This is a genomic window from Kluyvera genomosp. 3, assembly GCF_011765685.1.
GTDB classification, from domain to species: domain Bacteria; phylum Pseudomonadota; class Gammaproteobacteria; order Enterobacterales; family Enterobacteriaceae; genus Kluyvera; species Kluyvera georgiana_A.
Window position 1 is genome coordinate 2,030,504 of record NZ_CP050321.1, and the last position, 115,343, is coordinate 2,145,846.

Below are 115,343 nucleotides of genomic sequence, written 5' to 3' on the forward strand. Positions count from 1 at the left end.
CTGAGTCCAGTGGAATACCGAACTCAGGCCCTTATAACCGCTTAGTATAAACCGTCCAACATTATGGGGTCAGTTCACATCGTCCGGTTTTTTACATCAATAACGTGAGCGTTACTCGACGGTCAGAATGCGCGTGGTGTTGGTTGAACCCACGGTGCTCATTACGTCGCCCTGGGTGACAATCACCAGGTCACCGGACATCAGGTAGCCTTTATCACGCAGCAGGTTTACCGCATCGTGGGCTGCCGCAACGCCGTCGCAGGCGCTGTCGAAGAACACTGGCGTGACGCCACGATAAAGCGCGGTCAGGTTCAGCGTACGTTCATGGCGAGACATGGCGAAAATCGGCAGACCGGAGGTAATGCGTGAGGTCATCAGCGCGGTACGGCCGGATTCGGTCATGGTGATGATGGCGGTAATCCCTTTCAGGTGGTTGGCCGCGTACATTGCCGACATGGCGATCGCTTCTTCGACGTTGTCGAACTGTACATCAAGACGGTGTTTAGACACGTTGATGCTTGGGATCTTTTCTGCGCCCAGGCACACGCGCGCCATGGCCGCAACGGTTTCGGATGGATACTGGCCAGCCGCGGTTTCCGCAGACAGCATCACCGCATCGGTACCATCCAGTACGGCGTTCGCCACGTCCATGACTTCCGCACGGGTCGGCATCGGGTTGGTGATCATCGATTCCATCATCTGGGTTGCGGTAATGACCGCACGGTTCAGCTGACGCGCGCGACGAATCAGCGCTTTCTGAATACCGACCAGCTCCGGGTCGCCAATTTCGACACCGAGGTCGCCGCGGGCAACCATCACCACGTCGGAGGCGAGAATGATATCGTCCATCGCATCCTGGCTGCAGACGGCTTCCGCACGTTCAACTTTGGAGACGATTTTCGCATCGCAACCGGCTTCGCGGGCCAGACGGCGAGCGTAGTTCAGATCTTCGCCGCAGCGCGGGAAGGAGACGGCCAGATAGTCGACGCCGATTTTGGCGGCGGTCAGAATGTCGGCCTTGTCTTTTTCGGTCAGCGCTTCAGCGGACAGGCCGCCGCCTAATTTGTTGATGCCTTTATTGTTGGACAGTGGTCCGCCGACGGTCACTTCGGTGAACACCTTCATGCCCTGAACTTCCAGCACTTTTAACTGCACGCGGCCATCATCCAGCAGTAGGATGTCGCCCGGAACGACGTCTGCAGGCAGGCCTTTATAGTCAATGCCTACTTTCTCTTTGTCGCCTTCACCTTTACCCAGGTTGGCGTCCAGCAGGAATTTGTCGCCAATATTCAGGAAAACTTTGCCTTCTTTGAAGGTCGATACGCGGATTTTTGGTCCTTGCAGATCGCCAAGGATAGCTACATGGCGCCCCAGTTTTGCTGCAATTTCGCGTACTTTGTCGGCACGTAACTGATGATCTTCTGGCGTACCGTGAGAGAAATTCATACGTACGACGTTAGCGCCGGCGGAAATTACCTTCTCGAGGTTATTATCGCGGTCGGTTGCTGGGCCTAACGTGGTGACGATCTTGGTTCTGCGAAGCCTTCTGGACATGTAATACTCCGTTGACTAATACAACTCAGGTGTTGCGTGAACAGGAATTCGGCAATATGCCAATAACGGGTTACCGAATGCTTAAATAGGTTACACTTTTTTTATCGCTTTTAGTGATTATCGCTGTGTGTCGATAGCTCTTTATCAAAGCGCGATTCCTTCAACGCTTCTTTGACTCGCTTCAAGTTATCCCTGAATTTCGCCCCGCGGCGCAAGGTAAAGCCGGTGGCCAGGACATCGATCACGGTCAACTGCGCCAAACGTGACACCATCGGCATGTAGATATCGGTATCTTCAGGGACGTCCAGCGTGATGGCGAGCGTGGCCTCGCGGGCCAGCGGCGTACCGGCGGAGGTGATGGCGATGACCATCGCGTCATTTTCCCTCGCCACCTGGGCGACCTCGACCAGGCTTTTCGTTCGCCCGGTATGGGAAATCAGCACCACGACGTCGTCGTCGCTGCAATTCATACAGCTCATTCGTTGCAAAACGATGTCATCGGAATAGATGACAGGGACGTTAAAGCGAAAAAATTTGTTCATGGCGTCGTGCGCCACGGCGGCAGAAGACCCCAGACCAAAGAAGGCGATTTTTTTTGCCTGGGTCAGCAGATCCACTGCGCGATTCACCGCCGACATATCGAGCGATTGCCGCACGTGAGCAAGGCTCGCCATCGCCGATTCGAATATTTTGGCCGTATAGGCTTCAACGCTGTCATCTTCGTCCACATTACGATTAACATACGGTGTACCGTTAGCCAGACTTTGGGCAAGATGCAGTTTAAAATCAGGAAAGCCTCGGGTTTCCAGACTGCGGCAGAAGCGGTTAACGGTCGGTTCACTGACCTCAGCTTCAAGAGCGAGTGCGGCAATGCTTGAATGAATTGCCTGTTCAGGGGCCGCCAGAATCACTTCTGCGACTTTTCGCTCGGATTTGCTAAGGTTTTCCAGTTGGGACTGGATTCTTTCCAGCATGTTCATCGTGACAAGGCGCTCATAGATTGAAACGATTCCATTAATGGGTGAAATCTGCAGGCGTTTTAGCAAGAATATACGCTTGAAGCGGGATGAAAAGTGAATAGGAACAGCAAAATATGTTGTTTTTTTTCATTACATGATCGGTGTCGTATTTTAACTGACACCTTTCGGGCGAAAGAACGAACAAAACTGGCCAATTGCCCTGACTATACGGCGATGATGGTTCCGAATTGTGCGATCGAAGGCGGTCAAAGCCGTTAAAGGGTTTCGGCAATTTCGTAAACACAGTACAGTGCACCGTAAGAAAATTACAACGATATCCGTCGTTTTCATGAAAACCTGAACGGCGACGGGTAGATAGCCTGGCATAGAACCGGGATTATAAACTGAGGAGAATGACATGGCGGTAACGCAAACGGCCCAGGCATGCGATCTGGTCATTTTCGGCGCGAAGGGAGACCTGGCCCGCCGAAAACTGCTGCCTTCCCTGTATCAACTGGAAAAAGCCGGCCAGATTAATCCGGACACCCGCATTATCGGCGTAGGCCGTGCAGACTGGGATAAAGCGGCATACACCAAAGTTGTCCGCGAAGCGCTTGAAACCTTCATGAAAGAGAAGATTGATGAAGGTTTGTGGAATACCCTCAGCGCACGTCTTGATTTCTGCAATCTTGATGTGAATGATGCGCCGGCGTTTTCGCGTCTTGGCGAGATGCTTGATCAAAAAAATCGCATCACCATTAACTATTTCGCGATGCCGCCTAGCACCTTTGGCGCCATCTGCCGCGGTCTGGGTGAAGCGAAGCTGAACGCCAAACCGGCGCGCGTCGTCATGGAAAAACCGCTGGGCACCTCGCTGGAAACCTCCCGCGAGATTAACGACCAGGTGGGTGAATACTTCGAAGAATGCCAGGTTTACCGTATCGACCACTATCTGGGTAAAGAAACGGTACTCAACCTGCTGGCGCTACGCTTTGCCAACTCCCTGTTTGTGAACAACTGGGATAACCGCACTATCGATCACGTGGAAATCACCGTGGCCGAAGAGGTCGGTATTGAAGGCCGTTGGGGGTACTTCGACCAGGCCGGTCAAATGCGCGACATGATCCAGAACCACCTGTTACAGGTTCTGTGCATGATTGCCATGGCGCCTCCTTCAGATTTAAGTGCTGACAGCATCCGCGATGAGAAAGTGAAAGTCCTGAAGTCTTTGCGTCGCATTGACCATACCAACGTGCGTGAAAAAACCGTTCGTGGACAATACACTGCTGGTTTTGCGCAAGGGCAGAAGGTGCCGGGCTACCTTGAAGAAGAGGGCGCGAACAAATCCAGCAACACCGAAACCTTCGTTTCCATTCGTGTGGACATTGATAACTGGCGCTGGTCGGGGGTGCCGTTCTACCTGCGCACCGGTAAACGTCTGCCGACCAAATGTTCAGAAGTGGTTGTGTACTTCAAAAACCCAGAGCTGAATCTGTTCAAAGAAACCTGGCCCGAGCTGCCGCAGAACAAGCTGACTATTCGTCTGCAGCCGGATGAAGGCGTGGATATTCAGATTCTTAACAAGGTTCCGGGTCTGGAGCACAAGCATAACCTGCAGGTGACCAAGCTGGATCTGAGCTACTCCGAGACCTTCAATCAGACGCATCTGGCCGATGCCTACGAACGTCTGCTGCTGGAAACCATGCGCGGCATCCAGGCGCTGTTCGTACGCCGCGATGAAGTGGAAGAAGCATGGAAGTGGGTCGATTCCATTACCGAAGCCTGGGCTAGCGATAAAGACGCGCCGAAACCATATCAGGCGGGAACCTGGGGGCCGGTGGCATCCGTCGCCATGATTACTCGCGATGGCCGTTCCTGGAACGAGTTTGAGTAAGGCCTGACGGTAATCCAGAAGTGTTATTTTACCGGTAACATGATCTAACACAGCAAGTAGTGCTATTTTTACGCATTTAAGCCCCGGGAGGATTCACCCCCGGGGCTTTTTTTATTACACTGCGAGTAGACCTTTGCCTCTGAGCTGCGCTATACGGGCATTTATTCATTCGTCAGACCTATGTAAACACCGTCGTGAGCCGCAGCCTGGACAGAAAAAATTTAAGGAGCCTTTATGAACTCTGCAATGTTACGGGTAACAAATCGCATTATTGAACGCTCTCGCGATACGCGCGCGGCTTATCTGGCACGTATCGAACAAGCCAAAACTGAAACGGTTCACCGCTCTCAGCTCGCTTGTGGCAACCTGGCGCACGGTTTTGCCGCCTGTCAGCCAGACGATAAAGCGTCGCTGAAAAGCATGTTGCGTAACAATATCGCGATCATCACCTCCTATAACGACATGCTTTCTGCCCACCAGCCTTACGAACACTACCCGGACGTGATCCGCAAAGCGCTGCACAGCGTGAATGCGGTGGGGCAGGTTGCAGGCGGCGTGCCAGCGATGTGCGACGGGGTGACGCAGGGTCAGGACGGGATGGAACTTTCGCTGCTGAGCCGCGAAGTGATTGCCATGTCCGCTGCGGTGGGTCTGTCTCATAACATGTTTGACGGCGCGCTGTACCTTGGCGTGTGCGACAAAATCGTCCCAGGGCTGGCGATGGCTGCGCTGTCATTCGGCCACTTGCCGTCTGTCTTCATTCCGTCAGGCCCCATGGCCAGCGGCCTGCCGAACAAAGAAAAAGTGCGCATTCGCCAGCTGTACGCGGAAGGGAAGGTTGACCGTAACGCGCTGCTCGAATCAGAAGCCGCGTCGTACCACGCGCCGGGCACCTGTACCTTCTACGGCACCGCCAACACCAACCAGATGGTGATTGAATTTATGGGGATGCAGCTGCCGGGTTCTTCCTTTGTTCACCCGGATGCGCCGCTGCGCGCCGAACTGACCGCCGCCGCGGCGCGTCAGGTGACCCGCATGACCGGCAACGGTAATGAATGGATGCCGCTGGGTAAAATGATTGACGAAAAAGTGGTGGTCAACGGTATCGTGGCGCTGTTAGCGACCGGCGGTTCGACTAACCACACCATGCACCTGGTGGCGATGGCGCGCGCGGCGGGCATTATTATTAACTGGGATGATTTCTCCGACTTGTCAGAAGTGGTACCGCTGATGGCGCGTCTGTATCCGAACGGCCCGGCCGATATTAACCACTTCCAGGCAGCGGGCGGCGTGCCGGTGCTGGTGCGCGAGCTGCTGAAAGGCGGGCTGCTGCACGAAGACGTGAACACCGTCGCCGGTTTTGGCCTGTCTCACTACACCATGGAACCGTGGCTGAACGAAGGCAAGCTGGACTGGCGTGAAGGCGCCACCGCGTCGCTGGATGACAACATCATTGCCACCTTCGATAAACCGTTCTCAAAACATGGCGGCACTAAAGTGCTGAGCGGCAACCTTGGCCGTGCGGTCATGAAAACCTCCGCGGTGCCGGTTGAAAACCAGGTGATTGAAGCGCCGGCGGTGGTTTTTGAAAGCCAGCATGATGTTCTGCCAGCCTTTGAAGCGGGCCTGTTGGACAAAGATTGCGTCGTGGTTGTGCGCCATCAAGGGCCAAAAGCGAACGGGATGCCAGAATTACATAAACTTATGCCGCCACTTGGTGTATTATTGGACCGCTGTTTCAAAATTGCGTTGGTCACTGATGGACGACTGTCCGGTGCATCCGGTAAAGTACCGTCAGCGATTCACGTAACGCCTGAAGCCTATGACGGTGGCCTGCTGGCAAAAGTACGCGATGGCGACATGATCCGCGTGAACGGCCAGACCGGCGAGCTAACGCTGCTGGTTGATGACGCTGAACTGGCCGCACGCCAACCGCATATTCCCGATCTGAGCGCTTCGCGCGTGGGGACAGGCCGTGAACTGTTTGGCGCATTACGGGAAAAACTGTCCGGTGCGGAACAGGGCGCAACCTGTATTACCTTTTAAGATGACACGTTTTGTAGATCTGGCGAGAGAATATTTCTGATGAAAAACTGGAAAACAACGGCTGAAGCAATCCTGACCACTGGCCCGGTAGTCCCGGTAATCGTGGTTAACAAGCTTGAGCACGCAGTACCGATGGCAAAAGCGCTGGTTGCCGGTGGCGTTCGCGTACTGGAAGTGACGCTGCGTACCGACTGCGCGATGGACGCTATCCGCGCCATTGCGAAAGAAGTTCCGGATGCTATCGTGGGCGCGGGTACCGTGACTAACGCACAGCAGCTGAAAGAAGTGACCGACGCTGGCGCGCAGTTTGCTATCAGCCCGGGCCTGACCGACGAACTGCTGAAAGCGGCTACCGCAGGCACTATCCCGCTGATCCCGGGTATTAGCTCTGTTTCTGAACTGATGCTGGGTATGCAGCACGGCCTGAAAGAGTTCAAATTCTTCCCGGCTGAAGCGAACGGTGGCGTGAAAGCGCTGCAGGCGATTGCAGGTCCGTTCTCTCACATCCGTTTCTGCCCGACTGGCGGTATCTCTCCGGCTAACTACCGTGACTACCTGGCGCTGAAAAGCGTGCTGTGTATCGGCGGTTCCTGGCTGGTTCCGGCAGACGCGCTGGAAGCTGGCGACTACGATCGCATCACCAAGCTGGCTCGCGAAGCGGTTGAAGGCGCGAAGCTGTAAGGTGTCTGCTGTACCCGGTCTGATGATCGGGTAAGCAAAAGAAGGGCGGGTATGCGTGAGCAGCCCGCCTTTTTTCTTATCCCTGAATAACGACGGCTGCCGCAGCGATTTTGGCGCGTTCAACGGCATCTTCAACGCTATCGCCGGTGGCCAGCGCTACCCCCATGCGGCGTGAACCGGCGATATCCGGCTTACCGAACAGCCGCAGTTGCACGCCCGCACCGAGCGCATTCTGCACGTTATCAAAGGTCACGTTGTTACTGGTCAGCGTTGGCAGCAGCACGGCAGAAGCGGAAGGGCCATACTGGCGAATGGCGCCAACTGGCAAGCCAAGGAAAGCACGCACATGCAGAGCGAACTCTGAAACGTCCTGCGAAATCAGCGTGACCATTCCGGTATCATGCGGACGCGGCGAAACTTCGCTAAACACCACATCGTCGCCACAGACAAACAGCTCAACGCCGAACAGGCCGTAGCCGCCGAGTGCCAGCACCACCTCGCGCGCGATTGCCTGCGCGCGCTCCAGCGCCAGCGCGCTCATCTGCTGCGGCTGCCAGGATTCACGGTAGTCGCCATCTTCCTGACGGTGGCCGACTGGCGCGCAAAAGTGCACGCCGTCTACGGCGTTAACAGTCAATAGGGTAATTTCAAAATCAAAATTGACGACCCCTTCGACGATTACGCGCCCGGCACCGGCGCGGCCGCCTTCCTGCGCGTACTGCCACGCCTGAGCGAGCTGGTCTTCACGGCGAATAAAGGTCTGGCCCTTGCCGGATGAGCTCATCACCGGTTTCACGATGCACGGTAAGCCGATGTCGGCAACCGCCTGGCGAAACTGGGCTTCGCTATCGGCGAAGTGATAGGCTGAGGTTGGCAGCTTGAGGAGTTCGGCCGCCAGGCGGCGAATGCCTTCGCGGTTCATGGTCAGTTGGGTGGCCCGTGCGCAGGGCACGACGTGCTGACCCGCCTGCTCCAGTTCAATCAGCATATCGGTGGCGATAGCTTCAATCTCCGGCACGATATAGTGCGGTTTTTCCTGCTCAACCAGCGCTTTCAGCGCCGCGCCATCGAGCATGTTAATTACATAAGAACGATGCGCGACGTGCATCGCCGGGGCGTCGGCGTAGCGGTCAACGGCAATGGTTTCGATACCCAATCGCTGGCATTCGATCGCCACTTCCTTGCCTAACTCGCCGGAACCCAGAAGCATTACGCGCGTCGCAGCCGGACGCAGAGCTGTGCCTAATAACGTCATTTTACCTATACCACCGTCTCACGAAAATTTGCCGCATTATAAACGAAAACGTTTGCGCGTGTCTCGTTGTTGGCAATCGGGCCGTGCTATCGCTGGATATTTGCGCATCTTTATGTGGAACAGACATATCCTGACATCAGCTCGCTTAGGCTGAGCATCTCACATATTTCTACTGGAGGTCGTATGTCAGGCTGGCTTAATCAACTGCAGTCTCTGCTGGGGCAAAAATCGGGTAGCGGTAAAAGCGACCTCAGCCAAATGCTGGTGCCCGGCGCATTAGGCGGCCTGGCCGGGCTACTATTGTCCAGTAAGTCGTCCCGAAAAATGCTGGCGAAGTACGGCACCGGTGCATTGCTGGTGGGAGGCGGCGCAGTCGCTGGCAGCGTGCTGTGGAACAAGTATAAAGATAAATTACGCGCAGACCCGCAAACCGCCAGCCAGTACGGTGAAGCGCCAGCGCCGCTGGATGTGCGTACCGAACGCTTGATTCTGGCGTTGGTCTTTGCGGCGAAGAGCGATGGACATATTGATGCCAAAGAACAGCAGGCCATTGAACAACAGCTGCGTGAAGCCGGCATTGAAGAGCAGGGGCGTGCGATGATTGCGCGGGCGATGGAACAACCTCTCGACCCTCAGCGTCTGGCAAGAGATGTGCATAATGAAGAAGAGGCGCTGGAACTGTACTTCATCAGCTGTGCGGCGATCGATATCGATCATTTTATGGAACGCAGCTATCTGAACGCGCTGGGCGAAGCGTTGAAACTGCCTCTGGAGGTCCGTGAGGGAATAGAACGCGATTTACAGCAGCAAAAACAGCAACTTTAATGCGTTTTATCACCGCTTTTGCTTGCATCATTGTTTAATTTGTCCACCCTTATAGGGTGTGACTAAAACAGAAGAATAACGAGATGCCGCCAAAAGCAAAACGGATCCCTCACGCCATGACCTTGCATGGCGATACGCGCATTGATAACTACTACTGGCTGCGCGATGACACGCGCGCCAGGCCCGCGGTTATCGACTATTTACAGCAGGAAAACGCCTATGGCCGCCAGGTGATGTCATCCCAGCAAAGCCTACAGGATCGCGTGCTGAAAGAGATTGTTGACCGAATCCCGCCGCGAGAGGTTTCCGCCCCTTACATTAAAAATGGCTATCGCTATCGCCAGGTCTTTGAGCCGGGGCGTGAATATGCCCTTTATCAACGCCAGGCGCTGGGAGAAGAGTCGTGGTCGCTGCTGATTGATGAAAACAAGCGCGCGGCACACAGCGAATTCTATACCCTGGGAGGGCTAAACGTTGCTCCCGACAATAATCTGCTGGCGGTAACCGAGGATTTCCTCTCGCGCCGCCAGTACGGCCTGCGGATTCGTCATCTGGAAAATGAGACCTGGTTACCGGAGGTGATTGAAAATGTTTCGCCGGGCGTGGTGTGGGCCAATGATTCTCGCTCGCTCTATTACGTACGCCAGCACCCGACGACGCTACTGCCGTGGCAGGTGTGGCGTCACCAGATAGGGGAACCCGTTACCCAGGACGAGCTTATCTATGAAGAGCAGGATGACACGTTCTACGTCAGCCTGCATAAGACATCGTCACGCCAGTTCGTGGTGATTGCCTTGTCCAGCGCGACAACCAGCGAAATGTTGCTGGTGGATGCCGATATCCCGGATGCGAAACCGCAGACATTTTTAGCTCGCCGTAAAGATCATGAATACAGTCTTGATCACTACCAGGGGCATTTCTATATTCGCTCAAACCGCGAAGGTAAAAACTTTGGCCTCTACCGGGGCGTAAACGGGGAAGAGGGCGAGTGGCAGACGATAATCGCCGCGCGCGATACGGTGATGCTGGAAGATTTCACGTTATTCCGTGACTGGCTGGTCGTGGAAGAGCGTCAGCGCGGATTAACCAGCCTGCGGCAGATTCACCGGCAAACTCATCAGGAGACGGCCATCGCCTTTGACGATCCGGCCTATGTCACCTGGATTGCCTATAACCCGGAACCGGAAACGGCCTGTTTGCGCTACGGCTACTCGTCGATGACCACGCCGGATACCTTGTTTGAGCTTGATATGGACAGCGGCGAGCGTCGCGTGCTCAAGCAGCAGGAAGTGAAAGGCTTCGACGCCAGTCGTTATCGCAGCGAACGCTTGTGGGTAACTGCGCGTGATGGCGCTGAGGTGCCGGTTTCGCTGGTCTATCGCCATGAGCATTTTCGTCGGGGTAAAAATCCGTTGCTGGTCTACGGCTATGGCTCTTACGGCGCCAGCATGGACGCCGATTTCAGCAGCAGTCGTCTGAGCCTGCTCGATCGCGGTTTCGTCTTTGCTATCGCTCACATTCGCGGTGGCGGCGAACTGGGGCAGCAGTGGTATGAAGACGGCAAATTCCTCAAAAAGCACAACACCTTTAACGACTATCTGGATGTCTGCGATGCGCTGCTGGAGAAGGGCTATGGCGCGCCGAATTTGTGCTATGGCATGGGCGGTAGCGCTGGCGGCATGCTGATGGGCACCGTTATCAACCAGCGACCCGAACTGTTCCACGGCGTAGTCGCGCAGGTACCGTTTGTGGATGTGCTGACCACGATGCTGGATGAGTCGATTCCGCTCACTACCGGCGAGTTCGAAGAGTGGGGCAATCCGCAGGATGAAACCTACTATCGCTATATGAAATCCTACAGCCCGTATGACAACGTACAGCCGCAGGTTTACCCGCACCTGTTGGTCACCAGCGGGTTGCATGACTCGCAGGTACAGTATTGGGAACCGGCAAAATGGGTGGCCAAACTACGCGAACTTAAGGTCGACGATAACCTGTTGCTACTGTGTACTGAGATGGATGCCGGGCACGGCGGTAAGTCCGGGCGCTATAAGAGCTATGAAGGGGTCGCGCTGGAGTATGCCTTCCTGATTGCCCTGGCGCAGGGAACCCTGCCAGGACAATCAGAGCGTTAGCTATTGGCCGAGGTAGTGCTTCAACGTTAAACGCAGTTCCGGGCTCATGCGGTCGAGGTTGTTAAACAGCCAGCGCAGGTAGCCCGGATCGTTTTTTGCCACTTCCGCCACTTCCTGTCCGCGGTATTTACCGAAGGTAAAGGTGCGCAACAGCGCGGGGCGCCCGGTGACGTCAACCATCTGTTCCGGCGTCCAGCCAGAGGTTTGTATGATATCGATCAGCAGCGCGGCGGTGATGTAGCAGTCATACAGCGCGCGGTGGTGATGTAGCCCCGGCGGTGTGGCTACGTTCAGCTTGCGGGATTTGTATAACGCCATATTGCTGTACTTAATTCCCGGCCACAGGCGACGCGCCAGTTTCATGGTGCAAATCCACTCGCCATCCATCTCCGGCAACACGCGGCGGTCAAAGCTGGCGTTATGGGCGACATACCAGGGGCTTCCCTGGTAGAACGGCACGACGTCTTCAATCCACGGTTTATCGGCGACCATTTCTTCGGTAATCCGGTGGATCGCCATCGCCTGCGCGCTGATGGGGCGGTCGGGTCGAACCAGGTGACTCATCGGGTTGACGATTTGCCCGTCAATAACATCGACGGAGGCAATCTCCACGACGCCTCCTTGCAGGTCACAGGTTTCGGTATCAATAACGCGCAGCATGGCGAACTCCCGGCCAAAAGGACTAGCGTAATGGAATGATCTCGCCTTGCCAACCCTGAGCGCTTTTTCTGCCGGTGAGCAGCAATTCTCCGCTGTCGGCACGAACGATCAGCTGGCCATTCTCATCCCACAGCGCGCTGCCTCCGGAAAAGGTTCCGCTGGCGTAATTCGACTTCAATACCGCGATAGCGTACTTATGCGCAAACCGCTGCAGACGTTGGGTGATACGCTGCTGCTGTGGTTCCGCCATGCAGCTGACGGTCGCCAGCAGCGAGGCCTGAGGGGAAAGCTCACAACCTTCGTGGTTTAGCTCAAAGACGCTGACCTGATCCGATTCTGGCGCCAGGCAAGTACCGTGCCCCTGCTGTTGCTTTATCGGCGCATCGGCATCGGGCGCGAAAATCACGATTCCCTTAATACGTTTTCCCGCGTTCTCCACTGGCAGCCCGGCAATGATGGTCATCCGGTGGCGCTGCGCAGCATCGCGCAGCGGTTGCAGCTGGCTATCACATGGCGGCGCGGGGAGCGTGTGCTCGTCGTTGGGGCCGGTTAGGGAGAGTTCAGGAAAGATGAGCACTTTACACGCCTGTTCGGCTGCGGCGTCAATAAAGCGCAAATGGTGGGTGATGTTATCTGCGATATCTCCCCTTCGGGGCGCATATTGCGCTGCAGCAATAGTCCATGTCAGCATCGTTGCGTCCTTCAACACGTTGTCAGCGAGTTTTATTCCGGACAATAGTAACAAGTCTGATGTAAGGAATTGTAACTAACAGTAATAATTATTTCTGTTTCGGCTCATACGGCAGACGGGAAAGGTTTACCGATGCTAAACGATGCGCAATGAGCCGCTCGCGAAACCAGTCGCGCAGGTGCGCTGGCTGTTCACGCTCGACGACTTCGGCTACAACCGGCATGTTATATCGCTCTTTGAAGGCAACGCCCGCCGCGGCAAGATCGACGTTAACTTTATCCATTTCCTGCTGAGGCAGGGCAGCCAGATTGGTTTGCATGGTTTTCTCCTTGGGAATACGCGCAAAAGTTACTAAGAGTCTCGCAAAATGGCAAGTCCGGAGGGCACTCATCTCGACGTGAACATTATACAGCGTTATTCTTTGACTTATATTGATAACAAAAGGGAATGATGGAAATGAAATTCACCGCGCCTCGCACGCTCTGCGCCACACTGCTTCTTCTGAGTGCCTTCGGCTCCTCGCCCGTATGGGCTCACGCTCACCTGCAACAACAAACACCTGCCGCCAATGCTGAAATCACGTCGACGCCGCAAACGCTGACGCTTAATTTTTCTGAAGGTATTGAGGCTAACTTTAGCGGCGTTAAGCTGATCGGCCCGGAGCAACAGGTTGTTGACACAGGCAAGGCGACGCGCAGCGAAAATGACAAAACGCAGCTGATTGTTCCGTTATCCCAAACGCTGACGCCTGGTCTGTATACCGTTGAGTGGCACGTGGTGTCGGTTGACGGGCACAAAACGAAAGGTCAGTACCAGTTTAGCGTGAAGTAACCATGCTAGCGGCACTCTATATTGGTCTGCGATTTATTCATTTTGCCTCGCTGATGGTGGCCTTCGGCTGCACGCTTTACGCGGGCTGGTGGGCGCCATCTGAACTACGCCGACTGTTGATACAGCGTTTTTCCCAGCTGTTGCGTAGCTCGTTAGGGCTGAGTGTGCTATCGGCTATGCTGATGCTGGTGGCGCAAGGTGGGTTAATGGGGGAGGGCTGGTCAGACACCTGGCGCCCGGAGGTCTGGCAGGCGGTACTGCATACGCAGTTTGGCAGCGTATGGCTGTGGGAAATCGTGCTGGCGTGGGTGGCGCTGGGTATAGCGTGTGTACAGCCACGGCAGATGATGCGGCGACTTTTGCTTCTGTGCGTCGCGCAGTTTATTCTGCTGGCTGGCGTTGGCCATGCGGCGATGTATGAAGGCGCAGTCGGGGTGGTGCAACGCATTAATCACGCCGCGCATCTACTTTGTGCTGCGGCGTGGGCCGGCGGGCTGGTCCCCTTTTTGTACTGTTTGCGGTTGGCAAAAGGCCGCTGGCGCAAGCTCGCCATTACGACGATGATGCGTTACTCCCGTTATGGACATCTTGCCGTGGCAGGTGCGGTAGCAACGGGGCTGGTCAATACCTGGATGATTCAGGGCGTTTTCACGGCCTCGACCCCGTACGGCGTTGCGCTGTGGGTGAAAGTGGGATTGGTCGCACTGATGATTATCATGGCGCTGTTTAACCGCTATTTACTGGTGCCGAAGATGACGGCGGCAAATGGATGGGCGCAGCGCGTCTTTTTACGTACCACGCAGGTGGAAATTGTTTTGGCGGCGCTGGTGCTGGCGTGCGTCAGCCTTTTCGCCACCTGGGAACCTTTTTAATTGAACTGGCGAATTATGAAAAAGATTATTCTCTCTTTGTTGTTGTTAACCACTGCCAGCAGCGCGCTGGCAGCGCGGGTCATTACCGTCAGCCGCTTTGAGGTGGGAAAAGAGAAGTGGGCATTTAATCGCGAAGAGGTCATGCTGACTTGCCGTGCGGATAATGCGCTGTATGTGATTAACCCGAGCACACTGGTGCAGTATCCGCTGAACGATGTGGCAGAGCAGCAGGTAAAGGCCGGTAAGACTCAGGCGCAGCCGTTGAGCGTAATTCAGATTGACGATCCGAATCAGCCTGGGGTGAAAATGAGCCTTGCGCCATTTATCGAGCGCGCAGAGAAACTTTGCTGATACATAGCAAATCTCTTTAATATTCAATAAAAAACCGCAACTATTCTCGCTGAATGGTTGCGGTTTTTTTTATGCTATGCCGTTTATTCGACGAAAATTTTCCACTCACCAGGCCTGTGGACTGGAAAAGCTGTCACGGTCATCTATTCTTATAAAGCAAGGCGACTTAGCCTGCATTAATGCCAACTTTTAGCGCACGGCTCTCTCCCAAGAGCCATTTCCCTGGACCGAATACAGGAATCGTATTCGGTCTCTTTTTATCTGTATCATTCTATTGGTTATTTACATCGGGGGTTTTCCCCACCCGATGAAAATCTCCTGCAATCTCCATATGCTCTCTAAACCATATCATACTCAGCACCACGCCCGTCCAGATCTTTTTGCGTTATTGTTAAATTTTTGTGTTCTGCCAGTCGGGGGGAAAATGTCATCATCACGTGCCTTTGTATAAGAGTCAGTTTGATAAGCTGCGAAAGTGCGATGAACGGTAGAAGATCAGGATAGGTAGATGTTCGCAGCCGTCGGTCCTTTCAGGCCGTTGATACGACAAAACTCAACGTGGACGCCAGGTATCAGGGATTCGGATTCACTGCTATACACTGCGGAGATATGGAGTAAAACGTCTTTTCGACCATCTGATGGGGTGATAAAACCTTTGCCGCTGAGGGCATCAAAACTTTTGACAATTCCTGTCATTTTACGAGACAAATAGATTCCTTTTAAAAAACTCGGGCAAACTATACGCTTAAAAAAACAAAAAGCGAATTTTATCGCCATATTTCAATAAAGACTGCTGGACGGCTAAAATAAAATTTGCTAATCATCGCGGAACATGCCATTAATGGTAATGGCAGTTTGCAATGCATTCAACGTAAAACATTCTACTGAGTCGTCCTCATCGTCTGGCGCTATCGCTGATATCTTCTCTCTTTGAATTCAACGTACAATATCTGCGTTTCAGGGAAATGATTTAAATACCCTGTTTGAAGGGCGCAATGTTGAGTTTGCCATTCAGCAAGGTCTGGCGTCAGAATTTTTCTGTGTCAGATATTTCCTGGTTCAAAGGGCTGACAGCCTACACATTTATTCAGAGCATCGCTGGTGTTTTATTGCATAAAGTTAAAATTTCAATGAATGCAATGTTGTTGAAACACAAAGTGAAGTCTCTCCCCTTAAGAGGTATATCTTATGAATTTAAATATTCATTTTCGGTGCCCATGTTGTCATGGCTCCCAATATCGAACATCAGTATTTGATGTTTCTGAGAAAAATCCATTTGGCGCAAAATGTATTTTTTGCAAAACCAATATGGTGTTTAATGAAACTGCAACCGTCAGGGGCAGGGATAGAGCACCGAGCGTTGCCGTCTAGTCTGATGTGCTAAAGAGTAAAAACAGCGGTTTTTGTGTGCTGAAGAAATCATAACAAAAAGTTGAATTTTCTTTGTCAAAAACATGTTTAAGCTTGACCTGTGTCTTTAATCACAGGAAGAAAAAATGAACAAAATAATGAGTCTGATGTTGCTGTCTACCGCGGTCTTCGCACCGGCTGCGTTTAGTGCGCCTGCAGGAACCCTTAGCGTTCATATTCTCAACCAGCAAACAGGAATCCCTTCAAAAGACGTTGATGTCACTCTGGAAAAACAACAGTCGACAGGTTGGGATATGCTTGCGCAAGGGAAAACAGATAGCGATGGCCGTATTAAGTCCTTGTACCCTGAAGACAAGGATATGCAGCCAGGGGTGTACAGGGTGACGTTCAAAACAGGCGATTATTTTAAGCGCGAAAAGCTATCCTCATTCTTCCCTGAGGTGCCGGTGTTGTTCACCGTGACGAAGACAAACGAAAAGCTTCATATTCCTCTCTTGCTAAGTCAGTACGGATACTCGACTTACAAAGGGAGTTGATACTCGTCACAGCACCATGCATCTTCGCCACTCAGCCAGCCTAACCGCTGGCTTTTTGTTTTCTATTATGGCGATGTGCAGTATGCAAATCCTGATAGGGTGCTCAGCCTATTTTTCGGCAGAGGAATTTGTCTTTAATGACCCCATCAAAAAAGCGTCCTTTTGACTTCACGCTGAGAAATGTTTCGTACGTTTTTGAGGTGACGCCGACATACTGGTAAATGCCTGAACTGAAGAACTCTATTTCCAGTGTTTTTTGCTTTGCATCATAACCAATTGATTTAATTCTTGATGATGAGACGTTCTGACGCTGCATTATGTTCTGATTACTCCCTTCATCTTTTGAGTTGCAGGTGGGCCAACTCGATTGAACCCTTATCTTAACGCTTACTGAAGATTCATCCGCAAAAATTTGATCGCAAAGAGGAATTTTCTTATCTCTCATATGCGCAGGGAAGGTGAGGGTAGCCAGGAATCTTACCCGATTTCTTTAAGTTCTGTTGCAAACATAACCGAGAGTCAAAGCATCACGCACCGTCGCACTGATAAAAAGAAAAATGGTTAAAATCATCGTGTTGTAAGTTTAATAACCCGCTAATAATACGAAAAGTTAGCATTAAAAAAATAATTTTGTAATGTGAATTAAATTCTCTATTTTTTTGCTGCAAAAAGGCGCATGCTTGCGGCGAGTTGAGCCACAGCCTGCCACCCCCGCCTCATAGCTCTGATACCAGCCGTTTGTAAATAAACGTCCGGGAAGTGAATTTGTCGAATGCAGCAGGGTCCAACATATACACAAACGCATAAAGATGAATGAACGGAATCGATTCTCCTTAAGTGTTACCCTTGCATTTCGTTGCTGGAAAGAATGATGTTTAAAAATTTTGATACCGCTTTACTTCACCCGCGCAACGGGCTGAAGTGGTTCGCTCTGGCCGCCTTGTGGCTGGTTGTACAGTTACCTTACCCCGTTTTACATCTCCTTGGCACGTCGCTGGGTAAAGCATCCCGACGCTTTCTAAAACGCCGGGAGCAGATTGCGGCACGTAATATTGAACTTTGTTTCCCGCATATGGATGCCGCGGACCGTGAGAAGCTGATCGAGCAAAACTTTATGTCTCTGGGCATGGGGCTGATTGAAACCGGGATGGCCTGGTTCTGGAGCGATGCCCGCGTCAAAAAATGGTTTGATGTGGAAGGGTACGCCAACCTGATGAACGCGTTGAAAGAGCAGCGCGGCGTTATGGTGGTTGGCGTTCACTTCATGTCTCTGGAGCTGGGTGGCCGTGCGATGGGGCTGTGTCGTCCGATGATGGCGACCTATCGTCCGCACAACGATCCGCTAATGGAATGGGTGCAGACTACCGGGCGTCTGCGTTCGAATAAAGCGATGATTGACCGTCGTAACTTGCGGGGTCTGGTGCAGGCGCTGAAGGCCGGTGAAGCGGTATGGTTCGCGCCCGATCAGGACTACGGTCCGAAAGGCAGCGTTTTTGCGCCGTTTTTCTCCGTCACCGAGGCGGCAACCACCAATGGAACAAACGTACTGTCACGTCTTTCCGGCGCGGCCATGCTGACGGTGACCATGGTGCGTAAACCTTGCCAGAAAGGTTATACCCTGCATATCAGCGAAGCGATGACAGACTATCCGAGTGGGGATGAGATCCCCGCTGCCAGCTATATGAATAAAATTATCGAGCGTGAGATTTTACGGGCACCGGAGCAATATCTGTGGGTGCATCGCCGCTTTAAAACCCGACCTCATGGTCAAGCATCATTGTACACTGTGGTGCCGCACGCTAAATAAATAACCCGCCTGTGGGCGGGTTCCTTTTGGGTTAGACAAGCCGCATAACCCAGGCATCGGACGGTTGATCGTAGTGCTTGCGATAAAGAACGGAACGTTCGCCATCAAGAAGGGCCGGGATGCTAGTGTCGGCGTCCCAGGCATCCAACTGCATACATAAATCGGGATCGGACTTACAAGGGATACTTAACGTTCGCTCGCCGTGTTGATCGGCATGCAGCACGGCGTCATCAATTTCGAATGCGCCAATGCGTACGCTGGTTTTACTCATCATGCTCTCCGTTAATCTGCTGACCGTTGTGGTACGACCAGTTAGGCCGTACCTTTTCAGCGTAGTCAACGTCGAGAATTACGCCAGTTAAAAAGTGCGCTTTTTTTGTCCGCTACTCCGACCTGCTGGCGAACAGTTTCCCATCTCGTACCAATTCGCGGGGATAACTGTTTTTCAATCGTGAACCAATGCGCTTTGCCAGCCCCAGCGGGAATCCCTGGAAGGTGACAATGACGTCGTCGTGAGCGGGCGGCTGTTGCGGATAGACGTCGCGGCCACGATACCATTCCTGCGCTTCTTCCAGCGTCAGCTCATGCCCCAGCTTTTGCGTATTAGCCAGCGCAACGACCGCTTCGTGCTGCCAGCGAAAACCTTTGTTGTGCGTTTCGGCAAGTTTCAGTCCAATACGGGAAAAACGAACTTTACCCAGCAGTGGCGCGATTTCGGTAGGGAACAGCCAAACCTCTTTGTCGCGCTGCCAGAGCGTTAGCGCTTCATCCCATTCAATGCCCACGCTGTGCGCTGCACTCTCAACGGCAGCGGATTCGCGCGTTTTCATCGGGGTGAACGGGAATTTACCCACCTTGTAGCCCGGCGCTGGCAGCGCTTCAATCGCCGCGGTCTTACGCAGTCGCGCGACGAAGAACCCTTCACAGTCATAAATTTGTGGGAACACGTGCAGGAAGCCTTCAGGCGTCAATGCCTGGTCAGCGCTAGCGAAGAGTTCACCCAAAGGCATAACCTCGACTTCCTGCGGATAACGCGCCAGCAGCCAGGCGACGACCGACTCGTTCTCGTCGCGGTTCAGCGTACAGGTCGAGTAGACCAGCGTGCCGCCCGGACGCAGCGCGTGGAAAGCGCTGTCGATCAGCTCGCGTTGGGTTTCGGCGATCGCCTGGTTACTCGCCAGCGACCAGTTCTTCAACGCATCGGGATCTTTACGCACCACGCCTTCGCCGGAGCAGGGGGCATCGAGCAGGATGGCATCAAAGCACTCGGGTAAGGCGGCGCCGAACACGCGGCCGTCAAAGTGTGTGAGCGCGGTATTGCTGATGCCGCAACGGCTGATATTGGCGTGCAGCACTTTGACCCGGCTGGCGGAGAATTCGTTAGCCAGCAGCATACCGCGGTTGCCCATTCTGGCGGCAATCTGCGTGGTCTTCGAGCCCGGGGCTGCGGCAACGTCCATTACCCGAACCGGCTGCAGTCCGTCGGCAAACAGTGCCGCTACCGGCAGCATGGAACTGGCTTCCTGAATATAAAATAGCCCGCTCAGATGTTCAGCGGTGCTGCCCAGCGGCAGTGCGTCCTCGTCATCACGCTCAATCCAGAAGCCTTCCGCACACCAGGGGACCGGGGTCAGTTGCCAGCCATAAGGGGCGACCAGGGTGAGGAAATCATCAACCGTGATTTTCAGCGTATTCACGCGAATACTGCGACGCAGCGGGCGCTGGCAGGCGGCAAGGAATGCGTCAAACGAGAGATGAGCCGGCATGGCCTCACGCATCTGCGCGAGGAATTCATCAGGAAAATAGACAGAGTTTTGAGCCACTGGCGAATACCACAAGGAGATAAAGAGCGCGCAGTCTATCATAAAACGCGCCGGTGACGGGACACCGGCGCGTGAGGGAGGGCGTTAACGCGGCAGCGCGGTACCCCATTCGCGCCACTCTTTCGGCTCGGACTCGAGCAGCAGGAAGTGTTTGCCTTCCTGCGCCTTCGGTGCCAGCGGCGTTCCTGGCGGCGTGGCGAAAGCGATACCGCCACGAATGAACTGATTGAAGGTGCCGGTCTTCACCACACCGCCAATCAGGCCAAAGTCGAGACTGTAGCCGGAAGCCAGCCAGAAGACCGAGTTGTTACGCACCAGATGCTGGTAGCGCTGGCCGATGCGCATTTCAATCATCACCCGGTCAGAGAGGCTACCGAGATGCAGGCCGGTAACGGTACCGACTTCGATTCCCCGGAACAGCACCGGTGTACCGATACTCAACGAACCAGATTCCGGCGCTTCCACGACCACGTTCAGGCCGTTGAGGTAGCGTGAATCGGAAATGGTCGCCTCCTGAAGTTCAAAATCGCGACGCAGCTCACCGTGACCCGGCTCAACGTTGACGTACGGCTGGAGCAGGGTATCCAGGTGTTCAACGCCGGCCGCTGAGATTTGCGGTGTGATCACGGAGAAACGGGTACCGCGGCGGGCGAAGGTATTCACATACTCAGGATAAAGAACCGCGCTGGCCTGCACTTCATTGCGCGAGGCATTGAGATCCAGACTTTGTACCTGCCCGATATCGATGCCGAGATAACGAATCGGCATACCCGCAGACAGTTTATCCGCATCAAAGGCATGCAGGGTGATCTGCCCACCAACAGCGCGCGCGGCGGTTTCTGAAGGGAACAGGACGCGCTTGTCGCCCTTGCGGGTTCCATTATTCGCTTCACTGATGTTATCAAAGCTGACTGCGCCTTTTAACGCCCGTGAAAGCGGGGACGCCTGCACTGTCAGCCCGCTGCCGTTCAACTGCACTTTCGCGCCGCCTTCGGCCCAGAACACGCTGTTCGGGGTCAGCAGCGAACGGTATTCCGGCTTAATATGCACCGCGATATCAAACGCGTTGGCGCGCGGTTGTACGGAGGTTATTTCACCCACCTCAAACTTACGGTATAGCACGACGGAACCGGTCTGAATATCCGGCAGCGTGTCGGCGGTGAGCATCAACGTGGTCGTCGGGAAATCGCTAAGATTATTTTCCTGTGCTTTTTCCAGATTGGCGAACAGCGGGTAGCTGGTTTTCATCGCTCCCTTTTCCCCGGGCAAAATGCGAATGCCGCCGCTCAGCCATTCATTGGCGCTGGCCCCGAGGAACTCTACACCGTCGATACCGACTTTGACGTCCATTTTGCTGTTCACGACAAACTTGCTGTCACCGTGCAGCAGGTCACGGTATTGCGGATCGATGGCGATGGCGAAACTGATACCTTTGGCGTTCAGCGTACGCTCCATGACCTGGCCGATGCGCACGCCATGCAGCATGATAGGCTGCCCGGCGTCGATGCCATAGCTCTCAGGCGCGGTCAACGTTAGCGTCAATACGCCGGGCTGCTGCAACAGTGTTTTATCCGCAGCGAGTACGGTAAAGCGATCCTTAGGCGCGCCTTCACCCGGGACCAACTCAAAGGTACTGCCAGTGAGCAACTGACTTAGATTGGTGTTTTCCAGCGACAGCTTCGGTTGACGGAGTTCAATGCGCGTATTTTCGCGCAGCAGCGATACTACGCTCGGGTCGACGGTCATTTCGCCGGTCACCGAACTGTCCGGATTGAGCGTCATTTTTGTCAACTGACCGACTTCCAGCCCCTGGTACAGCATCGGCGTCGATCCCGCTTTCAGCCCATCGCCGTTCGGCAACTGCAGCTGAATAAGCACGCCGCGCTGGCTGTGGGCCAGATCTTCATAGAGGCCAAACTCATCGTTCTGCCCGGCGGCCTGGGAATCGGATGGCGAGTCGAAAGCGATCGCACCGTTAACCAGCGCGGCCAGACTCTCCAGTTGCACCTTCGCGCCGCTAAGGCCAACGTCGGCTTTCACGCCGGAGACATTCCAGAAGCGGCTGCCTTTTTTCACCAGATTGGTGAAACGGCGCTCGATCAGCACGTCAATGGTGACGCCCTGATTATTCGGATTGATCGTGTAGTCGTAGACGCGGCCAACCGGAATTTTGCGGAAGTAAACCAACGACCCGGTATTGAGCGAACCGAGGTCCGGCGCGTGCAGGTGGACCATCAGCTCGCCGTTGTTCAGGCGGTATTTCGGCTGTGTGTCGAGGGCGGTGAAATGATCACGCGGTTCGCCTTTACCGGGCATCATGCCGATATAGTTACCGCCGACCAGCGCATCCAGCCCGGAAACACCCGCGAGAGAGGCTTTCGGCGTGACCAGCCAGAATTGGGTATCTGCCCGCAGTGCGTCTTCCATATCGCTTTTGATGCTGGCGCGGACCTCAATTTTGCTGCGGTCACGGGCCAGGCGGATATCCTGAACCGTTCCCACCTCAACGCCCTGGAAGCGTACCGGCGTGCGGCCGGGAACAATACCATCCGCCGACATAAAGTCGATGGTGATGGTCGCTCCCCGGTCTTCGTAGCTGTTCCAGATAAGCCAGCCGGCAATCATCAGCGCGATGACCGGTAATAGCCAGAACGGTGAAATGCGACGTTTTGTTTTAATTCGCGCCTCAGTCTGTGAAGCGGGCGTTTCCTGACTCATGTGCGTCCCAAAGTAAGCGGCTGTCCAGCCATTCAACAGCAAGAATAGTTAATATTACCGCAGCGCCAAAATAAAACGCAGCGGGGCCCATCGTAAAGGCGAGAAGTTGATCGCGATTGATGAGCGACATGGTTAACGAAATAACAAACAGATCAAGCATTGACCAGCGGCCAATCCAGGTGACGAAACGCAGCAGCAGGATGCGTGTGCGCAGCCCTTGTTCGCACTTAAAGTGGATGCTGATAAGCAACGTCAGCATCACGATAATTTTGGTAAAGGGGACCAGGATACTGGCAAAAAAGACTACCGCCGCCACCGCCACGTTGCTATTGGCCAGCGACAGGATCCCGGAAAGAATCGTATCGTCCTGGCGGCCGCCATTGACATAGATAATGGAAATAGGCAGCAGGTTGGCGGGGAGCAGAAAAACAATCGAGCTGATCAGCGCCGCCCAGCTTTTTTGCAGACTGTGTTTGCCGCGGTGATAAAGCGGTGTATGACAGCGGCGGCAGCGACCGCGCATATCCGGGAAACCGGTATAATGGCAACTGCGGCACACCTGGAGCGCGCCGTCGGGCCGCGTGGCTGGGCGCTGGGGATAGAAGCGTTCCCAAAGCTGTTCGACGTTTAGATGAATCAGCGTCAGGATACTGAGCACTACCAGCGAGATATAAGCCAGCAGACCCAGGCCCGGTTGCAGGAACGCGTAGTCCTGCACCTTAATCGAGGCCACGGCGATACCGACCAGGTAGATGTCGAGCATCACCCACTCTTTCAATTTATCGAGCATCAGCAGGACAGGACGAAGATTCATCCCTAAAATGTTACCGAGCCACAAATAGGCGATGGACGTCACCAGCACCGCGGGAGCGGCGACGGTGCAGAAAAACACCATCGCGGCGGTGATGGGGTGTCCGCTATCGGTCATCAGCCAGATCCCATGCAGCAGATTGGCGTCAATGCGGACGCCGAGCAGATACAGCCGCAGCAGCGGTTCGCTCCAGGCGAAGGGCATCAGCAGCAGCATGGCAATCGCCATGGCGCCCAGACGGGTTAACGACCAGTCTCGGCCGTCGCGCACTTTGGCGTTACAGCGTGGGCAATAGGCGCTTTGCGATGATTTTACGACCGGTAACCGAAAAAGCATATCGCACTGCGGGCAACGTTGGTAATGTGCCCACGGCAAAGGTTCTCTGACCGTGTGAATTCGTATTTTTTTCGTCGGCGTTATACGTGATGTTTTCAGTGCCATTTATTACATTGATAAATGAATGTATAACTCTATCTTAACCTAAGTATGGATTCATCTTGAGCCCGAACGCACTTAATGCGTATTTTATAAGGGCCCAGGCAAGGTAACGAATCAGTAACATCGTAAACAATAGTGATTGAATAATGAGCAAAACAGAATTTTACGCGGATCTTAACCGCGATTTTCAGGCATTAATGGCAGGTGAAACAAGTTTCTTAGCGGTAATCTCCAATACCAGCGCGCTGCTGTACGAGCGTCTGTCCGACGTTAACTGGGCCGGTTTTTACCTGCTGGAAGGCGATACGCTGGTTCTCGGGCCGTTTCAGGGCAAAATTGCCTGCGTGCGTATCCCGGTGGGCCGTGGTGTTTGCGGTACCGCGGTAGCGGAAAATCGCGTTCAGCGCGTAGAAGATGTTCATGCTTTTGATGGGCACATTGCCTGTGATGCTGCCAGTAACGCCGAAATCGTGCTGCCGCTGGTGGTCAATAACCAGGTTATTGGCGTGTTGGATATCGATAGCACCGTGTTCTCGCGCTTTGGCGAAGAGGATGAACAGGGGTTGCGTGAACTGGTTGGCCACCTGCAAAAAGTGCTTGAAGCCACCGATTACCAAAAATTCTTTGCACCCGTCGCAGGATAATCAACGGATAACGTAGCATTTACGGATGACGTCATTATAATGTCGCCTGTTCATGCCTGCGGCTTGTTGGCTACGTCCGTTGTAATCAGGAAATTTCATGGAAAATCAACCTAAGTTGAATAGCAGTAAAGAAGTTATCGCATTTTTAGCCGAACGTTTTCCGCAGTGCTTCAGCGCGGAAGGTGAAGCTCGTCCTCTGAAAGTCGGTATTTTTCAGGATCTCGTCGAGCGTGTTGAAGGGGAGATGAACCTCAGCAAAACCCAACTGCGTTCCGCACTCCGTCTTTATACTTCAAGCTGGCGCTACCTGTACGGTATCAAAGCCGGTGCAGTTCGCGTCGACCTCGACGGCAACCCTTGCGGTGAGCTGGACGAGCAGCACGTCGCGCACGCACGTCAGCAGCTTGAAGAAGCCAAAGCTCGCGTTCAGGCGCAGCGCGCTGAACAGCAGGCGAAAAAACGCGAAGCCGCCGCTGCTGCTGGTGAGCAAGGCGATGCGCCGCGTCGTGAGCGTAAACCACGTCCTCCGGTACGCCGTAAAGAAGGGGCTGAGCGTAAGCCGCGCGCTGCTACTGCAAAACCAGCCGCTAAACCGGCTCGCGAAGTGCGCGAAGAAAAACTGACGCCGGTTTCCGATCTGTCCGCACTGACGGTCGGCCAATCCCTGAAAGTTAAAGCGGGCAATAACGCTATGGATGCCACAATCCTGGAAATCACCAAGGATGGCGTTCGCGTTCAGCTTACTTCTGGTATGTCAATGATTGTACGCGCAGAACACCTGGTGTTCTGAAACGGAGGCCGGGCCAGGCATGAACAAACTTTTTAGGCTCTCCGCGCTTGCTGGCCTGTTATTAATAACAGGCCAGGCCTTAGCGGTGGAAGATATTACCCGTGTTGAGCAACTTCCTGTGCTTAAGGAAGAGACTCAGCACGCCACGGTAAGCGAGCGCGTCACCTCGCGCTTTACCCGTTCTCACTACCGCCAGTTCGATCTCGACCAGGCCTTTTCGGCCAAAATTTTTGACCGCTATCTGAACCTCCTGGACTACAGCCACAACGTGCTGCTGGCCAGCGACGTTGCGCAGTTTGCGGCGAAGAAAGGGCAGATTGGCGACGAGCTTCGTTCCGGCAAACTGGATGTCTTTTACGATCTCTACAATCTGGCGCAAAAACGTCGCTTTGAGCGCTATGAGTATGCATTGAAGGTGCTTGAGCGCCCGATGGATTTCACCGGTAATGACACCTTCAACCTGGATCGCAGTAAAGCGCCATGGCCGAAGGATCAAGCCGAGCTGAATGCGCTGTGGGACGGCAAAGTCAAATATGACCAGCTGAGCCTCAAGCTCGCCGGTAAAGACGATAAAGAAATTCACGATACCCTGGCGCGTCGCTATAAGTTCGCGATCCGTCGCCTGGCGCAAACCAACAGCGAAGACGTGTTCTCGCTGGCGATGACTTCCTTCGCCCGTGAAATCGACCCGCATACCAACTACCTTTCACCGCGTAATACCGAACAGTTCAATACCGAGATGAGCCTGTCTCTGGAAGGGATTGGCGCTGTGCTGCAAATGGATGATGACTACACCGTGATCAACTCCATGGTGGCAGGCGGCCCGGCGGCGAAGAGTAAGGCGATTAGCGTGGGCGATCGTATCGTCGGCGTAGGCCAGGCCGGGAAAGGCATGGTTGACGTGATCGGCTGGCGTCTTGATGATGTTGTTGCGCTGATCAAAGGGCCGAAGGGCAGCAAGGTACGCCTTGAAATTCTTCCTGCCGGGAAAGGCTCAAAAACCCGTATTGTTACCCTGACCCGTGAGCGTATCCGCCTGGAAGATCGCGCGGTGAAAATGTCGGTGAAAGGCACCGGCAACAATAAGGTCGGCGTGCTCGACATTCCGGGTTTCTACGTTGGTCTGACTGAAGACGTGAAGGTTCAGCTGCAGAAGCTGGAAAAACAGAACGTCAGCAGCGTTATTATTGACCTGCGCAGCAACGGCGGCGGCGCGCTGACCGAAGCGGTCTCGCTTTCCGGTCTGTTTATTCCGTCCGGCCCTGTGGTGCAGGTACGTGATAACAACGGTAAGGTGCGCGAAGACAGCGACAATGACGGCGTGGTTTATTACAAAGGGCCGCTGGTGGTGCTGGTTGACCGCTTCAGCGCCTCGGCGTCGGAAATCTTTGCTGCGGCAATGCAGGACTACGGTCGTGCGCTGATCGTGGGTGAGCCAACCTTCGGTAAAGGCACCGTACAGCAGTATCGCTCGCTGAACCGTATCTACGATCAAATGCTGCGCCCTGAATGGCCGGCGCTGGGCTCCGTTCAGTACACCATTCAGAAGTTCTACCGCATTAACGGCGGCAGTACGCAGCGTAAAGGCGTTACGCCGGACATCATGATGCCGACCGGTAACGAAGAGACCGAAACCGGTGAGAAGTTCGAAGACAACGCGCTTCCGTGGGATAGCATCAATGCGGCGACCTACGTGAAGTCTGGCGACATGGCGCCGTTTGAGCCTCAGTTGCTGAAGCTGCATGCCGATCGTATTGCGAAGGATCCTGAGTTCCAGTACATCGCTAAAGATATTGCGCACTTCAACGCTCTGAAAGATAAGCGCAGTATTGTGTCTCTCAATTACGCCCAGCGTGAAAAAGAGAACGAAGAGGATGATGCGACTCGTCTGGCGCGCGTGAACGATCGCTACAAGCGTGAAGGCAAGCCGCCGATTAAGAAGCTGGACGATTTACCGAAAGACTATAAAGAGCCAGATCCGTATCTGGACGAGACGGTGAATATCGCCGTTGACCTTTCGAAGCTGGAGAAATCCGCGCCCGCTGAACAACCGGCGGCAAGCAAGTAACCCCAACAGGCACAAGCAATTGTGCCTGTTTTTTTATCTCCCTCAAGTTCTTGTCAACAATGATGCTACAAAATGTAAAGTTGTGTCTTTCTCGTGACTTAGCCTCACGTGATCGTTGAAAATCGGCGGATTACCCCTACGATAGGGATAATCGCATAGTGCGTTTTGTTAAGAAGAGGTTAAAAGTAAATTATGATGCGAATCGCGCTTTTCCTGATGACCAACCTGGCCGTGATGGTTGTGTTTGGGCTGGTGCTAAGCCTGACAGGAATTCAGTCGAGCAGCATGACCGGTCTGCTGATTATGGCGCTGCTATTTGGTTTCGGCGGTTCCATTGTTTCATTGATGATGTCGAAATGGATGGCGCTGAAATCGGTAGGCGGCGAGGTCATTGAGCAACCGCGTAACGAGCAGGAACGCTGGCTGTTGGAAACCGTCGCTCGTCAGGCGCAGCAGGTAGGGATTGCCATGCCACAGGTTGCGCTGTACCACGCGCCGGATATCAACGCCTTTGCTACCGGCGCACGCCGTGATGCATCGCTGGTTGCCGTGAGTACTGGCCTGTTGCAGAACATGAGCCGTGACGAAGCTGAAGCGGTCATCGCCCATGAAATCAGCCACATTGCCAACGGTGATATGGTGACCATGACGCTGATCCAGGGCATTGTGAACACCTTCGTTATCTTTATCTCACGCGTCATTGCGCAGATTGCGGCGGGCTTCCTCGGCGGCAACCGTGACGACGGAGAAGAGAGCAGCAACGGCAACCCGCTGATTTACTTCGCGGTGGCGACGGTGCTGGAGCTGGTGTTTGGTATTCTGGCGAGCATTATCACCATGTGGTTCTCGCGCTATCGCGAATTCCACGCTGATGCCGGTTCGGCGAAGCTGGTGGGCCGCGAGAAGATGATTGCGGCGCTGCAGCGTTTGAAAACCAGCTATGAACCGCAGGAAGCCAGCAGCATGATGGCGTTCTGCATCAACGGCAAATCCAAATCGTTGAGTGAGCTGTTTATGACTCACCCGCCTTTGGATAAGCGTATTGAAGCGCTGCGCAGCGGTGAATACCTGAAGTAATCGTTGTTGCCGAAAAGAATGCCAGCCCGTTTACCGCGGGCTGGCTTTTTTTTAGCCGCGATGATGAGACGCGGTTTTTAAATCGATAATACGACCAATATTGTCGTGATAGACCGTCAGCAGATTGTACTGGCTCATCTCCGAAATAATCTGCGGCGCAATGTTAAAACTGCGGGCAAGTTCGTCCCTCTGCAGCGACGCCAGGCGGGCATGGCGTCGGGAATGTGTTCGCCGACGGTTGTATTGATACCAGAGAATCAACAGCCAGCCGTTGATCGCGGCAATCAGCAGGTACACCAGCAGAGTATTAAACGCCTCGACCATCGTATCCCAGCGTTGTCCTCCGTCTTCGGTCAGCTTCATTAGCAGATTGGCGTAGAGAAAAAACAGAAAACCGCACCAGGCGAGCAGCGTTAACGCCGCGTCAAAGCAGCGGGGCATCAGGCGGTGTTCGGTTAAAATTATGCTATTTTCGTTCATCACATTCTTCCTTTACCACGATCGGGACTCACCCAACGCGCGCGTGCGCGCTGGCGTTTCAGCATGACTTTCGGGAAGGCGACGATGGTTGTGAACATGCCTATCATCCAGTACACCATCGGGAACCAAATCACCCAGAACAGTGAAAAGGCGACCTTCTTTTCATAGCGGCGTTCAATAAACAGGCTGACGGCGAACTGTAGCAAACACATCACCCCCAGCAGCAGGCCGGTAAACTCCGGGGGAAACAGGCTTCTGACGGCCAGATTTTCCGGCAGCGGCAAAAGAGAGCTGAGCAGAAACAGCAGTACCGTCACCGCATACGCAAAAGCCCACAGCGTGGAGAGTGCATATTCCGCAAACAGGGGCCACATTCGGTGATGTTCCCAGCTAAACAGTTTGCGCAGATTAACCAGGAAAACTTCCGCGCCGCCTTGTGCCCAGCGTAGACGCTGCTTCCACAGTCCCTTCAGCGTCTCAGGCATCAGGATCCAGCACAGCGCACGTGGTTCAAAAAAGATGTCCCAGTGGTGCAGCTGTAACTTCCAGCTGATGTCGATGTCCTCGGTAATCATATCGGGGCTCCAGTAACCCACGTCGGCCAGTGCCTGTCGACGGAAGGCGGCAATCACTCCGGAGACGGTAAATACCCGGCCATAAATGCGCTGCGTGCGTTTGATGAGCCCGATAATCGAGGAAAATTCACCGACCTGAATACGGCCAATCAGCGTGGATCGCGTGCGAATACGTGGATTGCCCGTCACTGCCCCCACATGCGGGTACTGAATCAGCGGCGCGACCAGATAGGCCGCCGTATCGCTATCGAGCAGGGCATCGCCGTCGATACACACCAGCAGATCGCCCCTTGCCGCAGCGGCTCCCGCTTTTAACGCCACGGCTTTGCCCTGATTTTCCGCCAGATGAATCACCCTCAGGCGTGGCTGCTCGCGCGCAAGCTGTTCAAGTACCTCGGCGGTATCATCTGCTGAGCCGTCGTTGATGGCGATCACCTCAATATGCGGATAACGCTGTGCCAGTGCCGCGCAGAGGGTTTCTCGCGCATTCTTCCCTTCGTTAAAACAGGGGATTAGGATCGATATCAGCGGCTCGCCGGGCAGAACGGGAGGCGGCATTTTGGGAGCCCACGGCCAGCGGCGTTCAAGCTGAAACCAAAAATAAAGTCCGCCGGTGACCCACAGTACCGACATAAATAGTGGCCAGAAGAACACGAAATCGAGAATCAACTCACCGGTAAAAATGGCTGCGACGCCCAGCGGCAGCCCGAACACCAGTCCTAAAATACAAAATGCGATAAGGCGATCAGTCATTTTTGGGGTACCAGTACGAAGAGAATGCGGGCCGAATACGAGCCATGTTGGGCTGGTTTTCGATGAAATCGTCGGGATAGTAGCCGTAGTTTTTCACACCGTTGAGCTGGAGCACTTGCATCCACTCCACCAACTGAGCGTCGGGGACAGCATTTTGCGCCCGGTGATTCCAGTCTTTGGCCTGAAGCTCGAAAATCGTTTTGCTTAACGCGCCGGGACGAGCCGCCACCGCGCTTACCAGCTGAGCCAGCCAGTCATCGGCTTGCGCAGGGGCAACGGATTCCATCAACGGCATGGCCATTGGCACCGTCCAGTCATAGGCGGCCAGAAAATCGTCGAGATTCTGCGCAAACCAGGCCTCGCTCTCTGGCTCCAGCAGCGGGAGGGCGAAAATATTGCGTGCGGTTTTGACCTGGGGGCCACGAATACGCTGGGCAGCGTGGCTTAATTGACGAGTGAACGTCACGAGTGTCTGGCTCTTGAAACGCGTCCAAGCCCGACGCTCGGTAGGGTGGCGTGCCATGTCGGCGATGCTGTAGGAAGAGCCGGACTGTTGCCACGCGCTAATGGCCGCCGGGCCCGCATCCTCAAAATCGCTAAGCACGGCATCATCGTGAAATAAAATGCCGTTGAATGGGGCATAACGGGCGAGATCTTCATAGAGATCCGTTATCTGACGACGCGCCTGCGGGCTCCACGGTGACAGTCTGATGTAGGGCTCGGTGGCGGTCAGCGTACGCCCGGTTTGTGGATCCCAGCGTTGTACGCGGGGAAGGGAGGGGGCGAGGTCGAATGCCAGCACTGGCATCCAGGCATAAACCTTAACTCTGGCGCGGGTCTGCAACTGCCAGGAGACGAAGTTAAACAGATCGGCGCGTACGGGGAGCCAGCGATTGGGGAAATAGAGCGCTTTAATGTTGCCGTCGCCCTGTGGGTCGGAAAACGCCTGTAGAAAGACATGGCTGATCTTCATGTCGTAGACCCGCTGCACCAGCTTGTCGATATTACGGGTCTGCTGGGCGACATCCGGGTCGTAGAGATAGTCGAGATCAACATGCATCACACGCACGACTTCCGGTTCCTGCACCTGCGTCACCATGCTGGCGAAGGCTTTTAGCGAAGGGTTTCCAGAAATGAGCAGGCGAGGGATATTTTCAATGTCGCTGGCATCGCCCAGACCATCGGCCAGCGTAAAGGCTAATTGATAACCGTGCTTTTTGGCGATGGCAAGCGTCGCTCCGTTGGCTTCTCCATAGGGCCAAACCCAGGCGCGTGGCTCTTTCCCGGTTACTTCACCGATTTTCGCGGTCACTTTACGCACGTCTTCACTAATGCGCTGGGTGAACTGCTGGTCTGTTTCATAACGGCTGCTTTGCCGATCGTAGAACCGATTGGCGACCGCCGGTTCGAGGCTACCCTGTGGGTTAGCCGGAATGCCATAGTGTGAGGCCCAGGTATGGGCTCCCACTTCCACCAACGGCGAACGGCTGACCTCTCTCACCATCTGCCAGGTGGCAAAACGTTCACGTGGCGTCATCAAGCCGCCAAAATTGATGTTCTGTCCGGCGGGCGTATCGACCCAACTGCCGACCGGCGCCCACAGCGCGGGGACATTCCAGGCTTTCAGCAGCGGCCAGACACGGGTATAAAAGCTGCTGTAGCCATCGTCGAAACTTAGCAAAAATGCCTTTGGCGGCAGCGTCTTACGCGATTGATGCGCATCAATAATATCCTGTACGCTGATGGCGTGATAGCCGTTGTGTAGTAGCCAGCTAATCTGTTCGTTGAGCGCGCTGGTGCGTACGGTCAGGTAGCGCTGGTCGGCGATATCATCCTCAACGTCGTGATAACCCAGCACCAGAAAGTGGTTTTTTGGCCACGGTTGGCTGGCAACTAGCGGCGCGCGATCCTGTGGGGCAATAAAGGGCATTGCTTTGGCATAAGCGACTGCGCTCATGCACAGCCAGCCTATCGTAACCAGGCTGATACGGAGACGTGTGTTCAGCATAATCATCCTTAAAACCGTAAAGTGGCATCAAAGGTGACGGCGAGATTGCTTTCGCGTTTGCCGTCGTAAGGGCGCTTATCCCAATTAAGCATCAGCCCGGTATCAAGGACGTTGTTCCACTGAACGCGTTGCCCGTAACCTAAGAGAGTGATAGCGCCTGGGGGCCGTTGTTTCTGCCAGTAGACGCCGCCACCGGCGACGATCTGTTGGCTCCAGAGCGTGTCGTAGTGTCGGTACATCTGGTGGTCGACGGTCAATGAAGCCGCCGCGGAGAGATCCCGCGCCGGGTTGTAATACTGGGTGTCGGCGAGGCTGTTGGCGCTTGCGGAGATTTCCGGGCCAAGGGTGAGCGTCATTGATGGTCTCTGCCACAGACGTTCCTGGCCGGTTACGCTATATTCCTGCCGACGGTTGCCGTCAGAAAAATCGCTGGCTGCGGCACTGAGGCGGTAGTCGCGCCGTTCATTCTGATACCAATGCACTGAAGCCTCTGCGCGGTTGGCGCTGATCCCATTACGCAGCGCCCGTAAGGGCGTGGTGCGGGAGATTCGCTCTATTTCGCCGCCAAACTGCCAGCTGTCAACTGGTCGATATTTTGCAGCGATGCGTGCGCCCGGCTTGCTGGTGCCGTGATAGTGATTGCTGGACAGTTCGGCCTCGCCCCAAAAATCACGTGGTCGCCACTCCAGACCGCCAAAGAGATGACGCGCGGAGCCTTTGCCCTCATCAAAATGGCCCTGTGCAAAGCGGGTACCGGCAAATACGCGCCAGTTGTCCGCCAGCGGGGGAGAGTAGAGCGTGGCATCCCAGGAGAGATCGTGCGTGCCGCTGATGGGGTTGTCGGAATACAGTCCCTTACCAGCGTTAATGCGTAACTCTGAAAAATGCTGAATGTCGCGCAGCCTGGCCAGCTTCTGCGCGCTGCGATCCTTAGGCCTGCGAGCGATGATATCGTCAGTCAGTACATCCAACTGATGCCATTCATTAAGATCCATGGCGACGTAGGCCTGCTGGCTTTCCAGTTCGATATTTGCAGGTTCCAGCGCCTCTGCCATTTTGAGCTTACGTTCCGCCGCTCTGGGCTGGCCGCGAGCCTGCAGCACCGTGGCGTAATCGATTTGTAGCCCTTGATTGCCCGGCGCGGAGTCAGCCAACTGGCGGGAAAGTGCCTGCGCCTGTGGTAACGCGTTACTCTGCGCGAGGTACTGCACGTAGAGCGATTGTCCGGTCAGCCAGCGATCGTTAGGCTGGGCGATGGGATCGCCATAGTCGTACCGGGCCCAGGGCGTATTCTGCATCATCCGGGCAACGTATTGCCTGGCTGCCTGGTATTGACCGGTATCCAGCAGGGCGAAAAATAATGCGTTCTGGTCATCATCAGCGTCCGGGATATAGCCCGGATGCTCGGCGAGGAGCGTCTGGGCGGCGGAAACGTTTTCTTGTTCCAGATAGGCTGAAATAACCCAGCCGATAGCCCAGTCGGGCACGGTTTGCTTTGCGGCGAGTAGCGTCTGGTATTCATGAGTCACCGACGAATAGTCGGCGTTGGCATAGAAGGCGCCAAGTCTGTCGAGACGGGCTCGCATCACATCCTGCTGCGCAGCGGGATCGTCTTTCCAGCGCGTTAACATCACGTCGTAGCGGCTGAGCGCCAGCTGCGCCAGAAAGAAGCGTTCTTGTTCGGTGCGGGTCGGTAGGACTGCAAGGCGCACGATTTCTGCCGTCGCATTGAGATCCAACTGCCGACGCTGCTCGGGCGTGAGTGTCGCCGACGACGCGTGTGCTTGCGCTGGCGTAGCAACTCGGCTATCGCTCAGGGCCGCAACCCACTCGCTGAGCATCGCGCTATCGTGTGGGTCATGGACGAGTGCGAGGGTATCGTTTAATAACCGATCCCAGTCTTTCCCTTGCTGTTGATACACATAGGCCAGCGTTTGCAGATGGGCAGGGGTATGTCGTTCGGTGAGCAAGCGCTGCGCCTCTTTCAACGCCGCAGAGTCCTGACGCGCGTCGGCCAGGGTTTTAATGTAGCCGATACGATAGTCATCATTATCGGGCGCCAGCATAAGGGCCTGTTGCCAAAGCGATAGCGCTGTTTGCCACTGTTGAAGATTTCGCGCGGACTGAGCGGCTGCGGCGACCCCTCGTGGCGGAATCGGCATATATACCTGATAGCGTTGCCAAATCTGAATAACGTCACGATCGCGCCCGGCCCACGATGCCACCTGTAGCCAGTCCGCGACCTGCCCGGCATTTAAGGCATTATGCTGCTGATAGCGTTCAACATAGATAAGAAACGCGGAGTAATTACCGCTCCGCGCTTGCTCAATCTGTTGTTCATATATGGATTGAGCGCCCTGCACCAGGCCCGGAATCAGTAATATCAGGCTAAATGAAAGCGATAATTTGGAGTTGCGATAATAGCGTGTTTTATTGTGATGAGACGAGCTATCCATATCTATTTACCATAACTGTATCCAGAGTTCGTGACAAAACATGGCCGCCTTTCAATCCTGAATCAGGGAAAGGTAATAATTGCGCGAAGCAGATTGTTCTTTTGGTCTGTCTAACTTACTTTTAGGTAATAAAGCATTTCCTCAAACGGAGTTGTATGATCGCTAATATACACCGGATGTGATTGTCGATAAATATACCGAAAATGGCCTCTATGTTTTAGGATTTATCTGTAGATAAATGAAAAAATAGGGTTTTCTGATTGTTTGGTTTTGATTTTAAATTATTGATAATGATCTATTTTGTTGTATTTCATGTGGTTATGAATTAAGGGCGAGGCTCAATAGGTTGTGGCATGAAATGGCTTGTGAACAGGCAATATTTAGGACGTTTTATGACAAAAAATCTTAATCTCTTAAACTGCATCTTTTCTGTGGTTGTTTTTTAATTATAATCACGATGAGTCATTATCATGCCGCCTGTTGTGATGGCGTGATATGGCGGGCAGAGAGGTAATCAAATCAACATAGTTTGTCACCATTATAATAAGCCATGCAATGGAGGTTGTCTTTTCTCCTGAAAGGATGTTCCTGCTTTAAATGTATAAGGGATGATTTGTGGCAACATCTATACTTTTAGTAACGCAAGACAGCTACCTCGTCAGAGGCATTGAACTGTTATTCCCGGATATTATTCAGTTAGATTCGATTGATCGTAAGGTGTTTGATGGCAGCGCCGACGAATATTCTGTATTGATTGATAGTCGCTCACCGCTTCATTGTTATGACTATCTGATACTGGATGCGTCGCGATCGAAAAAACCGGTTTCCTGTATCATGCTGGATATGCGCTATCGTGAAGCTGAAATGCTGAACATGAAGTTGTTTTTACGCAACCTGCTTGAGCCGACGGATATTACGGCATTATTTACGCTGCTGTTGAACATGAAAAGCCGTCGCTTAACATCGGTCTGGCTGGAAAACCTTGTTCTCAGTGACGCTGAGCGGCTGATGCTACATCTGCTGATGACGGGTATGACCATGGAAGAGGCGGCCGACATGTTGAATATGTCAGTGAGGGGGCTTTATCGACAGCGAACCGAACTGTCCGAACGTCTTGGCGTGGACAATTTTAATGAGGCTTGCTTGTTTATTTTCAAAAATAATCTGCTGGAGTTGCCCGGCGATACCCGCGGGTTAGGCAACCGGCGGGTATCGTCAGAGGAGGGGGCTTAACTTTGCGCGCGCGGCTGCGTTACCCGCAGGCCGCTAAAGAGCGTGGCGACGACGGCGAGCGTACCTGCCAACAGTAGGGACACGTGCGTGCCGCCATTGCCAAAGAGATTAAACATCAGCGCAACCAGCGCCGCGCCGGTGCTCTGCCCAAGAAGGCGCGCCGTGCCGAGCATGCCGCTGGCACCGCCGCTGCGGTTACGCGGGGCGGAGGCAATAATTGTGTGGTTGTTTGGCGACTGGAACAGCCCAAAACCGGCGCCGCACAGCAACATGCGCCAGATAATATCCAGGTCGCTCGGTGAGGTGGGCAGCATCGCCATAGCAAACAGTCCGCAGGCCATAATCCCCATGCCCAGCGCGCCGAGTAGACCGGCGTGAACCCGTTCAATCAAATAGCCAGCCAGCGGCGCCATCACCATGGTTGCCAGCGGCCATGGCGTCAGCAATAGGCCGGTCTCAACTTCGCTACGGCCAACCATCGTTTGCAAGAAGAACGGCAGTGACACCATGGCTAGCATTTGCGCGCAGAATGAGCAGATGGAGGTGCAGATGGACAACGAAAACAGCGGGATACGCAGTAGATCAACCGGCAGCAGCGGCACCGGCATACGAAGCTGGCGGCGGACGAAGAAGAAACCAATGACCAGTAGCGCGGCGACTTCAGCCAGCACCAGCTCAATAGACTGTCCTTGGGCAAAACTGCTCAGTGCCGTGATAAGCAGGCCGAAGGTCAGGGCATTCATCACTGCGCTTGGCAGATCGAAACGCGTCGACTGGCTGCGCGTGCCGTTCGACGGCAGGAAACGTACGGCCAGCAGCCAGGCGATAACGCCCAGCGGCACGTTGATAAAAAAGAGCCACTGCCAGGTGGCCAGCGAAAGAATGGCCGCCGCGATAGTCGGGCCGGCCGCTGAGGAGACGGCCACCACAAAGGAGTTGATGCCCATACCGCGTCCGAGCTGGCGTTGCGGGTAAATGAGGCGGATCAGCGCCGTATTCACGCTCATCAATGCCGCTCCGCCGAAGCCTTGCAGAATACGCGCCAGAGTCAGCATCTCCAGCGAGTTTGAGAAGGCGCAGAACAGCGAAGCGAGAGTGAAGACCACCAGACCTGCTTTATAGATGCGGTGATAGCCAATCATGTCGCCGAGGAAAGAGAGAGACAGCAGGGAGATGACAATCGCAATCTGGTAAGCATTAACGATCCAAATAGATGCCGCCGGTGATGCGTTCAAATCGCTGGCGATGGTCGGCAGCGCAACGTTGGCGATCGCGCCGTCGAGAACGGCCATGGTAATGCCGATCACAATCGTCAAAATGGCCCCGTACCGCTGTGGCAGTGGCAGGCCATCAATCATGTTTCTAGTCATGTGGGAAGTTGTTTTTGAGGAAATTATTAACCAGAGAATGATTCTAGCATTGATTAATCAATTGAATGTCTAAGATTTGTAACCAGGTCACAGAAGTTTCATTGCTACGGAGGCTTTGCGAAATTATAATAAAAACCGGTTCTAATATTTATAAAACAGTTGCGATGAGGTGATAAATGTCAGCAGCAGATTTGGACAAGCAGCCAGATTCTGTCTCTTCGGTACTAAAGGTATTTGGTATCCTGCAGGCGCTTGGCGAAGAACGCGAAATTGGCATTACTGAACTTTCGCAGCGCGTCATGATGTCGAAAAGCACCGTTTATCGCTTTTTGCAAACCATGAAGTCTTTGGGTTATGTTGCCCAGGAAGGGGAATCTGAAAAGTATTCGCTGACCCTGAAGCTTTTTGAACTGGGTGCGCGGGCGTTGCAAAACGTTGACCTGATCCGCAGCGCGGACATCCAGATGCGTGAGCTCTCTCGTCTGACGAAAGAGACCATTCACCTGGGTGCACTGGATGAAGACAGCATTGTTTACATCCATAAAATTGACTCCATGTATAACCTGCGTATGTATTCCCGCGTAGGGCGTCGTAACCCGCTGTACAGTACGGCTATTGGTAAGGTTCTGCTGGCCTGGCGTGATACCGCCGAAGTTCGCCAGATCCTTGAAGGCGTTGAGTATAAGTGCAGTACCGAGCGCACGATTGCCAACACCGATGAGCTGATCACCGTTCTGGAACAGGTGCGCAAGCAGGGCTACGGCGAAGATAACGAAGAGCAGGAAGAAGGGCTGCGCTGTATCGGCGTGCCGGTGTTTGACCGTTTCGGCGTGGTGATCGCCGGTTTGAGTATCTCTTTCCCCACGCTGCGTTTCTCCGAAGAGCGCTTGCATGAGTATGTGGAGATGCTGCATACCGCAGCGCGTAAAATTTCGGAACAGATGGGCTATAACGACTACCCGTTCTGATCGCGAAATAAAAAAGCCCGGTATATAGTACCGGGCTTTTTTTTGTCTGCCGTTAACCTTCGTCGACGACGCTGGCCGTTTTACGCAACAGCGGGCAACTGGGTCGCCCGACCACGCCGTTATCGCCGTGGAGGTAAAATGCGGTGCTAAATCCCTGGGCCGTCAGATACTTACATTGTAGCCCAAGACCTCCAGCAGTCTTCTGGCTACCTGCCAGTACACCATAGCCGCTCAGCAGTACACCTATCGCAATGATGACCAGGCAAACGATAATCCTGATTAACAGGCGCATAATAAATCCTCTTCTATTATTTCTCTCATGAATACTACCGTAACGTGATTACGGATTGACACAAGTCTATGATTCCTAAAAGCACAAGATGCCGTTACAGTTAGCCGCGGTTTAAGGTTAGCATGCTAACCTGGTTGTATCTGAATAAGAATTCATGCGGAGAGTGGAGTGAAAAAGTTTCGGTGGGTATTACTGATAATCGTGATTGCTGCCTGCCTGCTGCTCTGGACACAAATGATCAACGTGATGTGCGATCAGGATGTTCAGTTTTTCAGCGGGGTTTGCAGTATTAACCGGTTTATACCCTGGTAAAACATTTTTGCCGGCAGCATTTCCTTCCGTGATGTGAGTGGTAGAATAGATCGTTCCTTTTGAGGTGGTAAAATGAGTGATCTTGTAAGTTCTGGGGCATTAAATCTGGCATCTCTGGCGTTATCCTTCCTGCTGCTGTTAGTCGGTCTGGTTTTGTGGTTCTTTGTGAACCGCGCCAGTTCTCGCGCTAACGAGCAAATCGAACTCCTTGAATCGCTGCTCGATCAGCAAAAGCGTCAAAATGCGCTGCTGCGTCGTTTATGCGAAGCCAATGAGCCAGAGAAAAAGGAAGAAGAGGCGCCGCAGGCAGAAAACGGAAAAGAAGACGACAAAGACGATTTTATTCGCCTGGTTGCCGAACGATAATAACTTTATGTGATGACTCCGTGCAGCCTGGTCAGGCTGCCGGACTGAATGCTGATGCACTGCCCTGGTGCATATCCGTGTCTTCCCTGCCAGTCTCTTATCTTTGCGTGCGTTGGTTGCAGTGTTGCGCAAACATCAGTCAGCGTTAGCGTCGATCTTCCATCCCGGTAGATTACATAACAGTATGTTATTGTTATTCATGACTCATTGACGGGTATTATTTCTAGTCGAAATATTATCGCTCGTAATAATGTTGTAGCGGTGCTTAATATTCATGCGAATCCGCTTTGCATAATCCACACCATAATAGCGAAACGTTTTTATTGCGTTGTTATGAGGCAATGTCACAAAACGATCATTATTTTGGTGCAAAATAACGCGAGCTATTTACCGAATCTCTTCGAAGGGCATCATGTGGTACGAATGGACTTATAACCGGCCATCAAAATGACAGCTGAAAAAGTTATAGTGAAATTAATCTAAAGATATAAATTTTTTGCTCATAGTAACGACATTCTGGACGCGGAAAAAAAGTTGGTCTATGTTAAAAATGTCTTACGTTACCGTAAGCTAGGTCACGTTTGCGGCATGCTGCTAGCCGCCCGTCAGCGTTTGCTCTTAGGCGTAAAAGCGCCCATGAGCAAATGATTTGTTGGGATTTGTGCGGCCGATCGAGTCACGTTTAAAAATGGCTTGCCATTATTTACGTTGTATGTGATAACACGTTTTGGGTTAAACGAGGTACAGTTCTGTTTATGTATGGCATTATCAGTAAAGAAGTTCTGAGTAAACACGTTGACGTTGAATACCGCTTCTCTGCCGAACCTTATATTAGTGCCTCATGCAGTCATGTCTCAGTTTTATCTATGAAAACGCCTGCGGGCGCAGAAAACACTCTAAGGAATTTTGCAAATGGCAAAGATTAAAGGTCAAGTTAAGTGGTTCAACGAGTCTAAAGGTTTTGGCTTCATTACTCCGGCTGACGGCAGCAAAGATGTATTCGTACATTTCTCTGCAATCCAGGGTAACGGCTTCAAAACTCTGGCTGAAGGTCAGAACGTTGAGTTCGAAATTCAGGACGGCCAGAAAGGCCCAGCGGCTGTTAACGTAACCGCTATCTGATTCGACACCCACTGATCTTGCGGCGCGCAAGCGCAACATTATCAGACATAAAGCCTCGCGTTTGCGGGGCTTTATCATTTCAGCACCATCTGCTTTAAACCCTCACGTCGCCTTCCGTCCGTGCCAGAATAGCGGTACACTTTCGCCCTTTGTTATCCAGCCGGAGTTGTTATGTCCTACAGTTGTCCGCTCTGCCACGCGCCGCTTACGCGCAGCGGCAATAGTTACCTTTGCCCACAGCGTCATCAGTTTGATCGGGCGAAAGAGGGCTACGTTAACCTCCTGCCGGTGCAGCACAAACGTTCTCGCGATCCGGGCGATAGCGCCGAGATGATGCAGGCGCGCCGCGCCTTTCTCGATGCCGGACACTATCAGCCGCTGCGCGATGCCGTGAGCGAAAAGCTGCGAGCCATTAACCCGCAACAGTTGCTGGATATTGGCTGTGGGGAAGGTTATTACACCCACGCGTTTGCCGCGCTGGCGCAGGAAACGTGGGGGCTGGACGTGTCAAAAACGGCGGTCCGATTTGGCGCTAAGCGCTATCCGCAGGTGAATTTTTGCGTCGCATCCAGCCAGCGTCTGCCTTTTGCTGACAGCAGTATGGATGTGGTGATTCGTATTTATGCTCCCTGCAATCCCTCCGAGCTGAAACGAGTGGTGAAACCTGGCGGGTGGGTCATCACAGTGACGCCGGGGCCACGTCATCTCGTGGAGCTAAAAGGGCTTATCTACAACGAAGTGCAGTTGCATGCGCCACACTCAGAAGTGATTGGGGGATTTACGCTCGAGAGCCACGACGCGCTGGCGTACCCGATGCAGTTGACCGGCAATGAAGCGGTAACGCTATTGCAGATGACGCCGTTTGCGTGGCGAGCGAAGCCGGAAGTGTGGGAAACGTTGCAGCAGCAGACGCAGTTTGGTTGCCAGACGGATTTTGCCATTCACGCCTGGCGTCGCGAGGAAGACTAGCCCATATAGTGCGCGTAGAGGATCTGCGCGCCGATGGCGATAAGCACCACCCCGCCCAGAATTTCGGCCCGTTTGCCAAGCAGCGGGCCAATAAAGCGGCCAACCATCATACCCAGCGTCGACATCATAAATGTGGCGCAGCCGATGGCAAACGCGGTGGTCAGAATATTGACCTTCAGGAATGCCAGCCCAACGCCGACAGCCATCGCATCAAGGCTGGTGGCAATTGCCGTCGTGACCAGCAGCCAGAAGCCGTGACGACGTGGCGCTTCTTTTTCTTCTTCGTCGTCGTCATTACCGCGAATACCCTCGATAATCATACGCCCGCCGAGGAACACCAGCAGAACAAACGCCACCCAGTGACTCCATTCCATCACAAACTGGCTGGCCAGCATGCCCAGACCCCAGCCAATCAGCGGGGTGAGCATTTCGATGACGCCAAAAATCAGACCGGTACGCAGCGCTTCAGAGAATTTGGGTTTATGCAGGGTGGCGCCTTTACCAATCGATGCAGCGAATGCATCCATCGACATACCTAAGGCAAGGAGGATAGTGGCGGTTAAATTCATGAGCGTGTCCAGACCGGGAAGTTTCCATACGACACATTCCTGCCCCCAGTAATCAGCAGAAAATGCGTCTATGGTCTCGCTTGACTACTGATGTAATCCGTACGCACCACGTTTTGCAACGAGTATGTTGACACGTACATTTCCAGCTAGTGGAAATCAGCTACTCCCCAACGACGGGCGCAACCTTAACATATTTTTAGAATATAAAACAACTCTTGCTATTGTATATTTCGCCTTTTGATGATAACGATTTTCATTTAGATTTATTGCGTAATCAAGAGGTTAATAAATAGGGCAGGGTTTGTGGGAATAAACATAGCCAACGCTATAACTCTGCTGTGTGAAAATAATGCAGTTATAGCGATGGCTATATTTTAACTTATTGATTATTGATGAGAAGGTTGTAGATCTTTTCGAGGTCATCAATATTTTTGACCCGAACAAGAAGACGGCGCTGTTCTAATTGCATCACCAGCACACCATCCTCGGATAAATTCATTTTTTGGATTCGGCTGTATTTAATCCACGCATTGGCGAAGAAAAAGCCTTCCGTTTTGAAAATAATCTTCGGGCTACGGATCCAGAAGAGATAAAAGCCCATCAATGCCAGCGTGCATAATAACCACGTGGTGATTATTTCCCCGTGATGAGTGACGTTGTTATAAACCAGAATGACAATCAGCACGACGAAGATAACGCTGTCCACGCGTCCAGGGCGCAGCAGGGGAACCGAGAGCAGGGTAACGCCATGACGGCGGGGCATAATGAACTGGTCGTAAATGGCGAATGCCAGAAGCGCGAGGATGAAAAGAACCAGTATCAGATCCGTTATTGTCATTAAGCCTCCAGATAAAAAAAACCGGGGGCAGAGGCCCCCGGCATACAGCAGATATTACAGACCCAGCAGGCCGATTGCGTAGCCCACGATACCGATGACGAAGAAGCCAACGATAATCCACAGGGCGTTCACTTTCTTACGCAGCAGCCACATACAGGCGAAGGTCAACAGCAGCGGTACCAGGCCCGGCATCAGCTGGTCGAGGATAGTCTGCACGGTGGTGACGCGAGTCTGACCATCCTGACCGGTGATGGTTGATACCACAAGCGGAATGTTCACGTGCGTCCACTTGTTCACCAACGCCCCCATGACAAACAGGCCGAGGATGGATGCCCCCTCAGTCAGTTTCTGCAGGAAGCCGCCGCCCATATCTTTAACGATATCGATACCTTTACGGTAGCCGTAAGCGACGCCGTAGTAACGGGTCAGCAGGCGTACTGCGTTAAACAGAATAAAGAACAGCAAAGGACCCAGCAGGCTGCCGCTCATCGCGATACCTGCACCCAGTGCAGCAAATACCGGGCGAACGGTACCCCAGAAGATCGGGTCACCCACGCCTGCCAGCGGACCCATCAGACCAACTTTGATACCGTTGATGGCACCATCGTCAATCTCTGCGCCGTTTGCACGCTGTTCTTCCATCGCCAGCGTAACGCCCAGTACTGGAGCGGCTACGTACGGATGGGTGTTAAAGAATTCCAGGTGACGCTTAATAGCCTGTTTACGCGCATCGTTGTTCTCTGGGTACAGGCGTTTGATCGCCGGAACCATGGAGAAGCAGAAGCCCAGCGCCTGCATACGTTCGAAGTTCCATGAACCCTGAAACAGGTTAGAACGAATGAACACGCCACGAATGTCACTCGGAGTGAGTTTTTTCTCGGTGGTAGTTTTAGTCATATCAACCATTTCGCTCACCTGTTAGTCCAGTTCGTTGTCGAGATCGTTATTGCCAGCTGCCTGAGCTGGGGCACCGGCTACGCGGTTGTATTTCGGGCTCAGCTGGATGTAGAGGATTGCCATTACTGCGCCAATCACACCCAGAGCAACCAGGTTGAAGTTAGTAAATGCCGCGGTGACGAAACCGAGGTAGAAGAACGGCATCAGGTAGCCTGCGCGCATCATGTTGATAACCATCGCATAACCGACTACGACGATCATACCACCGGCGATGTTCAGACCGCTGGTTACCACTTCCGGAATCGCGTTCAGCATGCCCTGAACTTCGCTGGTGCCGACAGAAACAGCGACGATAACCGCCGGAATAGCGATACGCATTGCCTGCAGGAACAGGGAAGATACGTGCAGCCAGGAGAGCGCCGTCAGGTTACCGTTTTCCGCCGCTTTATCCGCCGCGTGCTGGAATGCCACGGTGATAGTACGAACGATGATGGTCAGAACCTGGCCTGCAGCGGCCAGAGGAATCGCCAGCGCGATACCCGCACCAATGCTTTGGTGACCGGCGATAACCAGAACGGTAGAGATAATTGAGGCCAGGGCCGCATCCGGTGCAACTGCCGCACCGATGTTCATCCAACCCAGTGCGATCATTTCAAGGGTACCACCGATGATAATACCGGTTTTCATGTCCCCGAGAACGGCACCGATCAGCGTACAGGCCACCAGCGGACGGTGGAACTGAAATTCATCAAGTACCGACTCCATACCCGCGATACATGCGACGATGAACACCAGCACAATCTGAAGAGTGGTAATCTCCATTGTACTTCTCCTATTGCTTATACAGACTTAAGTGTGAAAGCTAAAAAACGGGCCAGAACGGTTATTTTTCCGCTTTGGCAATCAGATCCATCATTTTCAGTTTCTGATCGGTGGAGACCTTACGGGCTTCCAGCTCGATACCGCGCGCGTTCAGTTTCTTAAACGCTTCGATATCTTTCTCATCAACGGAAATGGCGTTATTCACCTGAGTTTTACCTTGACGGAAAGCCATCCCGCCGATGTTGACGCTGGTGATTTTCACACCGCCTTCCACAACACGTTCCACTTCTGTCGGGTTAGTGAACAGCAGCATAACGCGTTCGCCCGCATATTTCGGGTTGTTGTAGACGCGGATCATTTTAGCGACATCGACAACGTGTGCCGTTACGCCTGGAGGAGCAACCTGAGTCAGCAGCGTTTTACGCACGGTATCAGCAGCGACTTCATCGCTGACGACAATAATGCGGGTCACGTTCGTCTCTTTGGTCCAACGGGTCGCAACCTGGCCGTGAATCAGACGGTCATCGATACGCGCCAGACCGATCACCATGTAATCGTTCGGGCCCATTGGTTTCGCTGGTGCAGCGGCTTTCGGCGCAACAGGTGCTGCGACCGGAGCGGCTTTTTCAACCGGTTTTGCTTTCAGCGCTTTTACGCCTTCGCTACCGGTTTCAACGGCCAGAGCGACCAGTTCGTCGAAGCTCGGGTTGTCATCACGGGCCATGAAGGTTTCGACCAGCATCGGGACGTTGACACCAGCAATCACTTCATAGTTTTCTTTATCGACAACAATACGGCTTGCCGCATTGAACGGGCTACCGCCCCAGGTGTCGACCAGGAACAACACGCCTTTGCTGGTATCAAGCTTGGCCAACTGCGCGTTGTATTTTTCGATTAACGTTTCTGCATTCTCGCCAGGCACGAAATCGATCCAGCCAACATTCTCCTGCTCACCCAACAGCATCTCTGCTGTTTTCAGCAGTTGTTCTGCTGCCCAACCATGTGTGCCTATAACAATAGCAATCGTCACTTGCTACCTCCTTTTATTATCGTGTGCATCAGTAGGTCTGATACATTTTGAGCCGATGTCGTTACCGAATCGATTCAGACAAGGGTTAGAGAGATAAACCAATAATTACCGAGAATTATTTTAGACAGTGAAAGAATAATTAATGTGATGAAGATCCGTAATTTAGTTAAAGGTCGGCAATTATTTCAGGCTGCAAAAAATTACCTTACATTTTGCAAAGACTCGTAAATCTCTGCCAAAAAGTCATTTATTTTTGCTATGTTGTATATCCGTTTAATCACACAGGAGTATAGGGCATCAGCCCGTAGTATGGATCGTCACCGACGCCTTTTCGCAATCAACCGCTCTTGCGGCACACTTCCTGGCCTTGCGCGCCACGCTTTTCTATCATCCGGTATCGTCTCGCTTAAACATGACATAGCGATGACTCGTCACGTCTCTTGTTGGAGTGGTTTATGGAACTGTTAATGGACCCGTCAATTTGGGCCGGATTGTTGACGCTTGTCGTTCTGGAAATCGTTCTCGGTATTGATAACCTGGTCTTTATCGCGATCCTTGCCGATAAACTACCGCCTAAACAACGAGATAAAGCCCGTCTTATCGGTCTGTCGCTGGCGCTGATCATGCGTCTGGGACTGCTTTCCGTCATTTCGTGGATGGTGACGCTGACCGCGCCGCTGTTCAGCGTATGGGGGCAGACGTTCTCCGGACGAGACCTGATCATGCTGGTGGGTGGTCTGTTCCTGCTGTTTAAAGCGACCACGGAACTGCACGAGCGTCTGGAAAACCGTCAGCACGATTCGGGCCACGGCAAAGGCTATTCCAGTTTCTGGGTCGTGGTTTTGCAGATTGTGGTGCTTGACGCGGTCTTCTCGCTGGATGCGGTGATTACGGCGGTCGGGATGGTGAATCATCTGCCGGTCATGATGGCCGCCGTGGTGATTGCCATGGGCGTGATGTTACTGGCGTCGAAACCGCTGACGAACTTCGTCAACCAGCATCCGACGGTGGTGGTGCTCTGTCTGAGCTTCCTGCTGATGATTGGCCTGAGCCTGGTCGCGGAAGGTTTTGGCTTCCATATTCCGAAAGGCTACCTGTACGCGGCGATTGGTTTCTCGATCATCATTGAACTGTTTAACCAGATTGCGCGTCGTAACTTTATCCGTCATCAATCGACGCTGCCGCTGCGTGCGCGTACTGCTGACGCCATTCTGCGCCTGATGGGTAACCGCAAGCCGGTGAGCGCGGCCCAGGAAGAAGGACACCAGCCGAACGTGCCGGTGCCGGAAGGGGCGTTTGTCGAAGAAGAACGCTATATGATTAACGGCGTGCTGACTCTGGCCTCGCGCTCGCTGCGCAGCATCATGACGCCGCGCGGTGAAATCAGCTGGGTTGACGCCGATCTGAGCGTGGACGAAATTCGCGAACAGCTGCTGTCATCGCCGCATAGCCTCTTCCCGGTATGCCGCGGTGAGCTGGATGAAATTGTCGGTATTGTTCGTGCTAAAGAGCTGCTGGTGGCGCTGGAAGCGGGTGAAGACGTGCTGGCGATTGCCGCGGCGACGCCGGCGATTATCGTGCCGGATACCCTCGACCCGATTAACCTGCTGGGCGTACTGCGCCGGGCGCGCGGGAGTTTCGTTATCGTAACTAACGAGTTTGGCGTGGTTCAGGGGCTGGTGACGCCGCTGGACGTGCTGGAAGCCATTGCCGGTGAGTTCCCGGATGCGGATGAAACGCCGGAAATTGTGGCCGATGGTGAAGGTTGGTTAGTGAAAGGCACCACGGACCTGCACGCGTTACAGCAGACGCTGGACCTCGATAATTTGGTCGATGAAGATAACGACTACGCGACCGTCGCGGGTCTGGTGATTGCGGTAAACGGTCAGATTCCGGCGGTGGGCGAGACGGTTGAACTGCCGTCGCTGCAAATCACCGTGACCGAAGCGAACAGCTATCGCGTCGATCAGGTGCGCGTCGTGAAGCTGGTTTCCGCACACGACGAAGAAGAGTAATACCCGGTAGCCCGGCGTCAACGTTGACGCCGGGCTAGTTTTTTCGGCTTTCCTGCTCAGCCAGCCACTGCGGAAAATCCGCCAGCGGCATCGGCGGCGAAAACAGATATCCCTGCAATAAGTGGACGCCGTGACGCTGCAAATACTGCGCCTGCTCCCGTGTCTCCACGCCCTCCGCAATCAGTTCGATATTCAGCCGTTGCCCCAGTGCGATAATAATGTCCGTGACCGTTGAGTTCACCGCATCGGTGCCGATGGCGCTGGTGAACGATTTATCAATCTTCAGTACATCGGGATGCAGCATCTCAAGCCAGGACAGGGAACTGTTTCCGGTGCCAAAGTCATCGATCGCCAGCTTGATCTGGTGATTCCCCAGGTCACTGCGCACTTCGTAGTTCACGTCATGCAGGGCATCGCGCTCGGTCAGTTCGACCGTTAGCTGCTGAATGGGGTGACAGCTAAACCAGTGTTGATGTAAGTCCTTCAGCAAGCGGCCGTTCTTGAAGTGCGGCGCGGCAACGTTAATGCCTATCTGGAAGTCACTGTCTTTGGGGAAAAGATGCAATTTTTGCGCCGTTTCGCTAATCACATAGCGAGTGAGCGGAATAATCAGGTTTTGCGTTTCGGCAATGGGAATAAATACGTCCGGCTCTACCCAGCCGACCCTGGGATTGTGCCACCTCAGCAGGATCTCGACGCCGACACAACGCTGCATCCGGGCATCCATCTGCGGCTGGCAGTACAGGCTAAACTCCTTGCCCGCGATCCCCATATTAATTTCCCGCGAGAAGCTGAGCCGTCCGGCGGTGGCCAGCCATGCAATCCAGGTAAACAGCACGCTCATGATGATAGCCAGCGGCAGCTCGGAGACCAGATTACGCAACGCCAACTGCTCGGCGCCGGGGCTGTGGGCGGTGACGCTAAAGGGAAAGGCCGTGGAGGCTCGGGTATAGACGTTGTCACCGTCGTTGACCAGCGCATCGGTAATGCCGGCCTCATGCTGAAAATGATGTTCACCCACGTTTAGACTAACGTGGCTAATCAGCGGAGGGGACGGTTCAAGGATAATATTGCTGATGAGATCAATGTTGATAGACACCAGTACGCCATCCTGGCCGTCGGCAGAGGCCGGATACCATTGAATCAGTATCGGCGTTCCCTTCAGCAGGGAATGGTCGGTGGTTAGCTCAAGCAGCGGCTGGCTGGTCGGCAACTGCGGTTGCAGGGAATGGACGGCAACATCGCGCGCGCCCAGCGCGCTGGAACAGTACAGCTGACCCGATTTTATGAGTGCGATTGAGCGTACCGTTTGCAGGGTAACCGCCAACTTGCGCAACGGAAGATGGATGGCCATACAGGGTTGGCCAACCAGCGCCAGCATCGCCTGTCGCTGGGTTTCCACCGGCTGTAATATTTTATTCAGGCGTTCGACGGAATGGAACGTCAGCGCATCGATCTGTTGCTGATTTACGCTACGCTGCGAAATAAATCGTGTCCCCAGGGTAAGCGCAAAGGCACCCACCGCGATAATCACACAAACAGCGATTCGCTTACGGAGATACTTCCTGATAATCCATTGTGCTGTTTGCATGTCCGATGCTCAGTGCGAATAGAGTGATATTGAAAATACCAGTGCTGCAAAGGCAAGTGTAGTGGCAAGCGAACATTGTGAGGGAAAAGAAGGGAATAATTCACCCACCCGTATTAGGGGTGGGTGAAAAGTGTGATTAGTCACACTGTACTTTAATCGCCAGGCCGCCGCGGGAGGTTTCGCGGTATTTGGCGTTCATATCTTTACCGGTTTCGTACATCGTCTCGATAACCTTATCGAGCGACACGCGCGGTTCACTGGTACGGCGCATGGCCATGCGTGCGGCGTTGATCGCTTTCACCGAGGCGATGGCGTTACGCTCGATACACGGTACCTGCACCTGGCCGGCAACCGGGTCACAGGTCAGACCCAGATTGTGCTCCATACCAATTTCCGCCGCCACGCAAACCTGCTCCGGGCTGGCGCCCAGCAACTCGGCAAGACCCGCCGCCGCCATCGAGCAGGCGACACCCACTTCACCCTGACAGCCCACTTCCGCACCGGAAATCGAGGCGTTCATTTTATACAGCGCGCCAATCGCCCCGGAAGCCAGGAAGTAGCGGATGTAGATATCCGGGGTGACCGGCTCGATAAAGTGATCGTAATAGGCCAGAACCGCCGGGACGATCCCGCAGGCGCCATTGGTCGGCGCGGTCACCACGCGGCCCCCGGCGGCGTTTTCTTCGTTGACCGCCAGCGCGAACATGTTCACCCAGTCCACGACGTTCATCGGATCGTGGGAGAGTTTGTCGCTGGACACCAGCATACGGCGCAGGGCGGACGCACGACGCGGAACGCGCAGTGGCCCAGGCAGAATGCCTTCGGTATTCATGCCGCGGTCGATACAGGCGCGCATGGTCTGCCAGACGTTGGCAAAGTAGTCTTCAATTTCTTGTTTGCTGTGCAGCGCCAGTTCGTTCTGCATCACCATGCCGGACAGCGACAGGCCGGTTTCTTTGCAGTAGCCGAGCATTTCGGTGGCGGAGGCAAACGGATAGGGGACGGTTACCGCGTTGCTGGCTTCTTTGCCGAAGTGTTCTTCATCGACGATAAAGCCGCCGCCGATAGAGTAATAGGTTTTGCTGTATACCAGCGTATCGCCGGCCCAGGCGTGGATCTGCATGGCGTTCTCATGCAACGACAGGTTCTCGCTGCGAAAACGCATGCCGTCGTCCGCCGGGAAATCGACCTCTACGCGGCCATTGGCCAGCAGCAGACGCCCACGGGTTTCTACATCGCGGATAAACGCGGGTATCGCATCGATATCCACGGTATCTGGCTGGTTGCCCGCCAGACCCATAATAATCGCGATATCGGTATGGTGGCCCTTACCGGTGAGGGAAAGGGAACCGTAGACGTCGACGGCTACGCGCGTCACGTCATCAATCAGTCCCTTTTCGACCAGGTCATCGACGAACTGTTTGCCAGCCTTCATCGGCCCTACAGTATGGGAAGATGAGGGGCCAATCCCCACCTTGAACATGTCGAATATACTAATCACTTTAACACTCCTGACAGGGTTGCCGCGCCGTTGCGGCAACGATGTAATTACTGCGCATAGTGTATGAGGGAACCCGGCGTTCAGCTTAACTATTCACATGAATTTAACTAATGAATAGCCGTGATTTTACTAATACTGAAAACCGGTGGATATGATCAGTATAGTCAGGGCTTGAGGCCCACTTGTAGCGCCAGCTCACGAATGATGCCAGCGGTCATGCCCCAGACAAAATAGTGCTGATACCAGGAGAGCCAGACGCGATGCGAATTACCGCGGCGGTGGATGTCGAGAGGATGATAGCGCCCCAGACGCAGCGCTTCGGCCAGCGGCATTTCAAACACCGACGCCACTTCATCTTCGCTGGCGTGATAATGCAGATTCGGCGGAATAACGCCGACGACAGGCGTGACCTGAAAACCGGTCACGCTATCGACCGGCGGAAGTACACCGATGATATCCACGCATTCGGGTGGGATCGCCACTTCTTCCTGCGCTTCACGCAGGGCGGCGGCAATCAGCGAGGCGTCGCTGCTGTCCACTGCGCCGCCGGGAAAGGCCACCTGTCCTGGGTGTTTGCGCAAACGTGCGGAGCGCTGCGTGAGCAACAGTCCGGGTTCCGGGCGACGGACGATGGGGATCAGAACCGCCGCCTGGCGGGCGTTGAGCGCCGAGCGGGTTGGCTGTGGGCGAAGTAGCTGAAAGCGGGAGAGAAAATCGTCCAGATCCAACGAACGGTCTGCCATGCTCAGGACTCCAGTTGATGTAAGATACGATTAACTTTATCAAATGTTTCCTGATATTCCGCATCTTCATTGCTATCGGCCACCAGCCCCCCGCCCGCCGAGCAGTACAGCGTGCCGTTGGTCGCCGTAACGGTGCGAATGGCGATACTGGTATCCATATTGCCACAGGCGCTGAGGTAGCCGATGCTGCCGCACCAGGCGTTGCGTCGATGCGGTTCCAGTTCGTCGATAATCTCCATGGCGCGTACTTTCGGCGCGCCGGTGATAGAGCCGCCAGGAAAAGCGGCGCGCAGCAGATCGCTGGCGTGCAGCGAGTCGGGTAGTTCCGCGGTAATGGTGCTCACCAGGTGATGCACAGCCGGGAATGGCTCCACCACGAACAGTTCCGGCACCCGCACGCTGCCGGGCGTCGCCACACGGCCAATGTCGTTGCGCATCAGATCGACAATCATCAGGTTTTCTGCACGATCTTTCGGCGAATTGGCCAGTTTCGACGCCTGAGCAGCATCTGCCTGCGGATCGTCCAGGCGAGGCAGCGTGCCTTTGATTGGCCGAGTCTGGATCTGTCGCTGATGAAGCTGAATAAAACGCTCTGGAGACAGGCTCAAAATCGCGGCGTCGGCAAGGCGCAGAAAGGCGCTGAACGGTGCGCGGTTGGCGCGGTTCAGTCGGACAAACGCCGACCATTCATCGCCCTGATAGGTGGCCTGAAAGCGCTGGGCCAGATTCACCTGATAGCAGTCGCCGCTACGCAGATATGCCTGCACCTGACGGAATTTCTCGCCGTACTGCTGGCGGCTCATATTGGACTGCCACGCCGAGGTGAGAGCGAAGGGGGCCGACGGCGGCGCAACCTGCTGCTGCAGCCACGCCAGACGAGCTTCCACATCGTCATAGCTCAGTAAGGTGACAACCTGACGCTGATGGTCGACAATCAGCGCCCAGTCATAGATCCCGACCGCCATGTCCGGCAGGGCGATATCGTGCTGCGCCCGCGTCGGCAGCTTCTCAAAACGTCGTCCCAAATCGTAGCCAAACAGCCCCACGGCGCCGCCGGTAAACGGTAAATCAGCCAGCGGCTGGCGGGAGAATTCGCTGTCATCGAGCGCGTGTTGTAGCAGAGCCAACGGATCGTCCGTCGATGACATGGCACCGCTCTGACCACTTACCGTGGTGGTATCACCGTAGGTGAGCAGCGTGGTACGCGGTTCGGCGACCACGATATCGTAGCGGCTGTGCGGGTGCTCGGCGTAGCCGGAGTGCAGCATCATTGCCCACGGTGAGGCGCTGAGCGGGGCGAAGTAGAATTCGGCCGCGTCCTGTCGCCAGGGAAGCGTTAGGGTTGAAGGGTGTAACATCGTTATTCAGTCCAGCCAGGTCTGCGCTGCCTATGGCTAATAATCGGGCAGCATGAAATAATAAGCGCACACAATGTAGCAGGAGTAAATGATGTTTGCAGGATTACCTTCACTGAGCCATGAGCAGCAGCAGAAAGCCGTCGAGCGTATTCAGGAACTGATGGCACAGGGAATGGCGAGCGGCCAGGCGATTGCGCTGGTGGCTGACGAGCTGCGCGCGACGCATACCGGCGAACGTATCGTCGCCCGTTTTGAGGATGAAGACGAGTAAACGATGACCGTCCGTTTTACTCCGTTGCTGCTGGCGATAGCGCCGCTGGCAGCGGTCGCGCAGGATGCGTGCCAACTCACCGACCCCAAACTCACGCTGCAAAGCTACACGGTTGATGCTCAACACGAACGTATCATGATGTACTGGCGTAAGCCTGACGGCAAAGCCTATGACTCATTGCGTGGGCTGCTGGGTGAGATTAATCGTGATGGCCGTGTGCGGATGGCTATGAACGGCGGGATCTACGATAAAGCCTATGCGCCACTGGGGCTGTATATCGAAAATGGGCAGAAAAAGGTGGCGCTGAATCGCGCCTCCGGCGGCGGTAATTTTTTTATCAAGCCTGGCGGTGTGTTCTATTTACGCAATCAGCACGCGGGCATTGTCAGCCTTGATAAGCTGAAGTCCACGAAGGGAATGGACTATGCCGTACAATCCGGGCCGATGTTGATCGAAAACGGGGTGATCAACTGGCGGCTGAAGCCCTCCGCCAGTTCGCGCAAGTTGCGCAACGGTGTCGGCCTGACGGCGGAAGGGAAAGTGGTCTTTATGCTCAGCGAGCGGGAGACTAACTTCTATGACTTCGCCTGTTATGCAAAATCGCGCCTTAACGTACGGCAAATGCTCTACCTCGACGGCACCATCTCTAAAATGTACCAGCAGGGCGGTTCGATACCCTGGCAGTACCATCCTTTCGTCAGCATGATAACCGTGGAACAACGGTAAACGCGCCTTCCGTTGCCGGAAGGCAGCGGGTCAGAGAAGAATATCTGGTGGCAACGCCGGGTCATCGTAGAGGGTGACGTGGGCGACACGTTCACCGCGCCAGAATGAGAGCTGTGTACCGATAGCCGTATGGTGCACGCTGACCTCGGTAAGTGGCGATTTCGTCGCCAGATCCCACAGACAGACAAATCGCGCCTGCGGCAGATGGTTGCGCATCACCAGATAGCTGAGGTCGCTTACCGCCGGGTTATCCGGCGCCAGCCCCTGCCACAGTTCGCCGTCGCCGGCCAGCCATAGCGCCACGGTATCGCCTTCACGGGCAAAATGGCGCGGCTGACAGCCATGCAACGGCGTCATGGTCGACTCCGTCATATGTCGCAGCGGACCACTGAGCGAGAAGGGCATTGGCGTACCGCTTTGATCGAGCGCCTGTGCGGCCAGATGCAGCGTCCAGTCAAGCTGCTGGCGGTGCGGGTTATCGACCATGGAGAGGTCGATCAGCACGTCGTCCAGCCACAGCAAGCGACGGCGAAAATGCACTTCGCGCCAGGCCTCTTCGTCCCACTCTACGCGGGTATGGCTGTTAAGCTGCGGCGGGGGTTGCCCCCAATCCACTTCCGTATCCAACCACAGATAATCATCGCCCATATGCCAACCCAGCACCGCCGCATTGGCGGGAGGTTGATTGGTCTGATTCACCGTCAACGTGTTATGGGTGGCGCTGTTCTTGTAATAGTCATAATGCATTTTGGCGCCGTAGCCGGTAGTGCCGAGATCCGGCAGTAGCCAACCGTCGCGCTGCCACAACATCAGGCTGAGCCTGTCATAATGGTCATGCTCGCCGCCCCACGGACTGTGTTTGATCAGCACCGCCTGCTGTTGCTGCGGCCGACGCCAGAGCGTCAGACCCGCGCCTGGCGCAAACAGCGACTGCTGAGGGATCAAGTCCGGCGTGGTTTCCGGTAGCGGACAATCACGCCATAGCAGGGTTTCCCTTTCGTCCGGCTGCGCCCCGGTGAAGTGCAAAACGGCCGCGTACTGCGGATCGCGCCAGATAAACCAGGCGAATTCGTAGAGATCCCGGTGGTGCAGTTTCTCCTGGCCCGCGATGCAGTCGTTGAGCCGCGGGAAGGTGCCATCCGGCAGCAGCAGCGAGAGCGGGAAGCTGAGCATTTGCGGGTACCACGGGCCGTCGAGCAGGCTCCAGCGGGTGCCCCGCGCCAGTTTCTCAAAGGCGAAAAAGCCCTGCAGCGCGTAGTAGTGATAGTGTACTGAACCTTCGAACCACAGCCCTTCCGCCAGCAGGCCGTGCTCGAGCTGCCAGCGCAGCCCGTAGGGGGCGTTGACGGCGAACTCCAGCAGTTCTTCATCTTCCAGCACAAAACCCAGCACGCCCAACGCAGCGCTGATTTTCACTTCGTGGTTATGAATTTGCGGGCTGCGGTGCGCCTGCAAAAACGTCGCTGCGCAGCGCAGCAGGTTGCGGCTGATATGTTGCCGCTCGTCGTCGGTCAGGCTGTGCTGAATAAAATCGTAACCCAGCGCCATATCCAGAATGCAGTTGGCTTCACACAGAGTCTGGGCGTTCATCTTGCCTGGACCGTTGTGAGGAATCCCGCCGTGTATCTCATAGCCGGGATAGACGTCGGCGTAGCCCATCAGCAGGGTACGCACTTTATCGCGATAAGCCTCCTCTCCGGTGAGCTGCCACAGCAGCCCGAGCTGCTGACAAGCGCTGGCGTTACGGCCATTCATCTCTCGCCACCACGCGCCGTCCCACGGCTCGTCGCTGAAGGCTTCACCGTCGACCGGGCAACAATGGCGGTGCGGTGAGTCCGGCTGCCAGATAAGCCGCACCCCATGATGCGGGCAAAAATAGTACAGATTCCAGGTGGCAATTCCGCTTTGCGGAATACGCACCTCGGCGTTCAGCGCCGGTTGTGCATCCTTGATGAGCCGTTCAATCAGGCCGCTATTGCCGGCTGCACGTCTGGCAATATCGGACCATAGCCCAGAAAATTGTTTCATTATTGGTTATCCCTGACCTCTGTTGGCACATTAAGAGGGGCGATGAGCGTCGTGATGTCATCAGGATATTTTGCCCGCAGCCACTGGGCTTTCTCGCGGAACAACGCATCTTCCGGCCAGGCATGTGCGGCGGTTGCCATGTTACGCAGCGCTTTTTTATCGTCCATTTTGTCGAGGTCTTTCCACGGCCATGGGGTATCGCTATTGATAAATCCGGCGATGTATTGATAACCCTTGCGCAGGCTGTGATCGTCGAGGGTAAAGTTCCAGATATCGACGCCGGCTTTCTCACCCAGGTGACCAAGACGGCTGTAGGCATCGAGATTGAAGTTGCTGTAGTGCCACGGGCGGGTGCGCTCCAGCTCGGCCATCTGACGGCCTTCCACGTCAAACTGCCCGGCAATACGCCGCAGTTGAGTCACATAGAGGCGTTTTTTAGCTTCCTCGGTTTTGCCGCTGAACAGGGCGAAAGTGGCGGCCTGCATATCAAAGTAGGTGCCGTGGTTGTTATGCCAGTTTTCTTCTTCGAAGCCATTCTGGCTGGTGGTCATCCAGTGATAAAAATCGCCGAACCACTGCTTCAACTCGCCTGTGTCCTTTTCGCTAAGCGCACCAGAAGATTGCAGTATGGCAATCGCGTCAACCACATCAACCAGCGCCCGGCTATCGATAATCCCGATGCCGCGACCGGTGTTGATTCCGGGTATCGCCTGGGCATGCTGAAGATTAGGCGTCATGCGGGTTTTCGGGTCGAGGAACCAGGTTTTAATCTGCTGCGCCGCTTTTTGCGCGTAGCGTTCGTCCTGCGAGAAGTACCAGGCCAGCGCCAGCGTTGAGACATCGTTACTCATCTTCACCAGACGGTTTTTATCGGTGGCATCACTGTTGGCGTCGGGGTTGGTTTGCCCATCTTTACGGATGTATGGCAGGCCGTCTTTGGTGTCTGGATTCGGCCACCAGTAAGGCGGGAAGCTGTAATAATCGTGCTTGTTGCCGCTGGCGGCGACGAGCGTTTTATCCATCACCGAAAATAGCGGGTGCTTCAGCGCAAGGTCTGCCTTTTTTAACAACGCGCTTTCGGCCTGCATAAAGAGCGGGTCTTTTGCCGCTATCTGCTGACGGCTGAAGGTCAGATCTTTCGCATCCAGCGTATACGGTTCGGCAGCGTACAGCGAAGCGCTGAGTCCGGAACAGAGTAAGGCAATGCCTAATATTCCTCGGCGTGGTATTGAACTCATAGTGATAACCCTTCTGCAAATATGAGAAAAGATAACAAGAGAACTACCCCATTGCGTATTTAACGGCACGCAAAAGGCAGGCTTTTTAATTAACAAAAATAAATGTGTAAATAGGATGGCGTGCAGTGTAAAAGACAAAGTGAATTTTTTTGTGATATTCATCATGCTTATTGCGATGGATAAAAAATGACGCATTTAATGCAATGACGATCACGATTTTGGCTGGTTTTCTACTTTTTTTGATTTAATCAATAATAAGTGTAAAATCATATCTTGTTGATATTAATAATTAAATTATTTTTGTCACTTATTCTGTCACTTCTGTGTGTGATCTGATTCACCTTTTGCGTTTTTGAAATAGGATTTCTTTTTTGCCCCGTTGTATTGGAAAATATCTTTCTATTTAATATTCGAAAATAAATTTTTACCTATGTTGTATTAATGCCGACTGCCTCTCAAAACAGTCGGTGCGAATTTATTTACCGTTGTGCCCTACAATAAAGGATATGCCATCATGTCTGCGAATAAATTACGTTCATTATTACTTCTCTCCGCTTTGGGGCTTGGCATCGGTCAAAGCTATGCCGCCACCACCCTTAACGTCTGGATCCGCGCAAGTAACGACTCGAAGAATATCTACAAACAGGAGGCCGAGACGTTCGAGCAAAAAACGGGTATTAAAATCGAGTATTTCAACGCGACGACCGACTTCGAGCAGCGCCTGGCACGCGCCGCTGCCGGTAACGCCTTGCCTGACCTGATTTTCAACGATGCCGCCTCGTTGGGGCAATTTATCCAGTTGGGTATCGCTGAAGAGATTGACCCGAAAGCCATCAACGGCGGCGATCAGCTGTATCCCACCGCGTGGAACAGCACCCGCTATATCGACGGTAAATACTACGGCGTCCCGACCTCGGCGCAAACCTTCGCGCTGTTTGTCCGTAAGGACTGGCGCGAAAAGCTGGGCCTGCCGCAGCCAAAAAGCTGGGATGATATTCAAACCCTGGCCAAAGCCTTTACCACTCAGGATCCGGACGGTAACGGTAAAAACGATACCTACGGCTTTATCGTTCCGGCCTCCACAACCCGCGGCTACGCCAGCTGGTTTATGAGCAGCTTTATCTGGCAGGCGGGCGGTGATTTCGTCAAGGAACACAACGGTACCTTCAGCGCCTCGCTGAATACGCCGGAGGTGGCGCAGGCCATGACCTTCATGCGTACCATGATGTGCGAAAAGGTCACGCAACCGGGGGCGATTAACGCCACCACCGCCGACGTCATTCCTTCTTTCCGTTCCGGTCAGAGCGGTATGTTCTTCAGCGGCCCGTACCACATTGCGCTGTTTGATAAAGATCCGGGCAAAGACAAATTCGAAGTCGTGCCGGTGGTGGGGCCGAAAGGCGAAGCAACCCTCGCCGAAGGGACCACCGTCTTTATGATGAAGAGCAGCCAGCAGAAAGAGGCCGCGCGCAAATTCATCGAATTTATGATCTCGCCGGAAGGTCAGGAGATCGGCATGGGTAAAGGCAGCCAACATATTCCTGTCGTGCGTCTGCCGGTGAACAAAAACGTGGATGTGAAGGCCGTCTACCAGGACGAACGCTGGGAAACCTTTGCCAAATTGTACAACGAGCAGGGGCGCTACGTGCCGCAAATTCCGAACTGGACGCCGGTGCGTCAGGTGGCCGCTGACGGCTTCAACCGCATCTTTGCCGATTGCAATAGCGATATCAGCGCCGAGCTGAAGACGATTGACGGCAAAGTGAACGCCGAGCTGGCAAAACAAAACGTGCTGGCTAAGTAAAGGAGTATGTGATGACGCTGCATGAGACGAAGTCCGCGCCGCTAAAGCAAGCCGCGTCGCCTGACGCCACTGGATGGCTGACGGCAAAACGTAAGCGAGCGCTGATTCCGTGGCTGTTCCTCGCCCCGGCGCTGGTGATCTTCAGCTGGTTTAAGTTCATCCCGATGATTCAGGGTCTGGTGATGAGCTTTTACAAGGTCAATTTTAACCAACCGGACGAATGGGTGGGGTTCGCCAACTTTACCCGCGCGTTTGCCGACGTTGAGCTGCACGCAGCGGTGGTTAACACCCTGCTGTACGTGCTGGTGACCATGTTTGCCGCGGCGATACTGGCCTTTTTCCTGGCCATGTTACTGGAAGGCCCGGCGCGCCACCTGCGCTTTATTCGAACCGCCATTTTCCTGCCGGCGGTCACCAGTGCGGCAATCGTCGCCGAAATGTGGCGCATTCTGTTCAACCCAACGCCGAACGGGGTGGTGAACCATATTCTCAGCTGGTTCGGCGTTGCCGATCAGGGCTTCCTCGCCAGCTCGGATCAGGCGCTGGGCGTCATCATGTTGCTGCATATCTGGAAAGCGGTGCCGTACAACATGGTCATTTTCATCGCCGGCCTGGCCGGTATCAGCCGCGACCTGTATGACGCCTCGAACGTGGATGGCGCTAACTGGTGGAACCGACTGCGCTACGTCACGCTGCCGGGGATGATTCCGGCGCTGTCGGTGGTGCTGATGCTCTCCTTTATTCGTGGTTTCCGCGTGTTTGCCGAAGTGTATGCCACGACAGGCGGCGGGCCGTCTAACGCCACGGAGATGATCATGACCCACATCTATAAGCTGGGCTTCGAACAGTTCGACTACGGCTACGCTTCGGCGGTGTCGTTCCTGCTGTTCGCCTTCACGGTGGTGTTAACCATCTGCCATCTGACGCTGAAAAAACGTATCGCACGTTACTAAGGAGCCATGATGTTAAGTAAACGTTGGGATACCGCAGGACGCTGGTGCATCTACGCGCTGCTGCTGATTGTTTTCGTCGGGCCGTTCTGGGGTATCGTGGCCACTGCGTTCAGCGGCGCGCCGGTTAAACCAGGCGAGCTGCTGGCGTGGCCGAACCAGTTCTCGCTGGAAAACTTTATCTTCGCCTGGCAGGACATCGGCGTCTGGCAGTACCTGCTCAACTCTATCCTGGTGGTGTTCTTCGGCACCATTTTGCAGGTGTCGGTGAGCGCGCTGGCGGCCTACGCGCTGGCTCGCAAAAAGTTTCGCGGCGTCGCGCTGGTCAGCCTGGTGATTCTCTCGACCATGATGTTGCCGGAAGAGGTGATCGCCATTCCGCTGTACATGATCATCAACTGGCGGCTGCCGTTTATCGATGCTTCGCTCTACAACAGCTATCTGGGGATGATTCTGCCGGTAGTGGGCTGGGCCTTCTCCATCTTCGTGCTGACCGAGTTTATGTCGGCTATCCCGAAAGAGCTGGAAGAAGCGGCGCGCATTGACGGCGCTAACGAATGGCAGATTTTCTTCCACGTGATTCTGCCGCTGGTGAAGCCGGCGCTGGGAACGGTGGTGACATTCGGTTTCATTATGATTTGGGATCAGTACCTGCTGCCGTTGATTGTGGTCAACCAGGACAGTCTGAACACGATTCCGGTAATCCTCGGCACGCTGCGTACCGACGAGAGCATCACGCCGAACATTTTCATTGCGATTACGCTACTGGCGATGCTGCCAAGCATCATTGTTTATCTGGGTCTGCAAAAACATTTCAACCGCGGGATCATGTCCGGCGCGGTCAAAGGATAAGGAGCTACCAATGGGATCCGTTGTACTGAACAGCGTGCGTAAATCTTATGGCGATGCGCACGTGATTAAAGATGTGTCGCTGACTATCCCTGACGGTGAGTTCTGCGTGCTGGTGGGGCCGAGCGGCTGCGGTAAATCCACGCTGCTGCGCATGATTGCCGGGCTGGAGGAGATTTCCGGCGGCGAAGTGCATATTAATGAGCGTAATGTCACCGAGGTGGAACCGAAACTGCGTGATATCGCGATGGTGTTCCAGAGCTATGCGCTTTATCCGCAGATGACGGTACGCGAAAACATGGGCTTTGCGCTAAAAATGGCGCGTCTGCCGAAGACGGAAATTAAGCAAAAAGTGGATGAAGCCGCGGCGCTGCTGGGGCTGGAGCCGCTGCTGGAGCGCCTGCCGAAGGATCTCTCCGGCGGCCAGCGTCAGCGCGTGGCGATGGGGCGCGCGATTGTGCGTAAGCCGCAGGTATTCCTGTTTGATGAACCGCTTTCCAACCTGGATGCCAAGCTGCGTACCCAGGTGCGCGGCGAGATTCGCGAACTGCATCGTCGCCTGAAAACCACGTCGGTCTACGTCACCCACGACCAAATCGAGGCGATGACCATGGGGCAGATGATCGTTGTGCTGCGCGATGGGCGTATTGAGCAGGCCGGGACGCCGCTTGAACTGTATGACCAACCGGCTAACCTGTTCGTGGCAGGCTTTATCGGTTCGCCGGAAATTAACCAACTGCCGGGCGAAGTGGCGATCAACGGCCCGACTACCAGCCTGCGCCTGAAGGATGGCTCGCTGCTGGCGTTGCCTGCGGGTTTACAGGTGAAAAATGGTCAGCAGGTGGTGTACGCTATCCGCCCCGAACAGGTCAACGTGGTGAATGAAGCGCGGGATGATGCGCTGGCCGCGAAGGTTACGGCGGTGGAGAATACCGGGTCGGATATGCAGCTGTTTTGCGATACCGGCGGCGGTGCCTTTACGTCGGTCTTTAAGCAGCGCCTGTCGGTGAAAGAGGGCGACAACATCTGGCTGCAGCCGAAGCTCTCCGGTGTGCATCTGTTTGATGCGCAAAGCGGCCAGCGCATAGCGTGCCTGGAGGGCTAATAAGGTGGCAATGAAGCTGTACACCCTGGATGAAAATTGCCTGGAAAATGCGCGCGCGGGCCTCAAGCAACCGTTCTCACCGTTGCAACTCGCGCTGAGCAAACTGGTGGCGGAGGCCGATCAGCTGCGGCGCGAGCCGACAGAAAGCGTGGTGCATAAAAAACTGCGTCCGGCGAGCGGCGACGCCCACGATTACTACAGTCTCGGCACCTACTGGTGGCCGAATCCGCGGCGGCCCAATGGGCTGCCCTATATTCGTCGCGACGGGCATATCAACCCGCAGTGCGAAAACAACGACACCGATACCTCGCGCATTATCCGTATGTGCGAGCGCTGCCTGACGCTGGGGCTGGCGTGGTACTTCACCGGCCAGCGTCAGTATGCGCAGGCCGCCGCGCAACAGATTCGCTGCTGGTTCCTTGATGGCGATACGCGGATGAACCCGCATCTCAACTACGGCCAGGCGATTCCGGGGATTGTCTCCGGGCGCGGCACCGGGCTGATTGATACCCGTCTGCTGTGGATGGTGGTTGATACCATCGGGCTGATTAATGGCGCCAGCGTGCTGGATACTGACGATATCATCGGCCTGCACCAGTGGTTCCGCGACTTTAACCACTGGATGTACTACAGCGAAATTGGTCATTCTGAATATGTCTGGCACAACAACCACGGCACCTGGTACGACGCGCAGCGCACGGTGAACGCGCTGTTCTACGGCGATAAGGGGCTGGCGGCGCGCATTATTGAGCAGGGGATTACTCAGCGTATGGCGGCGCAAATTGACCAGGACGGCAAGCAGACGATGGAACTGGAGCGTACCATTCCGTTCCACTATTCGTTGTTTAACCTTGAGGCGCATCTGTTGCTCAACCGCTACGCCGAACACGTGGAGTTCGACCGTTGGAATACTATCCGTGACGGACGCGGGGTGAAGCAGGGAATAGACTATCTGGTGCCGTTTATCCGTGAACCGGAGCTGTGGCCGTACAGTGACTTACAGGGCATCGTCTGGGACAGCGCGCTACGGGTACTGTTGCAATCGATACGGGGTTATCCGAAGCAGGCGGCGAGCTACCGTGAAGCGCTGAAGTGCGTGCCGCAGGAGACGCTGCAGCTGAAAGAACAGCTGATGTGGTGTCCGGGGCAAGCGTAGTGCCATCAGGCAGTTTGGCGGGCGTTGCCGGATAGCGGCGTACCGCCATCCGGCCAGGGTGATCGTCGCTTATACCGCGGCGATAATCTTAATCTCAACTTTATATTTCGGGTTCATCAGCTTCGCCTGTACCGTGCAGCGCACCGGGGCATGGCCGGCGACGACCCATGCATCCCACGCTTTGTTCATCGCCGCGAAATCATCCCCGTCGGCGAGAAAAATGGTGGCGTCGAGGATGCGTGACTTGTCGCTGCCTTGCTTTTCCAGCACCGCGTCAATCTGTGCCAGCGTGTTAGCCGTCTGCTCAAACGCGTCGGCATCCAGGTTTGCCGGCACGCCGGTGTAGTACAGCGTCTGGTTATGGATTACCACATCAGACCAGCGCGCTTCGGCATCAATACGGACAATCGTCATTTTCCTTTCCTTTTTAACATCACGTCGATGCGCTAAGACTGCCACATTGTCGCCGTGACGTCACGGCTTAGGCTGGCATAACCTGGACTGGCCTGACATAATCACTGGGAATTTTTCCAGGGGGTAACGTGACGGACGATTTTGCAGCAGATGGCCAGCTTGCGCAGGCGATAACCGGCTTTAAACCGCGTGAACCGCAGCGCCAGATGGCGCACGCCGTCGCTCAGGCGATTGACGAAGGTCAGCCGCTGGTGGTTGAGGCCGGCACGGGTACCGGTAAAACATACGCCTATCTGGCCCCTGCGCTGCGATCGGGGAAAAAGGTGATCATCTCCACCGGGTCGAAGGCACTACAGGATCAGCTTTACAGCCGTGACTTACCCACCGTTTCGAAAGCGCTGGACTACACCGGCAAGCTGGCGTTGCTAAAGGGGCGTTCAAACTATCTGTGTCTGGAGCGTCTGGAACAGCAAGCGCTGGCGGGCGGCGATCTGCCGGTGAATACCCTGAGCGACGTCATTCTGCTGCGCAGTTGGGCGAACCAGACGGTTGATGGCGACATCAGCACCTGCGTCAGCGTCGCCGAGGATTCTCAGGCGTGGCCGCTGGTCACCAGCACCAACGATAACTGCCTTGGCAGCGACTGCCCGCAGTATCAGGAGTGTTTCGTGGTGAAGGCGCGTAAAAAGGCGATGGACGCCGACGTCGTGGTGGTCAACCATCACCTGTTCCTCGCCGATATGGTGGTCAAAGAGAGCGGTTTTGGCGAGCTTATTCCCGAGGCCGACGTGATGATCTTCGATGAAGCCCATCAGCTACCGGACATCGCCAGCCAATATTTTGGCCAGTCGCTCTCCAGCCGTCAGCTGCTGGATCTGGCGAAAGACGTGGTCATCGCCTATCGCACCGAACTGAAAGATACTCAGCAGTTGCAAAAGTGCGCCGATCGCCTGGCGCAGGCGACGCAGGATTTTCGCCTGCAGGTCGGCGACCCGGGGTATCGTGGCAACCTGCGTGACCTGCTGGCGGATAGCGCCGTGCAGCGTGCGCTGCTGCTGCTTGATGACGCGCTGGAGCTGTGCTACGACGTGGCGAAACTCTCGCTGGGACGTTCTGCGCTGCTCGATGCCGCCTTCGAGCGCGCAACGCTGTACCGCGCGCGCCTGAAACGCCTGAAAGAGATCAATAAACCCGGCTACAGCTACTGGTACGAATGCAACTCGCGCCACTTTACGCTGGCGCTGACGCCGCTCACTGTGGCCGATAAATTTAAAGAGGTGATGGCGGCCAAACCGGGCAGTTGGGTTTTTACCTCGGCGACGCTGTCGGTGAATGACGATCTGCACCATTTCACCGAGCGTCTGGGTATTGAAGCGGCGCATTCGCTGCTGTTACCCAGCCCCTTCGACTATGCCAGCCAGGCGCTTTTATGCGTGCCGCGCAATCTGCCGTTGCCGAATCAACCGGGTGCGGCGCGCCAGCTGGCGGCGATGCTCAAACCGCTGATTGAGGCCAACGATGGCCGCTGTTTTATGCTCTGTACTTCGCACGCCATGATGCGCGATCTCGCCGAACAGTTCCGCGCGACGATGACGTTGCCGGTCTTGTTGCAGGGGGAAACCAGCAAGGGGCAGCTTCTGCAACAGTTTGTCAGCGCCGGTAACGCGCTGCTGGTCGCGACCAGCAGCTTCTGGGAAGGGGTAGACGTGCGCGGCGACGCGCTCTCGCTGGTGATCATCGACAAACTACCGTTTACCTCCCCGGACGATCCGCTGCTCAAAGCACGGATGGAAGATTGCCGCCTGCGCGGCGGCGATCCGTTCGAAGAGGTCCAGCTTCCGGACGCGGTGATTACCCTTAAACAGGGCGTTGGGCGCCTGATTCGCGACGTGGACGATCGCGGCGTGCTGGTGATTTGCGATAACCGTCTGGTGATGCGCCCCTATGGTGCGACGTTCCTCGCCAGCCTGCCGCCCGCGCCGCGCACTCGCGACATTCGACGGGCGGTGCGTTTCCTGGCGCTGTCATCGACGCGGTAATGCGGTGCAAAGTGTGGTAAGATGCGCGCCATTTTGTTGATCCGTAACTGCGAGAGCGCGACTAACCATGCGAATTCTGGCTATTGATACCGCCACGGAAGCCTGCTCGGCTGCCTTGTGGAATGAAGGTAGCACCAGTGCTCATTTCGAGCTTTGTCCTCGGGAACACACCCAACGAATCCTGCCAATCGTGCAGGATATTCTTACTGAAAGTGGCGTAAGCCTCACCGAACTCGACGCGCTGGCGTTTGGCCGTGGGCCGGGCAGCTTTACCGGCGTGCGTATCGGTATTGGTATTGCGCAGGGGCTGGCGCTGGGCGCTGAGCTGCCGATGATCGGCGTGTCAACGCTGGCAACCATGGCGCAGGGGGCATGGCGTAAGCAGGGCGCAACTCGCGTGCTGGCCGCCATCGACGCGCGCATGGGCGAGGTCTACTGGGCTGAGTATCAGCGTGATGAACAGGGCGTGTGGCACGGTGAAGAAACCGAAGCGGTGCTGAAGCCGGAAGCGGTACAGCAGCGTTTAGCCGAATTGAGCGGCGAGTGGGCGACCGTTGGCACCGGCTGGGCGGCCTGGCCGGAGATGGCGCAGGGCGCGAACGTAACCCTGAACGACGGTGGCGTGACCCTGCCTGAGGCGGAAGACATGCTGCCAATCGCCTGCCAGCTTCTCGCGCAGGGTAAAACGGTGGCGGTCGAGAAAGCGGAGCCGGTTTATTTGCGTAATGAAGTGGCGTGGAAGAAACTTCCCGGTCGCGAATGACTCTAAGCAGATAAATAGTGAGTCCAGGAGCAGCATCATGGCAGGTCAAAAATACGTCGTTCGTGGCGCAATTGCAGGGCTTATCGCATTAGCGTTAAGCGGCTGCGTCAGCGTGCCGGATGCCATTCAGGGCAGTAGCCCAACGCCGCAGCAGGATCTGGTTCGGGTGATGGCGGCACCGCAGCTGTATGTCGGCCAGGAATCGCGCTTTGGCGGCACGGTTGTCGGTATTGAAAACCAGCAGGGGCGCACCCGTCTGGAAATCGCCACCGTTCCGCTTGACAGCGGCGCGCGTCCGATTCTCGGCGAAGCCTCCCGTGGGCGTATCTATGTCGATGTTAACGGTTTCCTTGACCCGGTAGATTTCCGTGGTCAGCTGGTGACGGTGGTCGGCCCGATCGTCGGCACCGTGGAAGGGAAAGTGGGCACCACGAAGTACAATTTCCTGCACGTTCAGGCCACCGGCTATAAACGCTGGCGCGTTACCCAGCAGGTGGTGATGCCGCCGCAGCCTATCGATCCGTGGGTCTTTGGCCCGCACCCCTGGAATTATGGTTACGGCGGCTGGGGATGGTATAACCCCGGCCCAGCGGAAGTTCGGAACGTCGTAACTGAATAAGATCTGTGCAAAAGCAGACAAAAAAGAAACAGCGGCTAGTCCGCTGTTTCTTCGTTGTAATGGATATAAAAAAAATAAAGAGTGACGCGCTTCGCAACCTTAATTCTGATTAATTCTTAAACTGGTACGCTGAGTTAATATAATGTTAACGAAAGTTTATCATTTGGGGTTGCGATGACGACGAATACGTATTTTAGAGGTGATGCTTTGAAAAAGGTTTGGCTCAACCGTTATCCTGCTGATGTTCCGGCAGAGATCAATCCTGACCGTTATCAATCCCTGGTGGAACTGTTTGAACACGCGGCAACACGCTTTGCCGATCAGCCCGGCTTCGTCAATATGGGCGAAGTGATGACCTTCCGTAAGCTCGAAGAGCGCAGCCGCGCCTTTGCCGCTTATCTCCAGCAGGGGCTGGGGCTGAAGCAGGGCGATCGTGTCGCGCTGATGATGCCTAACCTGCTGCAATATCCGGTTGCTCTGTTCGGCATCCTGCGTGCCGGGATGATCGTGGTCAACGTCAACCCGCTGTACACCCCGCGTGAGCTGGAGCATCAGTTGAACGACAGCGGCGCGCAGGCGATCGTGATTGTCTCCAACTTTGCCCACACGCTGGAAAAAGTGGTTGATAAAACTCAGGTTAAGCACGTGATTCTGACCCGCATGGGCGATCAGCTTTCGACCGCCAAAGGGACGCTGGTCAACTTTGTCGTCAAATACATCAAACGACTGGTGCCGAAATACCATTTGCCGGATGCGATCTCCTTCCGTCGCGCGCTGCATAGCGGCTACCGCTTACAGTATGTGAAACCGGTGGTGAAGGCGGATGATGTGGCCTTCCTGCAATATACCGGCGGTACCACCGGCGTGGCGAAAGGCGCGATGCTAACCCATCGCAATATGCTCGCCAACCTCGAGCAGGTGAAAGCGACCTACGGGCCTCTGCTGCACGAAGGGAAAGAGGTGGTGATCACCGCGCTGCCGCTGTATCACATCTTTGCGCTGACCATGAACTGCCTGCTGTTTATCGAACTGGGCGGGCAGAATATCCTGATCACCAACCCGCGTGATATTCCGGGTCTGGTGAAGGAGCTGGCAAAATATCCGTTCACCGCCATGACCGGCGTGAATACGCTATTCAATGCGCTGCTGAATAATAAAGAGTTCCAGCAGCTCGATTTCTCCACGCTGCACCTGTCGGCGGGCGGGGGAATGCCGGTGAACCATTCGGTGGCTGAACGCTGGGTGAAGCTGACCGGGCAGTATCTGCTGGAGGGCTATGGCCTGACCGAATGTGCGCCGCTGGTGAGCGTCAACCCGCATGATATCGACTATCACAGTGGCAGCATTGGTCTGCCGGTGCCCTCAACTGAGGTGAAACTGGTGGACGATGACGACAACGAAGTGGCCGTCGGCCAGCCGGGCGAACTGTGCGTGAAGGGGCCGCAGGTGATGGAAGGCTACTGGCAGCGCCCGGACGCCACCGCGGAAATTATCAAAGACGGCTGGTTGCATACCGGCGATATCGCGGTAATGGATGAGGAAGGCTTCCTGCGCATCGTTGACCGCAAAAAAGATATGATTCTGGTGTCAGGTTTTAACGTCTACCCGAATGAAATTGAAGACGTGGTGATGCAGCATTCCGGCGTACTGGAAGTGGCCGCCGTCGGTGTCCCTTCCGGCAATAGCGGTGAAGCGGTGAAGATCTTCGTGGTCAAAAAAGACCAAAGCCTGACCGAAGAGGCGCTGATTACCTTCTGCCGCCGTCAGCTAACCGGATACAAAGTGCCGAAACTGGTTGAATTCCGTCAGGAATTACCGAAGTCCAACGTCGGGAAAATTTTAAGACGAGAATTACGTGACGAAGCCCGCGCCAAAGTGGACAATAAGGGATAAGTCACGAGTCATGATGCCTAACGCCAGCTCTGCTGGCGTTTTTTTTGGCACAAAATAAGAGAGTATGATTTGAACTATCAGATGATCACCACCAACGATGCGCTGCACACTCTGTGCGACGCCGTTCGTCAGACAACCGCCGTCGCGCTGGACACCGAGTTTGTCCGCACCCGCACCTACTATCCGCAGCTGGGCCTGATTCAGCTTTTCGATGGAGAGCGTACGGCGCTGATCGATCCTCTGGATATCACCGACTGGTCGCCGCTGCAGGCGATTCTGCAGGACCGCAACATCACCAAGTTCCTGCACGCGGGCAGTGAAGATTTAGAAGTCTTTATGAACGTTTTCGGCGCCATGCCGCAGCCGCTGATCGATACGCAGGTGCTGGCCGCTTTCTGTGGTCGCCCGATGTCCTGGGGCTTTGCCGCGATGGTCGCTGAATACTCCGGCGTTGAGCTGGATAAGAGCGAGTCGCGTACCGACTGGCTGGCGCGCCCGCTGACCTCGCGTCAGTGCGACTACGCGGCGGCGGACGTCTGGTATCTGTTGCCGATAGCCCACAAGCTGATGGCGGAAACCGAGCAGAAAGGGCGCCTTGATTGGGCGCTGAATGAATGCCAGTTGATGCAACAACGCCGTCAGGAAGTGACTGACCCACGCGAGGCGTGGCGTGATATTACCAACGCCTGGCAACTGCGCACCCGCCAGCTGGCCTGTTTGCAACTGCTGGCCGACTGGCGTCTGCGCAAGGCGCGCGAGCGCGACCTGGCGGTGAATTTCGTGGTACGTGAAGAACACCTGTGGAGCGTGGCGCGCTATATGCCGGGCAGCCTCGGTGAGCTGGATAGTCTCGGGCTGTCGGGCAGCGAAATTCGCTTCCATGGTAAAACGCTGATTAGCCTGGTTGAGAAAGCGCAGGCGTTGCCTGATGACGCGCTGCCGGAGCCGCTGCAGAACCTGATGGACATGCCGGGTTACCGCAAAGCGTTTAAAGAGATTAAGGCGCTGGTGCAGGAAGTGGGGCAGGCGAACGACGTCAGCGCCGAGATGCTCGCCTCGCGTCGCCAGATTAACCAGCTGCTGAACTGGCACTGGCAGCTGAAGCCGCGTCATACCGCGCCGGAAATGATTTCCGGCTGGCGCGGTGAGCTGCTGTCCGGCGCGCTGGATAAGTTGCTGGCAGAGTATCCGCGTTAAATCCTGACTGTAGGCCGGATAAGGCAACGCCGCCATCCGGCAATACAATCGTTGGGCAAGGGGTTGCCTGATGGCGCTTTGCTTATCAGGCCTACTCGCAGTTTCCGGACACAAAAAAAGCGCTATCACTAGCGCCTTTTTTTACACCACCGAAAGTCAGGATTTTGACTCTTCCGCTTCCGGCAGCGTGACGTTGAGTTCCAGAATCGAAATATCCCCGTCTTTTTGCTCTAACTGCACCGTGACCATTTCTGGGTCAATCTGCACGTACTTGCAAATCACTTCCAGAATATCCTTCCTTAACTGCGGCAGATAGTGCGGTTCTGCGTCACTGCGGCGACGTTCCGCGACAATGATTTGCAGGCGTTCTTTAGCAATGTTGGCGGTATTCTTTTTCCGTGAGAGAAAAAAGTCGAGTAATGCCATAATTTATCCTCCGAACAGGCGTTTGAGGAAACCTTTCTTCTCTTCTTCAATGAAGCGGAAAGGACGTTCTTCTCCCAACAGACGATCTACGGTATCAGCGTAGGCTTTGCCTGCGTCAGACACGGTATCCAGAATAACCGGTTCACCCTGGTTTGAGGCGCGCAGGACGGACTGATCTTCCGGGATAACGCCAACCAGTTTGATGCGCAGGATTTCCAGCACATCTTCCATGCTCAGCATGTCGCCTTTGCTCACGCGACCTGGATTGTAGCGCGTCAGCAGCAGGTGCTCTTTAATCGGCTCTTCACCATTTTCCGCACGACGGGATTTGGAGGCCAGGATGCCCAGGATACGGTCTGAGTCGCGTACCGAGGAGACTTCCGGGTTGGTGGTGATGATGGCTTCGTCGGCGAAGTACAGCGCCATCAGTGCGCCGGTTTCGATACCCGCAGGGGAGTCGCAGACCACGAAGTCGAATTCCATCTTTTTCAGCTCGTCGAGGACTTTCTCGACGCCTTCGCGAGTCAGCGCATCTTTATCGCGCGTCTGCGAAGCCGGCAGAATGTAGAGATTCTCGGTACGTTTATCTTTGATTAATGCTTGGTTCAGCGTGGCATCGCCCTGAATAACGTTAACAAAATCATACACTACGCGACGTTCGCAGCCCATGATGAGGTCAAGGTTACGCAGACCGATATCAAAATCGATAACGACCGTTTTCTTTCCCTTCTGCGCCAAACCAGTCGCGATGGCCGCGCTGGAGGTGGTCTTACCCACGCCCCCTTTACCTGAAGTCACAACAATAATGCGTGCCATAGAAATTCCTTGTTAAAAAGGGATTAATTTAACGGTTGAATAGTCAAAGCGCTGTCGTCTAACCGCAGACGCGCCGCTTTGCCATAAAATTCGGCTGGGATCTGGTCGCTCAGCCAATATTCCCCGGCGATGGAGACCAGCTCCGCAGCCAGGTGGGTACAAAATACTTGTGCTTCCCGGTCTCCGCCGGCGCCCGCCAGAACGCGTCCACGCATCATGCCATACACGTGAATATTACCGTCGGCAATCAGCTCAGCACCTGCACTGACGTGGCTTGTCACAATCAGATCACAGTTTGGTGCATAAATGCGCTGACCGGAACGTACTGGCGTATCAATCATTCGCGTTTTTGTGATCGGACTAACAATTGGCTCGGGTTCAGTGGGCTTGGGCTGCTCAACGGGCGCGGCACGAACAACTTTATCTTTACCTTCAGTCAGTAAAGGAAGGCCCGATTGGTCAATGGCCGCTTTGAACTGCGGATTTTTACAGCCGCTGACGCCCACGATACGCAGACCGGCAGCCATAATCGCCTGCTGAATCGCACGCCACTGGGTAAACTCTTCAAGGTTGCTGACGTTGACCACAACCGGGGCATGACGGAAAAAAGCCGGAGCCTGGGCGACCTTGTCTTCTAACGCCTGACGAATAACCTCGGGTCTTGCATCATGCAAATGGACCACCGATAAGGTGAAGCTACTGCCTTTAAGTTCGATTGGCGTGTTTGACATCCTGGCCTTACTCAATTTGCTATTTATCGCCGCTTCGCGCGCGGCGATATTCCGAAGACTATCAGTCATGTTATAGTCACTAATATATTCAAGCAAGTAACCACAGTCCTAATTCCGAGTATAAAGTATGTTTTGTGTGATTTATCGTAGTTCTAAACGTGATCAAACCTATTTGTATGTCGAAAAAAAAGACGATTTCTCTCGCGTCCCGGAAGAACTGATGCAGGGCTTCGGCCAGCCGCAGCTGGCGATGCTGTTGCCTCTGGACGGACGCAAGAAGCTTATCAATGCCGATCTGGAAAAGGTAAAACAGGCGTTAAAAGATCAGGGCTATTATTTACAGATGCCACCGCCGCCTGAAAATCTGTTGAAACAGCATCTGGCCGACGTCAAAAATAAGGGCGAATAGTTTTCGCTTCCGGCTAATGTCTGTTCCTGGTTACACAACAAATAAGGGAAAAGTATGTATCAACATCATAACTGGCAGGGTGCGCTGCTGGATTACCCGGTAAGCAAAGTTGTCTGTGTTGGCAGTAATTATGCAAAGCATATCCAGGAGATGGGCAGCGCGACGCCGGAAGAGCCCGTGCTGTTTATTAAGCCAGAAACCGCACTCTGCGACTTGCGCCAGCCGCTGATTCTGCCGCAGGGCCTGGGCTCTGTGCACCATGAAGTCGAGCTGGCGGTGCTGATTGGCGCGACGCTGCGTCAGGCGACGGAAGATCACGTCATGCAGGCTATTGCGGGTTATGGTGTCGCGCTGGACCTCACGCTGCGCGACGTGCAGAGCAAAATGAAAAAGGCCGGGCAACCGTGGGAAAAAGCGAAAGGCTTTGATAATTCCTGCCCGATCTCCGGTTTTATCCCGGCGGCAGCCTTCGAAGGCGACCCGCAAAATACCACGCTGGGCCTGAAGGTGAACGGCGAAGTGCGTCAGCAGGGCTCGACGGCGGATATGATCCACAAAATCGTGCCGCTGATTGCCTACATGAGCCGCTTCTTCACCCTCAAGCCGGGCGACGTGGTGCTGACCGGTACGCCGGAAGGCGTCGGCCCGCTCCACGGTGGTGATGAACTGGACGTGCTGTTTAACGGCTATTCTCTGACAACCCGCGTGCTGTAATCCCTGCTTGCCGCCCCAATCGGGCGGCAAAACTTGCATCCCTGTGCCAGACTGGTTATAAGAAGCACCCTGATTTTTGATGTGGACATCCCGATGAGCGAATTACCTTTCTGGCAGAGCAAGACCCTTGACGACATGACCGATGCCGAATGGGAGTCGCTGTGCGACGGCTGCGGCCAGTGCTGCCTGCACAAGCTGATGGATGAAGACACCGACGAAATTTACTTCACCAACGTTGCCTGCAAACAGCTGAACATCAAGACCTGCCAATGCCGTAACTACGAACGCCGTTTCGACTATGAGCCGGACTGTATCAAGCTGACCCGCGATAACCTGCCTACCTTCGAGTGGCTGCCGCATACCTGCGCGTATCGTCTGCTGGCGGAAGGTCAACCGCTGCCGCAGTGGCATCCGCTGATAACCGGTTCAAAAGCAGCGATGCATGGCGAGCGTATTTCGGTGCGTCATATTGCGGTGAAGGAGTCAGAAGTGCGTGACTGGCAAGACCATATCTTAAATAAACCAGAATGGGCTGACTAACGTCCGATTTCGTGCTTCATTCTCGCTTTTTACGCTTCCGTTAATAAAATCACTCCTCAATTCCTGCACTCTGCCGATAGAGATATTATCGGCATCGGTGTGGGGATGGACATGCGTAGTTCAATAAAGCTGTTAGTACTTGCGGTTATGATCAATCTGGGTGGTTGGGGGTTACTGCTGGTCGCCGGTTATGGCATCGGGACATTGGCGGGGATTTGGTAGGAGAGGGGCCAGCAGCGATAGCATCGCCACTGGCTCAAGCGACAATTAGCGGCCAAACAGGTCGCGGCGTTTCGGTTTAAACGGCTGGGCAATCAGCACCAGCAGCGCCACGATCAGGTAGGCGGCAAAAATACCCACCAGCCACTGCGGCATCTCCAGCGATAAGAATTCCCACTGGCGCACAGAGCAATCGCCGGAAGCGACGAACACCTGAGGCAGCCACTTATCAAGCGGCAGCCAGCTCGGGAAACGGGCCATAAAATCACAGGTCATAAACGGCGACGGATGCAGCTGAATCATCGTGTGTTCCCAGGCCAGCTGCAGCCCGCGGAAGGCGCTATACAGCCAAATCAGCAGCGCCACATAGCGCAGCGGGCTTTTCGGTGCGATAGCGCCGACAATCCCGGCGCCCATCACGCCAAACAGCGCGCAGCGTTCGTAAATACACAGGACGCACGGCTTTAACAGCATTACATGCTGGAACCATAATGCCACTAACTCAAGCGCAAAAGCGGTTAACGCCAGTAATAACCAGGCACTGCGGCCACGTGAGCTCTGGTTTAAATATCGCAACATAATCATTTCCCTGGAACGTGCTTTGAAAACGCAGTGTAAACGAAAACGATAGCCCTGCCATCTGGCTATACGCAATAATTCGTAAATGATGATGCAATGCCCGCGATAAAACCGACGGGCATCGATAAACGCCGCTATATTAGTGGGTTATTGTGGCAAGTACTAATACTCCCTTATTCATCATCCAGTCAATCATCGGCTGCAGGGTAAACTCAACGCACAGCAGGCCGACCAGCGTCAGCACAATCGTATACGGCAACGCCATCCACACCATACGGCCATAGGAAAGGCGGATGAGCGGCGCAAGCGCGGAGGTGAGCAGGAACAGGAATGCCGCCTGACCGTTTGGCGTGGCGACCGACGGCAGGTTAGTACCGGTGTTGATAGCGACGGCCAGCAGCTCGAACTGACGCAGATCGATCGCACCGTTATCGAGTGCCGTTTTGGCCTCGTTGATATACACGGTACCCACGAAGACGTTATCCGAAATCGACGACAGCAGCCCGTTAAACAGATAAAACAACGAGCGTTGGGCGTGCGGGGAAGCTTGCAGCACGAAGTCGATAATCGGCGCAAACAGGTGTTGATCGATAATCACCGCTACGACCGCGAAGAACACCGTCAGCAGCGCGGTAAACGGCAGCGCTTCGGTAAACGCCTTACCAATCGCGTGCTCGTCGGTAATGCCGGTAAATGAGGTCGCGAAGATAATCACCGACAGGCCAATCAGCCCCACCTCCGCCAGATGTAACGCCAGCGCCAGCACCAGCCAGACGCCAATAATCCCCTGAACGATGAGGCGCATGCTCTCCTGGCGTGAGCGCTGTTTGCGGCTACGCTCGTCGAAATCATGAAGAATTTGACGAACGGGTTCGGGCAGTTCGGCGCCATAGCCAAAGGCTTTAAACTTTTCCAAAAGCAGACAGGTGATCAGGCCGCAGACAAAGACCGGAACGGTGACAGGGGACATGCGCAGGAAAAACTCACCAAAATGCCAGCCCGCCACCTTAGCGATAATCAGGTTCTGTGGCTCGCCGACCATCGTCATGACGCCGCCCAACGCGGTCCCCACACCGGCGTGCATCATCAGGCTGCGCAGGAACGCGCGGAACTGCTCCAGCACCACGCGCGAGTGTTTATCAATATGGCTGTCGTCCAGCAGGTCGTCATCATCCGGTCGCGCGGAAACCACCCGATGATAGATGCTGTAGAAGCCGACCGCGACGCTGATGATCACGGCGACCACCGTCAAGGCATCGAGGAATGCCGACAGAAACGCGGCGGCGAGACAGAAGGCCAGCGACAGCAGCCGTTTACTACGAATGGTCAGCAGCAAACGGGTAAAGATGAACAGCAGCAGCTGTTTCATAAAGTAGATGCCGGCGACCATAAAGATCAGCAGCAGCAGGACTTCCAGATTAGCCGCTACCTCGTTGCGCACGTGTTCAGCGGACGTCATGCCGATAAATACGGCCTCAATAGCCAGCAGCCCGCCGGGAATCAGTGGGTAACACTTCAACGCCATGGCCAGGGTGAAGATAAACTCCACCACCAGTAGCCATCCGGCGACAAACGGATTGATCAAAAACACCAATGGATTGATCACTAAGAAAATAAGCAGCAGTAATTTGTACCAATCCGGTGACTGACCAAGAAAGTTGCGCCACAGGGCGCGACCGTAAGAGATTTCCATGACAATCGTCTTCCTCCTGAAAAGATGACATTTTTTACCATTAAAACAGATATACCGCCAGAATTCCCCCCGGCGTGCACCTTTTCCATCCGGCCACGAAATATGAAAAATGAAACGGCGATCCCTTTTTAATTCCGTTGCCCTGCTATCTGCTCAATGTTGGCTCTGGTATGATGAGTCCAATTGCAACGCTGTGTAATGGAATTTTTACTATGGTCATTAAGGCGCAAAGCCCGGCGGGTTTCGCGGAAGAGTATATTGTCGAAAGCATCTGGAATAACCGTTTTCCACCTGGGTCGATTCTTCCGGCAGAACGCGAACTCTCTGAATTAATTGGGGTTACCCGTACTACCTTACGTGAAGTGTTGCAACGCCTGGCGCGAGATGGCTGGTTGACGATTCAGCACGGTAAGCCAACGAAGGTCAACAATTTTTGGGAGACATCCGGGCTTAATATCCTGGAAACGCTGGCGCGTCTCGATCATGACAGCGTGCCGCAGCTGATTGATAATCTGCTGTCAGTGCGCACCAATATCGCCACCATCTATATTCGTACCGCATTCCGTCAGCACCCGGAAAAAGCGCTGGAAGTGCTGGCGACAACGCGTGAAGTTGCCGACCATGCCGACGCTTTTGCTGAACTGGATTACAGCGTGTTCCGTGGTCTGGCGTTTGCCTCCGGTAATCCGATCTATGGTCTGATCCTCAACGGGATGAAAGGGCTCTATACGCGTTTGGGACGCCACTATTTCTCCAGCCCGGAAGCGCGTGCGCTGGGCCTGGGCTTCTATCATAAGCTGATTGAGCTGTGTGAGAAGGGCGAGTACGAGAAGGTCTATGAGACGGTGCGTCGCTACGGGCACGAAAGTGGCGAGATCTGGCATCGTATGCAGAAGTCGCTGCCGGGGGATTTATCCCTGCATGGACGTTAACAATAAACGGGTCATACGCAACACTGATTGAGTCAGTAAAATAATCGGTTGAACGTTCCGGATGGTTGTCGCCAATAGCCTCATCACTTCTCTGATGGGGCTTTTTTGCTGCTAGTCTGATTTCACTATACCCAGCGCGCGTAGCCCGTACGCATGATTTTCTCGGGCGCTTGATGCTAGTGATACAGCTAAGACACATAAACGTAATATTCCCTGGCTGTTGATTGTAGGGCTGCCTACCAGTTTAAGTGATGGGTCGAATATGTAATGTTGGTAGGTAAGTAAAAAGCGGTAGATACAAATCTACCGCTTTTAAAAATTACCAGTTCACCCGAACGCCTAGATTACCGGCAAAACCATGCATATTCCCTTCAAAGTCATGCTGATATTTCATATCAGCATATAACGATGCGTTTTTGGTGATATCACCGGTAAAACCACCGCCTAGTTCATACCATTGATCAGAGTAATTTTGGTTCATTCTCACTGAGCTCACAGTGACGTCTGGCGAACGACCAATATTGGTGAGAACGTTTGCCGTCAAATATGGATGCGCTTTGGAGGTTTTAACACTATCATAACCGAGTCGTCCACCTATGCGAGCGAGGCCTGAGTTATCTGATGTTGATTTAACATAGGCAATACCATCATTTGTCGCATCTAAATGAAGGTATTGATACATTAGCTGAACTTGAGGTTCCAGATACAAACCGTTGGTATATTTGAACGGCTTACCCGCTTCCACAGATAAAGTTATACCATCACCATTCTGGGTAGCATCACTACCGTAAATACTATTATAATCATTACGATAATGAGTATATTGAGCCACAGTATCTAAATACACATCATTTGAAAAATATGATGTGTAATAAGCGCCAAAACCGTAGCCTTTAGAGTTGATCTTACCTGTTGTGGTCGATCTATTTTTATATATTCCGCGAGCAGAATCCTTAGCAGAAGTACTCACTTGTCCGAATGTGGCAAATACACCACTATGTACTCTGGTGCCATCCTCGGCAAATTTGTTATAAAGATCGCCGCCAAGCTGGGCAAACCAGGTATCGGCATCATAGTTAAAACGATCTGCGCTGGATTTTGTCTCACCTCCGCCAATACGCCCCCAGGCTCCCTGAGGCATATTGCTTTCTTTTTTAATGTTTTCCTGTTCACCAACCCTTTCATGCAAAGTACCAACGGTCTGATAACCATACATGCGGTTTAAGTATGGGGCGATAACGTAGCCAGGCACTGATGGGTTATATGATGGCTTCGATGTTGGGGTCGGATTCGAATTTGGGTTTGGGGTCGTCTCTGGAGTCGGTTCTAAAATCGAACGCAAATACCATCCATTGCCAGATTGGCCACCGTTATACGCAAGATATTCATATGCACCAGCTACAACAGGTTTTGATAGCGCTATGGAAGTAGAGTCCTGACCACTGATGGACGCAAGTTTAATTCCATCGTTTACCGTCAGTGCGCCATTTCCACCAATCTGATTGATATTGATCTTATAGCTACCCGTGGCATCGCCGTTAACTATAATTTTATCTGTAACTGAGTTAGAGTCACCTTCATTAAGTACAGTATTAAAGTTTATTGTTCCATTATTCCCGGATAAAGAATTAGTCGTAATGTTCTTAACATCATTAACACTAGTACTTTGGAAGTTAACCAAGGCGTTATTTAATGTAATGGTTTCAGCGTTTGAGTCTCCAGTCACATTCCATTGACTACTATTGGAAATGTTAAGACTTGTCATATCAACAGATTTACCTGTCCAGACAGCGCTATTATTCAGTGAAAGTGAAGCCGTAGATGACGATGTGTTAAGCGCATCTCCCATGATTACAGAGTTATTATCAGCGGTGACATCTAACTCTGCTGCGCCAGTATTATTAATGAATATCCCATTGTTAACGGTTGCATTAACCCCATTTAACTCGATTGTGCCGTCGCCTTCTATAGCATAAATAGACTCACCAGCAAGTGAAGATAATTCACCACCAGTCATTGAAAGCGTAGATACACCACGATTTTGCAGAATCGCTGGACTTTGTATGCTATTTTCAGTTTTAACTGTTGTATTATTAAGAACTACATTACCACCTTCAAGAGAAACACCAGGAGAATAGTTGCCTTTGGTCTCAAATGCACTATTCGTCGCATTGATCGTGCCACCAGAAACAGCCCGTACGGCGGCTGAAATATGATTTTCGGTAAGTATATTTGAATTGCTAATATTGGCTACTGCACCATCCCTTGTCATGAGACCGGCAGCAGATGAATTTTTTGTGTTTATATAGCTATCAGTAACATTGGTGGTGGCTCCTTGGTTTATGGCATATACGCCAAGAGCGCCAAATCCTGAAGTTGAAATGTTCGTTTTTGAGAGCGATACAACTGTTGGGTTGTTCACATCACCATTGCCATCTACATAAACACCATGAATGTTCGCACCTGTTGTGTTGACATTTATGGAATCAGTACCCTGAAGCGAAATATGACTTCCGGTGGCAGCATAAATCGCAGAGGTTGTGAATATGGACGATGATGAATTCTTTTCTACAACACCATTCCCTGACAATGTGATTGTGCTGCTATCTGTAGCAGATATAGCCGACGCATCATCACCTGTACTTACAATGTTGAATTGATCGCGAATTTCGATGTTACTATTATCTTGAGCAACAATCGCCGCTGAACCACTCCCAGTTGAGTTGATACTTAAGAGACCTTGCGAGCTCACTTTTCCTGAATTACTGGCGTATATGCCAGAAGAGTCATCACCAGTAGTGTTGATTGATACGCTATTGAGTTCTGACACTCCACCTGCTATAGCAGAAATACCATCGGCACTCGCACCGCTGGTAGTGATAGATGAATCTTGTATCGCGCCATGGCTATTGCTGCCCAGCAATTTAATACCGTCTGCATCTGCCCCGGATGTATTTACGGTTGAGTCGCTAAGCGAAAAATCATCACCAACAAATACGCCATTAGCATTTGTGCCAGATGTGGAGATTGCTAAATGACTGCCATGCACGGTAGTACCCACACCATTTGCGTCCATTGAGATACCATGCGCGGTATCCCCAACTGTTTTGATATTTAATTTAGACGATGATGTGCCATTAAGTACGATGCTTGCCCCGTTTGATGCAGAAACTGCAGACGAGTTTACCCCGCCTCCGGAGGGGAGAAGAGATGAGGTCTGAATCAGTCCTCCAGCATTGATAACTACCGCTGTTCCGCTTCCGTTAGCTTCAATTGCGCTATATGGGCCGTTAACTGATGCATCATTGTTAGCCGTTACGTTTAATGTTCCGCCAGAAACGTCAACGTTACCGCCGTTCAATGCATATATGCCATATGAGCTTCCATTCGCTGTAATACTGAGGTCCCCCTGACTAGTTACAGAGGAATCGGTACCATCCACTTTAATCCCGGATGAATCATTGCCCGATGTCGTGATAATTGAGTTGCCATTGAGATTGACTGTTCCGCCCGATTGGGCAAGCACCCCCTCGGAGTTGCCTCCTGTGGTAGAAATATTCAATGTACCTGATGACAGAATAGATCCTGCATTCAGAGCATGTAGCTCAGGAGTATTAGAAGTATTGCTTACCGATGAATGGTTCACTGGTAAGTTAACTGACGTGCTGTCGGCTATCGTTTGGGCCTTAGCAATTTCAGTTGATGTTGACAGAAGAATACCAATCATTATTGATATTTTAGATAACTTAGTATTTAAGCAAGACATTGATGCTCCTTGATTTCCATATGTCTCTAAAACCTCACGACGTTTGCAGTGAAGTTCATTTTTATCTGAATAATATGTAATTGCCTGAGCAATATTAGAAAATACCAATAGCTCGTGACATGACTTAGTTATGTATAGTTCCACGCAGGAGAAACATCAAGTTACATAATTTTACACCACAAGTATACTATGGTTATTAACGCTATCAATTTCCAAAAGACATGAAAATTCCTAAACTGCTTGCCAGAGAAAATCGCTTTTGAATTCCGTATGTTATTGATTTTTATATATTGTTATTTCTGGTTATTTGTCTTGCGCGATCTGTTTTAGTTTTACCTTCCCCCCGACTAACATATCAATTTATTAAAAAAATTCCGGTGGTTGATTGACGAGGATTATCGTAACTGATTGATGTTCAGGTGCTATTTTTCCTGGTGGTTGAGTTTTGTTTATTCCCATTATTGATGTAGAGAAGATGGAATTGGTCAATAAACTTGAGGTGTAAGATGCTGCGAGCAAAATGGAGAATCGAGGTGCAACGCCTGATTTAATAACGGAATCAATTATTTCTCGTTTAATGAATCGCCAGGCATTTTGGCCTTTACTGTAAATTTATGTAAAGAGAGTATTCAAATGACACTGCCATGTACATGAGCGTCAAGAACCATCTAGTCATAAACTTCATAAAATAAAAATAAGGCATGGTGTTTATCATGCATAACTATTAAAAATCGGAATTAAATATTACCAAAATCACTACAGGCAAATTCTTGAACCACAAAGGGGTTGTATATTACCTAATAATTTCATTTGATTTCATTAGGTTACCATTTCGATATGAAATTAATTAATTCCCCATCTTGCAAGCAAAGTATTTGCCATGTGAATATACTTACATCGGGCAAGCTAATTGAACATAGATGTCAAAACTCCACTTTCTATAACGAGAATTTTGCATATGATGAAACCGAATGATGAAATGAAGTTAATTATCTCTAAATGGTTATCATCAGGTGCTGCGCGCATCATAATAAAAAGTGAAATTGGAATTGAGCGCACGTTAGGGGTAAAGCCAAACAATACTGACTTCGTTTTTCTTACTGAAGGCGCTATGGATATCAGAAGAACGATGGATGACCTGGTATTCTGTACGGCACTTGCTCCTTACATCATGAGTGGTACCGATCACCCTGAAAGTGAAGCGTACTTTTATGGTGAGATAAGAGCACATTCAGTAGCCTATAGGATAAAAAAAGAAACCGCATTAAGCATAGTGGAGAAATTCAATTTATTCAGAGAGTTATGGATAGTTGAAAAGTATAAATCTCAAGCTATATGGCGTCGGGATGCGAATCTTAATGGGGCATCAGTTAAACAAGCAATAGGAGAACTCATTACTGTACTGAGCATGCTTCCGCCAGAGTTCAGAAAATCAATATCTGTTTATAAATTTCTTCAGGAAAGAACAAAGTATTCAAAGAGTACGATAATGCGCGTTGTGAATCATTACAGAGATAATGGTCAACTAGATATTAAAAATGGAATGATTATCGAATGGAGTCCTAAAGAGAAAGGATAAGTGCTATGGAATTTTATGTACATACTTACTGTTCTTACACCAGGCAGGGAGTTTTGGGGCTCATCGATGATTTTTTTGAAAATTCAGATTCTACTGAGGTTATCCATATTTTTGATCTCATTGAGAATCCGCACCCTATATTGTTGTTGAGTAAAATCAAGAAATATATGCGTGTGACGTCAGATGAGCCGCAAAAAATACTTGCTGTTTGCAATAAGCAGACGGCTGACTTTTTGAGAAAATTCAATATATTATGTATTACACCTACAGAGTCGGTGTTAAATTGGGTAGAAATTTTAAAAAAGGCCAAAGGCTATACTAAGTGGTCTGTTGCCAGCATTCCAGAGTTAGAACATCATTATTCGTCAAAGTCATTGACAAGTAGGGATTTTTTTATCCTGGAGCATTTGTGTAAAGGGTATTCGTTTGCTCAAATATCTGAACTCAGTGGTCTGGATGCAAAGATTGTTTACGCCAGACTTAGTAAGATAAAGCATGAGTTTGACTTAAAAAGGAACAACCTTCATCTTGCTTACGATTTCGTTTCAGAATCGATGGGGAATTTCCATGGTTATTATAAACAGTCAGGCTCGGCCTTTTAAAGTACAGGTTTCTCCTAATCATTTACGCCAGGTATTCTGAAACTGCCCGAAGCGGAAAGATAAAAATAAAGAACATTATTACATGGTTTCAATGCGTAGGCAGTGTGTCGGCGATAGTTATATTTATCCTTACTTAGCATAAGCCTCATGAGGGTGATGAGGTGATTTGTGACGTTCTCGTCTGGTACTCACAGGCAAAGTGAGGGGCAACCTCGACGAAATCGAAATTGAAGAAAATGTGGGAGAAGGCGAAGCAATTCATCCAGCCAGAAAAAGAGAACGGCCCAAAAGCAGGGCCGTTCTAATCTCAAAATCCCGTATTCCGTTCATTCAAGGTCACTTAAGTATATGGCGTGATAACCATATGCTTCTTTGTCGATATCGCCCCTCAGGCACTACAACGCATTTGGCCTTGGTGGGCAGCGTTCCAGCAGCTCAATGCTACCGTCAGCGTTCTGCTGCTCCAGATGTACATCAAACCCCCACAGGCGATGGACATGTTTCAGCACCTCTTTGCGGCCTTTATCCAGCGGTGCGCGGTTATGTGGCACGTAGCGCAAGGTCAACGAACGGTCGCCGCGCAGATCGACATTCCACACCTGAATATTCGGCTCAAGATTACTGAGGTTGTACTGAGAGGAGAGCTGTGAGCGGATTTCCCGATAGCCCTCTTCGTTGTGGATAGCCGAAATCTCCAGATAATTATTACGGTCGTCGTCCAGAACGGTAAACAGCCGGAAATCACGCATGATTTTCGGCGACAGGAACTGGCTGATAAAGCTCTCGTCCTTAAAATCACGCATTGCGAAGTGCAGGGTGGTCAGCCAGTCGGAACCGGCGATATCCGGGAACCAGTATTTGTCCTCTTCGGTCGGGTTCTGACAAATGCGCTTAATGTCCTGGAACATGGCAAAGCCCAGCGCATACGGGTTGATACCGCTATACCACGGGCTATTGTAGGGTGGCTGGAACACCACGTTGGTGTGACTGTGCAGAAACTCCAGCATAAAGCGCTCGGTCACTTTGCCTTCATCGTACAGATGGTTAAGGATGGTGTAGTGCCAGAAGGTCGCCCAGCCTTCGTTCATCACCTGCGTCTGTTTCTGCGGGTAGAAATACTGGCTAACCTTACGCACGATACGCAGAATCTCGCGCTGCCACGGCTCCAGTAGCGGCGCGTTCTTTTCCATAAAGTACAGCAGGTTCTCCTGCGGCTCGGACGGGTAGCGGCGCGCGGACTCGACGGCTTTCTCTTCATCGCGCTTCGGTAGGGTGCGCCACAGCGTATTCACCTGGCTTTGCAGATACTCTTCACGGCTTTTTTGCCGCGCTTTTTCTTCCTGCATCGAGATTTTTGACGGCCGCTTGTAGCGGTCAACGCCGTAGTTCATCAGCGCGTGGCACGAGTCGAGCAGACGCTCAACCTCATCCACGCCGTAGCGTTCTTCGCATTCGGTAATGTATTTACGGGCGAACAGCAGGTAGTCGACGATCGAACTGGCATCGGTCCAACTGCGGAACAGGTAGTTGTTTTTAAAGAATGAGTTGTGTCCGTAGCAGGCGTGCGCCATCACCAGCGCCTGCATGGTGATGGTGTTCTCTTCCATCAGATAAGCAATACAGGGGTTGGAGTTAATGACAATTTCATAGGCCAGCCCTTGCTGCCCGTGCTTATACTGGCGCTCGGTCTCAATAAACTTTTTACCAAACGACCAGTGGGGGTAGTTAATCGGCATCCCGACGCTGGAGTAAGCATCCATCATCTGCTCGGAGGTAATGACTTCAATCTGATGCGGGTAGGTATCCAGTCGGTATAGCTTCGCCACCCGGTCGATTTCCGCCAGGTAGGTTTCCAGCAGCGAAAACGTCCAGTCGGGTCCATCGCTCAGACGAGTTGCATCCTTATTCATCGAGTCAATCGTAGCCATTAGCGCGCCCTCATTGTTGGCGACTCTCTCTGTCTGGAGAGCCTCTCTTCAAGAATAGAACACCGCAGAAATTCTGTAACAACCGCGTTTTCTAAACTTCATGATTTATTCATTTTAGTGGCGATATTTTTGCTCGTTCTCAGCATTTTATGCTGACAAAAAATAGCGTGCAGCAGGAGATATCAACTTCGTCGTCACCCCGCAGCATGCGTGCTGTGTGAAGTAAGTCACCATAAAAAAAGCGTATGTTGAATAATATTTTCATCTGGGTTATCAATTTGTAATTAGAAGATTGTTCTTTTACTCATTCTGGACTGGAGTGGCTATGCACATTGTCATACTGGGAAGTGGCGTGGTGGGCGTGACCAGCGCCTGGTATTTAAGTCAGGCGGGGCATCAGGTGACGGTTATCGACCGGGAGGCCGGCCCGGCGCTGGAGACCAGCGCCGCCAACGCCGGGCAAATCTCCCCGGGCTACGCTGCGCCGTGGGCGGCACCGGGCGTGCCGCTAAAGGCGATTAAATGGATGTTCCAGCGCCATGCGCCGCTGGCGATTCGCCTGGATGGCACCGGTTTCCAGCTGAAGTGGATGTGGCAAATGCTGCGCAACTGCGACACTCGCCACTATATGGAAAACAAAGGGCGCATGGTGCGTCTGGCTGAGTACAGTCGCGACTGTCTGAAAACCCTGCGTGAAACCACCGGCATTAGCTATGAAGGCCGTCAGGGCGGTACGTTGCAACTGTTCCGCACCGCTCAACAGTATGAGAACGCGACCCGCGATATCGCCGTGCTGGAAGATGCGGGGGTGCCGTATCAACTGCTGGAAGCTTCGCGTCTCGCCGAGGTTGAGCCAGCGCTGGCGGAGGTTGCCCATAAGCTGACTGGCGGTCTGCGCTTACCCAACGATGAAACCGGTGACTGCCAGTTGTTCACCCAGCGGTTGGCGAAAATGGCCGAGCAGGCGGGCGTGCAGTTCCGTTTCAATACGCCGGTAGACAGCCTGATTAAAGAGGGCGAACGCATTGTCGGCGTGAAGTGCGGCGACGAAGTGGTCAAAGCCGATGCTTACGTGATGGCTTTTGGCTCTTACTCAACCGCCATGCTCAAAGGGCTGGTGGATATCCCGGTTTATCCGCTGAAGGGCTACTCGCTGACCATTCCGATCGTCGAAGAGAGCGGGGCGCCGGTGTCCACGATCCTTGATGAAACGTATAAAATCGCGATTACCCGTTTTGATAACCGTATCCGCGTTGGCGGTATGGCGGAGATTGTCGGCTTTAATACCGAGCTGCTTCAGCCGCGTCGCGAGACGCTGGAGATGGTGGTGCGCGATCTGTTCCCGCGCGGCGGCCACGTGGAAGAGGCCACGTTCTGGACCGGGCTGCGTCCGATGACCCCGGACGGCACGCCAGTGGTGGGCAAAACGGCGTTCAAAAATTTGTGGCTGAATACCGGCCACGGCACGCTGGGCTGGACCATGTCTTGTGGTTCCGGCCAGCTGCTAAGCGATTTGATGTCTGGCAGAATGCCGGCTATCCCCTATGATGATCTCAGTGTCGCACGCTATTCACCGGGCTTCACACCCACTCGCGTGCAGCATTTGCATGGCGCGCACCACTAAGGAGAACGCATGTCACGTCCTGTGCTCGCCAGCATCGATCTGCAGGCGCTAAAAAAAAATCTGGCTATTGTCCGACGCGCTGCGAATGGGGCTCGCGTCTGGTCGGTGGTGAAAGCGAATGCCTACGGCCATGGCCTTGATCGGGTATGGAATGCCCTGAAGGAAACCGACGGTTTTGCGATGCTCAACCTCGAAGAAGCGATTTTGCTGCGTGAACGCGGCTGGAAAGGGCCGATTCTGTTACTGGAAGGTTTTTTCCATGCCGACGAACTGGAACTGTTTGATAAATATCGGCTGACCACCAGCGTGCACAGCAACTGGCAGATTAAAGCGCTACAGAATGCCCGTCTGCACGCGCCGATTGATATCTACCTGAAGGTAAACAGCGGCATGAACCGTCTCGGTTTTGCACCGGAGCGAGTGCAGACGGTCTGGCAACAGCTGCGCGGTATGAAAAACGTCGGCGCGATGACGCTCATGTCGCACTTTGCGCAATCGGAAAACACCGACGGCGTAACTGAACCGATGCGCCTGATCGAGCAGGCGGCTGAAGGACTGGACTGCCCACGTTCGTTAGCCAACTCGGCGGCGACGATGTGGCATCCGGAAACCCATTTTGACTGGGTGCGGCCCGGTATTGTGCTCTACGGCGCGTCACCCTCTGGCCAATGGCAGGACATCGCGAATACCGGCCTCAAGCCGGTGATGACGCTGAGCAGCCAGATTATCGGCGTGCAGAACCTCAAACCCGGCGATGCGGTGGGCTATGGCAGCCGCTATCGCGCAAAAGAGGAACAGCGCATTGGTATTGTCGCCTGCGGTTACGCCGACGGCTACCCGCGCATTGCCGCCAATGGCACTCCGGTGCTGGTGGATGGGATCCGTACCGGTACGGTTGGCGCTATCTCGATGGATATGCTGGCGGTGGATTTAACGCCGTGCCCGCAGGCCGGAATTGGTACCGCCGTTGAGCTGTGGGGGCAGGAAATTAAGATTGATGAAGTGGCGGCCAGCGCGGGCACCGTCGGCTATGAGCTGATGTGCGCGCTGGCACCGCGAGTCCCCGTTGTGACGGTGTAACGTTTGTGCGTTTGCCCGGTGGCGCTGCGCTTACCGGGCCTACAGCCGTTTGCTACTCTCGCAAGCCAGCGCCATCGGGCAACAACCAGGCTACTCCGATTCTTCCTCGGCTACCCGCACGCCGACTTTCAATACCTGATTCTCTTCTTTTTCCGCGACGGTCCATATCATCCCGGCAAACTCCACCTGGTCGCCCACCACCGGCGCTGCGCCGAGCAGATGCTCGACGATATCGCCCAGAGACTGCTGGTTATCGCGGAACTCTTCCCCGCCGTCGAGGCCGTAAATCAGCGCCACGTCGGCAAACTTGGCGCCAGCTTCCAGAATAAAATCACCAAAGAAGCGCTGATCCAGCGATATCGGCGGCGACTGGCTAAACAGCTTGCCCAGCAGAGGCAGGTCGCGCTCGCGGCCAATCACGCACAGAATGTCATTTTCCCGCAGGCGGGTGCTGCCGGTAGGGTGCAGCAGCGCATTATCGCGAAACAGGGCGGCAATACGCGTTTCCGGCGGCATATGCAGGTCGCGCAGCGCCGCGCCCACGCACCATTTTTCGGCGCTAAGCTGATAGACAAACTGCTCCCACGGGTTCTCCGGGTGAATATCCAGCCCCACGCGGGAGATAGGCCAGCCGACCGGCGGCACCACCACTTTGGCTTTCTTCGCCGCCCACGACAGCGAGGTGCCCTGCAGCAGCAGTGAAATCAGAACCACGAAGAAGGCGACATTAAAGAACAGCCGCGCATTCTCGAGGCCCGCCATCATCGGAAACACCGCGAGGATGATCGGTACCGCGCCGCGCAGGCCAACCCAACTGATAAAGGTGCGCTCGCGCAGGTTAAAGCCGCGGAACGGCAGCAACCCGGCGAAAACGGAAAGCGGACGGGCGATGAAGATCATCCAGATAGAAAGCAGCAGCGCCGGAATGGCTATCGGCAACAGATCGGACGGCGTGACCAGCAGCCCCAGCACGAGGAACATCGCAATCTGCGCCAGCCAGGCCAGGCCATCGAAGTTTTGCAGAATACCAAAGCGGTTACGGATTGGCCGGTTACCCAGCAGGAAACCGCACAGGTATACCGCCAGGATGCCGCTGCCGTCGAGCGTGGTGGTGACGGCAAAAATCATGATCCCGCCGCTCAGCGCCAGCAGCGGATACAGCCCGGCGGGCAGGGCGATACGGTTGATCATTTGCAGCAGCAGATAGCCGCCGCCAAGACCAATCACGATCCCCAAACCGAACTGCTGAATAATGTGTACAAGGAACATCCAGCTCAGGCCCGTTTCATGCTGCTGGATCATCTCAATCAGCGTGATGGTCAGAAACACCGCCATCGGGTCGTTACTGCCGGATTCAATCTCCAGAGTGGAGCCCACGCGTTCGTTTAGCCCTTTACCGCCAAGCAGCGAGAACACCGCCGCCGCATCCGTGGAGCCGACAATCGCGCCAATCAGCAAACCTTCCATCATATCCAGCTTAAACAGCCAGGCCGCCATCATCCCGGTGAGCCCGGAGGTGATGAGTACGCCGAGCGTCGCCAGCGAAAGCGCCGGGCCGAGCGCCACGCGAAAGGAACTGGCCTGAGTACGCATCCCGCCATCCAGCAGGATCACCGCCAGCGCCAGGTTACTGACCATATACGCGAAAGGGTAGTTGTCGAACGGAATGCCGCCAATGCCATCAACGCCTGCGAGCATGCCAATGGCTAAAAAGATAACCAGTATCGGGATGCCGAGGCGGGAAGAAAATGAGCTTAAGAGAATACTGCAGGTTACTAAGACCGAACCCAAAATAAAGAGACTAATGACTGCCGTGGCGTCCAATGTTCACGCACTCCCCTAATCGTGCTTGCTGGTAACAAAACGTTACCATAATTAGGGCGCGAACATTGGACTAATAAGCGGTATTTATTGTTTTTTATTCACTTAATACGGGATGACCGCTCAGCGTGAGCATTGAATGACCGGATGCGTGGGTTAACTCTGCCTGTGCGCCCAGCGCCAGGGTCACCGTGTGCTGCTCATGGCCGAAATCGAGCCCGGTGATCAACGGGATTGGCAAACGTGAACGCAGGTAATCATACATGGCGTTCAGATCGTAGCCTGCGTCGTAATCATTCGGCGCCGCGCCGGTAAAACTCCCCAACACAATGGCTCGCTGACGTGACAAAATACCCGCGTGCAGCAGCTGTAGCAGCATGCGTTCGACGCGGAACGGATGTTCGTTGATGTCCTCGAGCACCAGAATGCCATCGCGGATCTCCGGGAGCCACGGTGTGCCAATCAGCGAAACGATCATCGCCAGGTTGCCGCCCCACAGCGTCCCCTCAGCTTCACAAGCCGGGCCGTTGCCCTGCCATTCCACGGAATAGGTCGGATTTTTCAACGCCAGCCAGAAGTGCCGTTCGGTGAAGTCGTTCAGCGTTTCGGCGCCAAAGTTACCGGCCAGCATCGGCCCGCTAAAGGTGACGACATTGCCCAGGGCCAGCAGCCCCATCTGGATAACGGTAAAATCGCTGTGGCCGCAAATAAGCAGCGGATCGCGCTGCTGGCGAGCAATCAGCCCCTGCCAGTCGATGCGCTCAAGTAAACGGCTCGCGCCGTAGCCGCCGCGTACCGGCATGACAATCTGATTTTTCCCGGCCAGCGTCACAAGACCGTTAAGATCGCTCAACCGTTCGCTTTCTGAGCCGGCGAAACGACGGTCGCGACGGGCGATAACCTGCTGATGAGCGACCTGATGTCCGGCCTCTTCTAATCGCGATACCCCGCGCAGCGCGGCGGATTGGTTAATGCAGTAGCCGGAAGGGGCGATAAGATGAAACTGGGACATGGCATTTCCTTGCTGAGTACGAAACGAGTATCATGCCGCCTGAGCCAGTGGTTGTCATTAACGGCAGCAAAGTTCAGCTAAAAGGATAGATGCGTGAAATTAAGATGGTTTGCTTTTTTAATTGTATTACTCGCCGGGTGTAGCTCTAAATCGGATTACCGTAATCCGCCATGGAACCCTGAAGTGCCGGTAAAACGAGCGATGCAGTGGATGCCTATTAGCGAAAAAGCCGGTGCGGCATGGGGCGTCAGCCCACGCCTGATCACCGCGATTATTGCCGTGGAGTCCGGCGGGAACCCGACGCTGGTCAGCAAATCAAACGCGGTTGGCCTGATGCAACTGAAGGCCTCCACCTCCGGGCTGGACGTCTACCGTTACATGGGCTGGAGCGGCCAGCCGTCGACCAGCGAGCTGAAAAACCCGGAGCGTAATATCTCAATGGGAGCGGCCTATCTGAGCATTCTGGAGCACGGTTCACTGGCGGGCATTAGCGACCCGGAAGTGATGCAGTATGCGCTGGTGGTGTCCTATGCGAACGGTGCTGGTGCGCTGCTGCGCACCTTCTCATCCGATCGTAAAAAGGCGATTGCGGAAATCAACGAACTGGATAAGGACGAGTTCTTCGAGCATGTGGTGAAGAACCATCCGGCACCGCAGGCGCCACGCTATATCTGGAAAGTACAGAAAGCGATGGACGCCATGTAGTTAGCGGACGTTATTGGCCCGTTCGCGGGCCTCTCGCTCCAGTGAAAAGATAATGCGCTGGAGCGAGCGTTCAAGTACCGGCGTCATATGCAGAAAACGAAAGCTCAGGCGCGGGGTGACAATCGTTTCGTTCTTGCTATCAACCACCTTACGTTCGCTGATCGCCAGCAGTTGCGCATCAAAGCGAAAACGTCCCCATTGTCCCATATCCAGCTCAATCTCTTTCAGCTCCATTCCGGGAACCAAAATTTCTGGCGTGGGTCCATCCAGCAGCGCGCCCATCCCTCCCAGTGACAGATCAAACAGTCGAAAACGGAGCGGGGTTTTATTCGGCAGCGTGGCGACACCATAGTAGGGCGGATGCAGCGGCGCGGGCATGCGGAAATATTCGCGACGTTGAATAAACCACACTGCTGGCGGCGTCGGCATCACAAAGGCCGGTAACCCCTGATAATCTTCAACCTGCATTCCGGTAACGGTAAATTCTATTTTTGCGCCATTGGTTTCCGCCACGATGCTGATATTTTTTGCCGTTCGAGCGGCGTCGTTATCTTCTTCCCGGCTGCCAAAATCAATAACCAAACGTTGCTGGCTGGCGTCGAGAATGCGGCTAATAAATTGCCGTGAAGACCAGCTCACGCGCAGCGCGGCGTTAGCCTGCTGAAGATCGCGGAGAATATTTAATACGGCTAACGGATTTTGCTTAAGAAACTGTGCGTTATGCTCACTCACCTGAAATGGCTCCTGAATGGCAGGTTCTCTATGAGATATCGGCGTCCAGAAACAGAACTTCAGCGTCTAAATAAAAATATTTAACATTACGCCAGATCTGCGCTGTGCAACGGACTTAAGACAGTGCCTACATCAACATTCGTATTTGTCCGTATAAAATATCATCGCCATACCAGGTTTTTTAAGAACAATTACCTATACTTGAAACATTAGCGGCGCAGAATGTCGGCGCTTTTATTGCAGTTAATGGAACAGGAGAGGTGGGAAAAATGGGTATTATTACCTGGATTATTTTTGGTCTGATTGCCGGTGTTATTGCCAAATTCATTATGCCGGGACGCGATGGGGGTGGTTTTATCCTCACCTGTATCCTGGGGATAGTGGGTGCGGTAGTGGGTGGTTGGCTCGCGACCACGTTCGGCATCGGTGGCAGCGTCACCGGTTTTAACCTGCACAGCTTCCTGGTAGCCGTGGTTGGCGCCATCGTTGTGCTGGCGGTATTCCGCCTGATTCGCCGCGAATAATGTCTTCCTACGGCCCCGTCAGGGGCCGTTTCTTGCCTCGACAAAAATCCGATCTAGATCACATTTCTATATCCCTTCGTATTTTGTTGTTGAATAGCAAATGCGGATGATAATAATTATCGTTCTTTGTTCTTTTTGAGCTTAACGATAATGAATAACGCCGTTTTCCGCCTTTGTGCACTCTCAGGGATGATAACACTCGCGCTTGCGTCGCAGGCCTATGCCGATAATAACGAATCCACCATGGTCGTGAACGCCTCTGGCGAGGGGAGCGAACTGGCCGCCTGGACCAACAGCGCCACCAAATCCGCGGTGGCGGAGAGTAAAACGCCGCAGGTAATCAACACTATCGGTCAGCATGAAATCACCCTGCGCCACGCTGCCTCGGTGAATGAGATTCTGCGCTATGCGCCTGGGGTAACGACCGAGTCGCGCGGCAGCACGACCTACATGAGCGAATACAAGATTCGCGGCTTTAACGTCGACAACGAATTCTATAACGGCCTCCAGTTGCCCTATAACGTGACCGGTAATACCAAAGCGCGGATCGACCCGCTGCTGGTTGAAAGCGTCGATATCCTCAAAGGGCCTTCCTCGGTGCTCTACGGTAGCGGTTCGCCGGGCGGGTTGGTGAATATTCAGGGGAAGAAACCACAGAACACGCCGCGCACGGAAGTCGGCTTCAATACTGGCACTCGTAACCTGAAAGAGGGTTACCTGGACTCGACCGGGCGGGTTGCCGACAGCGACTGGAGCTATCGCCTGCTGGGTAAAGCGACCGAAGGCGACGATCAGCCGCATACGACCCGCTATGAAGATTATCTCGTGGCCCCCAGCGTGACGTGGCAGCCAAGCGATAAAACCCGCCTGACGCTGGATGCGCTGGCGCAAAATACCCCAAGCCTGACGCCGTCTAACCCGCTGCCGCTTTCTTATTTGCGCTCCAGCTACGCCAATAAACGCGATTATGCCGGTGACGACTGGAACGGCTTCAAGCAGCGCCAGTGGATGGTGGGCTACAGTTTTGAACACCAATTTGATAACGGCTGGGGAATTGCGCAGAAAGCGCGTTACTTTGATATCGACAGCCATCAGCGGAGCGTCTATTCCACCGGCAACGTGGGGAACCCGGTTTATGAACTGAACCGCTTTGCCTATACCACGGACGAAGATCTGCATAGCTTCAATATCGACAACCAGATCACGCGGACGCTGACGGTGGGCGAGTGGCAGCACCACCTGCTGGCAGGGTTCGACTATCAGAAGCTGAATTCCCACTACCATTATCGCTATGCGTCGACGACCCCGGGGATCGACATGCGCAACCCGGACTTTACGCAGGTGAATGAAGGGGCGCTGGGACTGTACACTGCGCAGAAAAATCGCCTGTCGTACAACCAGAAAGGCTACTACCTGCAGGACCAGATGGCCTGGGGAGGCCTGAATATTCTCGCCAGCCTACGCTACGACGAATACCAGTCCGCGACAACCGACTACCTTAACCACGACGAGAAAACGTGGATCTCTCAGGATCGCGTGACCAAACGCCTTGGCGTGCTGTACGCCTTTGACAATGGGCTGTCGCCGTTTATCAGCTACTCGGAAGGGTTTAAACCGGTATCACCGGCTAACGGCCTGACGGCGGAACAGGTGAAACCTACCAACAGTAAGCAGGTGGAGGGCGGCGTGAAGTACCTGCTGGCGGACTATGCGACCACCTTTACCGCCTCAGTCTTCAACATCCGACAGAAAAACGTGCTGAGCGCGGATCCAAGCTGGGTGTACCGCCAGACCGGGGAAATTGAGTCCAAAGGGGCAGAACTGTCAGCTATCAGCCGCCCAACCGACAATATTAACCTGATCGCCAACTACGCCTATACCCACGCCATCAACACCGAAGATGAGAGCTACCAGGGCAAGCGCCCGACGCAGATACCTGAAAATGCCTTCAACCTGTGGGGCGACTATACCTTCGACCAGAGCCTGGTGCGCGGGCTGACGATCGGCGCGGGGGCGCGCTACACCGGTCCGATGGAAATCTCCCCGGATAACAAGGCGGGTAAACTGGGGGGCACAACGCAGTACGATATGTCGCTGTCTTACGATATGTCCGCCGTGGACAGCAGCCTTGCTGGGCTCATGCTGAAAGCCAGCGCGCAGAACCTGACCAACAAAGAGACGTTGACCTGTTATGACAGCACCAACTGCTGGATTGGTCGCGATCGAACCGTGCAGGTGGGGGCGAGCTATACCTTCTGATGGTAGGCCGGATAAGCGCAGCGCCATCCGGCAGCTACGCATCATGCCGGATGGCGGCGAAACGCCTTATCCGGCCTACGTGATAATTCCGGGTCGCCTGGACGTGGGGTTTACGCCGACTCCGGGGCTGCGCCAGATACCGCATTCTGGCGTTGCGCGGCTTTCATCGGAATAAAAGCGACGATAACGGCGCCCAGAATCAGGAAGCCGGCCACCATATAGATCCCGGCGTTAAAGCTGCCGGTGACGTCTTTCATCAGCCCCATCAGCAAAGGTCCCAGCGCCGCGCCGGTCATGCCGGTGCCGTTGATCACCGCGATGCCCAGCGCACGGGCGCGCAGGGAGAGTGCGCGATCCGGCGTGGTCCAGAAGATAACCATCGCCGCAAAGGCGCCCATCGACGCCATCACGATCCCGGTAAATTGCAGATGCGGGTTCGGGCTGGCGGCGGTGAGGATCCAGCCTGCCGCGGCGAACAGATAGGGCAGCAGGGTGTGCAACTTACGCTCGTTGTAGCGGTCGGAACGTTTGCTCCACCAGATCATGCCGATGATCGTACAGACCTGCGGAATCGCGCTCAGCAGACCGATAGTGACGTTGCTGCTCTCGGCGTTAAAGCTACGCAGAATCAGCGGCGTCCAAACGCTCAGGGCGCTCAGCGTATTGGTCAGGCAGAAGTAGGCCAGGGTGTAGAGAATAATCGCCGGGGTGAGTAGCTCGCGCAGCATACTTTTTTGCCCAACCGAGGCGGCCTGAATGGCGCTTTGGGTTTGCAATGCGTTGATTCGGTCGGCTTCCAGCATCTCGTTGAGGCAGGCTTTATCATCGTCGGTCAGCCATTTGGCCTTCGCCGGACTGTCGTCAAGCCAGAACCAGACCACCAGACCGAGCAGCACAGACGGGAAGCCTTCCAGCAGGAACAGCCACTGCCAGCCTTTCAGATTGAGCAGACCATCCATGTTGAGAATGTAGCCAGACGCCAGGGACCCCAACGCCATGGTCACCGGCATGGCGATCATAAACAGCGCGTTGGCGCGAGCGCGATAATGTGCGGGGAACCAATAGGTTAAGTAATACAGCAGGCCGGGAAGAAAACCGGCTTCGGCAATACCCACCAGCATGCGCAGGGCGTACAGGCTGTTGGGTCCGGTGGCGAACAGCGTGGCGGTAGAGGCAATACCCCAGACGATCATGAGAATGGCTATCCAGCGTCGCGCGCCAACGATGGTCAGCATCACGTTACTGGGAATACCGCAGACCACGTACATCACATAAAACAGCGTGGTAGCGAGGCCAAACATAGTGCTGGTTAACCCGAGATCTTTTCCCATGGTTAGCCCGGCGAAGCCAATGTTGATGCGGTCGAGATAGGAAAACACAAACAGTACGAATAAAAACACGATCAATCGGCGAAACAGCTTGTTGATCACCGCCTGCTGCCGCGCGTTGAGCGGCGCTGGACCGGAGGCCGACGTTGGTTCCAGAGAAGGGCTATCGTTCATGAAAAGCTCCACATTGTGATTATGGTTATGGGTCGTACAGGCTGGCTAACGTATAGAGAACGTCCGCTGAAGGTGTCAATTTTATGTGTGAAAAATGATACGCAATTGTTATGTGTGTGGCATTTGTGAATCATAATGCGATCTGCGTCGCTAAAAAGCCTCAGGCGCAGATCGACCCGGCATCATCACGTCGGGACGGGGCGAAAGACACAGGGTATAATCGAAAAATCTGCGGCTTGTTTGGTAAGGAAACGCATGAGTTATCTAAAAAAATTATCGGGTGATGGTACTGAAGATGCCGTATTTCATCGTGAAGAGTTTCCGTTCTACTGGATTGTTAACGTCTACGCGCGTTACACCCAAACCGTAGAAATCGCGCTCAAGAAGATCTCTCTGGATGTCTCGCGCTTTCGCGTGTTGATGATTACCCATCAGTACGGCGAGGCGAGCATTTCGCAAATCTCCGAGTATGCGCTGGCGAAAATGCCGACCGTCACCAAAATCGTCGGTCGACTCCGCGACGATGGGCTGGTGACAACCGCCAGCAGCCCCAGCGATGCGCGGGTGACCGTCGTGATGTTAACGGAAGCGGGCCAGCAGAAAGTGGCGGAAGCGATGCCGCTGATGAGCAAAATATTCGACAAAGGTTTTAAAGGAATGACCGCCAGCCAGGTGGAGAAAATGAACCAGGCATTGGCCAACGTGCTGGATAACCTCAACGAACTTTAACCCCGTCTCTCACACGATCGCGAAACTGTGACTTGTGTAGAAAAAATTCATAACATCTTGTAAATAAACACTATATTACATACCGTCGTCGACAGCCCGTTCGACGACGGTACCCGCCGTATTGCCTTTTTTTGCTTTATATTTCATCTGGCTGCATAAATAACCATCAACACAGAAAGGTTAATTGATTGTTTGTTTTTGGTAAATATAACGTGAAAATTTACTTGAATATTCATCTAAATGTTCCATAGTAAAAACACGTTAGTCAGGACAAAGATGCCGCATTGATGGCTCGCCTGGATATGATTCATTTTTTCTGTGTAAGGTGTTAATTATGCAGCCAGTTTGTGAGAGCAAGGGTTTTGTCGAACGCTTCACCCTCGGTGACGGTGACCTGCGTTTTGCCGTCAAAGATACGCTGGACGTGGCGGGACACCGTACACAGGCCGGCTGTCCGGCGCTGGCAGAAAGCGCAGTGGCGCAGCAGCATGCCAGCGTCGTTGCGATGTTGCTCAGCAGCGGCTGCCAACTGGCTGGCAAAACCACCTTGCATGAGTTGGCGTTTGGCGTCACCGGCATCAACCCGTGGGCGGGGACACCGCTCAATCCTTGTTACCCTGAACTGATTCCGGGCGGTTCTTCCAGCGGTTCGGCGGCGGTTGTCGCCTCGGGAGAGGTCGATTTTGCGCTCGGCACGGATACCGGCGGTTCGGTGCGGATGCCCGCCGCCTGCTGTGGGATCCTCGGGCTGAAACCCGGCTACGGCGTGCTGAGCCGTCAGGGGGTTGTCCCCGCCGAAAGTTCGCTGGACTGCGTCGGTATTTTCGCCCGTGACGCGGACGTGCTGCGCCAGGTCCTGCATCGGTTAAATGTGCCCGTGGATGCGCCGCTAACGACCTTACCGGAGATGGCCTTTATTGCCGCCGCGCAGCCGGAAATTGATGCTATGCTCCTCACGACGCTGACCCGATGGGAGATCTATCCACAACGCGCTGAATTGTCTTTGCTTAGTGAGGCTCATCGCGCCGGTCTTACCCTGATCAACCATGAAAACTGGCAGGCATTTGGCCCACTGTTGGCCAGTGGAAAAGTGTCCGCTGATGTCGCCAGCCGCATTCGTCGGGGGGAAACGGTCAGCGCGCAGGACGTGCATGAAGCGGAAACCGTTCGCCAGCGCTTTAGCGCGCAGATGGATGAACAACTGATGAAAACGCCGCTGCTGGCGCTGGCAACCTTACCAGAATTACCGCCAACCTTAGCCGAAGCTAACGATCCGCTGCGTGTGGTTGAGTTAACCCGGCTGGTGCGTCCCTTCAACCTCAGCGGCCATCCGGCATTGACGCTGCCCATGGGCAGTCTGAACGATCGTCCTGTTGCGCTTCAGCTCGTGGCCCGTAAAGGGAACGAAAGCCTGTTGGTGCAGGCCGCCGAATGGCTGATGCGACGACGCGTCTAGCCGCAATACCCGCTTTTTCGTTATCCCAGATGACTCAGTGAGTTCGACTCATTGCGGCTGCGTTCGCCCTGCGAACGGCTGCGTATAACCCTTCCGGAGGAAGCCATGTCTGCCGTACACGTTCGTGAAACGCTGGTACCGCTGCTGAGCGAGGTTGCGACTCGCAGCGCCGATTTTGAGCATCAACGTCATATTTCTGACGACATCATTACCCGCTTTAAACAGGTCGGCGTGTATCGCGCACTGGTCCCAAAAATCTACGGCGGCGACGAGTGTACGCCCGCGCAGTTCTGCGAACTGATTGAACAAATCGCCACGGCGGACGGCTCTGCGGGGTGGGTGGCAAGCTTTGGCATGAGCCCGTTCTACCTTGGCGCGCTGCCGGTGGAGACGCTGGCTGAACTCTACCGCGATGGCCCGGACGTGGTCTTCGCGGGCGGCATCTTCCCGACGCAGAAAGCGCGTCAGGCCGACGGCGGCTACCGGGTGAGCGGTCGCTGGAGCTTTGCCAGCGGCAGCATGGGCGCATCGGTACTGGGCGTCGGGATTCTGCCGGACGGCGAACAACCGCTGCCGCGCATGGCGGTCCTGCCGCGCAACAGCGTGCAGATCGATCCGGTGTGGGACACTGTGGGCCTCGCCGGAACCGGCAGTCACGACCTGCTGGTGGACGACGTCTTTGTCCCCGAGGCGTGGACCTTTATTCGTGGCGGCGCGCTGAATCTGGAGGGGCCGCTGTACCGCTACCCGGTGCTATCTCTGGCCACTCAGGTGCTTTCCGTTGTCGCCCTCGGCGTGGCCCGCGCGGCGCTCAATGAAATTTACGCCATCGCCCATCGTCAGCAGTCGGTGACCGGCGCGCCACGACTGGCCGACCGCCCGCAGGCGCAAATGCAGATTGCCCGCTGTGAAGCGGATTTACGCTCGGCCCGCGCCTGGTTTTACGAGGCGATAGACGATGTCTGGCAGCGTTTGCTGCAGGGCGATGACGCCAGCTGCGAGCAGATTAACGCCCTGCGGCTGTCTTCCACGCACGTCACGCGCGTCGCCGCCGAAGTGGCGCGTCAGGCGCTGGCGCTGAACGGTATGGGCGGCGTCACCATGACCAGCCCGCTGCAGCGCTACGTTCGCGACACGATGGTGATTACTCAACACGCCTTTATGGGCGACCTCTCGTACCTCAATGCGGGCACGGTCTTTTTCGGCGGTAAACCACTGCCGGGTTACCTGTGATTGTTAACTAAGGAGCAACAGATGAGCCAAACCAACAAACTACGCGTGCTGTTTTGCATCGGCGTAAATCAGAACTTTTTTGACGCCAGCGCGGCGGAAGCCAAACAGGTATGGGCCGCTTTCGGCGTGATGATGAAGGGCATGGAGGAGACGCCGGGGATCCGCGTCATCGGCAATATGGATGACGACCAGCTGATGGTGGGCCCGTCGACTACCGCGCCGTGGACCACCTACGTACTGGCCGATGCCGAAGCGCTGGAAAACGTCGCGGCGGTCTGCAATCTGTTCCGCACCACGCCGGTAGGCGACAGCGGCAGCAAGCTGTGGAAGTACTGCAAAATCGAAGCCCGCGTCGGGCGTGAACTGATTATTCAGGGTTAACGGAGCGCGCGATGACTTCTCAGGATGCGCTGCGCCTACAGCAGCTCGAAGATCAGCAGGCCGCGCGGGTGTGCATCAGCAACTACATGCACTTGTGCGACCGCCTTGATGATGCCGACACCGTACGCGCCATCGGTGCGCTGTTTAGCGTCGATGCCTGCTGGGAAGGCGTGGGGGAACCCTATGCCGAGCGCCTGGGGCGTCATCAGGGGCGTGCGGCCATTATCGCCATGATGGCGAGCTACGTGCGTCAACCCGCGCACTTCGCCATGAACGCGCATTTTCTCTGTTCCGAGGCGTTGAGCGTGACGGCCGACGGCGAGCTGCATGGTCGCTGGCTGATGCTGCAAACGTCCGCCTTCAGCGCGGGCGGCGCACACCTTAACGCCGCGGAACTCCATGTGACCTTTCGGCGCGAGGCGGGAGAAATGGTGATGCGTCACTTCACCACCCGCAACCTGTTTAGCCGACCCATAAGCCACTGGCACGCCGAGGATCTGCTCCCGGTGCCGGAGCAAAATCAGACCGTCGCAGACGTGCAGGAGAATGGACATGCAGTGTGACCACCTCATTAATGTAAAGAATATCGATACCACGACGACCAACGCGCCAAGCCGAGCCGAGATTGCCGCGCTGGTCCAGCAAGACCGTGTACATACCTCTCTGTACACCTCGGAAGAATTGTTCAATCTCGAGCTGGATCGCGTGTTTGGCAAAACCTGGGTCTGGGTGGCGCATGCCAGCGAAATCCCGGAGACCGGGAGCTTCAAAACCACCGAAATCGGCACCCAGCCGGTGATCGTGGTCCGTGACCGTAAAGGCACCGTTCACACGCTGCTCAACCGCTGCCGTCACCGCGCGGCGACCGTTTGCGAACATCGCAGCGGCAAAACCAACAGCTTTGTTTGTCCGTATCACGGCTGGGGCTACGCGCTCGACGGCAGCCTGCGCGGCGTGCCGCACCCGGAAAGCTATGCCGACCAGCTGGAAAAGGGCGAGCTGGGGCTGGTGTCGCTGCGCACCGAACAGTACGCGGGGATGATCTTCGCCACCTTCAACGATCGTATTGAGCCGCTGGAAGATTTCCTCGGCGCGGCGAAGAAGTGGATGGATCTGTTTATGAAGCAGGGCGCGGGCTACCCGATCAAAACCGGCCCGGCGCACCGTTTCCGCTTCCCGGGCAACTGGAAAATTCAGCTCGAGAACACCACCGATGGCTACCACTTCCCGGTGGTGCACCGCTCGTTCTTAAGCTCGGTCGATAAACAAACCGAAGAGATGCTCAACTTTGTCGACGGCAGCGGCTACGTCGAAGACCTCGGCAACGGCCATAGCGTGATGGTGATGATCCCGGAACTGGTGGATCTGGAAGCCAATCTGGATGCGCCGATCCCGGAGCGCTTTACCGAACTGGCCGACGCCCTGCGCGCCGATCACGACGAAGATCAGGTACGTCGCATCGTGCGTGCGGTCGGCGGCTCCGGCTTCAACCTCAATATCTTCCCGAATATTGCCTGCTCGATGGCTTTCTTCCGCGTATTGCAGCCGGTGTCGGTGAACGAAACCGAAATTCACCATGCGGTGATCACCATGGACGGCGGGCCGGAAATCGCTAACCAGGCGCGTCTGCGTTTGCACGAACATTTTCAGGGGCCGATGGGCTTCGGTACGCCGGACGATTCGGAAGCGTGGGAGCGCGTGCAGCGCGGGGCCACCGCCGGGGATGACCTGTGGATCATGCTCAACCGCGGACTGGCAGGGGAATACCGCACCGACGACGGTCTGCGTAGCGACGTCAGCGCTGAAACCGGCATGCGCGCGGCCTACCAGCAGTGGAAAAAATTGATGACGGAGATGGAATAAATGACGCCCGCTGAATCTGTACTGTTTAACGCCATTGCGGTTATCAACCTCGAAGGTGACCTGCTGGATCAGGGCGAGTTTGATGCCTGGCTGGATCTCTGGCAGCGCGACGGCCTGTATGTGGTGCCGATCGACCCCACCGAGACCGACTTTAAAAACACGCTCAACTACGCCTGCGACGATCACGAGATGCGCGCCAAGCGCGTGAAGCGCCTGTATAGCGGCGAGTCCATCTCCACCACGCCGCGAGCCAGAACGCTGCGCACGCTGTCGCGCTTTCGTCTGCTGGAGGCCAGCGAAAACGAAGTGGTGGTACGCGGCGCGCAGTCGCTGTGGGAACACCGCAAGGGCCACAGTCGCCACTACGCCGCCGACATCACCTGGCACCTGCGCCCGCAGGAAAGCGGCTGGCGCATTACCCAGAAGGTGATTCGCCTGGTCAACAGCGACGATGTGCTGCACAGCATCGGCTACATCCTGTGAGGGGCTGTTTATGACGCAAACCGTATTAGTGACCGGCGCTGCCGCCGGTCTCGGCAACGTGATTGCCACCCATCTGCTGGCGCAGGGGTTCCAGGTGGTATTGACCGATGTGGATGCTGAACGCGCACAGGCTGCCGCCGCCGGTCTGGATAGCGATCGCGTGCTGGCATTGGCGCTGGATATTCGCCTGCCGGACGCTTTTGAGCGCGCGCTGGCGGCCACCATTGAGCGCTTCGGCAGCCTACAGGCGCTGGTCAATAACGCCGCGCTGACGCTGGCGACGCCGGTAATGGAAATTACGGCGGAAGAGTTTGACCGGGTAATGACCACCAACCTGCGCGGCACCTTTGTGGGCTGCCAGACCCTTGGGCGTTACTTCGCCCGCCGCGGCTATGGCCGCATCATCAATCTGGCGTCGCTCGCCGGGCAGAACGGCGGCACCGCCTCTGGCGCGCACTATGCGGCCTCGAAGGGCGGCATTCTGACGCTGACCAAAATTTTCGCCCGCGAGTTGGCGAAATCCGGCGTGACCGTGAACGCCATCGCTCCTGGGCCGATGGATTCACCGGCGGTTCATGCGCTGGTGCCGGAAGAGAAGATGGCGGGGTTATTACAGATGATCCCGGTTGGCAAGCTCGGCGAGGCGGAGTTTGTCGCCCAGGCCGTGGCGCTGCTGGTTTCGCCACAGGCGTCGTTTGTCACCGGGGCCACCTGGGACATCAACGGCGGGCTGTTTATGCGCTAAGGGGATGAAGATGCTGACATTACAGATTGTCCGCCGTGAACTGCGCGGCGAGGTGGTGCTGCTGACGCTGGCTCACGCTGAGGGTATCGCGCTGCCCGCGTTCACCGCCGGAGCGCATATCGATCTGCATTTAAACAACGATCTGGTGCGCCCGTACTCGCTGTGCAGCGACCCTCAGCAACGCTTTCACTATCAGCTCGGCGTACTCAAAGATCGCCAGTCGCAGGGCGGTTCGCTGGCGGTGCACGCCCTGCGCGAAGGGGATGAGGTCCGCGTCAGCGAGCCGCGCAACCTGTTTACGCTGGATGGACAGGCCAAACACAGCCTGTTGATCGGCGGCGGCATCGGTATTACGCCGATGCTGGCGATGGCGGCGGAATTACGCGCCGCCGGGCGTTCATTCAGCCTGCATTACTGTGCGAAATCGCGCGCTGAGGCGGCGTTCGTCGCGCATCTGGAAGCGGCGGACTACGCGCCGCAGGTTCACCTGCATTTCAGCGATGAGCAGCGTATCAACCTCGATGCGGTGTTGTGCGATGTACCACAAGGCACACACGTCTACGTTTGCGGCCCCGCACGGTTGATGGATGCGGTGAGCGAACGCGCGGCGGCGCACGGTTACACGGCGGAACAGATTCACCAGGAGTGCTTCAGCGCTGAGGTTGCCACCGATGGCCAGCCGTTTGAAGTGGTGGCCGCTGCCAGCGGTATTACCGTACAGGTGGCGGCAAACCAGACCATTGTCGAGGCGCTGGCCCTGGCCGGGCTGAAAGTGTGCGTCTCCTGTAAGCAGGGGATCTGCGGCAGTTGCCTGACCGACGTACTCGAAGGCGAGCCGGATCACCGCGACCACTACCTGACCGACGACGAGAAAGCCGACGGCGATCAGATTCTGTTGTGCTGTTCACGGGCGAAAAGCGCCCGCCTGATTATCGATCTTTGAGGCTCTGACTATGACTCTGCAAACCGAATTTCGTAACGCTATGGCGCAGTTGGGTAGCGCGGTATCCGTGATCACCACCGACGGCCCGGCAGGCAAATTTGGCTTTACCGCCTCCGCCGTCTGCAGCGTGACCGACCAGCCGCCGACGCTGTTGGTGTGCATGAACCGCAACTCCTTCGCCCACGCGCACTTCAAGCAAAACGGCGCGCTGTGCGTCAACGTGCTGTCGAGCGACCACCAGGCGCTGTCCGGCATTTTCGCCAACGCCAGCCTGCGCTCTGAAGAGCGTTTCTGCCACGACAGCTGGCAGGTGATGGCCAGCGGCGCGCCGGTGCTGAGCTCTGCGGTGGCGAGCTTTGACTGCCTGATTGACGACTGCCACGAAGTGGGCAGCCACTCGGTCTTTTACTGCCGGGTGCAGGCCATTCGCATCAGCGAGCAGCCGCGCGGGCTGGTCTATTTCAACCGCCGCTACCACACGATTGGCTGCGACGTGGAAGTCTGATAACGAAAGGGGGAATGCCGGATGAGCAATGTCGTTTCTGAAACTGCCGTCACATCAACGACCGTCCGCCATGACGCGCAGCAAATGCGTAAGCTGGTAGTCGCGTCGGTACTGGGTAATGCGCTGGAATGGTATGACTTCTTTCTCTACGGCACCGCCGCGGCGCTGGTGTTTGGCCCGCTGTTCTTCCCGGTAAGCGGCGACCCGCTGCAGGGCACGCTGCTGGCGTTTTCCGGCTTTGCGGTTGGTTTTCTGGCACGCCCGCTCGGCGGCATCCTGTTCGGCCATCTCGGCGATCGCTATAGCCGTAAAATGACGCTGATCATGACCCTGACGCTGATGGGGGCGACGACCTTTGTGATTGGCCTGCTGCCGACCTACGCGCAGATAGGCATCTGGGCGCCGCTGTCGCTCATCATCCTGCGCTTCTTACAGGGCGTGGCGTCCGGCGGCGAGTGGGGCGGCGGCGTATTGATGCTGAGCGAAAATGCGCCCGCCTCGCGACGCGGCTTCTATACCGCGTGGAGCCAGATGGGCGTCTCCGGCGGCTTTGTGCTCTCCGCTTTCGCCTTTTACCTCGTCCAGCAGTTGCCGCAAAGCGATTTCCTGAGCTGGGGCTGGCGCGTGCCGTTCTTGCTGAGCATCGTCATCTTCCTGGTCGGCGTTTATATCCGTAAAAACATTCGCGAGAGCAAAGCTTTCACTCAGGCGAAGCCGGAAGAGAAGCATGAAAAGATCCCGCTGCTGGTGCTGGTGCGCGAACACCCGAAAGCGCTGTTGCAGGCCATTGCCCTGAGGCTGCCGGAAAACGGGGCTTCCTATATTTTCTTCACCTTCTCGGTGGTTTACGCCAAACACATTGGCATTGGCACCGGGGAGATCATCAGCGCGGTGACGCTGGCGATGCTGATTGAGTTTTTCTCGATCCTGTTCTGGGGCGCGCTGTCGGACAAGATTGGCCTGAAACCCGTTTACTACATCGGCGTGATTGGCCTGCTGGTGATGGCGTTTCCGTTCTTCTGGCTGCTCTCCACCGGCAGCTATGGCGCGGTGATGCTGGCGATGTTCCTCGGTCTGCCGGTGTGCCACGGCGCGATGATCGGCACCCAGCCGTGCATCATGAGCGATCTCTTCCCGGTGCGGGTGCGCTACTCCGGGCTGGCGCTGGGCCACGAAGTAGGGTCTATCTTCTCCGGCGGCCTTGGCCCGATGCTGGCGGTGGCGCTGCTGATGGCCGTCGATTCCTCCTGGCCGGTTTCTTTACTGTTGATGGCCTACGCGCTGCTGGCATGGATTGCCCTGAGAAGCCTGCCTTCAACCCCCTTACAACACAAAAATGCAGGAGCAACGGATGTTAAAGATTGAATCACTGACCTGCTGGCTGGTGGATATTCCCACCATTCGCCCGCACAAACTGTCGATGGCCACCATGGGCTGCCAGACCCTGACCCTGGTGCGCATGCAGTGCGCGCAGGGCGTGGTCGGCTGGGGCGAAGCCACCACCATCGGCGGGCTGAGCTACGGGGCGGAAAGCCCGGAGGCCATCCGCTCGGCCATTGAAACCTACCTGTCGCCGCTGCTGTGCGGCCAGACCTTCAACGGCGTGGCGGCGCTGGCAGAGAAAATGAACGCCAGCGTCAAGGGCAACACCTTTGCTAAATCGGCACTGGAAACCGCGTTTCTCGATGCCCAGGGCAAGCTGCTGGGGCTGCCGGTCAGCGCGCTGCTCGGCGGGGCGATAACCGACCGTCTACCGGTGCTGTGGACGTTGGCGAGCGGCGACACGGAGAAAGACATTGAAGAGGGCAAACGGCTGCTGGCGGAAGGGCGGCACGATACCTTCAAGCTGAAAATTGGCGCCCGGGATCTCAAAACCGATATTCGCCACGCGCTGGCGATTAAAGCGGCGCTCGGTGACGAGGTCAGCGTTCGTGTTGACGTCAACCAGGCGTGGGACTTCACCACCGCGGTGAAAGGGATGAGCCAGCTACAGGACGGCGGTATCGACCTCGTTGAACAGCCAACCCCGCTCTGGGACCGGCAGGGGCTGATTGCCCTGAGCCAGCGTTTTGAGGTGCCGATTCTCGCCGATGAAGCGGTGGCAACCAGCCACGACGGTTTTGCTCTGGCGCACGGCGGCTTTAGTGGCGCTTATGCGCTGAAGATTGCCAAAGCCGGCGGTCCGGCGCAGGCGCTGAAGCTGGCGCACGTCGCGCAGGCAGCGGGCGTGGCGTTGTACGGCGGCACCATGCTGGAAGGGACGGTCGGCACGGTGGCCTCGCTGCACGCCTGGTCCACCGTCAGGATGCAATGGGGAACCGAGATGTTCGGCCCGCTGCTGCTGAAAGATGACATCGTGGTCACGCCGCTCGACTTCCGTCAGGGGCAGGTTTCGCTGCCGCAGGAGCCGGGTCTGGGCATAGAGATTGACCTCGATAAATTGCGTTATTACGCGCGCCACTAAAAGGATATCCCGATGCTGTTCAAAGTTGAAATGACCGTCAATATCCCCTCGTCGCTGCCTAAAGCCGAAGCCGATGAGATCAAGGCAAAAGAGAAAGCCTACTCCCAGCAGCTTCAGCGCGAAGGGAAATGGCTGCATATCTGGCGCGTCGCCGGGCTGTACGCCAACGTCAGCATTTTTGACGTGGCCGATAACCAGGAACTCCACGACCTCTTAACCGCGCTGCCGCTCTATCCGTATATGGCGATCAGCGTGCAGCCGTTATGCCGACACCCGTCGGCCATTGATTAAAACAACAACCCTTACCCTACGAAGAGGAATACGCAATGTCCGTTAATCCCGCAAAACAGACCGAACTGGAATCGTTACTGGCGATCAGCAGCGGCTTAAATGCCGAACAGGGCAACGAGCGTTTTAAAGCGATTATGCATCAGGTGCTGAGCGACCTGTGTCAGACCATCAAGAAGTTTGATATCAGCGACGAAGAGTTCTGGCTGGCCGTCAACTACCTGAATGAACTGGGCGAGCGCAAAGAAGCGGCGCTGCTGGCCGCCGGACTGGGGCTGGAGCATTACCTTGATATGCGCGCCGATGAAAAAGAGGCAGCCGCCGGTCTTGATGTTGGTACGCCGCGCACCATCGAGGGGCCGCTGTATGTCGCTGGCGCGCCGCTGAGCAAACAGTTTGCGCGGATGGATGATGGTAGCGAAGCGGGAGAGCCGATGTGGCTGCACGGGCAGGTGACCGATCTTCAAGGTCAACCGGTGGCGGGCGCGATTGTCGATATCTGGCATGCCAACACTCTCGGCGGTTATTCATTCTTCGATCAATCACAGAGTGAATATCACCTGCGTCGCCGTGTGGAAACCGGGGCGGACGGACGTTATGCGGTGCGCAGTATTGTCCCTTGCGGTTACGGCTGCCCGCCGGATGGCCCGACCCAGAAGCTGTTGAATCAGCTTGGCCGTCACGGTAATCGTCCGGCGCACGTGCATTTCTTCGTCTCAGCGCCGGGTTATAAGCACCTGACGACGCAAATTAACCTCAACGGCGACGCCTACCTGTGGGATGACTTCGCCTTTGCCACCCGCGAAGAACTGATTGCCGATCCGGTCAAAATTACCGACGACAAGCTGGCGCAGGAACGCGATATTCACCAGCCGCACACGGAGGTGAGCTTCAACTTTACGCTGGTGGAATCCGCGCAGGCTGAGGAAGAAAACCGCATCAAGCGCGCGCGCGTGATGGAGTAAGTAAGCCGCCCGGCCCGCGTTGGCGAGGCCGGGCGTTGACTGCTTACTGCGCTGCCAGCGCCTGCTTTATCCAGCCGTCGAACGTCTGCTGGTGGGCGTGGATCCAGCCGTCTACATGACGCTGGATATCCGCAGCGGTCGACTCCCCTTTATGCATTAGCTGATTCTGCGCATTGACGTCCGCCAGCGGCAGCTTCGCGATAGCAAAGAGTTTCGCCGCGGCGGGGTTTTTCTCCGCCCAGGCTTTATTGGCGACGATGTACTCGTTGTTGACCGCAAAACCGTAGTTCTTGCCGTTCGGCAGTTCGGTATTCTGATCTTTCAGCGAGCCCGGGTTAGCAGAGAAGGGGACGGTTAGCCAGACCACATCTTTACCCGGCTTCAGTTCATCACTGACCCAATAGGGCGTCCAGGTATAATAGATCACCGGCTTGCCTGCTTTATAACGGGCGAGGGTGTCAGCAATAATCGCGGCATAATTCCCCTGATTCTGTGTAACCGTATTACTGAGCCCATAAGCTTTTATTTGCGTATCAATCACCGAGCCACAAACCCAGCCGGGATTACAGCCGGCTAAATCGGCTTTACCGTCGCCGTTGGCATCAAATAATTTCGCGAGTTCAGGATCTTTTAGCTGAGAAATATCTGTAATGTTATATTTCTCTGCAGTTTTTTTATCGATCATATAACCCTGGGCGGCGTTACTAATATAAGTACCCTGACGGTAGAATTTCCGATCGCCGCCGCTGGCGTCATACATATCCTGCTGCATCGGCAGCCAGTTGGCGGCCATGAAGGTCGCATCACCGGCCGCAATCGCCGTATAGGCGACGTTGTACTCCACCTCTTCAATCGGAGTGACATCATAGCCTAGCTGCTTCAGCGCGCGGTTGATTATCTCGGTCTGGAACGTTTCTTCCGGTAGGGTACTTTGCACAGGGTGAACGGTAATGCCTTTGCCGGGCAGGTCCGCGGCAAAAAGAGTGGGGGAGGTAAATAACGCAGCCAGCGTGAGGGTGCGCAGAGTTGTTGTTGTTTGCATAATAATAACCTTGTTATTTTCGCGTGTTAAGCCAGAGGTGGCATATTATTCCCGCTTGGATAAAAGGTGGAAATAAAGGATGGTAGGACGATTAATCTCTCCGGGTTGTGTTAGCAACAATAACTTACCCTAACATAATAAAGCGTATATGCAATCCTCAATATTCCTCAGCATTCTTTTTTACCCTTATATATGGCTAAGGATATTCTTAAAATGAATTGTATTGGCTAGATGTTAACGCTTATGAATACGACAAATGACGGATTCAATTCTGATGAGGACGTACGCTATAGTGATTAGCCTGATTCTCATGAAAAATGAGAGTGCCAGGAGGCAAAACGAGCTGCATCAATGAGAGTAGATGATGCGGATTCATTCTCACAGGAAGTGGGGGAAGTATGAAGAAAATAGTACCTGTAGTATGTCTGTCGCTGTTAAGCTTGGCGTTATCCGGTGTGGCGCAAGCGCAGAGCCGGTCAAACTCCGGCACCATTCATTTTATCGGGCAGGTGGTCGAAGGGGGCTGTAACGTCTCGCCATCGGGCCAGGGTTTGCAGATTGCCTGCTACCGTGACGGCGCTATTCATGAACAGCATGTCGCGATGTCGACAACGTCCAGTACGCCATTTAAGGTCATCAGCCGAATCGATCGCCGTACGCTGCCGGGGAATCCTCATCTTCAGGAAGTGACCATCAGTTATCTTTAAGTCTTTTCTCCTGGCGCTGCCTGTCTCAATGACTGGAAATGCAGGTAGCGCCTCATCTACGCAAGTAATGACTCACGAAATGAGTCAGTCATAACGGAATAAAATATAGCGTATCTTCCCAAAGTGAAATATTCATTTTTATAAATTAAATATGCACTTTTGGGAACTTTAGGAATTATTTTGTGGGTAGAAAAAATGCACTTTCTGCACAAATAATTAGCCTTCTATGCATTCATTTCAGGTACTCCCTTATGGGTATAAAAACAAAAAATTAACATTTTTTAAAGAATTAATTTCCTTTAATAACAGCGTGATATAGCAATTATTTCGTATGAAAGCTGTTGCGCGCAAAAAATAACTGTCCACTATCGGAAAAAAACGACGTTGTAAAACATTAATCGCATTGTGGATAATCGGCGGCGTCGGATCGGGATGGTCTGAAGACAAAATATTATTTTTAGCGATGGTATTGGTAAAAATAACCTCATTTTAAATAACGCAGCGAACCGTTTTAATTAATATTTAATGGGAACGTTCCCTGTTTTTGTCTTAATTATCATGGAAATATTCGTTTGGACTGTTCAAGGACAATAAGCAATGAAAAATTTTACGGTTAAAGCACTGGCGCTGGCATTAACGATGGTTGGGGGCTCCGCGATGGCGGCATCAACGGATGTCAGCGAGCTCCTGGGCCCAACCACGGTGACCGGCGGCTCGGTACACTTTACCGGGTCGGTTGTGAATGCGGCCTGTGCGGTAGCGGAAGACTCGATCAATAAAACCGTGGATATGGGGCAGGTTCGCCTTGCCGCGTTTGGCGAAACCCCGGCTGCCGGTAACGTTGCCAACCAAAAAACCCCCTTCACCATCAAGCTGACGGATTGCGATACCAATGTGTCAACACAGGCGTCTGTGACCTTTAACGGCACGGCGGCGGCAGGGTATTCCAGCGTGCTGGATAACACTGCGGGCGCGGGTGGTGCGCAGGGCGTGGGTATCCAGATTTACGACACCGATGGTACCGCGCTGGATCTCGGCAAAGCCTCCAAAGCGGCGACGCTCATCGACGGCGATAACACCATGAGCTTCTCCGCTGACTATATCGCGACGAACAGCACGCTGGCAGCAGGTAACGTGGACGCAACGGCGACCTTTAACGTTACCTACCAGTAATCGCGACAGGAATTAGATGCCATGGACGGCAGTGTCGATTGGGGAGGTTGCCATGAAAGTGATGTCGTCAGGCCTTGCGCTGGCGTTTCTCGTCTGTTTGCCGTCGCTGGCGCAGGCAGGCCATCACCACGTTGTCACCGTCCCCGGTGGCGATGTTCATTTTATCGGGGCGGTAGTGAAAGCGGCCTGTGTTGTGGATACCAACAGCGATGCACAGACCGTGGAAATGGGGCAGGTGCGGTCCAGCATTTTTAGCGGTGCGGGTAGCTGGGGTCATCCACAGCCGTTCAGCATTGTGCTTAAAGATTGCGATACCAACATCAGCAAGCAGGTTGGCGTCGCGTTCAACGGCGTGACGGATGCAAGGGATCCTGCTGTTCTGGCGGTGACCAGCGGTGCGGGCAGCGCCGGCAATGTCGGTATTGGCATTTTTGATAGCGCCGGGAATCTGATGATCCCTAACACTCAGCCCCAGCGATTTTCCACGTTGAAAGATGACACTAACGTGTTGAGTTTTATCGCCAAATATAGGGCTACGGCGGCCAATGTTACGCCCGGTGAGGCGGACGCGCAAACCTGGTTCACGCTGACCTACATGTAATTTCCCGCTGCGGCGGCCGTATTTTTATAGGTAAATCATGTTCATTATTTCTCGTACCCGTGCGCTGTTGACGGCGTTAACGCTTATCTCTCTGTCACCGCTCGCGCACGCGGCGGATTATGGCGGTATTGCTCTGGGCTCCACTCGCGTTATTTATCCGCAGGGCAGCGAGCAGATATCGTTGTCGGTCAATAATACCGACAGCAAGGGCGTGTTTTTAATTCAGTCGTGGGTTGAGAATGCCGATAGCCATAAAAGCAGTGACTTTGTCGTCACGCCGCCGTTATTTGTGATTAAACCGAAGAAAGAAAATACGCTCCGGGTGATGTTTATCGGCCAGGATAACGCGCTGCCTAAAGACAGAGAAAGCCTTTACTGGATGAACGTGAAGGCGATTCCGGCGGCGAGCAAAGATTCACAGAATAAAAATACCCTGCAAATTGCGGTTCTGAATCGCATCAAGCTGTTTATTCGTCCGGCGGGTCTGGCAATGAAGTCGGCTGACGCCCCGAACCACCTGCATTTTCATCAGGCGGGCGCGCAACTGGTCGTCAAAAACCCGACGCCTTATTACATCACGCTGGTGCAGCTGATGGACGGAGCGGTCGAGCTGCCGGCCACCATGGTGCCGCCAATGGGGCAAAGCACGGTGTCTGTCCCTCATAACGCTCACGGTCAAATTACCTTCCAGACGGTGAATGACTATGGGGCAAATACGCCAAAACAAAACGCAGTGATGGAATAATTACCGGGACAGGTCGGCAAAATAATGGCATTCCGTATTCGTATTACCCTACAAGCGTGGCTGGAATATAAACAACGCTACCTCGTTATTTTGCCGGTCGCGTTGGGCGTCATGCCGTCTATGGGCTACGCGGACAATTATTTCAACCCGGCTTTCCTTTCCGGAGACAGTTCGGCGGTGGCTGACCTGTCACGCTTTGAAAATAGCAACGGGCAGGCACCGGGTAAATATCGCGTCGATATCTCGGTGAACCAACAATTTGTCGCGAGCGAAGATGTCACTTTTCAAGCCGATAAAAAAAGCCAGGATGATACCGGGCTGACGCCCTGTTTCACCCTTACCCGGCTGGAAGCGATGGGATTGAATAAAAATGCGTTTCCGGCGTTGAAAGCGCTGCCGAAAGACAGCTGTGTACCGTTTGCCGATATTCCGGATGCCAGCACCCACTTTGATTTTGAGCACCAGAAACTTGATATCAGTATTCCGCAGGCCGGTATGAAGCAAAGCGCGCGCGGCTATATTCCGCCGGAGCAGTGGGATCAGGGGATTAACGCCCTGACGCTGAACTATGATTTCTCCGGTAGCAGCAGCGGCGGCACCAGCCATCAGGACAGCGACTATCTTAATCTGCAAAGTGGCCTGAATCTGGGCGCCTGGCGTCTGCGCGATTATTCGACGTGGAACTATAGCCATGGCGAGGGCAGCTCACAGAATTCATGGGAGCACATCAGCACCTATGTTGAACGGACGATTATCCCGCTAAAAGCCGAAATGACGCTGGGCGAGAGCTATACCCCTTCCGATGTGTTTGATTCACTGAGCTTTCGCGGCGCGCAGTTGGTCTCGGACGATAATATGCTACCCGACAGTCTGAAGGGCTTTGCACCGACGGTACGCGGCATCGCGCGCAGCAACGCCAAAGTCACTATCAAGCAGAACGGCTACGTCATTTATCAAACCTACGTCTCGCCCGGCGCCTTTGCGATTACCGATCTCTATCCCACCTCATCCAGCGGCGATCTGCTGGTGACCGTACAGGAAACCGACGGCAGCGAAAACAGCTATAGCGTGCCTTATTCGGCGGTGCCGCTGCTGCAGCGCGAGGGACGGATCAAATATGCCCTCACTGCGGGTAAATATCGCAGCAGCAACGATCAGCAGGAAGAGGTGAATTTTGCCCAGGGAACGTTAATTTGGGGGCTGCCAAAGGGCTTCACCGCCTATGGCGGCAGCCAGGCTAGCGATGATTATCGGGCATTTGCGCTAGGACTGGGGCTGAATATGGGCGATGTCGGGGCGCTATCGGTTGATGTAACCCAGGCGAACAGTACGCTGGTCGACGGCAGCCAGCATGAAGGGCAGTCCGTCCGTTTCCTGTATGCCAAGGCGCTAAACGGCCTGGGGACTAATTTCCAGCTGCTGGGCTATCGCTATTCGACGCAGGGCTTTTATACCCTCGATGAAACCACCTATCGGCATATGGAAGGCTATACCGGCGACGATAGCTGGCAGGATGACGATCATGATGGCCAGCAGGACAAGCCGGAATGGACCGATTTTTACAATCTCTACTACACCAAAAAGGGCAAGGTTCAGCTCAACATCTCGCAGACGGTGGGGGAGCACGGCTCGTTGTTTGTCACCGGCTCTGAGCAAAGCTACTGGCACACCGACGAAACCGACAGGTTAATTCAGGTGGGCTACAACGGCACCTGGAACGATATTTCCTACGGTTTAACCTGGAACTATGACCGTTCGCCAGGCGAGAGCGAAGCCGACCAGGTCTACGCTTTTACGCTTTCATTACCGCTGGGCGAATGGTTATCCGGCGGCAATGCCGATATGTATCACGCCGCCAACACGCTGAATGCTTCCTACAACATGAGCACCGATCGTCACGGCAAAACGTCACAAACCGCCGGCGTCAACGGTACGCTGCTGGCTGAAAACAACCTCAGTTATAACGTCCAGGAAAGCTACGCGAACCACGGCACCGGCGATAGCGGTAACGCCAGCCTCAACTACCAGGGCACCTACGGCAACCTGAAAGCGGGATACAACTACAGCGACGGCTATCACCAGCGCAACTACGGGATGAGCGGCGGCGTGGTGGTTCATCGTGACGGTGTCACGTTAAGTCAACCGTTGGGAGACACCAATATTCTGGTGAAAGCGCCAGGCGCGGCGGGCGTTGAACTGGAAAATACCACCGGGATTAAAACTGACTGGCGCGGCTACGCGGTGGTGCCCTACGCCACGACCTATCGGCAGAATCGCGTTGCGCTCGATACCAACTCAATGGGGAGCAACGTGGATATCGATGATGCGGTGGTCAACGTGGTGCCGACGCAGGGCGCGTTAGTGCGCGCTGATTTTAACGCTCACGTTGGGGCCCGCGCGCTGATTACGGTACTGAAAAATCAAAAACCGGTGCCGTTTGGCTCAACGGTCACGCTTGACGATAGCCAGCTCAGTAGCCTGGTGGGGGATGACGGTCAGGTCTATCTCTCCGGCTTGCCGTCGTCCGGGATGTTGACGGTGCAGTGGGGGGAAGATGCCGACAAACGTTGCTCCGCACATTACCAGCTTTCTTCAGACCAGATGTCGGAATTTAACCGTCTGACGGCAACCTGCCGCTAGTTTTTGGGAAACCACCATGAAATACGTTTT

At 54.4% G+C, this 115,343-nt stretch carries 106 protein-coding genes and 1 pseudogene; 65 read left to right on the forward strand and 42 right to left on the reverse strand.

Annotated features, from left to right (window positions below):
- Positions 1 to 111: 111 nt before the first annotated feature.
- Both pyk and GY169_RS09455 read right to left on the reverse strand, forming a co-directional pair.
- Positions 112 to 1,554, reverse strand: coding sequence for a pyruvate kinase (gene pyk / locus GY169_RS09450; RefSeq protein ID WP_064544712.1), 1,443 nt, complete (start codon positions 1,552 to 1,554; stop codon positions 112 to 114).
- Positions 1,555 to 1,664: 110 nt separating this feature from the next.
- Positions 1,665 to 2,534, reverse strand: a complete 870-nt coding sequence (locus GY169_RS09455) for a MurR/RpiR family transcriptional regulator (RefSeq protein WP_064544714.1) — start codon at positions 2,532 to 2,534, stop codon at positions 1,665 to 1,667.
- A 397-nt stretch (positions 2,535 to 2,931) separates the two neighbouring features.
- Here GY169_RS09455 and zwf point away from each other — a divergent pair, with 397 nt between their 5' ends.
- The 3 genes from zwf (at position 2,932) to GY169_RS09470 (ending at position 7,134) form a co-directional block, all read left to right on the forward strand.
- Entirely contained in the window at positions 2,932 to 4,407 is a 1,476-nt protein-coding gene (gene zwf, locus GY169_RS09460) for a glucose-6-phosphate dehydrogenase (RefSeq protein ID WP_064544716.1), read from the forward strand.
- A gap of 234 nt (positions 4,408 to 4,641) precedes the next feature.
- Positions 4,642 to 6,453, forward strand: a complete 1,812-nt coding sequence (edd, locus tag GY169_RS09465) for a phosphogluconate dehydratase (protein ID WP_167575571.1) — start codon at positions 4,642 to 4,644, stop codon at positions 6,451 to 6,453.
- 39 nt (positions 6,454 to 6,492) lie between these two features.
- Positions 6,493 to 7,134, forward strand: coding sequence for a bifunctional 4-hydroxy-2-oxoglutarate aldolase/2-dehydro-3-deoxy-phosphogluconate aldolase (locus GY169_RS09470; RefSeq protein WP_064544721.1), 642 nt, complete (start codon positions 6,493 to 6,495; stop codon positions 7,132 to 7,134).
- A 76-nt stretch (positions 7,135 to 7,210) separates the two neighbouring features.
- On the opposite strand, the gene purT is transcribed toward GY169_RS09470, so the two are convergent.
- Positions 7,211 to 8,389, reverse strand: a complete 1,179-nt coding sequence (gene purT / locus GY169_RS09475; RefSeq protein WP_167575572.1) for a formate-dependent phosphoribosylglycinamide formyltransferase — start codon at positions 8,387 to 8,389, stop codon at positions 7,211 to 7,213.
- Positions 8,390 to 8,572: 183 nt separating this feature from the next.
- Here purT and GY169_RS09480 point away from each other — a divergent pair, with 183 nt between their 5' ends.
- Both GY169_RS09480 and ptrB read left to right on the forward strand, forming a co-directional pair.
- Complete coding sequence (locus GY169_RS09480) at positions 8,573 to 9,214, forward strand: tellurite resistance TerB family protein (RefSeq protein ID WP_167575573.1); 642 nt, start codon at positions 8,573 to 8,575, stop codon at positions 9,212 to 9,214.
- An 83-nt stretch (positions 9,215 to 9,297) separates the two neighbouring features.
- On the forward strand, positions 9,298 to 11,349 hold the full coding sequence (gene ptrB / locus GY169_RS09485) for an oligopeptidase B (RefSeq protein ID WP_167575574.1): 2,052 nt from the start codon (positions 9,298 to 9,300) through the stop codon (positions 11,347 to 11,349).
- On the opposite strand, the gene exoX is transcribed toward ptrB, so the two are convergent.
- The 3 genes from exoX to GY169_RS09500 form a co-directional block, all read right to left on the reverse strand.
- Positions 11,350 to 12,009: an exodeoxyribonuclease X gene (gene exoX, locus GY169_RS09490; RefSeq protein WP_163447983.1), complete on the reverse strand. Its 660-nt coding sequence runs from the start codon at positions 12,007 to 12,009 to the stop codon at positions 11,350 to 11,352.
- 22 nt (positions 12,010 to 12,031) lie between these two features.
- Entirely contained in the window at positions 12,032 to 12,700 is a 669-nt protein-coding gene (locus GY169_RS09495) for a carbon-nitrogen hydrolase family protein (protein ID WP_167575575.1), read from the reverse strand.
- 88 nt (positions 12,701 to 12,788) lie between these two features.
- A complete protein-coding gene (locus GY169_RS09500) occupies positions 12,789 to 13,019 on the reverse strand; it encodes a DNA polymerase III subunit theta (RefSeq protein WP_064544733.1) in 231 nt (76 codons plus the stop codon).
- Positions 13,020 to 13,156: 137 nt separating this feature from the next.
- Here GY169_RS09500 and yobA point away from each other — a divergent pair, with 137 nt between their 5' ends.
- From yobA to GY169_RS09515, 3 genes are read left to right on the forward strand one after another with little or no spacing between them, the layout of a single operon-like run.
- Positions 13,157 to 13,531 carry a CopC domain-containing protein YobA gene (yobA, locus tag GY169_RS09505; protein WP_167575576.1) on the forward strand — a complete coding sequence of 125 codons (375 nt, stop codon included), beginning with the start codon at positions 13,157 to 13,159 and terminating at the stop codon, positions 13,529 to 13,531.
- A gap of 2 nt (positions 13,532 to 13,533) precedes the next feature.
- Positions 13,534 to 14,403 carry a copper homeostasis membrane protein CopD gene (gene copD, locus GY169_RS09510; RefSeq protein ID WP_167575577.1) on the forward strand — a complete coding sequence of 290 codons (870 nt, stop codon included), beginning with the start codon at positions 13,534 to 13,536 and terminating at the stop codon, positions 14,401 to 14,403.
- Between the two features lie 12 nt (positions 14,404 to 14,415).
- A complete protein-coding gene (locus GY169_RS09515; protein ID WP_167577271.1) occupies positions 14,416 to 14,754 on the forward strand; it encodes a YebY family protein in 339 nt (112 codons plus the stop codon).
- Between the two features lie 495 nt (positions 14,755 to 15,249).
- On the opposite strand, the gene cspF is transcribed toward GY169_RS09515, so the two are convergent.
- The gene (cspF, locus tag GY169_RS09520; protein WP_167575578.1) at positions 15,250 to 15,462 is read right to left on the reverse strand and encodes a cold shock-like protein CspF; all 213 of its coding nucleotides are present in this window, start codon (positions 15,460 to 15,462) and stop codon (positions 15,250 to 15,252) included.
- 480 nt (positions 15,463 to 15,942) lie between these two features.
- On the opposite strand from cspF, the gene GY169_RS23420 reads away from it, so the two are divergent.
- Both GY169_RS23420 and uraH read left to right on the forward strand, forming a co-directional pair.
- A complete protein-coding gene (locus GY169_RS23420; protein ID WP_167575579.1) occupies positions 15,943 to 16,125 on the forward strand; it encodes a cold-shock protein in 183 nt (60 codons plus the stop codon).
- 125 nt (positions 16,126 to 16,250) lie between these two features.
- Positions 16,251 to 16,661, forward strand: a complete 411-nt coding sequence (gene uraH / locus GY169_RS09530; RefSeq protein ID WP_167575580.1) for a hydroxyisourate hydrolase — start codon at positions 16,251 to 16,253, stop codon at positions 16,659 to 16,661.
- Positions 16,662 to 16,764: 103 nt separating this feature from the next.
- Here uraH and GY169_RS09535 read toward each other — a convergent pair whose 3' ends face one another.
- Positions 16,765 to 16,977 (reverse strand): KTSC domain-containing protein, encoded by a 213-nt coding sequence (locus tag GY169_RS09535; RefSeq protein ID WP_167575581.1) that lies wholly within the window; start codon positions 16,975 to 16,977, stop codon positions 16,765 to 16,767.
- 555 nt (positions 16,978 to 17,532) lie between these two features.
- Here GY169_RS09535 and lpxP point away from each other — a divergent pair.
- Positions 17,533 to 18,468 carry a kdo(2)-lipid IV(A) palmitoleoyltransferase gene (gene lpxP / locus GY169_RS09540; protein WP_167577272.1) on the forward strand — a complete coding sequence of 312 codons (936 nt, stop codon included), beginning with the start codon at positions 17,533 to 17,535 and terminating at the stop codon, positions 18,466 to 18,468.
- Between the two features lie 31 nt (positions 18,469 to 18,499).
- On the opposite strand, the gene GY169_RS09545 is transcribed toward lpxP, so the two are convergent.
- The 4 genes from GY169_RS09545 to yebS form a co-directional block, all read right to left on the reverse strand.
- A complete protein-coding gene (locus GY169_RS09545) occupies positions 18,500 to 18,739 on the reverse strand; it encodes a YebV family protein (protein ID WP_163447991.1) in 240 nt (79 codons plus the stop codon).
- 112 nt (positions 18,740 to 18,851) lie between these two features.
- Positions 18,852 to 20,291 (reverse strand): 16S rRNA (cytosine(1407)-C(5))-methyltransferase RsmF, encoded by a 1,440-nt coding sequence (rsmF, locus tag GY169_RS09550; protein ID WP_167575582.1) that lies wholly within the window; start codon positions 20,289 to 20,291, stop codon positions 18,852 to 18,854.
- A gap of 84 nt (positions 20,292 to 20,375) precedes the next feature.
- Entirely contained in the window at positions 20,376 to 23,009 is a 2,634-nt protein-coding gene (locus GY169_RS09555; RefSeq protein WP_167575583.1) for a PqiB family protein, read from the reverse strand.
- Entirely contained in the window at positions 22,978 to 24,261 is a 1,284-nt protein-coding gene (gene yebS / locus GY169_RS09560) for a membrane integrity lipid transport subunit YebS (RefSeq protein WP_167575584.1), read from the reverse strand. The genes GY169_RS09555 and yebS overlap by 32 nt, the downstream gene beginning before the upstream one ends.
- 143 nt (positions 24,262 to 24,404) lie before the next feature.
- On the opposite strand from yebS, the gene GY169_RS09565 reads away from it, so the two are divergent.
- The 4 genes from GY169_RS09565 to htpX all read left to right on the forward strand — a co-directional run bounded on the left by GY169_RS09565 (position 24,405) and on the right by htpX (position 28,837).
- Complete coding sequence (locus GY169_RS09565) at positions 24,405 to 24,902, forward strand: GAF domain-containing protein (protein WP_167575585.1); 498 nt, start codon at positions 24,405 to 24,407, stop codon at positions 24,900 to 24,902.
- A gap of 97 nt (positions 24,903 to 24,999) precedes the next feature.
- Positions 25,000 to 25,692, forward strand: coding sequence for an RNA chaperone ProQ (gene proQ / locus GY169_RS09570; RefSeq protein WP_163447996.1), 693 nt, complete (start codon positions 25,000 to 25,002; stop codon positions 25,690 to 25,692).
- Between the two features lie 19 nt (positions 25,693 to 25,711).
- On the forward strand, positions 25,712 to 27,760 hold the full coding sequence (gene prc / locus GY169_RS09575; RefSeq protein ID WP_163447997.1) for a carboxy terminal-processing peptidase: 2,049 nt from the start codon (positions 25,712 to 25,714) through the stop codon (positions 27,758 to 27,760).
- Positions 27,761 to 27,952: 192 nt separating this feature from the next.
- Complete coding sequence (gene htpX / locus GY169_RS09580) at positions 27,953 to 28,837, forward strand: protease HtpX (protein WP_163447998.1); 885 nt, start codon at positions 27,953 to 27,955, stop codon at positions 28,835 to 28,837.
- A 51-nt stretch (positions 28,838 to 28,888) separates the two neighbouring features.
- Here the strand turns inward: htpX and pgaD are convergent, their stop codons facing one another.
- Genes pgaD through pgaA form a run of 4 tightly spaced genes read right to left on the reverse strand, consistent with a single transcriptional unit; the run spans position 28,889 to position 35,109 of the window.
- A complete protein-coding gene (gene pgaD, locus GY169_RS09585) occupies positions 28,889 to 29,317 on the reverse strand; it encodes a poly-beta-1,6-N-acetyl-D-glucosamine biosynthesis protein PgaD (protein ID WP_163447999.1) in 429 nt (142 codons plus the stop codon).
- Complete coding sequence (gene pgaC / locus GY169_RS09590; protein WP_167575586.1) at positions 29,317 to 30,645, reverse strand: poly-beta-1,6-N-acetyl-D-glucosamine synthase; 1,329 nt, start codon at positions 30,643 to 30,645, stop codon at positions 29,317 to 29,319. The genes pgaD and pgaC overlap by 1 nt, the downstream gene beginning before the upstream one ends.
- Positions 30,638 to 32,653 (reverse strand): poly-beta-1,6-N-acetyl-D-glucosamine N-deacetylase PgaB, encoded by a 2,016-nt coding sequence (pgaB, locus tag GY169_RS09595; protein WP_223882157.1) that lies wholly within the window; start codon positions 32,651 to 32,653, stop codon positions 30,638 to 30,640. The genes pgaC and pgaB overlap by 8 nt, the downstream gene beginning before the upstream one ends.
- Before the next feature lie 8 nt (positions 32,654 to 32,661).
- Positions 32,662 to 35,109, reverse strand: coding sequence for a poly-beta-1,6 N-acetyl-D-glucosamine export porin PgaA (gene pgaA, locus GY169_RS09600; RefSeq protein ID WP_167575587.1), 2,448 nt, complete (start codon positions 35,107 to 35,109; stop codon positions 32,662 to 32,664).
- A 615-nt stretch (positions 35,110 to 35,724) separates the two neighbouring features.
- Here pgaA and GY169_RS09605 point away from each other — a divergent pair.
- Positions 35,725 to 36,342 (forward strand): helix-turn-helix transcriptional regulator, encoded by a 618-nt coding sequence (locus tag GY169_RS09605; RefSeq protein WP_167575588.1) that lies wholly within the window; start codon positions 35,725 to 35,727, stop codon positions 36,340 to 36,342.
- Here the strand turns inward: GY169_RS09605 and GY169_RS09610 are convergent.
- Positions 36,339 to 37,712: an MFS transporter gene (locus GY169_RS09610; protein ID WP_167575589.1), complete on the reverse strand. Its 1,374-nt coding sequence runs from the start codon at positions 37,710 to 37,712 to the stop codon at positions 36,339 to 36,341. The genes GY169_RS09605 and GY169_RS09610 overlap by 4 nt on opposite strands.
- A 176-nt stretch (positions 37,713 to 37,888) precedes the next feature.
- Between GY169_RS09610 and kdgR the strand changes: the two genes are divergently transcribed.
- Positions 37,889 to 38,680: a DNA-binding transcriptional regulator KdgR gene (kdgR, locus tag GY169_RS09615; RefSeq protein WP_064544768.1), complete on the forward strand. Its 792-nt coding sequence runs from the start codon at positions 37,889 to 37,891 to the stop codon at positions 38,678 to 38,680.
- Between the two features lie 52 nt (positions 38,681 to 38,732).
- Here the strand turns inward: kdgR and GY169_RS09620 are convergent, their stop codons facing one another.
- Positions 38,733 to 38,972 carry a YobH family protein gene (locus tag GY169_RS09620; RefSeq protein WP_064544772.1) on the reverse strand — a complete coding sequence of 80 codons (240 nt, stop codon included), beginning with the start codon at positions 38,970 to 38,972 and terminating at the stop codon, positions 38,733 to 38,735.
- A 168-nt stretch (positions 38,973 to 39,140) separates the two neighbouring features.
- On the opposite strand from GY169_RS09620, the gene mgrB reads away from it, so the two are divergent.
- The 5 genes and pseudogenes from mgrB (at position 39,141) to rlmA (ending at position 41,741) form a co-directional block, all read left to right on the forward strand.
- Entirely contained in the window at positions 39,141 to 39,284 is a 144-nt protein-coding gene (mgrB, locus tag GY169_RS09625; protein WP_163448005.1) for a PhoP/PhoQ regulator MgrB, read from the forward strand.
- A gap of 72 nt (positions 39,285 to 39,356) precedes the next feature.
- The gene (locus tag GY169_RS09630) at positions 39,357 to 39,650 is read left to right on the forward strand and encodes a YebO family protein (protein ID WP_163448006.1); all 294 of its coding nucleotides are present in this window, start codon (positions 39,357 to 39,359) and stop codon (positions 39,648 to 39,650) included.
- A gap of 755 nt (positions 39,651 to 40,405) precedes the next feature.
- Positions 40,406 to 40,550: pseudogene (locus GY169_RS09635) on the forward strand (DUF2627 domain-containing protein).
- Positions 40,551 to 40,562: 12 nt separating this feature from the next.
- Complete coding sequence (cspE, locus tag GY169_RS09640) at positions 40,563 to 40,772, forward strand: transcription antiterminator/RNA stability regulator CspE (protein WP_001062678.1); 210 nt, start codon at positions 40,563 to 40,565, stop codon at positions 40,770 to 40,772.
- A 171-nt stretch (positions 40,773 to 40,943) separates the two neighbouring features.
- A complete protein-coding gene (gene rlmA, locus GY169_RS09645; RefSeq protein WP_167575590.1) occupies positions 40,944 to 41,741 on the forward strand; it encodes a 23S rRNA (guanine(745)-N(1))-methyltransferase in 798 nt (265 codons plus the stop codon).
- Here rlmA and mntP read toward each other — a convergent pair.
- The 5 genes from mntP to manX form a co-directional block, all read right to left on the reverse strand.
- On the reverse strand, positions 41,738 to 42,310 hold the full coding sequence (gene mntP / locus GY169_RS09650; protein WP_167575591.1) for a manganese efflux pump MntP: 573 nt from the start codon (positions 42,308 to 42,310) through the stop codon (positions 41,738 to 41,740). The genes rlmA and mntP overlap by 4 nt on opposite strands.
- Before the next feature lie 379 nt (positions 42,311 to 42,689).
- Entirely contained in the window at positions 42,690 to 43,148 is a 459-nt protein-coding gene (locus tag GY169_RS09655; RefSeq protein ID WP_065356793.1) for a DUF986 family protein, read from the reverse strand.
- A gap of 54 nt (positions 43,149 to 43,202) precedes the next feature.
- Complete coding sequence (locus GY169_RS09660; RefSeq protein WP_064544784.1) at positions 43,203 to 44,054, reverse strand: PTS mannose transporter subunit IID; 852 nt, start codon at positions 44,052 to 44,054, stop codon at positions 43,203 to 43,205.
- Positions 44,055 to 44,066: 12 nt separating this feature from the next.
- Complete coding sequence (gene manY, locus GY169_RS09665) at positions 44,067 to 44,867, reverse strand: PTS mannose transporter subunit IIC (RefSeq protein WP_064544786.1); 801 nt, start codon at positions 44,865 to 44,867, stop codon at positions 44,067 to 44,069.
- Between the two features lie 61 nt (positions 44,868 to 44,928).
- Positions 44,929 to 45,897 (reverse strand): PTS mannose transporter subunit IIAB, encoded by a 969-nt coding sequence (gene manX / locus GY169_RS09670; protein ID WP_163449283.1) that lies wholly within the window; start codon positions 45,895 to 45,897, stop codon positions 44,929 to 44,931.
- A 455-nt stretch (positions 45,898 to 46,352) separates the two neighbouring features.
- Between manX and yoaE the strand changes: the two genes are divergently transcribed.
- Positions 46,353 to 47,912 (forward strand): CNNM family cation transport protein YoaE, encoded by a 1,560-nt coding sequence (gene yoaE / locus GY169_RS09675; protein ID WP_167575592.1) that lies wholly within the window; start codon positions 46,353 to 46,355, stop codon positions 47,910 to 47,912.
- Between the two features lie 34 nt (positions 47,913 to 47,946).
- Here the strand turns inward: yoaE and GY169_RS09680 are convergent, their stop codons facing one another.
- From GY169_RS09680 to pabB, 4 genes are all read right to left on the reverse strand, one after another.
- Complete coding sequence (locus GY169_RS09680) at positions 47,947 to 49,503, reverse strand: EAL domain-containing protein (protein ID WP_167575593.1); 1,557 nt, start codon at positions 49,501 to 49,503, stop codon at positions 47,947 to 47,949.
- Between the two features lie 136 nt (positions 49,504 to 49,639).
- Positions 49,640 to 51,004 (reverse strand): L-serine ammonia-lyase, encoded by a 1,365-nt coding sequence (gene sdaA, locus GY169_RS09685; RefSeq protein ID WP_064544793.1) that lies wholly within the window; start codon positions 51,002 to 51,004, stop codon positions 49,640 to 49,642.
- 164 nt (positions 51,005 to 51,168) lie between these two features.
- Positions 51,169 to 51,747, reverse strand: a complete 579-nt coding sequence (locus GY169_RS09690; protein WP_163449280.1) for a CoA pyrophosphatase — start codon at positions 51,745 to 51,747, stop codon at positions 51,169 to 51,171.
- A 2-nt stretch (positions 51,748 to 51,749) separates the two neighbouring features.
- Positions 51,750 to 53,105 (reverse strand): aminodeoxychorismate synthase component 1, encoded by a 1,356-nt coding sequence (pabB, locus tag GY169_RS09695; protein WP_167575594.1) that lies wholly within the window; start codon positions 53,103 to 53,105, stop codon positions 51,750 to 51,752.
- A gap of 91 nt (positions 53,106 to 53,196) precedes the next feature.
- Between pabB and GY169_RS09700 the strand changes: the two genes are divergently transcribed.
- Both GY169_RS09700 and GY169_RS09705 read left to right on the forward strand, forming a co-directional pair.
- Positions 53,197 to 53,376 (forward strand): YoaH family protein, encoded by a 180-nt coding sequence (locus GY169_RS09700; RefSeq protein ID WP_163449278.1) that lies wholly within the window; start codon positions 53,197 to 53,199, stop codon positions 53,374 to 53,376.
- Positions 53,377 to 53,379: 3 nt separating this feature from the next.
- Positions 53,380 to 54,102, forward strand: a complete 723-nt coding sequence (locus GY169_RS09705) for a phosphodiester glycosidase family protein (RefSeq protein WP_167575595.1) — start codon at positions 53,380 to 53,382, stop codon at positions 54,100 to 54,102.
- A 30-nt stretch (positions 54,103 to 54,132) separates the two neighbouring features.
- On the opposite strand, the gene GY169_RS09710 is transcribed toward GY169_RS09705, so the two are convergent.
- Positions 54,133 to 56,130, reverse strand: coding sequence for a heparinase II/III family protein (locus GY169_RS09710; RefSeq protein ID WP_167575596.1), 1,998 nt, complete (start codon positions 56,128 to 56,130; stop codon positions 54,133 to 54,135).
- Positions 56,130 to 57,368, reverse strand: a complete 1,239-nt coding sequence (locus GY169_RS09715) for an alginate lyase family protein (protein ID WP_167575597.1) — start codon at positions 57,366 to 57,368, stop codon at positions 56,130 to 56,132. Before GY169_RS09715 ends, GY169_RS09710 begins: the two co-directional genes overlap by 1 nt.
- A gap of 514 nt (positions 57,369 to 57,882) precedes the next feature.
- Between GY169_RS09715 and GY169_RS09720 the strand changes: the two genes are divergently transcribed.
- From GY169_RS09720 to GY169_RS09740, 5 genes are read left to right on the forward strand one after another with little or no spacing between them, the layout of a single operon-like run.
- A complete protein-coding gene (locus GY169_RS09720; protein ID WP_167575598.1) occupies positions 57,883 to 59,172 on the forward strand; it encodes an ABC transporter substrate-binding protein in 1,290 nt (429 codons plus the stop codon).
- An 11-nt stretch (positions 59,173 to 59,183) separates the two neighbouring features.
- The gene (locus GY169_RS09725; RefSeq protein ID WP_223802808.1) at positions 59,184 to 60,125 is read left to right on the forward strand and encodes a carbohydrate ABC transporter permease; all 942 of its coding nucleotides are present in this window, start codon (positions 59,184 to 59,186) and stop codon (positions 60,123 to 60,125) included.
- Positions 60,126 to 60,134: 9 nt separating this feature from the next.
- Entirely contained in the window at positions 60,135 to 60,974 is an 840-nt protein-coding gene (locus GY169_RS09730; RefSeq protein WP_064544808.1) for a carbohydrate ABC transporter permease, read from the forward strand.
- A 10-nt stretch (positions 60,975 to 60,984) separates the two neighbouring features.
- Positions 60,985 to 62,076, forward strand: a complete 1,092-nt coding sequence (locus GY169_RS09735; protein WP_167575599.1) for an ABC transporter ATP-binding protein — start codon at positions 60,985 to 60,987, stop codon at positions 62,074 to 62,076.
- A gap of 10 nt (positions 62,077 to 62,086) precedes the next feature.
- Complete coding sequence (locus GY169_RS09740) at positions 62,087 to 63,232, forward strand: alginate lyase family protein (protein ID WP_167575600.1); 1,146 nt, start codon at positions 62,087 to 62,089, stop codon at positions 63,230 to 63,232.
- Positions 63,233 to 63,301: 69 nt separating this feature from the next.
- On the opposite strand, the gene GY169_RS09745 is transcribed toward GY169_RS09740, so the two are convergent.
- Positions 63,302 to 63,646, reverse strand: a complete 345-nt coding sequence (locus GY169_RS09745; RefSeq protein ID WP_064544814.1) for a RidA family protein — start codon at positions 63,644 to 63,646, stop codon at positions 63,302 to 63,304.
- 128 nt (positions 63,647 to 63,774) lie between these two features.
- Between GY169_RS09745 and GY169_RS09750 the strand changes: the two genes are divergently transcribed.
- The 5 genes from GY169_RS09750 (at position 63,775) to rnd (ending at position 70,157) form a co-directional block, all read left to right on the forward strand.
- Complete coding sequence (locus tag GY169_RS09750) at positions 63,775 to 65,685, forward strand: ATP-dependent DNA helicase (RefSeq protein WP_167575601.1); 1,911 nt, start codon at positions 63,775 to 63,777, stop codon at positions 65,683 to 65,685.
- A 67-nt stretch (positions 65,686 to 65,752) separates the two neighbouring features.
- Positions 65,753 to 66,448 carry a tRNA (adenosine(37)-N6)-threonylcarbamoyltransferase complex dimerization subunit type 1 TsaB gene (tsaB, locus tag GY169_RS09755; RefSeq protein WP_167575602.1) on the forward strand — a complete coding sequence of 232 codons (696 nt, stop codon included), beginning with the start codon at positions 65,753 to 65,755 and terminating at the stop codon, positions 66,446 to 66,448.
- A 37-nt stretch (positions 66,449 to 66,485) separates the two neighbouring features.
- Entirely contained in the window at positions 66,486 to 67,067 is a 582-nt protein-coding gene (locus tag GY169_RS09760; protein ID WP_167575603.1) for a Slp family lipoprotein, read from the forward strand.
- Between the two features lie 207 nt (positions 67,068 to 67,274).
- On the forward strand, positions 67,275 to 68,960 hold the full coding sequence (gene fadD, locus GY169_RS09765) for a long-chain-fatty-acid--CoA ligase FadD (protein ID WP_163449268.1): 1,686 nt from the start codon (positions 67,275 to 67,277) through the stop codon (positions 68,958 to 68,960).
- Between the two features lie 81 nt (positions 68,961 to 69,041).
- Complete coding sequence (gene rnd / locus GY169_RS09770; RefSeq protein ID WP_167577273.1) at positions 69,042 to 70,157, forward strand: ribonuclease D; 1,116 nt, start codon at positions 69,042 to 69,044, stop codon at positions 70,155 to 70,157.
- Positions 70,158 to 70,313: 156 nt separating this feature from the next.
- Here the strand turns inward: rnd and minE are convergent, their stop codons facing one another.
- Genes minE through minC form a run of 3 tightly spaced genes read right to left on the reverse strand, consistent with a single transcriptional unit; the run spans position 70,314 to position 72,130 of the window.
- The gene (gene minE / locus GY169_RS09775) at positions 70,314 to 70,583 is read right to left on the reverse strand and encodes a cell division topological specificity factor MinE (RefSeq protein ID WP_064544824.1); all 270 of its coding nucleotides are present in this window, start codon (positions 70,581 to 70,583) and stop codon (positions 70,314 to 70,316) included.
- Positions 70,584 to 70,586: 3 nt separating this feature from the next.
- On the reverse strand, positions 70,587 to 71,399 hold the full coding sequence (gene minD, locus GY169_RS09780; protein ID WP_064544826.1) for a septum site-determining protein MinD: 813 nt from the start codon (positions 71,397 to 71,399) through the stop codon (positions 70,587 to 70,589).
- Between the two features lie 23 nt (positions 71,400 to 71,422).
- A complete protein-coding gene (minC, locus tag GY169_RS09785) occupies positions 71,423 to 72,130 on the reverse strand; it encodes a septum site-determining protein MinC (protein WP_167577274.1) in 708 nt (235 codons plus the stop codon).
- A 127-nt stretch (positions 72,131 to 72,257) separates the two neighbouring features.
- Here minC and GY169_RS09790 point away from each other — a divergent pair, with 127 nt between their 5' ends.
- From GY169_RS09790 to GY169_RS09800, 3 genes are all read left to right on the forward strand, one after another.
- Entirely contained in the window at positions 72,258 to 72,539 is a 282-nt protein-coding gene (locus tag GY169_RS09790; protein ID WP_163449266.1) for a YcgL domain-containing protein, read from the forward strand.
- A gap of 54 nt (positions 72,540 to 72,593) precedes the next feature.
- A complete protein-coding gene (locus GY169_RS09795; protein ID WP_163449265.1) occupies positions 72,594 to 73,253 on the forward strand; it encodes a fumarylacetoacetate hydrolase family protein in 660 nt (219 codons plus the stop codon).
- Positions 73,254 to 73,346: 93 nt separating this feature from the next.
- Entirely contained in the window at positions 73,347 to 73,793 is a 447-nt protein-coding gene (locus tag GY169_RS09800; protein ID WP_163449264.1) for a YcgN family cysteine cluster protein, read from the forward strand.
- Positions 73,794 to 74,060: 267 nt separating this feature from the next.
- Here GY169_RS09800 and dsbB read toward each other — a convergent pair whose 3' ends face one another.
- Complete coding sequence (dsbB, locus tag GY169_RS09805) at positions 74,061 to 74,591, reverse strand: disulfide bond formation protein DsbB (RefSeq protein WP_163449263.1); 531 nt, start codon at positions 74,589 to 74,591, stop codon at positions 74,061 to 74,063.
- Between the two features lie 139 nt (positions 74,592 to 74,730).
- Complete coding sequence (gene nhaB, locus GY169_RS09810) at positions 74,731 to 76,284, reverse strand: Na(+)/H(+) antiporter NhaB (protein WP_163449262.1); 1,554 nt, start codon at positions 76,282 to 76,284, stop codon at positions 74,731 to 74,733.
- A 212-nt stretch (positions 76,285 to 76,496) separates the two neighbouring features.
- Between nhaB and fadR the strand changes: the two genes are divergently transcribed.
- Positions 76,497 to 77,216 carry a fatty acid metabolism transcriptional regulator FadR gene (fadR, locus tag GY169_RS09815; RefSeq protein ID WP_163449261.1) on the forward strand — a complete coding sequence of 240 codons (720 nt, stop codon included), beginning with the start codon at positions 76,497 to 76,499 and terminating at the stop codon, positions 77,214 to 77,216.
- Positions 77,217 to 77,535: 319 nt separating this feature from the next.
- Here the strand turns inward: fadR and GY169_RS09820 are convergent, their stop codons facing one another.
- Complete coding sequence (locus tag GY169_RS09820) at positions 77,536 to 81,090, reverse strand: autotransporter outer membrane beta-barrel domain-containing protein (RefSeq protein WP_167575604.1); 3,555 nt, start codon at positions 81,088 to 81,090, stop codon at positions 77,536 to 77,538.
- An 850-nt stretch (positions 81,091 to 81,940) separates the two neighbouring features.
- On the opposite strand from GY169_RS09820, the gene GY169_RS09825 reads away from it, so the two are divergent.
- Entirely contained in the window at positions 81,941 to 82,561 is a 621-nt protein-coding gene (locus GY169_RS09825) for a helix-turn-helix domain-containing protein (protein WP_167575605.1), read from the forward strand.
- 5 nt (positions 82,562 to 82,566) lie between these two features.
- Positions 82,567 to 83,163, forward strand: a complete 597-nt coding sequence (locus tag GY169_RS09830; RefSeq protein WP_167575606.1) for a hypothetical protein — start codon at positions 82,567 to 82,569, stop codon at positions 83,161 to 83,163.
- A gap of 395 nt (positions 83,164 to 83,558) precedes the next feature.
- Here GY169_RS09830 and GY169_RS09835 read toward each other — a convergent pair whose 3' ends face one another.
- Positions 83,559 to 85,091 (reverse strand): SpoVR family protein, encoded by a 1,533-nt coding sequence (locus GY169_RS09835; RefSeq protein WP_163446231.1) that lies wholly within the window; start codon positions 85,089 to 85,091, stop codon positions 83,559 to 83,561.
- A gap of 325 nt (positions 85,092 to 85,416) precedes the next feature.
- On the opposite strand from GY169_RS09835, the gene GY169_RS09840 reads away from it, so the two are divergent.
- Together GY169_RS09840 and dadX are read left to right on the forward strand one after the other, a co-directional pair.
- A complete protein-coding gene (locus GY169_RS09840; RefSeq protein WP_167575607.1) occupies positions 85,417 to 86,715 on the forward strand; it encodes a D-amino acid dehydrogenase in 1,299 nt (432 codons plus the stop codon).
- Positions 86,716 to 86,724: 9 nt separating this feature from the next.
- Positions 86,725 to 87,795, forward strand: coding sequence for a catabolic alanine racemase DadX (gene dadX / locus GY169_RS09845; RefSeq protein WP_167575608.1), 1,071 nt, complete (start codon positions 86,725 to 86,727; stop codon positions 87,793 to 87,795).
- Between the two features lie 90 nt (positions 87,796 to 87,885).
- Here the strand turns inward: dadX and GY169_RS09850 are convergent, their stop codons facing one another.
- Entirely contained in the window at positions 87,886 to 89,619 is a 1,734-nt protein-coding gene (locus GY169_RS09850; protein ID WP_167575609.1) for a potassium/proton antiporter, read from the reverse strand.
- A gap of 94 nt (positions 89,620 to 89,713) precedes the next feature.
- Positions 89,714 to 90,628: a muramoyltetrapeptide carboxypeptidase gene (ldcA, locus tag GY169_RS09855; protein ID WP_167575610.1), complete on the reverse strand. Its 915-nt coding sequence runs from the start codon at positions 90,626 to 90,628 to the stop codon at positions 89,714 to 89,716.
- A gap of 93 nt (positions 90,629 to 90,721) precedes the next feature.
- Here ldcA and emtA point away from each other — a divergent pair, with 93 nt between their 5' ends.
- The gene (gene emtA / locus GY169_RS09860; RefSeq protein WP_065356773.1) at positions 90,722 to 91,333 is read left to right on the forward strand and encodes a membrane-bound lytic murein transglycosylase EmtA; all 612 of its coding nucleotides are present in this window, start codon (positions 90,722 to 90,724) and stop codon (positions 91,331 to 91,333) included.
- Here emtA and GY169_RS09865 read toward each other — a convergent pair whose 3' ends face one another.
- A complete protein-coding gene (locus GY169_RS09865; RefSeq protein ID WP_167575611.1) occupies positions 91,334 to 92,065 on the reverse strand; it encodes a flagellar brake protein YcgR in 732 nt (243 codons plus the stop codon).
- A 269-nt stretch (positions 92,066 to 92,334) separates the two neighbouring features.
- Between GY169_RS09865 and GY169_RS09870 the strand changes: the two genes are divergently transcribed.
- Entirely contained in the window at positions 92,335 to 92,589 is a 255-nt protein-coding gene (locus tag GY169_RS09870; protein ID WP_064544875.1) for a GlsB/YeaQ/YmgE family stress response membrane protein, read from the forward strand.
- A 150-nt stretch (positions 92,590 to 92,739) separates the two neighbouring features.
- On the forward strand, positions 92,740 to 94,848 hold the full coding sequence (locus GY169_RS09875; RefSeq protein ID WP_167575612.1) for a TonB-dependent siderophore receptor: 2,109 nt from the start codon (positions 92,740 to 92,742) through the stop codon (positions 94,846 to 94,848).
- 110 nt (positions 94,849 to 94,958) lie between these two features.
- Here GY169_RS09875 and hpaX read toward each other — a convergent pair whose 3' ends face one another.
- On the reverse strand, positions 94,959 to 96,350 hold the full coding sequence (hpaX, locus tag GY169_RS09880) for a 4-hydroxyphenylacetate permease (RefSeq protein ID WP_167575613.1): 1,392 nt from the start codon (positions 96,348 to 96,350) through the stop codon (positions 94,959 to 94,961).
- A gap of 255 nt (positions 96,351 to 96,605) precedes the next feature.
- Here hpaX and GY169_RS09885 point away from each other — a divergent pair, with 255 nt between their 5' ends.
- The 14 genes from GY169_RS09885 to catA all read left to right on the forward strand — a co-directional run bounded on the left by GY169_RS09885 (position 96,606) and on the right by catA (position 108,405).
- Complete coding sequence (locus tag GY169_RS09885) at positions 96,606 to 97,079, forward strand: MarR family winged helix-turn-helix transcriptional regulator (protein ID WP_167575614.1); 474 nt, start codon at positions 96,606 to 96,608, stop codon at positions 97,077 to 97,079.
- A 334-nt stretch (positions 97,080 to 97,413) separates the two neighbouring features.
- Positions 97,414 to 98,535 carry an amidase gene (locus tag GY169_RS09890; protein ID WP_167575615.1) on the forward strand — a complete coding sequence of 374 codons (1,122 nt, stop codon included), beginning with the start codon at positions 97,414 to 97,416 and terminating at the stop codon, positions 98,533 to 98,535.
- A 105-nt stretch (positions 98,536 to 98,640) separates the two neighbouring features.
- Complete coding sequence (locus GY169_RS09895) at positions 98,641 to 99,768, forward strand: acyl-CoA dehydrogenase family protein (protein WP_167575616.1); 1,128 nt, start codon at positions 98,641 to 98,643, stop codon at positions 99,766 to 99,768.
- Between the two features lie 21 nt (positions 99,769 to 99,789).
- Positions 99,790 to 100,149, forward strand: a complete 360-nt coding sequence (locus tag GY169_RS09900; protein WP_167575617.1) for an IacB protein — start codon at positions 99,790 to 99,792, stop codon at positions 100,147 to 100,149.
- 11 nt (positions 100,150 to 100,160) lie between these two features.
- Positions 100,161 to 100,712 (forward strand): nuclear transport factor 2 family protein, encoded by a 552-nt coding sequence (locus GY169_RS09905; RefSeq protein WP_167575618.1) that lies wholly within the window; start codon positions 100,161 to 100,163, stop codon positions 100,710 to 100,712.
- Positions 100,702 to 102,012 carry an aromatic ring-hydroxylating oxygenase subunit alpha gene (locus GY169_RS09910; protein WP_223802793.1) on the forward strand — a complete coding sequence of 437 codons (1,311 nt, stop codon included), beginning with the start codon at positions 100,702 to 100,704 and terminating at the stop codon, positions 102,010 to 102,012. Before GY169_RS09905 ends, GY169_RS09910 begins: the two co-directional genes overlap by 11 nt.
- Positions 102,013 to 102,495, forward strand: a complete 483-nt coding sequence (locus tag GY169_RS09915) for an aromatic-ring-hydroxylating dioxygenase subunit beta (protein WP_167575619.1) — start codon at positions 102,013 to 102,015, stop codon at positions 102,493 to 102,495. It begins immediately after the preceding gene.
- A gap of 10 nt (positions 102,496 to 102,505) precedes the next feature.
- Entirely contained in the window at positions 102,506 to 103,240 is a 735-nt protein-coding gene (locus tag GY169_RS09920) for an SDR family NAD(P)-dependent oxidoreductase (RefSeq protein ID WP_167575620.1), read from the forward strand.
- A gap of 10 nt (positions 103,241 to 103,250) precedes the next feature.
- Positions 103,251 to 104,183, forward strand: a complete 933-nt coding sequence (locus GY169_RS09925; RefSeq protein WP_167575621.1) for a PDR/VanB family oxidoreductase — start codon at positions 103,251 to 103,253, stop codon at positions 104,181 to 104,183.
- A 10-nt stretch (positions 104,184 to 104,193) separates the two neighbouring features.
- A complete protein-coding gene (locus tag GY169_RS09930; protein WP_167575622.1) occupies positions 104,194 to 104,688 on the forward strand; it encodes a flavin reductase in 495 nt (164 codons plus the stop codon).
- A gap of 84 nt (positions 104,689 to 104,772) precedes the next feature.
- Positions 104,773 to 106,053 carry an MFS transporter gene (locus GY169_RS09935; RefSeq protein ID WP_167577276.1) on the forward strand — a complete coding sequence of 427 codons (1,281 nt, stop codon included), beginning with the start codon at positions 104,773 to 104,775 and terminating at the stop codon, positions 106,051 to 106,053.
- Complete coding sequence (locus GY169_RS09940) at positions 106,040 to 107,152, forward strand: muconate/chloromuconate family cycloisomerase (protein WP_167575623.1); 1,113 nt, start codon at positions 106,040 to 106,042, stop codon at positions 107,150 to 107,152. Before GY169_RS09935 ends, GY169_RS09940 begins: the two co-directional genes overlap by 14 nt.
- Before the next feature lie 12 nt (positions 107,153 to 107,164).
- On the forward strand, positions 107,165 to 107,443 hold the full coding sequence (gene catC / locus GY169_RS09945; protein WP_167575624.1) for a muconolactone Delta-isomerase: 279 nt from the start codon (positions 107,165 to 107,167) through the stop codon (positions 107,441 to 107,443).
- 35 nt (positions 107,444 to 107,478) lie between these two features.
- The gene (gene catA, locus GY169_RS09950) at positions 107,479 to 108,405 is read left to right on the forward strand and encodes a catechol 1,2-dioxygenase (RefSeq protein ID WP_167575625.1); all 927 of its coding nucleotides are present in this window, start codon (positions 107,479 to 107,481) and stop codon (positions 108,403 to 108,405) included.
- Between the two features lie 43 nt (positions 108,406 to 108,448).
- Here catA and proX read toward each other — a convergent pair whose 3' ends face one another.
- Entirely contained in the window at positions 108,449 to 109,447 is a 999-nt protein-coding gene (gene proX, locus GY169_RS09955) for a glycine betaine/L-proline ABC transporter substrate-binding protein ProX (RefSeq protein WP_167575626.1), read from the reverse strand.
- Between the two features lie 398 nt (positions 109,448 to 109,845).
- Here proX and GY169_RS09960 point away from each other — a divergent pair, with 398 nt between their 5' ends.
- The 5 genes from GY169_RS09960 to GY169_RS09980 all read left to right on the forward strand — a co-directional run bounded on the left by GY169_RS09960 (position 109,846) and on the right by GY169_RS09980 (position 115,313).
- On the forward strand, positions 109,846 to 110,154 hold the full coding sequence (locus tag GY169_RS09960; RefSeq protein WP_167575627.1) for a hypothetical protein: 309 nt from the start codon (positions 109,846 to 109,848) through the stop codon (positions 110,152 to 110,154).
- A gap of 597 nt (positions 110,155 to 110,751) precedes the next feature.
- The gene (locus GY169_RS09965; protein ID WP_167575628.1) at positions 110,752 to 111,327 is read left to right on the forward strand and encodes a fimbrial protein; all 576 of its coding nucleotides are present in this window, start codon (positions 110,752 to 110,754) and stop codon (positions 111,325 to 111,327) included.
- Between the two features lie 16 nt (positions 111,328 to 111,343).
- Positions 111,344 to 111,928: a fimbrial protein gene (locus GY169_RS09970; protein WP_223882159.1), complete on the forward strand. Its 585-nt coding sequence runs from the start codon at positions 111,344 to 111,346 to the stop codon at positions 111,926 to 111,928.
- A 37-nt stretch (positions 111,929 to 111,965) separates the two neighbouring features.
- A complete protein-coding gene (locus GY169_RS09975; protein ID WP_167575629.1) occupies positions 111,966 to 112,673 on the forward strand; it encodes a fimbria/pilus periplasmic chaperone in 708 nt (235 codons plus the stop codon).
- Between the two features lie 24 nt (positions 112,674 to 112,697).
- Positions 112,698 to 115,313: a fimbrial biogenesis usher protein gene (locus GY169_RS09980; protein WP_167575630.1), complete on the forward strand. Its 2,616-nt coding sequence runs from the start codon at positions 112,698 to 112,700 to the stop codon at positions 115,311 to 115,313.
- Positions 115,314 to 115,343 lie beyond the last annotated feature (30 nt).

What these genes read in the sequence shown, in the direction of transcription:
- GY169_RS09535 (WP_167575581.1), bottom strand. Translation starts at nt 16,977, where the DNA reads ATGCAGCGTCAGAACGTCTCATCATCAAGAATTAAATCAATTGGTTAT.
- GY169_RS09710 (WP_167575596.1), bottom strand. Translation starts at nt 56,130, where the DNA reads ATGAAACAATTTTCTGGGCTATGGTCCGATATTGCCAGACGTGCAGCC.
- yoaE (WP_167575592.1), top strand. Translation starts at nt 46,353, where the DNA reads ATGGAACTGTTAATGGACCCGTCAATTTGGGCCGGATTGTTGACGCTT.
- GY169_RS09760 (WP_167575603.1), top strand. Translation starts at nt 66,486, where the DNA reads ATGGCAGGTCAAAAATACGTCGTTCGTGGCGCAATTGCAGGGCTTATC.
- GY169_RS09480 (WP_167575573.1), top strand. Translation starts at nt 8,573, where the DNA reads ATGTCAGGCTGGCTTAATCAACTGCAGTCTCTGCTGGGGCAAAAATCG.
- GY169_RS09875 (WP_167575612.1), top strand. Translation starts at nt 92,740, where the DNA reads ATGAATAACGCCGTTTTCCGCCTTTGTGCACTCTCAGGGATGATAACA.
- prc (WP_163447997.1), top strand. Translation starts at nt 25,712, where the DNA reads ATGAACAAACTTTTTAGGCTCTCCGCGCTTGCTGGCCTGTTATTAATA.
- rnd (WP_167577273.1), top strand. Translation starts at nt 69,042, where the DNA reads ATGATCACCACCAACGATGCGCTGCACACTCTGTGCGACGCCGTTCGT.
- cspE (WP_001062678.1), top strand. Translation starts at nt 40,563, where the DNA reads ATGGCAAAGATTAAAGGTCAAGTTAAGTGGTTCAACGAGTCTAAAGGT.
- GY169_RS09690 (WP_163449280.1), bottom strand. Translation starts at nt 51,747, where the DNA reads ATGGCAGACCGTTCGTTGGATCTGGACGATTTTCTCTCCCGCTTTCAG.
- GY169_RS09735 (WP_167575599.1), top strand. Translation starts at nt 60,985, where the DNA reads ATGGGATCCGTTGTACTGAACAGCGTGCGTAAATCTTATGGCGATGCG.
- GY169_RS09795 (WP_163449265.1), top strand. Translation starts at nt 72,594, where the DNA reads ATGTATCAACATCATAACTGGCAGGGTGCGCTGCTGGATTACCCGGTA.
- yebS (WP_167575584.1), bottom strand. Translation starts at nt 24,261, where the DNA reads ATGGCACTGAAAACATCACGTATAACGCCGACGAAAAAAATACGAATT.
- GY169_RS09920 (WP_167575620.1), top strand. Translation starts at nt 102,506, where the DNA reads ATGACGCAAACCGTATTAGTGACCGGCGCTGCCGCCGGTCTCGGCAAC.
- GY169_RS09620 (WP_064544772.1), bottom strand. Translation starts at nt 38,972, where the DNA reads ATGCGCCTGTTAATCAGGATTATCGTTTGCCTGGTCATCATTGCGATA.
- GY169_RS09745 (WP_064544814.1), bottom strand. Translation starts at nt 63,646, where the DNA reads ATGACGATTGTCCGTATTGATGCCGAAGCGCGCTGGTCTGATGTGGTA.
- GY169_RS09790 (WP_163449266.1), top strand. Translation starts at nt 72,258, where the DNA reads ATGTTTTGTGTGATTTATCGTAGTTCTAAACGTGATCAAACCTATTTG.
- fadR (WP_163449261.1), top strand. Translation starts at nt 76,497, where the DNA reads ATGGTCATTAAGGCGCAAAGCCCGGCGGGTTTCGCGGAAGAGTATATT.
- yobA (WP_167575576.1), top strand. Translation starts at nt 13,157, where the DNA reads ATGAAATTCACCGCGCCTCGCACGCTCTGCGCCACACTGCTTCTTCTG.
- mntP (WP_167575591.1), bottom strand. Translation starts at nt 42,310, where the DNA reads ATGAATTTAACCGCCACTATCCTCCTTGCCTTAGGTATGTCGATGGAT.
- GY169_RS09870 (WP_064544875.1), top strand. Translation starts at nt 92,335, where the DNA reads ATGGGTATTATTACCTGGATTATTTTTGGTCTGATTGCCGGTGTTATT.
- GY169_RS09455 (WP_064544714.1), bottom strand. Translation starts at nt 2,534, where the DNA reads ATGAACATGCTGGAAAGAATCCAGTCCCAACTGGAAAACCTTAGCAAA.
- GY169_RS09830 (WP_167575606.1), top strand. Translation starts at nt 82,567, where the DNA reads ATGGAATTTTATGTACATACTTACTGTTCTTACACCAGGCAGGGAGTT.
- manY (WP_064544786.1), bottom strand. Translation starts at nt 44,867, where the DNA reads ATGGAGATTACCACTCTTCAGATTGTGCTGGTGTTCATCGTCGCATGT.
- pgaD (WP_163447999.1), bottom strand. Translation starts at nt 29,317, where the DNA reads ATGAACGAAAATAGCATAATTTTAACCGAACACCGCCTGATGCCCCGC.
- GY169_RS09700 (WP_163449278.1), top strand. Translation starts at nt 53,197, where the DNA reads ATGTTTGCAGGATTACCTTCACTGAGCCATGAGCAGCAGCAGAAAGCC.
- GY169_RS09630 (WP_163448006.1), top strand. Translation starts at nt 39,357, where the DNA reads ATGAGTGATCTTGTAAGTTCTGGGGCATTAAATCTGGCATCTCTGGCG.
- GY169_RS09965 (WP_167575628.1), top strand. Translation starts at nt 110,752, where the DNA reads ATGAAAAATTTTACGGTTAAAGCACTGGCGCTGGCATTAACGATGGTT.
- minD (WP_064544826.1), bottom strand. Translation starts at nt 71,399, where the DNA reads ATGGCACGCATTATTGTTGTGACTTCAGGTAAAGGGGGCGTGGGTAAG.
- GY169_RS09960 (WP_167575627.1), top strand. Translation starts at nt 109,846, where the DNA reads ATGAAGAAAATAGTACCTGTAGTATGTCTGTCGCTGTTAAGCTTGGCG.
- htpX (WP_163447998.1), top strand. Translation starts at nt 27,953, where the DNA reads ATGATGCGAATCGCGCTTTTCCTGATGACCAACCTGGCCGTGATGGTT.
- GY169_RS09980 (WP_167575630.1), top strand. Translation starts at nt 112,698, where the DNA reads ATGGCATTCCGTATTCGTATTACCCTACAAGCGTGGCTGGAATATAAA.
- GY169_RS09885 (WP_167575614.1), top strand. Translation starts at nt 96,606, where the DNA reads ATGAGTTATCTAAAAAAATTATCGGGTGATGGTACTGAAGATGCCGTA.
- proQ (WP_163447996.1), top strand. Translation starts at nt 25,000, where the DNA reads ATGGAAAATCAACCTAAGTTGAATAGCAGTAAAGAAGTTATCGCATTT.
- dadX (WP_167575608.1), top strand. Translation starts at nt 86,725, where the DNA reads ATGTCACGTCCTGTGCTCGCCAGCATCGATCTGCAGGCGCTAAAAAAA.
- GY169_RS09800 (WP_163449264.1), top strand. Translation starts at nt 73,347, where the DNA reads ATGAGCGAATTACCTTTCTGGCAGAGCAAGACCCTTGACGACATGACC.
- uraH (WP_167575580.1), top strand. Translation starts at nt 16,251, where the DNA reads ATGAACAAAATAATGAGTCTGATGTTGCTGTCTACCGCGGTCTTCGCA.
- GY169_RS09545 (WP_163447991.1), bottom strand. Translation starts at nt 18,739, where the DNA reads ATGAGTAAAACCAGCGTACGCATTGGCGCATTCGAAATTGATGACGCC.
- hpaX (WP_167575613.1), bottom strand. Translation starts at nt 96,350, where the DNA reads ATGAACGATAGCCCTTCTCTGGAACCAACGTCGGCCTCCGGTCCAGCG.
- GY169_RS09940 (WP_167575623.1), top strand. Translation starts at nt 106,040, where the DNA reads ATGTTAAAGATTGAATCACTGACCTGCTGGCTGGTGGATATTCCCACC.
- pgaB (WP_223882157.1), bottom strand. Translation starts at nt 32,653, where the DNA reads ATGCTGAACACACGTCTCCGTATCAGCCTGGTTACGATAGGCTGGCTG.
- GY169_RS09975 (WP_167575629.1), top strand. Translation starts at nt 111,966, where the DNA reads ATGTTCATTATTTCTCGTACCCGTGCGCTGTTGACGGCGTTAACGCTT.
- GY169_RS09495 (WP_167575575.1), bottom strand. Translation starts at nt 12,700, where the DNA reads ATGCTGACATGGACTATTGCTGCAGCGCAATATGCGCCCCGAAGGGGA.
- GY169_RS09470 (WP_064544721.1), top strand. Translation starts at nt 6,493, where the DNA reads ATGAAAAACTGGAAAACAACGGCTGAAGCAATCCTGACCACTGGCCCG.
- exoX (WP_163447983.1), bottom strand. Translation starts at nt 12,009, where the DNA reads ATGCTGCGCGTTATTGATACCGAAACCTGTGACCTGCAAGGAGGCGTC.
- purT (WP_167575572.1), bottom strand. Translation starts at nt 8,389, where the DNA reads ATGACGTTATTAGGCACAGCTCTGCGTCCGGCTGCGACGCGCGTAATG.
- GY169_RS09655 (WP_065356793.1), bottom strand. Translation starts at nt 43,148, where the DNA reads ATGACAATAACGGATCTGATACTGGTTCTTTTCATCCTCGCGCTTCTG.
- ptrB (WP_167575574.1), top strand. Translation starts at nt 9,298, where the DNA reads ATGCCGCCAAAAGCAAAACGGATCCCTCACGCCATGACCTTGCATGGC.
- proX (WP_167575626.1), bottom strand. Translation starts at nt 109,447, where the DNA reads ATGCAAACAACAACAACTCTGCGCACCCTCACGCTGGCTGCGTTATTT.
- GY169_RS09970 (WP_223882159.1), top strand. Translation starts at nt 111,344, where the DNA reads ATGCCATGGACGGCAGTGTCGATTGGGGAGGTTGCCATGAAAGTGATG.
- GY169_RS09935 (WP_167577276.1), top strand. Translation starts at nt 104,773, where the DNA reads ATGCGTAAGCTGGTAGTCGCGTCGGTACTGGGTAATGCGCTGGAATGG.
- catC (WP_167575624.1), top strand. Translation starts at nt 107,165, where the DNA reads ATGCTGTTCAAAGTTGAAATGACCGTCAATATCCCCTCGTCGCTGCCT.
- GY169_RS09905 (WP_167575618.1), top strand. Translation starts at nt 100,161, where the DNA reads ATGACTTCTCAGGATGCGCTGCGCCTACAGCAGCTCGAAGATCAGCAG.
- GY169_RS09930 (WP_167575622.1), top strand. Translation starts at nt 104,194, where the DNA reads ATGACTCTGCAAACCGAATTTCGTAACGCTATGGCGCAGTTGGGTAGC.
- ldcA (WP_167575610.1), bottom strand. Translation starts at nt 90,628, where the DNA reads ATGTCCCAGTTTCATCTTATCGCCCCTTCCGGCTACTGCATTAACCAA.
- GY169_RS09610 (WP_167575589.1), bottom strand. Translation starts at nt 37,712, where the DNA reads ATGACTAGAAACATGATTGATGGCCTGCCACTGCCACAGCGGTACGGG.
- zwf (WP_064544716.1), top strand. Translation starts at nt 2,932, where the DNA reads ATGGCGGTAACGCAAACGGCCCAGGCATGCGATCTGGTCATTTTCGGC.
- GY169_RS09915 (WP_167575619.1), top strand. Translation starts at nt 102,013, where the DNA reads ATGACGCCCGCTGAATCTGTACTGTTTAACGCCATTGCGGTTATCAAC.
- nhaB (WP_163449262.1), bottom strand. Translation starts at nt 76,284, where the DNA reads ATGGAAATCTCTTACGGTCGCGCCCTGTGGCGCAACTTTCTTGGTCAG.
- GY169_RS09660 (WP_064544784.1), bottom strand. Translation starts at nt 44,054, where the DNA reads ATGGTTGATATGACTAAAACTACCACCGAGAAAAAACTCACTCCGAGT.
- pgaA (WP_167575587.1), bottom strand. Translation starts at nt 35,109, where the DNA reads ATGGATAGCTCGTCTCATCACAATAAAACACGCTATTATCGCAACTCC.
- lpxP (WP_167577272.1), top strand. Translation starts at nt 17,533, where the DNA reads ATGTTTAAAAATTTTGATACCGCTTTACTTCACCCGCGCAACGGGCTG.
- GY169_RS09565 (WP_167575585.1), top strand. Translation starts at nt 24,405, where the DNA reads ATGAGCAAAACAGAATTTTACGCGGATCTTAACCGCGATTTTCAGGCA.
- catA (WP_167575625.1), top strand. Translation starts at nt 107,479, where the DNA reads ATGTCCGTTAATCCCGCAAAACAGACCGAACTGGAATCGTTACTGGCG.
- GY169_RS09500 (WP_064544733.1), bottom strand. Translation starts at nt 13,019, where the DNA reads ATGCAAACCAATCTGGCTGCCCTGCCTCAGCAGGAAATGGATAAAGTT.
- GY169_RS09730 (WP_064544808.1), top strand. Translation starts at nt 60,135, where the DNA reads ATGTTAAGTAAACGTTGGGATACCGCAGGACGCTGGTGCATCTACGCG.
- GY169_RS09825 (WP_167575605.1), top strand. Translation starts at nt 81,941, where the DNA reads ATGATGAAACCGAATGATGAAATGAAGTTAATTATCTCTAAATGGTTA.
- GY169_RS09555 (WP_167575583.1), bottom strand. Translation starts at nt 23,009, where the DNA reads ATGAGTCAGGAAACGCCCGCTTCACAGACTGAGGCGCGAATTAAAACA.
- pgaC (WP_167575586.1), bottom strand. Translation starts at nt 30,645, where the DNA reads ATGACTGATCGCCTTATCGCATTTTGTATTTTAGGACTGGTGTTCGGG.
- GY169_RS09835 (WP_163446231.1), bottom strand. Translation starts at nt 85,091, where the DNA reads ATGGCTACGATTGACTCGATGAATAAGGATGCAACTCGTCTGAGCGAT.
- GY169_RS09910 (WP_223802793.1), top strand. Translation starts at nt 100,702, where the DNA reads ATGCAGTGTGACCACCTCATTAATGTAAAGAATATCGATACCACGACG.
- tsaB (WP_167575602.1), top strand. Translation starts at nt 65,753, where the DNA reads ATGCGAATTCTGGCTATTGATACCGCCACGGAAGCCTGCTCGGCTGCC.
- GY169_RS09895 (WP_167575616.1), top strand. Translation starts at nt 98,641, where the DNA reads ATGTCTGCCGTACACGTTCGTGAAACGCTGGTACCGCTGCTGAGCGAG.
- copD (WP_167575577.1), top strand. Translation starts at nt 13,534, where the DNA reads ATGCTAGCGGCACTCTATATTGGTCTGCGATTTATTCATTTTGCCTCG.
- GY169_RS09720 (WP_167575598.1), top strand. Translation starts at nt 57,883, where the DNA reads ATGTCTGCGAATAAATTACGTTCATTATTACTTCTCTCCGCTTTGGGG.
- rlmA (WP_167575590.1), top strand. Translation starts at nt 40,944, where the DNA reads ATGTCCTACAGTTGTCCGCTCTGCCACGCGCCGCTTACGCGCAGCGGC.
- kdgR (WP_064544768.1), top strand. Translation starts at nt 37,889, where the DNA reads ATGTCAGCAGCAGATTTGGACAAGCAGCCAGATTCTGTCTCTTCGGTA.
- GY169_RS09900 (WP_167575617.1), top strand. Translation starts at nt 99,790, where the DNA reads ATGAGCCAAACCAACAAACTACGCGTGCTGTTTTGCATCGGCGTAAAT.
- GY169_RS09840 (WP_167575607.1), top strand. Translation starts at nt 85,417, where the DNA reads ATGCACATTGTCATACTGGGAAGTGGCGTGGTGGGCGTGACCAGCGCC.
- GY169_RS23420 (WP_167575579.1), top strand. Translation starts at nt 15,943, where the DNA reads ATGAATTTAAATATTCATTTTCGGTGCCCATGTTGTCATGGCTCCCAA.
- minE (WP_064544824.1), bottom strand. Translation starts at nt 70,583, where the DNA reads ATGGCATTACTCGACTTTTTTCTCTCACGGAAAAAGAATACCGCCAAC.
- dsbB (WP_163449263.1), bottom strand. Translation starts at nt 74,591, where the DNA reads ATGTTGCGATATTTAAACCAGAGCTCACGTGGCCGCAGTGCCTGGTTA.
- edd (WP_167575571.1), top strand. Translation starts at nt 4,642, where the DNA reads ATGAACTCTGCAATGTTACGGGTAACAAATCGCATTATTGAACGCTCT.
- GY169_RS09925 (WP_167575621.1), top strand. Translation starts at nt 103,251, where the DNA reads ATGCTGACATTACAGATTGTCCGCCGTGAACTGCGCGGCGAGGTGGTG.
- GY169_RS09680 (WP_167575593.1), bottom strand. Translation starts at nt 49,503, where the DNA reads ATGCAAACAGCACAATGGATTATCAGGAAGTATCTCCGTAAGCGAATC.
- pabB (WP_167575594.1), bottom strand. Translation starts at nt 53,105, where the DNA reads ATGTTACACCCTTCAACCCTAACGCTTCCCTGGCGACAGGACGCGGCC.
- pyk (WP_064544712.1), bottom strand. Translation starts at nt 1,554, where the DNA reads ATGTCCAGAAGGCTTCGCAGAACCAAGATCGTCACCACGTTAGGCCCA.
- GY169_RS09740 (WP_167575600.1), top strand. Translation starts at nt 62,087, where the DNA reads ATGAAGCTGTACACCCTGGATGAAAATTGCCTGGAAAATGCGCGCGCG.
- GY169_RS09725 (WP_223802808.1), top strand. Translation starts at nt 59,184, where the DNA reads ATGACGCTGCATGAGACGAAGTCCGCGCCGCTAAAGCAAGCCGCGTCG.
- GY169_RS09890 (WP_167575615.1), top strand. Translation starts at nt 97,414, where the DNA reads ATGCAGCCAGTTTGTGAGAGCAAGGGTTTTGTCGAACGCTTCACCCTC.
- GY169_RS09715 (WP_167575597.1), bottom strand. Translation starts at nt 57,368, where the DNA reads ATGAGTTCAATACCACGCCGAGGAATATTAGGCATTGCCTTACTCTGT.
- minC (WP_167577274.1), bottom strand. Translation starts at nt 72,130, where the DNA reads ATGTCAAACACGCCAATCGAACTTAAAGGCAGTAGCTTCACCTTATCG.
- GY169_RS09705 (WP_167575595.1), top strand. Translation starts at nt 53,380, where the DNA reads ATGACCGTCCGTTTTACTCCGTTGCTGCTGGCGATAGCGCCGCTGGCA.